The 115343-nt window shown below is 58.2% G+C and carries 93 protein-coding genes and 1 pseudogene (2 of these 94 only partly in view); 51 read left to right on the forward strand and 43 right to left on the reverse strand.

All coding sequences use genetic code 11. The annotated features are described in order from the left end of the window. The 8 genes from AC6IY8_RS03005 to murG form a co-directional block, all read left to right on the forward strand. A protein-coding gene (locus AC6IY8_RS03005) for a cell division protein FtsL (RefSeq protein ID WP_497777213.1) crosses the window boundary here: on the forward strand, positions 1–122 show its 3' end. The gene continues 376 nt to the left of window position 1, outside the view; 122 of the gene's 498 nt are visible here — the last part of the coding sequence; the start codon falls outside the window, past its left edge; its stop codon occupies positions 120–122. A gap of 255 nt (positions 123–377) precedes the next feature. After that, positions 378–2474 (forward strand): penicillin-binding protein, encoded by a 2097-nt coding sequence (locus AC6IY8_RS03010; RefSeq protein WP_497777214.1) that lies wholly within the window; start codon positions 378–380, stop codon positions 2472–2474. A gap of 27 nt (positions 2475–2501) precedes the next feature. Beyond that, positions 2502–4001 (forward strand): UDP-N-acetylmuramoyl-L-alanyl-D-glutamate--2,6-diaminopimelate ligase, encoded by a 1500-nt coding sequence (locus AC6IY8_RS03015; protein ID WP_497777215.1) that lies wholly within the window; start codon positions 2502–2504, stop codon positions 3999–4001. Continuing rightward, the gene (locus tag AC6IY8_RS03020) at positions 3998–5371 is read left to right on the forward strand and encodes a UDP-N-acetylmuramoyl-tripeptide--D-alanyl-D-alanine ligase (protein WP_497777216.1); all 1374 of its coding nucleotides are present in this window, start codon (positions 3998–4000) and stop codon (positions 5369–5371) included. The genes AC6IY8_RS03015 and AC6IY8_RS03020 overlap by 4 nt, the downstream gene beginning before the upstream one ends. A gap of 37 nt (positions 5372–5408) precedes the next feature. Then, positions 5409–6548 carry a phospho-N-acetylmuramoyl-pentapeptide-transferase gene (gene mraY, locus AC6IY8_RS03025; protein WP_497777217.1) on the forward strand — a complete coding sequence of 380 codons (1140 nt, stop codon included), beginning with the start codon at positions 5409–5411 and terminating at the stop codon, positions 6546–6548. Positions 6549–6588: 40 nt separating this feature from the next. Further along, positions 6589–7968 (forward strand): UDP-N-acetylmuramoyl-L-alanine--D-glutamate ligase, encoded by a 1380-nt coding sequence (gene murD, locus AC6IY8_RS03030; RefSeq protein WP_497778600.1) that lies wholly within the window; start codon positions 6589–6591, stop codon positions 7966–7968. Next, positions 7969–9060, forward strand: a complete 1092-nt coding sequence (gene ftsW / locus AC6IY8_RS03035; RefSeq protein ID WP_497777218.1) for a putative lipid II flippase FtsW — start codon at positions 7969–7971, stop codon at positions 9058–9060. It begins immediately after the preceding gene. A 4-nt stretch (positions 9061–9064) separates the two neighbouring features. Then, on the forward strand, positions 9065–10126 hold the full coding sequence (murG, locus tag AC6IY8_RS03040; protein WP_497777219.1) for an undecaprenyldiphospho-muramoylpentapeptide beta-N-acetylglucosaminyltransferase: 1062 nt from the start codon (positions 9065–9067) through the stop codon (positions 10124–10126). Here murG and AC6IY8_RS03045 read toward each other — a convergent pair. The 4 genes from AC6IY8_RS03045 to AC6IY8_RS03060 all read right to left on the reverse strand — a co-directional run bounded on the left by AC6IY8_RS03045 (position 10123) and on the right by AC6IY8_RS03060 (position 16171). Then, on the reverse strand, positions 10123–10941 hold the full coding sequence (locus AC6IY8_RS03045; RefSeq protein ID WP_497777220.1) for an ABC transporter ATP-binding protein: 819 nt from the start codon (positions 10939–10941) through the stop codon (positions 10123–10125). The two genes, murG and AC6IY8_RS03045, sit on opposite strands and share 4 nt — an antisense overlap. Before the next feature lie 2 nt (positions 10942–10943). Beyond that, positions 10944–11723, reverse strand: coding sequence for an MlaE family ABC transporter permease (locus AC6IY8_RS03050; protein ID WP_497777221.1), 780 nt, complete (start codon positions 11721–11723; stop codon positions 10944–10946). 100 nt (positions 11724–11823) lie between these two features. After that, a complete protein-coding gene (locus tag AC6IY8_RS03055) occupies positions 11824–13260 on the reverse strand; it encodes a sigma-54-dependent transcriptional regulator (RefSeq protein WP_497777222.1) in 1437 nt (478 codons plus the stop codon). After that, complete coding sequence (locus AC6IY8_RS03060) at positions 13253–16171, reverse strand: ATP-binding protein (RefSeq protein ID WP_497777223.1); 2919 nt, start codon at positions 16169–16171, stop codon at positions 13253–13255. The genes AC6IY8_RS03055 and AC6IY8_RS03060 overlap by 8 nt, the downstream gene beginning before the upstream one ends. A gap of 256 nt (positions 16172–16427) precedes the next feature. On the opposite strand from AC6IY8_RS03060, the gene AC6IY8_RS03065 reads away from it, so the two are divergent. Both AC6IY8_RS03065 and AC6IY8_RS03070 read left to right on the forward strand, forming a co-directional pair. Continuing rightward, a complete protein-coding gene (locus tag AC6IY8_RS03065; protein WP_497777224.1) occupies positions 16428–17270 on the forward strand; it encodes an alpha/beta fold hydrolase in 843 nt (280 codons plus the stop codon). Positions 17271–17330: 60 nt separating this feature from the next. After that, a complete protein-coding gene (locus AC6IY8_RS03070; protein ID WP_497777225.1) occupies positions 17331–18725 on the forward strand; it encodes a DUF58 domain-containing protein in 1395 nt (464 codons plus the stop codon). A 1577-nt stretch (positions 18726–20302) separates the two neighbouring features. On the opposite strand, the gene AC6IY8_RS03075 is transcribed toward AC6IY8_RS03070, so the two are convergent. The 8 genes from AC6IY8_RS03075 to AC6IY8_RS03110 form a co-directional block, all read right to left on the reverse strand. After that, positions 20303–21931 (reverse strand): mechanosensitive ion channel family protein, encoded by a 1629-nt coding sequence (locus AC6IY8_RS03075; protein WP_497777226.1) that lies wholly within the window; start codon positions 21929–21931, stop codon positions 20303–20305. 99 nt (positions 21932–22030) lie between these two features. Further along, positions 22031–22513, reverse strand: coding sequence for a hypothetical protein (locus tag AC6IY8_RS03080; RefSeq protein ID WP_497777227.1), 483 nt, complete (start codon positions 22511–22513; stop codon positions 22031–22033). A 216-nt stretch (positions 22514–22729) separates the two neighbouring features. Next, positions 22730–24229 (reverse strand): aminomethyl-transferring glycine dehydrogenase subunit GcvPB, encoded by a 1500-nt coding sequence (gene gcvPB / locus AC6IY8_RS03085; protein ID WP_497777228.1) that lies wholly within the window; start codon positions 24227–24229, stop codon positions 22730–22732. Continuing rightward, positions 24226–25554 carry an aminomethyl-transferring glycine dehydrogenase subunit GcvPA gene (gcvPA, locus tag AC6IY8_RS03090; RefSeq protein ID WP_497777229.1) on the reverse strand — a complete coding sequence of 443 codons (1329 nt, stop codon included), beginning with the start codon at positions 25552–25554 and terminating at the stop codon, positions 24226–24228. The genes gcvPB and gcvPA overlap by 4 nt, the downstream gene beginning before the upstream one ends. A gap of 29 nt (positions 25555–25583) precedes the next feature. Continuing rightward, positions 25584–25967 carry a glycine cleavage system protein GcvH gene (gene gcvH / locus AC6IY8_RS03095; protein WP_497777230.1) on the reverse strand — a complete coding sequence of 128 codons (384 nt, stop codon included), beginning with the start codon at positions 25965–25967 and terminating at the stop codon, positions 25584–25586. Between the two features lie 87 nt (positions 25968–26054). Beyond that, positions 26055–27248 (reverse strand): glycine cleavage system aminomethyltransferase GcvT, encoded by a 1194-nt coding sequence (gene gcvT, locus AC6IY8_RS03100; protein ID WP_497777231.1) that lies wholly within the window; start codon positions 27246–27248, stop codon positions 26055–26057. A gap of 367 nt (positions 27249–27615) precedes the next feature. Then, complete coding sequence (locus AC6IY8_RS03105; RefSeq protein ID WP_497777232.1) at positions 27616–29319, reverse strand: TonB-dependent receptor; 1704 nt, start codon at positions 29317–29319, stop codon at positions 27616–27618. A 122-nt stretch (positions 29320–29441) separates the two neighbouring features. Beyond that, on the reverse strand, positions 29442–31163 hold the full coding sequence (locus AC6IY8_RS03110) for a GWxTD domain-containing protein (protein ID WP_497777233.1): 1722 nt from the start codon (positions 31161–31163) through the stop codon (positions 29442–29444). Positions 31164–31543: 380 nt separating this feature from the next. On the opposite strand from AC6IY8_RS03110, the gene AC6IY8_RS03115 reads away from it, so the two are divergent. The 3 genes from AC6IY8_RS03115 to AC6IY8_RS03125 all read left to right on the forward strand — a co-directional run bounded on the left by AC6IY8_RS03115 (position 31544) and on the right by AC6IY8_RS03125 (position 35198). Next, positions 31544–32932 carry an efflux RND transporter periplasmic adaptor subunit gene (locus tag AC6IY8_RS03115; RefSeq protein ID WP_497777234.1) on the forward strand — a complete coding sequence of 463 codons (1389 nt, stop codon included), beginning with the start codon at positions 31544–31546 and terminating at the stop codon, positions 32930–32932. A gap of 25 nt (positions 32933–32957) precedes the next feature. Beyond that, entirely contained in the window at positions 32958–33707 is a 750-nt protein-coding gene (locus AC6IY8_RS03120; RefSeq protein ID WP_497777235.1) for an ABC transporter ATP-binding protein, read from the forward strand. Between the two features lie 144 nt (positions 33708–33851). Then, positions 33852–35198: a replication-associated recombination protein A gene (locus AC6IY8_RS03125; protein WP_497777236.1), complete on the forward strand. Its 1347-nt coding sequence runs from the start codon at positions 33852–33854 to the stop codon at positions 35196–35198. Between the two features lie 40 nt (positions 35199–35238). Here the strand turns inward: AC6IY8_RS03125 and AC6IY8_RS03130 are convergent, their stop codons facing one another. Then, on the reverse strand, positions 35239–35655 hold the full coding sequence (locus AC6IY8_RS03130; protein ID WP_497777237.1) for a fibronectin type III domain-containing protein: 417 nt from the start codon (positions 35653–35655) through the stop codon (positions 35239–35241). A 150-nt stretch (positions 35656–35805) separates the two neighbouring features. Beyond that, a complete protein-coding gene (locus AC6IY8_RS03135) occupies positions 35806–36630 on the reverse strand; it encodes a TrmH family RNA methyltransferase (protein WP_497777238.1) in 825 nt (274 codons plus the stop codon). Positions 36631–36807: 177 nt separating this feature from the next. Between AC6IY8_RS03135 and AC6IY8_RS03140 the strand changes: the two genes are divergently transcribed. The 3 genes from AC6IY8_RS03140 to AC6IY8_RS03150 are packed head-to-tail and all read left to right on the forward strand — an operon-like array spanning position 36808 to position 38266. Further along, entirely contained in the window at positions 36808–37452 is a 645-nt protein-coding gene (locus AC6IY8_RS03140) for an L-threonylcarbamoyladenylate synthase (protein ID WP_497777239.1), read from the forward strand. Then, positions 37449–38060, forward strand: a complete 612-nt coding sequence (locus AC6IY8_RS03145; protein WP_497777240.1) for a YdcF family protein — start codon at positions 37449–37451, stop codon at positions 38058–38060. Before AC6IY8_RS03140 ends, AC6IY8_RS03145 begins: the two co-directional genes overlap by 4 nt. A 50-nt stretch (positions 38061–38110) precedes the next feature. Then, positions 38111–38266: a hypothetical protein gene (locus AC6IY8_RS03150; RefSeq protein ID WP_497777241.1), complete on the forward strand. Its 156-nt coding sequence runs from the start codon at positions 38111–38113 to the stop codon at positions 38264–38266. A gap of 54 nt (positions 38267–38320) precedes the next feature. On the opposite strand, the gene AC6IY8_RS03155 is transcribed toward AC6IY8_RS03150, so the two are convergent. After that, positions 38321–39070, reverse strand: coding sequence for a DUF92 domain-containing protein (locus AC6IY8_RS03155; RefSeq protein WP_497777242.1), 750 nt, complete (start codon positions 39068–39070; stop codon positions 38321–38323). 146 nt (positions 39071–39216) lie between these two features. Between AC6IY8_RS03155 and ku the strand changes: the two genes are divergently transcribed. Together ku and AC6IY8_RS03165 are read left to right on the forward strand one after the other, a co-directional pair. Continuing rightward, positions 39217–40107 (forward strand): non-homologous end joining protein Ku, encoded by an 891-nt coding sequence (gene ku, locus AC6IY8_RS03160; RefSeq protein ID WP_497777243.1) that lies wholly within the window; start codon positions 39217–39219, stop codon positions 40105–40107. A 134-nt stretch (positions 40108–40241) separates the two neighbouring features. Beyond that, positions 40242–41762, forward strand: coding sequence for a YncE family protein (locus AC6IY8_RS03165; protein ID WP_497777244.1), 1521 nt, complete (start codon positions 40242–40244; stop codon positions 41760–41762). A gap of 69 nt (positions 41763–41831) precedes the next feature. On the opposite strand, the gene AC6IY8_RS03170 is transcribed toward AC6IY8_RS03165, so the two are convergent. The 7 genes from AC6IY8_RS03170 to AC6IY8_RS03200 are packed head-to-tail and all read right to left on the reverse strand — an operon-like array spanning position 41832 to position 49416. Next, a complete protein-coding gene (locus AC6IY8_RS03170) occupies positions 41832–42320 on the reverse strand; it encodes a chemotaxis protein CheX (protein WP_497777245.1) in 489 nt (162 codons plus the stop codon). A 3-nt stretch (positions 42321–42323) separates the two neighbouring features. Next, a complete protein-coding gene (locus tag AC6IY8_RS03175) occupies positions 42324–42764 on the reverse strand; it encodes a response regulator (protein ID WP_497777246.1) in 441 nt (146 codons plus the stop codon). 7 nt (positions 42765–42771) lie between these two features. Next, entirely contained in the window at positions 42772–43887 is a 1116-nt protein-coding gene (locus AC6IY8_RS03180; RefSeq protein ID WP_497777247.1) for a protein-glutamate methylesterase/protein-glutamine glutaminase, read from the reverse strand. Then, the gene (locus tag AC6IY8_RS03185; RefSeq protein ID WP_497777248.1) at positions 43884–46034 is read right to left on the reverse strand and encodes a chemotaxis protein CheA; all 2151 of its coding nucleotides are present in this window, start codon (positions 46032–46034) and stop codon (positions 43884–43886) included. The genes AC6IY8_RS03180 and AC6IY8_RS03185 overlap by 4 nt, the downstream gene beginning before the upstream one ends. 2 nt (positions 46035–46036) lie before the next feature. Further along, positions 46037–46936 (reverse strand): CheR family methyltransferase, encoded by a 900-nt coding sequence (locus AC6IY8_RS03190; protein WP_497777249.1) that lies wholly within the window; start codon positions 46934–46936, stop codon positions 46037–46039. Positions 46937–46947: 11 nt separating this feature from the next. Further along, positions 46948–47427, reverse strand: a complete 480-nt coding sequence (locus tag AC6IY8_RS03195; RefSeq protein ID WP_497777250.1) for a chemotaxis protein CheW — start codon at positions 47425–47427, stop codon at positions 46948–46950. A 15-nt stretch (positions 47428–47442) separates the two neighbouring features. Further along, positions 47443–49416, reverse strand: a complete 1974-nt coding sequence (locus AC6IY8_RS03200) for a methyl-accepting chemotaxis protein (RefSeq protein WP_497777251.1) — start codon at positions 49414–49416, stop codon at positions 47443–47445. A 638-nt stretch (positions 49417–50054) separates the two neighbouring features. Between AC6IY8_RS03200 and AC6IY8_RS03205 the strand changes: the two genes are divergently transcribed. The 11 genes from AC6IY8_RS03205 to AC6IY8_RS03255 all read left to right on the forward strand — a co-directional run bounded on the left by AC6IY8_RS03205 (position 50055) and on the right by AC6IY8_RS03255 (position 61427). Further along, positions 50055–50480, forward strand: a complete 426-nt coding sequence (locus tag AC6IY8_RS03205) for a response regulator (RefSeq protein WP_497777252.1) — start codon at positions 50055–50057, stop codon at positions 50478–50480. A gap of 460 nt (positions 50481–50940) precedes the next feature. Beyond that, complete coding sequence (locus AC6IY8_RS03210; RefSeq protein ID WP_497777253.1) at positions 50941–51306, forward strand: response regulator; 366 nt, start codon at positions 50941–50943, stop codon at positions 51304–51306. A 2-nt stretch (positions 51307–51308) separates the two neighbouring features. Then, positions 51309–51842 carry a chemotaxis protein CheW gene (locus AC6IY8_RS03215; protein ID WP_497777254.1) on the forward strand — a complete coding sequence of 178 codons (534 nt, stop codon included), beginning with the start codon at positions 51309–51311 and terminating at the stop codon, positions 51840–51842. 111 nt (positions 51843–51953) lie between these two features. Continuing rightward, positions 51954–53390 (forward strand): methyl-accepting chemotaxis protein, encoded by a 1437-nt coding sequence (locus tag AC6IY8_RS03220; RefSeq protein ID WP_497777255.1) that lies wholly within the window; start codon positions 51954–51956, stop codon positions 53388–53390. Between the two features lie 44 nt (positions 53391–53434). Continuing rightward, positions 53435–54301, forward strand: coding sequence for a CheR family methyltransferase (locus AC6IY8_RS03225; RefSeq protein ID WP_497777256.1), 867 nt, complete (start codon positions 53435–53437; stop codon positions 54299–54301). Beyond that, a complete protein-coding gene (locus AC6IY8_RS03230) occupies positions 54298–57750 on the forward strand; it encodes a response regulator (protein ID WP_497777257.1) in 3453 nt (1150 codons plus the stop codon). Before AC6IY8_RS03225 ends, AC6IY8_RS03230 begins: the two co-directional genes overlap by 4 nt. Before the next feature lie 32 nt (positions 57751–57782). Continuing rightward, positions 57783–58904, forward strand: coding sequence for a protein-glutamate methylesterase/protein-glutamine glutaminase (locus AC6IY8_RS03235; RefSeq protein WP_497777258.1), 1122 nt, complete (start codon positions 57783–57785; stop codon positions 58902–58904). Positions 58905–58941: 37 nt separating this feature from the next. Next, positions 58942–59394, forward strand: coding sequence for a hypothetical protein (locus AC6IY8_RS03240; RefSeq protein WP_497777259.1), 453 nt, complete (start codon positions 58942–58944; stop codon positions 59392–59394). Further along, positions 59387–59830, forward strand: a complete 444-nt coding sequence (locus AC6IY8_RS03245) for a chemotaxis protein CheW (RefSeq protein WP_497777260.1) — start codon at positions 59387–59389, stop codon at positions 59828–59830. Before AC6IY8_RS03240 ends, AC6IY8_RS03245 begins: the two co-directional genes overlap by 8 nt. Then, positions 59827–60600 (forward strand): DUF4388 domain-containing protein, encoded by a 774-nt coding sequence (locus AC6IY8_RS03250; protein ID WP_497777261.1) that lies wholly within the window; start codon positions 59827–59829, stop codon positions 60598–60600. Before AC6IY8_RS03245 ends, AC6IY8_RS03250 begins: the two co-directional genes overlap by 4 nt. Then, positions 60597–61427, forward strand: a complete 831-nt coding sequence (locus tag AC6IY8_RS03255; protein ID WP_497777262.1) for a response regulator — start codon at positions 60597–60599, stop codon at positions 61425–61427. The genes AC6IY8_RS03250 and AC6IY8_RS03255 overlap by 4 nt, the downstream gene beginning before the upstream one ends. A gap of 464 nt (positions 61428–61891) precedes the next feature. On the opposite strand, the gene uvrB is transcribed toward AC6IY8_RS03255, so the two are convergent. Continuing rightward, a complete protein-coding gene (gene uvrB, locus AC6IY8_RS03260; RefSeq protein WP_497777263.1) occupies positions 61892–63880 on the reverse strand; it encodes an excinuclease ABC subunit UvrB in 1989 nt (662 codons plus the stop codon). A gap of 89 nt (positions 63881–63969) precedes the next feature. Here uvrB and AC6IY8_RS03265 point away from each other — a divergent pair, with 89 nt between their 5' ends. After that, complete coding sequence (locus AC6IY8_RS03265) at positions 63970–65037, forward strand: TlpA family protein disulfide reductase (protein WP_497777264.1); 1068 nt, start codon at positions 63970–63972, stop codon at positions 65035–65037. Between the two features lie 191 nt (positions 65038–65228). On the opposite strand, the pseudogene AC6IY8_RS03270 reads toward AC6IY8_RS03265, so the two are convergent. The 4 genes and pseudogenes from AC6IY8_RS03270 to AC6IY8_RS03285 form a co-directional block, all read right to left on the reverse strand. Beyond that, positions 65229–66394, reverse strand: a pseudogene (locus tag AC6IY8_RS03270) (IS3 family transposase); the annotation flags it as partial. Between the two features lie 132 nt (positions 66395–66526). Further along, positions 66527–67981 (reverse strand): NADPH-dependent glutamate synthase, encoded by a 1455-nt coding sequence (gene gltA / locus AC6IY8_RS03275; protein WP_497777265.1) that lies wholly within the window; start codon positions 67979–67981, stop codon positions 66527–66529. Then, positions 67974–68858: a sulfide/dihydroorotate dehydrogenase-like FAD/NAD-binding protein gene (locus AC6IY8_RS03280; protein WP_497777266.1), complete on the reverse strand. Its 885-nt coding sequence runs from the start codon at positions 68856–68858 to the stop codon at positions 67974–67976. The genes gltA and AC6IY8_RS03280 overlap by 8 nt, the downstream gene beginning before the upstream one ends. Before the next feature lie 132 nt (positions 68859–68990). Continuing rightward, entirely contained in the window at positions 68991–69710 is a 720-nt protein-coding gene (locus tag AC6IY8_RS03285) for an HAD family hydrolase (RefSeq protein WP_497777267.1), read from the reverse strand. 129 nt (positions 69711–69839) lie between these two features. Between AC6IY8_RS03285 and AC6IY8_RS03290 the strand changes: the two genes are divergently transcribed. Beyond that, positions 69840–72011, forward strand: a complete 2172-nt coding sequence (locus AC6IY8_RS03290) for an alpha-ketoacid dehydrogenase subunit alpha/beta (RefSeq protein WP_497777268.1) — start codon at positions 69840–69842, stop codon at positions 72009–72011. A gap of 58 nt (positions 72012–72069) precedes the next feature. On the opposite strand, the gene AC6IY8_RS03295 is transcribed toward AC6IY8_RS03290, so the two are convergent. Next, on the reverse strand, positions 72070–72297 hold the full coding sequence (locus tag AC6IY8_RS03295) for a hypothetical protein (protein WP_497777269.1): 228 nt from the start codon (positions 72295–72297) through the stop codon (positions 72070–72072). On the opposite strand from AC6IY8_RS03295, the gene AC6IY8_RS03300 reads away from it, so the two are divergent. Then, on the forward strand, positions 72296–72982 hold the full coding sequence (locus AC6IY8_RS03300; protein WP_497777270.1) for a class I SAM-dependent methyltransferase: 687 nt from the start codon (positions 72296–72298) through the stop codon (positions 72980–72982). The genes AC6IY8_RS03295 and AC6IY8_RS03300 overlap by 2 nt on opposite strands. 241 nt (positions 72983–73223) lie before the next feature. Continuing rightward, entirely contained in the window at positions 73224–74936 is a 1713-nt protein-coding gene (locus AC6IY8_RS03305; RefSeq protein ID WP_497777271.1) for an AMP-binding protein, read from the forward strand. A 230-nt stretch (positions 74937–75166) separates the two neighbouring features. Here AC6IY8_RS03305 and AC6IY8_RS03310 read toward each other — a convergent pair whose 3' ends face one another. The 3 genes from AC6IY8_RS03310 to AC6IY8_RS03320 form a co-directional block, all read right to left on the reverse strand. Beyond that, the gene (locus AC6IY8_RS03310) at positions 75167–75922 is read right to left on the reverse strand and encodes a DUF4097 family beta strand repeat-containing protein (protein WP_497777272.1); all 756 of its coding nucleotides are present in this window, start codon (positions 75920–75922) and stop codon (positions 75167–75169) included. 45 nt (positions 75923–75967) lie between these two features. Continuing rightward, the gene (locus tag AC6IY8_RS03315) at positions 75968–76789 is read right to left on the reverse strand and encodes a glycosyltransferase family 2 protein (protein ID WP_497777273.1); all 822 of its coding nucleotides are present in this window, start codon (positions 76787–76789) and stop codon (positions 75968–75970) included. Between the two features lie 375 nt (positions 76790–77164). After that, positions 77165–78721, reverse strand: coding sequence for a sigma 54-interacting transcriptional regulator (locus tag AC6IY8_RS03320; RefSeq protein WP_497777274.1), 1557 nt, complete (start codon positions 78719–78721; stop codon positions 77165–77167). A 274-nt stretch (positions 78722–78995) separates the two neighbouring features. Between AC6IY8_RS03320 and AC6IY8_RS03325 the strand changes: the two genes are divergently transcribed. Further along, a complete protein-coding gene (locus tag AC6IY8_RS03325) occupies positions 78996–79259 on the forward strand; it encodes a 4Fe-4S dicluster domain-containing protein (RefSeq protein WP_497777275.1) in 264 nt (87 codons plus the stop codon). 145 nt (positions 79260–79404) lie between these two features. Next, positions 79405–79776, forward strand: a complete 372-nt coding sequence (locus tag AC6IY8_RS03330) for a 4Fe-4S dicluster domain-containing protein (RefSeq protein ID WP_497777276.1) — start codon at positions 79405–79407, stop codon at positions 79774–79776. 200 nt (positions 79777–79976) lie between these two features. Here the strand turns inward: AC6IY8_RS03330 and AC6IY8_RS03335 are convergent, their stop codons facing one another. Next, complete coding sequence (locus tag AC6IY8_RS03335) at positions 79977–80693, reverse strand: HAD family hydrolase (RefSeq protein ID WP_497777277.1); 717 nt, start codon at positions 80691–80693, stop codon at positions 79977–79979. A gap of 272 nt (positions 80694–80965) precedes the next feature. On the opposite strand from AC6IY8_RS03335, the gene AC6IY8_RS03340 reads away from it, so the two are divergent. Beyond that, positions 80966–82705 carry a DUF8614 domain-containing protein gene (locus AC6IY8_RS03340; protein ID WP_497777278.1) on the forward strand — a complete coding sequence of 580 codons (1740 nt, stop codon included), beginning with the start codon at positions 80966–80968 and terminating at the stop codon, positions 82703–82705. Positions 82706–82853: 148 nt separating this feature from the next. On the opposite strand, the gene AC6IY8_RS03345 is transcribed toward AC6IY8_RS03340, so the two are convergent. The 4 genes from AC6IY8_RS03345 to AC6IY8_RS03360 form a co-directional block, all read right to left on the reverse strand. Beyond that, entirely contained in the window at positions 82854–83411 is a 558-nt protein-coding gene (locus AC6IY8_RS03345) for a hypothetical protein (protein WP_497777279.1), read from the reverse strand. Between the two features lie 70 nt (positions 83412–83481). Further along, a complete protein-coding gene (locus tag AC6IY8_RS03350) occupies positions 83482–84351 on the reverse strand; it encodes a menaquinone biosynthesis family protein (protein WP_497777280.1) in 870 nt (289 codons plus the stop codon). Between the two features lie 120 nt (positions 84352–84471). Continuing rightward, positions 84472–84636, reverse strand: coding sequence for a hypothetical protein (locus tag AC6IY8_RS03355; protein ID WP_497777281.1), 165 nt, complete (start codon positions 84634–84636; stop codon positions 84472–84474). Between the two features lie 49 nt (positions 84637–84685). After that, positions 84686–86002, reverse strand: coding sequence for an aminopeptidase P N-terminal domain-containing protein (locus tag AC6IY8_RS03360; protein WP_497777282.1), 1317 nt, complete (start codon positions 86000–86002; stop codon positions 84686–84688). Positions 86003–86157: 155 nt separating this feature from the next. On the opposite strand from AC6IY8_RS03360, the gene AC6IY8_RS03365 reads away from it, so the two are divergent. Further along, a complete protein-coding gene (locus AC6IY8_RS03365) occupies positions 86158–86682 on the forward strand; it encodes a GNAT family N-acetyltransferase (protein ID WP_497777283.1) in 525 nt (174 codons plus the stop codon). Between the two features lie 211 nt (positions 86683–86893). Then, the gene (locus tag AC6IY8_RS03370) at positions 86894–87112 is read left to right on the forward strand and encodes a hypothetical protein (RefSeq protein ID WP_497777284.1); all 219 of its coding nucleotides are present in this window, start codon (positions 86894–86896) and stop codon (positions 87110–87112) included. A gap of 89 nt (positions 87113–87201) precedes the next feature. Here AC6IY8_RS03370 and AC6IY8_RS03375 read toward each other — a convergent pair whose 3' ends face one another. Beyond that, the gene (locus AC6IY8_RS03375) at positions 87202–88794 is read right to left on the reverse strand and encodes a cellulose synthase family protein (RefSeq protein ID WP_497778601.1); all 1593 of its coding nucleotides are present in this window, start codon (positions 88792–88794) and stop codon (positions 87202–87204) included. Positions 88795–88876: 82 nt separating this feature from the next. Between AC6IY8_RS03375 and AC6IY8_RS03380 the strand changes: the two genes are divergently transcribed. After that, a complete protein-coding gene (locus AC6IY8_RS03380; RefSeq protein WP_497777285.1) occupies positions 88877–90487 on the forward strand; it encodes a hypothetical protein in 1611 nt (536 codons plus the stop codon). A gap of 407 nt (positions 90488–90894) precedes the next feature. Here the strand turns inward: AC6IY8_RS03380 and AC6IY8_RS03385 are convergent, their stop codons facing one another. Continuing rightward, positions 90895–91698 (reverse strand): hypothetical protein, encoded by an 804-nt coding sequence (locus AC6IY8_RS03385; RefSeq protein WP_497777286.1) that lies wholly within the window; start codon positions 91696–91698, stop codon positions 90895–90897. Positions 91699–92052: 354 nt separating this feature from the next. Here AC6IY8_RS03385 and nifJ point away from each other — a divergent pair, with 354 nt between their 5' ends. The 5 genes from nifJ (at position 92053) to dinB (ending at position 101184) form a co-directional block, all read left to right on the forward strand. Further along, positions 92053–95643 (forward strand): pyruvate:ferredoxin (flavodoxin) oxidoreductase, encoded by a 3591-nt coding sequence (gene nifJ / locus AC6IY8_RS03390; protein ID WP_497777287.1) that lies wholly within the window; start codon positions 92053–92055, stop codon positions 95641–95643. Further along, positions 95643–96641 carry a dihydroorotate dehydrogenase-like protein gene (locus AC6IY8_RS03395; protein WP_497777288.1) on the forward strand — a complete coding sequence of 333 codons (999 nt, stop codon included), beginning with the start codon at positions 95643–95645 and terminating at the stop codon, positions 96639–96641. Before nifJ ends, AC6IY8_RS03395 begins: the two co-directional genes overlap by 1 nt. Positions 96642–96859: 218 nt before the next feature. After that, positions 96860–97387: an REP-associated tyrosine transposase gene (locus AC6IY8_RS03400; RefSeq protein WP_497778602.1), complete on the forward strand. Its 528-nt coding sequence runs from the start codon at positions 96860–96862 to the stop codon at positions 97385–97387. Between the two features lie 39 nt (positions 97388–97426). Then, positions 97427–99529 (forward strand): S46 family peptidase, encoded by a 2103-nt coding sequence (locus AC6IY8_RS03405; RefSeq protein WP_497777289.1) that lies wholly within the window; start codon positions 97427–97429, stop codon positions 99527–99529. Positions 99530–99930: 401 nt separating this feature from the next. Next, entirely contained in the window at positions 99931–101184 is a 1254-nt protein-coding gene (gene dinB, locus AC6IY8_RS03410) for a DNA polymerase IV (RefSeq protein ID WP_497777290.1), read from the forward strand. 2 nt (positions 101185–101186) lie between these two features. On the opposite strand, the gene AC6IY8_RS03415 is transcribed toward dinB, so the two are convergent. Then, positions 101187–102470, reverse strand: coding sequence for an EAL and HDOD domain-containing protein (locus AC6IY8_RS03415; RefSeq protein ID WP_497777291.1), 1284 nt, complete (start codon positions 102468–102470; stop codon positions 101187–101189). Positions 102471–102591: 121 nt separating this feature from the next. On the opposite strand from AC6IY8_RS03415, the gene AC6IY8_RS03420 reads away from it, so the two are divergent. Beyond that, entirely contained in the window at positions 102592–103386 is a 795-nt protein-coding gene (locus AC6IY8_RS03420) for an alpha/beta fold hydrolase (RefSeq protein WP_497777292.1), read from the forward strand. Positions 103387–103421: 35 nt separating this feature from the next. Here AC6IY8_RS03420 and AC6IY8_RS03425 read toward each other — a convergent pair whose 3' ends face one another. Next, positions 103422–104480 carry a carboxypeptidase regulatory-like domain-containing protein gene (locus AC6IY8_RS03425; protein ID WP_497777293.1) on the reverse strand — a complete coding sequence of 353 codons (1059 nt, stop codon included), beginning with the start codon at positions 104478–104480 and terminating at the stop codon, positions 103422–103424. A 202-nt stretch (positions 104481–104682) separates the two neighbouring features. On the opposite strand from AC6IY8_RS03425, the gene aroA reads away from it, so the two are divergent. From aroA to AC6IY8_RS03455, 6 genes are all read left to right on the forward strand, one after another. Next, on the forward strand, positions 104683–105957 hold the full coding sequence (gene aroA / locus AC6IY8_RS03430; RefSeq protein ID WP_497777294.1) for a 3-phosphoshikimate 1-carboxyvinyltransferase: 1275 nt from the start codon (positions 104683–104685) through the stop codon (positions 105955–105957). 193 nt (positions 105958–106150) lie between these two features. Next, a complete protein-coding gene (locus AC6IY8_RS03435; protein ID WP_497777295.1) occupies positions 106151–106744 on the forward strand; it encodes a hypothetical protein in 594 nt (197 codons plus the stop codon). Between the two features lie 332 nt (positions 106745–107076). After that, on the forward strand, positions 107077–108393 hold the full coding sequence (gene eno / locus AC6IY8_RS03440; protein ID WP_497777296.1) for a phosphopyruvate hydratase: 1317 nt from the start codon (positions 107077–107079) through the stop codon (positions 108391–108393). A 92-nt stretch (positions 108394–108485) separates the two neighbouring features. Further along, entirely contained in the window at positions 108486–109079 is a 594-nt protein-coding gene (locus AC6IY8_RS03445; protein WP_497777297.1) for a DUF2059 domain-containing protein, read from the forward strand. A 56-nt stretch (positions 109080–109135) separates the two neighbouring features. After that, entirely contained in the window at positions 109136–110743 is a 1608-nt protein-coding gene (gene gpmI, locus AC6IY8_RS03450; RefSeq protein WP_497777298.1) for a 2,3-bisphosphoglycerate-independent phosphoglycerate mutase, read from the forward strand. Between the two features lie 278 nt (positions 110744–111021). Then, positions 111022–113121, forward strand: a complete 2100-nt coding sequence (locus AC6IY8_RS03455) for a M13 family metallopeptidase (protein WP_497777299.1) — start codon at positions 111022–111024, stop codon at positions 113119–113121. A gap of 61 nt (positions 113122–113182) precedes the next feature. Here AC6IY8_RS03455 and AC6IY8_RS03460 read toward each other — a convergent pair whose 3' ends face one another. The 3 genes from AC6IY8_RS03460 to AC6IY8_RS03470 all read right to left on the reverse strand — a co-directional run. After that, positions 113183–114232 carry an inorganic phosphate transporter gene (locus AC6IY8_RS03460; protein WP_497777300.1) on the reverse strand — a complete coding sequence of 350 codons (1050 nt, stop codon included), beginning with the start codon at positions 114230–114232 and terminating at the stop codon, positions 113183–113185. Positions 114233–114281: 49 nt separating this feature from the next. Beyond that, on the reverse strand, positions 114282–114893 hold the full coding sequence (locus tag AC6IY8_RS03465) for a DUF47 domain-containing protein (RefSeq protein WP_497777301.1): 612 nt from the start codon (positions 114891–114893) through the stop codon (positions 114282–114284). A gap of 224 nt (positions 114894–115117) precedes the next feature. Beyond that, on the reverse strand, positions 115118–115343 hold the 3' portion of the coding sequence (locus AC6IY8_RS03470; RefSeq protein ID WP_497777302.1) for a hypothetical protein. Its footprint extends 2 nt past the window's final position; 226 of the gene's 228 nt are visible here — the last part of the coding sequence; the start codon is cut by the window's right edge — 1 of its three bases falls inside, at position 115343; its stop codon occupies positions 115118–115120.

A 115343-nucleotide genomic window follows, 5' to 3' on the forward strand; every position in this document is an offset into this window, starting at 1 on the left:
GTTTGGCTTTGCCTGCCGTCGGACAGGTGCAGCGTCTTGATGATGCTTCCGCCATGGTGGACACAGGTGCTCCGGTAATGGCCAAGGCTACCAACGTCTCGGTGATTTCAGTTCCAAACTAGGGTAAGAACTCGAAGGTGGGTTCAGGGCAAATGACGGCCCGGGTGCGCCTTTTGCACATCAAGCACCTGTACGGGCCGTCAGCACTGTATTAACTTTGAAGTATGCAGTTTCCCGGCCTTCTGAAAGCGTTTCGGCGCGTTTCGTGCGCTCCCGCATTCGTATGGAACAGCACCCCCTGTTGTTCCGGAGTGGCCGGTAATTCCTATTCGCGTGCAGGAGATTTTCCAGGCTCCCTCGCGGTGCGGGTGTAAGCAATGGCCGGCGGCAAGGCACCAATCGACGCACAGTCTCGCCTCCTGCGTTTCGGGGTGTTTCTTCTTGTCTGGGCGATCATCATTATTGTGCGGTTGGCTTATCTTCAGGTGCTGCACTATGGCGAATGGGTGCAGCGCGCACAGCGTCAGCAGCAGCGCACAGTAGAGGTTTCGCCGCAGCGCGGAATCATCTATGACCGCAACGGGCAGGAACTTGCCATGACCGTTCAGGTCGATTCTGTCTTCGCCGTGCCCAGCGAGATCCCCGATCAGAAGACAACTGCCGGAATCCTTTCCAAGCTCACTGGGGAAGACGCCGATAGCATCTACGAGCGCATGGCCTCGCAGCGAAACTTTGCGTGGGTAGCGCGTAAGGTGGATGGCGACGTCGCTGCGCGCATTCGGTCCATGAACCTGCGCGGAATCTATTTCCAGAAGGAACTCAAGCGTTTCTATCCGAAGCGGTCGCTCGCAGCTCAAGTGCTCGGCTACGTCGGTATGGAAGACGCGGGGCTCGCCGGAATCGAGCATCTCTATCAGAGCCAGTTAAATGGTGTGAAGGGGCGCGTGGTGATCACCATGGACGCCCGCCGCAAGTGGTTCGGACACATGGAGCATCCTCCCGAGCCGGGCGCGAACGTCGTTCTTACCATCGATGAGAAGATCCAGTACATCGCCGAGAAAGAGTTAGAACAGGCGATGCAGGAAACGCAATCCCTAAGCGGCACGGTCGTGGTGCAGAATCCCAAGACCGGAGAGATTCTCGCGCTCGCCAACGCGCCGTCGTTCAATCCCAACCTTTCTAAAGAAATCACGCCGGAGAAGCTGAAGAATCACGCTGTGAGCGATGTGTACGAGCCCGGATCGGTTTTTAAGACCGTGACGTTTTCGTCTGCGTTTGAAGAAAAGCTCGCGCGACCGGAAGAGATCGTTAACTGCGACCCTGGTTATGTCGTGATCGGCGGAATCAAAATTCGCGATTCGCACCGTATTGGCACGGTGAATCTGGAGAGGGCGTACGCGGAATCCAGCGATACGGCGTCGGTGAAATTGGCGCTTCGCATGGGTCCCGAACGCTTCTACAAACACATACATGAGTATGGCTTCGGCCAGGTGAGCAATGTTGAACTGCCGGGAGAAACTCGCGGACTCGTACGCAAGCCTGAACGCTGGGCTGCGTCGTCGATTGGCTCCATGGCGATTGGGCAGGAAATTGGCGTTACACCGTTGCAGATCGTTTCGATGATGTCGTCTATTGCGAACGATGGTATCTATTCACCGCCGCGAATCGTCGCCGGAGTCACGCCGCCCAATCAGGGCTACCAGCGAATCGAGTTTCACCCGCAGAGTCAGCGTCGCGTGATCTCCTCGTACACGTCCGCTCTCATGCGCCGCCTCACTGAAGAGGTTGTGCTGGATGGAACTGCGCGCCGGGCAATCCTTGACGGATACACCTCGGCAGGTAAGACTGGCACCGCGCAAAAGATCGATCCACGCACCCGCGCGTATTCAAAGACGGATTACGTTGCCAGTTTTGTCGGATTCGCTCCGGTGAACAATCCGGCAATTACGATTGCGGTCATTCTTGACTCTCCTCGTGGGCTGCACCAGGGTGGTCAGGTTTCGGCTCCGGTATTCAAGCGTGTTGCGGAGCAGGTGCTGGCCTACTATGGCGTGCCGCATGATGTCGAGCCCAAGAACAACGCCGCGCGGCGTACACTCGTTGCAAAAGCTGCCGAAGGCGACAGTGAAGACACGCAGCAGCATGCTCCAGGTGAGATGATGGATTTGGCGGCCTTGGCCACTGCCTCGACTCCAGTTGCGGCAACTCCTGCGGCACAAGGTACTCCAGGCCCGTTGCATGCGCCAGAGAACTCGCACCTTGACCCGCGCGGCAGCACAGTGGTGATCGATGTCTCTGGAGGGTCCACCGTACCGTCTCTGCTCGGGCTCTCGATGCGGGCAGCGATTGAGGCGGCACACAAAGCTGGATTTGAGCTGCGCATTGTGGGTAGCGGAACCGCTCGTGAACAGCAGCCTCCGCCGGGTTCGTATTTGCCGCCAGGGTCGAAGATTGCGGTTCGCTTCTCGCGTTGACCAAGGGCCTACTTGAAAGAAAGCGCTATGAATTTTCTCGAAATTCTCGATGGAGCCGAGGTGCTCTCGCAATTCGGCGAAGACTGCCGGATTAAAGGTCTCGACTATGACTCGCGGCGCGTCCAGCCCTCGTGGCTGTTCGTCGCCATGCGTGGAGAGAGCACGGACGGCAATCGCTACATCGACGCGGCGATCAAGGCCGGAGCCGTTGCCGTTGTGACCGACTCTCCGACCGAAGCCGTGCGCGCGGGTGTTGCTTGGGCCGTCGTACAGCATGGCAGGCGCGCTCTTGCCCGCCTGAGTGCAAACTTTTACAAGCATCCGGCTGAACATTTGCGGATCACCGGCGTGACCGGCACCAACGGAAAGACGACGACCACCTTCATCGTGGAAGCGATTCTTCGCGCCGCAGGACGGAAGAGTGCGCTGGTTGGAACCGTCGAGTATCACCTGCCGGGAGAGGTGTTGCCCGCTCCCCACACCACGCCCGAGTCGCTCGAACTCAACCAGATGTTTGCCCGCTCGCTGGCTCATGGTGCAACAGAAGCGGTGATGGAAGTCTCCTCGCACGCATTGCAACAGGGCCGTGTTTTTGGTGTGCCCTTCGACGTGGCGATCTTCAGCAATCTCACGCAGGATCATCTCGATTACCACGGCACCATGGAAGAGTACTTCGCAGCCAAGCGCATTCTGTTCGAGGGATGCGGCACCGAGCCTCCGCGCTGCGCAGTGGTGAATATCGACGATGAGACGGGATGCAAACTCGCCGAGTTCTCGCGCCGCCGCTCACAGGTGTTCACCTACGGAATCGAGCAGGGAGACTTCCATGCCGAGCATCTGGAGATTACGCCTCAGGGAAATCGTTTTACGTTGATTACGCCCGATGGTCCAATCGAGTTGCGCTCGCCTCTGATTGGGTGCGTGAATGTCTATAACGTGATTGCCGCCTGCGCTGCGGCCTATGCACGCGGCTGCACTGGCGAGCAGATCGCCGCAGGCATCTCGGCAATCGCCCGCGTTCCAGGACGGTTTGAGGCGGTCGACGAGGGCCAGCCATTCGCTGTGGTCGTCGATTACGCTCACACGGACGATGCGCTGAAGAATCTCACCAAACTTGCGCGGGAGTTCGCCTCGCGTTCAAATGCTCGTGTCATAACCGTCTTCGGATGCGGTGGCGACCGCGACCGAACGAAACGCCCCAAGATGGGGCGCGCAGCGGGCGAGGGCAGTGATTTCGTGATCGTCACTGCCGACAATCCACGCAGCGAAGACCCTGTCGCGATCATCGAGGAGTCGCTGCCCGGCTTGCGTGAGACCAACGCGCGTTTTGTGACCGAGCCCGACCGCCGTCGAGCAATTGCGTTGGCACTGTCCGAGGCACGCAAGGGAGACATCGTGTTGATTGCTGGCAAGGGACATGAGCGCACGCAAACGACACGCGAAGGCGTGTTTCCGTTTGACGACTATCAGGTTGCGAGCGAGGAACTGAATCGCATCGGGTACAAGCGAGGAGGCGCACACGTATGAGACTCGCATTGGGCAGGATCGCCGAATTTGTGCAAGGCCGCGGAGTCTTCAACCGCGAGGCAATGGCTGAGGGCTACTCCATCGATACGCGCACGATTCGCCCCGGCGATCTGTTTTTCGCCATCAAGGGTGAGCGCATGGACGGCCACGATTTTGTGAAGGCCGCCCGAGAATCGGGTGCTATTGCCGCCGTCGTTGCACGCGATCAGCTTTCCCGCTTCGCCGATGATGCAGCCCTGATCGTGGTGGATGACACCACAGCCGCCCTGCAGCAGTTGGGCGCAGCCGTGCGCCGGATCTGGGGCAAAAAGCTGATCGGAGTGACTGGTTCCGCGGGCAAGACGACCACCAAGGAATGCATCGCTCACGTTTTGAGTTCCAATTTCCAGGTGCTGAAGTCGCTGGGAAATCTGAACAATCACTTTGGATTGCCCATGCAGTTGCTGCGACTCGAACCGCAGCATGAGATTGCTGTAATCGAGATGGGAATGTCGCACGCTGGCGAAATCACGCGTCTCGCGCAGATTGCCGCTCCCGATGAAGGCGTGGTGACGAACGTTGGTCTCGCGCACTTGGAGAGCTTCGGGACCCAGGCTGGTATTGCCCGCGCGAAATATGAGTTGATCGCCTCGCTTCCGGCGGGTGGTCATGCTTTTCTCAATGCCGACGATCCCTATGCCTGCCAGTTTGGCCGTGATTTCCATGGTAAGGTAACGCTTTTTGGAATCGAGCATCCGGCAGACTACCGCGCCCAAAACGTTGAGTTGCTCGGCATTCTCGGTTCGAGGTTCGACATCGTGGGAGCGGGTTTCCGCGAGAAGGCTCATGTTCCGCTCATCGGGCGTCACAATGTGCTGAATGCGCTGGTCGCCGTGGCCATTGCCGCCGAGCACGGCGTTAGGCCCTCGGATGCCGTGGCGAAACTCGAGTCGCTTAGTGCGGGCGATAAGCGAGGTGAAGTGCGCGAGGTCGCTGGCGCCATCCTCATCAACGACTGCTATAACTCCAATCCTCAGGCACTCGACAGCATGGTTACAGCCCTGGCGCAGACTCCGGCAAAGCGACGGATTGCAATAGCCGGCGAAATGCTGGAACTTGGGCCAATCGCTGCCGAACTGCACCGCGAATGCGGTCGCAAAATGGCTGCTCAGAAACTGGATTACGTTGTTGGAGTGCGCGGCAATGGTGAGTCCATCGCCGAGGGCGCTGCTTCCGGAGGTATAGCTTCCGAGTTTGTCGAAACTCCCGAGCAGGCAGGCGAGTGGCTCGCGAAGAACCTGCGTGAGGGAGATGCTGTATTGCTGAAGGGTTCGCGTGGAGTGGGCCTGGAGCGTGCGCTCGTCGTGTTCGAAGCGCAACGAAAAGTTTAGTTTAACTGCGGGCTATCCGCGCAAGATTGAGGACCCTTTGCTCTACTGGCTTCTGTACGAATACATTTTTCGCCACTTCAACGTCGGACCGTTCCGGATCTTTCGCTACCTGACTTTCCGCACGGCCTTCGCCAGCCTTACCGCGCTCTTTATGGCGCTGATCATCGGCCCATCGGTGATTCGCCGTCTGCGCGAGTTTCAAATCGGACAATACATTCGCGAGGAAGGCCCGCGTTCGCACCAGAAGAAGGCAGGCACACCCACCATGGGCGGCCTGCTGATTGTCGTCTCCATATTGTTGCCAACCCTGCTCTGGTCAGACCTGTCCAACAAATTTGTCTGGCTCGCGGTGATGTCCACGCTTTCCTTCGGAGCCATTGGATTCACGGATGACTACCTGAAGGTCGTACGCAAGCAGAACCTGGGTCTTAATGGCCGCAGCAAGCTTATGCTGCAAACGCTGGTTGCGTTTGCTATCGCGATCGTCCTCATCTTGCTGCAGGCTGAAGGCCAATACTCCACCCACCTAATGGTTCCATTTCTCAAGCGCTTTCGTCCGGACCTGGTGATGAGCAGTCTGGTTCACAACCCGCATCTTTGGCCCATCGCGTTCCTGCCATTCATCATCTTCGTCATTTTCGTGCTGGTGGGCTCGACCAATGCCGTGAACCTAACCGACGGTCTGGATGGCCTCGCCATCGGATGTACGTTGATTGCTGCCGGTGCGCTCACCGTGCTGACCTACGTCAGCGGACACGCGGTATTTTCCGACTACCTGGAATTGCAGAAGATGCCTCTGGTGGGCGAATTGACGGTTTTCTGCGGTGCCATGGTGGGTTCGTCCATCGGTTTTCTCTGGTACAACACCCATCCTGCCGAGGTCTTCATGGGCGATGTAGGCTCGCTTGCGCTCGGCGGAGCCATCGGAACCGTCGCGGTCATCATCAAGCAGGAACTGTTGCTGCCCTTCTTCGGAGGAATATTCGTTCTCGAAGCGCTTTCCGTCATTCTGCAGGTGGGCTCGTTCAAGCTGCGCAAGAAGCGCATTTTCCTGATGGCGCCTTTGCATCATCACTTTGAGCAACTTGGCTGGTCCGAATCGAAGGTGATTGTGCGATTCTGGATAGGCTCATTGATCTTTGCTTTGTTTGCTCTCACAACGCTCAAATTGCGTTAAGTTAAAAAGGCAAACTGCTCGAAGGATAGGGATGGAACCCATGGACGTAAAAGGCAAGCGAGTTCTGGTAGTTGGACTGGGAAAGTCGGGCGTGGCTTCGGCACTCTTCCTCGCATCGCGTGGCGCCAGGGTCACGGTGAGCGACGCCAAGAGCGAGGAGCAGCTCCGCACCGAGATTCCCGCACTGCTCGATCGCGGCATTACGGTCGAAACCGGCAAGCATGGCGAGCGCACATTCCGCGACCAGGACCTGATCGTCGTCAGCCCCGGGGTACCGAACACAGTGGCTCCCCTGCAGCACGCCATCAAGTTGGGCATCCCTGTTATTGGCGAAATCGAGTTGACAGCGCGATTCCTGGAAGGTCACGTCGTTGCCATCACGGGCTCCAACGGCAAGACCACCACGACAACGCTGACTGGCGAAATCATCGCTTCCGGCGGGCGCAAGACCCTTGTCGGGGGAAACATCGGAACGCCGGCAGTCACCTTCGTCGAGCAGTCATCGCCCGATACCTGGGTCGTGCTTGAGATTTCGAGCTTCCAGCTTGAGTCCATCGAGACGTTCCATCCGCATATCTCGTCCATTCTGAACATCACTCCCGACCACCTCGACCGCCACGGCTCCATGGAGAACTACATAGCGGCCAAGAAGCGCATATTCGAGAACCAGACCGCCGATGATTTTGCTGTGCTGAATGCCGACGATGAGGTCTGCCGCGGGTTGGGTGCTGGATTGAAACCCGAGGTGCTGTGGTTCAGCCGCAAGCATCCTGTCGAGCGCGGAACATTCGTCGCAGGCGACATGATCTTCTACCGCAACGGCAAGGATGTAGAGATCATGCCCGTTTCCGAGATTGCTCTGAAGGGCGCGCACAATGTTGAGAATGTGCTCGCCGCCGTAGCCATCGGCATGGCCGCCGGAGTCGAACCCTCATCCATCCGCCGCGCTGTAAAGGATTTCCGCGCCGTCGAGCATCGCCTCGAATACGTCGCCACCCTGCGCGGAGTGCAGTATTACAACGACTCCAAGGCGACCAATGTCGACGCGACGATCAAGGCACTTGAAGCCTTTCCGGCCAACATTCACCTCATCCTTGGTGGTAAGGATAAGGGCAGTGACTATTCCGTGCTCGCACCGTTGCTCGCCGAACGCGTTAAGCGGGTGTATACCATCGGCGCAGCCTCCGAGAAGATTGAGTCGCAGATTGGGACCGTCGTGCCCGTTACGCATGCGCTGACGCTCGACTCCGCAGTGCGCAAGGCTGCCGACCTGGCCACCGAAGGCGACGTAGTATTGCTTGCTCCTGCCTGTGCCAGTTTCGATCAGTTCCCCAACTACGAGGAGCGCGGACGTGCCTTCAAAGAACTGGTGCAGTCGCTTGCGACTCTGCATTCGGAATCCCCCACCGGAGGACGATAGGTGGCCAAGCGGGTCAGTGTCGATCGATGGCTGTTTTGCACCACGCTCTTGATGACCTTCGCCGGACTGGTGATGGTTTTCAGCGCCTCCGCCATCGTCGCCAAGGAACGTTTTGGCTCTGAGACCGCCTTCCTGCTCAAGCAGGGAATCTATGCCGCCGTCGGGCTCGCGGCGATGTTCGTCTTTATGCGGATGGACTATCGCAAGCTCAACCGTCCTGCTCTGGTGTTCACCTGCCTCGGAGTCACATCGCTGTTCTTAGGTGCGGTCTTTCTCCTCGACCGTTCGCACAACACGCATCGATGGATCAAGCTGGGCATTCTGTCGTTCCAACCTTCGGAACTCGCCAAGCCCGCCATTATTCTCTTCATGGCTCACTTCCTCGAGAGCCGGTTGCGATCCATCACCGATCTGCGCCATACGTTATTGCCGGCCGTCGCGCCCACACTGATTTTTTGCGTGCTGATCGTGGCACAGCCCGATCTGGGCACTGCAATGACGTGCGCATTCATCACGCTTGCGATCTTGTACATCTGCGGCATGGAGGCGAAGTACTACCTTTACACGGTGCTTCTGGCGATTCCGCCAATGTACTTCCTCTTATTCCGCACTGCATGGCGTGCGCGACGCATGGTCGCCTTCATCAATCCTTTTGCTGATCCCCAAGGCTCCGGCTTCCACATCATTCAGTCGCTCATTGCCGTTGGCACCGGAAGCCTCACCGGCCTTGGCCTCATGGAAGGTCGCCAGAAGCTTTTCTATCTTCCCGAGCCACAGACCGACTTCATCTTCGCCGTGGTTGCCGAGGAGCTCGGATTGATCGGCTCGGTTTGTTTCGTTGCGGCGTTTGCGTTCTTTTGTTTCCGGGGCCTGCGAGCTGCCTGGAACACTCGCGACAACTTCGCACGCATTCTTGCCGTAGGCATCACGGCGATGATCGGCATTCAGGCATTTTTCAATATCAGCGTCGTGCTCGGACTGCTGCCGACCAAAGGCATCCCGTTGCCATTCATCTCCTATGGCGGCTCGTCACTCATCGTGATGCTTGCCTGCGTGGGCGTGCTGCTGAACATTACGCAGCAGACGGACTAACAGAATGAAGATCATCCTCGCCGGCGGCGGTACAGGCGGCCATGTCATTCCTGCGCTTGCCATCGCCGAAGAACTCCGCAAACAGGGTCACGAAGCAGCATTTGTAGGCACCGAGCGCGGCATTGAGATGCGCCTTGTTCCCAAGGCCAATTTTCCGCTGTATACGGTCAAGGTGGGCGCGCTCAATCGCGTCAGCCTCGCCACCCGGTTGCGCACCATGACCAATTTGCCCCTGTCGATCCTGTCTGCCATGCGCATTCTGCGCGAGTTCAAGGCGCAGGTCGTCATCGGCGTTGGCGGATACGCGGCAGGTCCGGCCACCATGGCTGCCGTACTCATGCGCATTCCGGTCGTACTGTTCGAGCCCAACGTGGTCCCTGGGTTCGCCAATCGCATAGTTGCGCGTTTTGCGTCCAATGCCGCCGTACACTTCGAGCAAACTGGCAAATGGTTCCCCATCTTCGAAGTGACCGGTGTTCCTGTGCGCCCTGCATTTTTCTCTTTGCCGCCGCGCAGAAGCGAGTATCCGGCTCTGCTCGTCTTTGGAGGCAGCCAGGGAGCGCGCGCATTGAACCGCATCCTGCGCGAGTCTGCCGCATCGCTGCTGCAGCGCATACCCAGGCTTCGTATAGTTCACCAGACAGGCGAGCGCGAGTTTGCGGAGGTAAGCGGCTTCTACGCCGAGCGGAAGCTCGATGTGCAGGTCAGCGCCTTTATCGACGACATGCCGCAGGCCTTCGCGGATGCGGATCTCGTTGTATGCCGCTCCGGCGCCTCTACAGTCGCGGAGATTGCCGCGGCAGGGAAGTGCGCCTTATTCGTGCCGTTCCCTGGAGCCGCTGACGACCACCAGCTACGCAATGCCGAGTTGCTCGCGCAGGAGAACGCTGCACTTCTTATCCCTGAACACGAGCTGAGTTCCGAGCGGTTTGTGCAGGAGGTCACAGCACTTCTCGCCAGTCCGGAAAGGCTGAATGCCATGTCGGCTCAGGCTCGTGAGCTGGCGCACCCGGATGCCGCTGCGCACATTGCCCATATGGCCCTTATGGCTGCGAAGCGTAGCTAAGGAGTCAGGTACTCGCGGATATATTCGTTTTCCGAATTCGCGATTTCAGCCGCGCTTCCTTCGAAGATCTTCTTACCATCCTTCAACACAAGAAAGCTGGTTCGCGGGTCCCAGTCTGTTCCCGGTGGTACCGGAACCATCTTGTTCTGCTTTTGGTCAAAGGTATGTGTCGCCATCGTGAATGCATCCTGCAAACGGTGAGTCACCAGCAGCGAACTTGTTTTATAGAAGTCGCGTTGTTTCACCAGCAATTCGACAATCGTGGTCGAGGTCACCGGATCGAGGCCAGCCGTTGGCGAGTCGTAAAGCAGAACTTCCGGGTGCCAAATGATGGCTCTTGCGATCGCCACTCGCCGTCTCATACCGCCGGAAAGTTCGGCTGGAAACTGGTTCATCGTCTTCTCCAGCTCCACAAATCGCAGCGCCTCGCGCACGCGAGCTTCGATTTCTTCTTCCGGAACCTTCTCTTCATAGAGTCGAAACGCCACATTTGCCTCGACCGATTGCGAATCGAACAGCGCCGACTCCTGGAAGACCATTCCGATGCGGCGGCGAAGTTCGAACAACTCCCTCTCGCGCATGGCCGTAACTTCCTGCCCCAGAACGAAGATGCGCCCACTGTCAGGGCGTACCAAGCCAAGAGTGAGCTTGAGAATCGTAGTCTTGCCAGAACCGGCAACACCGAGCAGAACTTTGGTGGCCCCCTGCTCTAGATCAAACGAAAGGCCGTCCAAAACGACCAGTTCGTCAAACCTCAGGCACACGTCTTCGAAGATGACTGCCTTCTCCGAACCGTTCGGACCGGCGGTGCTCATCTTTATAGTGGCCCCAGCACCACCATCAGCAGGCGGGTGATAATTAGATCGACGGCGAGAATCAGCACGCTGGCGGCGACCACCGCCTGCGTCGTCGCGCGGCCCACTCCTTGCGTGCCGCCCTTTGCGCTCAGTCCGTAGTAGCACCCAACCGTGGCGATGATGAAGCCAAACATCACTGGCTTAATCAGCCCCATGAACACGTCCGCAAACCGGAGCGTCTGCCATGCTGAGGTCCAGTATTCGTTCAAGTCAAGCCGCAGCAGCAGAAGCGCAATCATTGAGCCGCCAACAAGACCCACCAGGTCCGAGAGGATCGTGAGGAAGAACAGCATGAAGACCGTGGCAGACAAACGCGGCGTCACCAACTTGCGGCTGGGATCGGTCCCTAGTGCGCGCATGGCATCAACTTGCTCGGTCACCATCATCGAGCCGAGTTCGCTGGCCATTCCGCTGGCGTTCCGGCCCGCGACCATCAGGCTCGTAAGCACCGGGCCCAACTCGCGCACCATCGACATCGAAACAAGCTGTCCGGTAAAGGCCAGCGCACCGAATCGTGCCAGCGAGTTCGCACTCTGAAGTGCGAGCACCGCGCCGGTGAAGAATCCGGTCAGGACGACGATAGGCAGCGATCCCACGCCGATGATGTCCATCTGCTGCAGAATGTCGCCGAGATAGAGCGGCTGGCTGAACAGATTGGCAAGGGCTCGCCACGAAAGGACGGAATACTCCTGCACCGCCAGAACATTGCCCTTCGCGTATTCAGATAGAGAAAATGCCATTCGGTACGGGGAGCCGCATATTAGGTCAGTTGCATCGGCTTGCGGCTCATCAATGGACTATATCAAAACCCGGCGCAAACACCTATTTGCGTACCGGGTACTAGTCGCGCTGTCCGCGTCGCTTGATCTCAATATTCAGGCGCTTGATCTTCTGATTGAGCGTCGACAGAGGCACGTGGAAGCGCTCGGCAGCCTCCGTCTGGTTCCATCCGCACCGCTCCAGCATGGCGGTGATTACGCGGCGCTCGCAATCCTCTACGATCTCAAACAGCGACGCATCCGGCTTATCTGTGATCAATGGTAGTGCATCCCCACGGCTCACGATGTCCTCGGGGAACAGGTCGGCTGTAATCACCGGATGAGCCGACAGCACCACGGCGCGCTCAATCGCGTTTTCCAATTCGCGGACATTGCCCGGCCAGTCGTAATCCATCATCGCGCGCAAAGCATCAGGCCCCAGCTCTCGCTTGGGCTTTTCATTTTCAGCACAGAACTTCTGAAGGAAGTGTTGCGCCAGGATAGGAATGTCCTCTTTGCGCTTGCGCAGCGGAGGAAGATCGATGGTGATCACGTTCAAGCGGTAATACAGATCCTCGCGGAAGCGGCCATCTTTTACCGCCTGCCGCAACTCGCTGTTCGTGGCGGCGATCACGCGCACGTCCACTTGAATCTCCTGCACGCCGCCAAGGTGCATGAATCGCTTGTCCTGCAGCACACGCAGCAGCTTGGCCTGCGTCTCCATCGACATGTTGCCAATCTCATCGAGGAAGATCGTGCCGCGATCCGCGACTTCAAATAGCCCCTTTTTGCTGCTCACCGCACTGGTGAATGCGCCCTTTACGTGCCCAAACAGTGTGGACTCCAGCAGGTCGCTCGGCATCGAACCCGTATTCACCGGCACAAATGGACGATCCTTGCGCGGCGAGTTGGCGTGGATGGCCTTGGCAATCAGTTCCTTGCCCGTGCCGCTCTCGCCCTGCAGCAGAATGGTTGAACGAGAGGGTGCAACCTGCGCTACCAAGTCAAAGGTGCGCAGCATGACTTCGCTCTTGCCGACGATACTTTCGAAGTTGTAGCGCTGTTTGAGCTGGCGCTTGAGCTGGATATTTTCTTCCTGTACGCGCTTGCGTCCAATCGCTGCGCGCACATCCGCCTGAAGCTTTTCGTTTGTCCAGGGCTTGGCGATGAAGTTCGCCGCGCCGCCCTGAATCGCCGCCACTGCATTCTCCGGTGTTCCGTAAGCAGTGATCATGATCACCGCCGTATCCGAATCGCGCTCGAGAATGTCCTTCAGAATTTCGAGTCCGTTTCGCCCGGGCAGTTGAAAATCCAGCAGAACAAGGTCAAACGACTGCGTGTCGAGGACACTAAGTCCTTCTTCGCCATCTGCAGCGTTGACGACTTCGTAGCCTTCGTCTTCGAGCAAGATCTGGAGCGACTCGCGGATCGCTGCTTCGTCATCGATGATGAGCACCTTGCCCGGGTTCGACTGCTCCAGCGGCGCCGAAATGCGCTTCGCTCCTGCTACATCAGACATGGATTGCCTTTCTCGACATTGGGAACTCCATCACGAATCTTGTCCCTTCTCCCTGCTTGCTATCGACGCGAATCTTCCCGGCATGTTCCTGGATGATGCCGTACGTTACCGCCAATCCTAGACCAGTTCCGCCGCTTCCTCCCTGCTTGGGGCGTCCCTTAGTGGTGAAGAAGGGATCGTAAATGCGATGAATATGCTCGGGCGCGATGCCTGTGCCCGTGTCGATCACGTGCACACAGACGCCGTGTTCGTGAGTCGTTCTCACGGTCAGCGTGCCACCCTGTGGCATCGCATCTTTGGCGTTAAGGAAGAGATTCAGGAACACCTGTTGTAACTTGCCCTGGTTGCCATGTATCTGCGGCAGCGTCGACTCCAACTCGCCAACAACGCGGATGCGTGCGGTCTTGAATTGATGTTCCAGCAGCGCCAGTGTGTCGTGGATAATTCGATTCACATCCACGCTGCCGAACTCGGTGCCGCTCGTTCGCGAGAAGTTCAGCAGATTGTTCACGATCTCCGAGGCCCTGAACGTCTGCTTCGTGATCTTGTCGAGCAGTGCCGACCGCTTTTCATCGCCCTGCAACTGCTTCGCCAGCAATTGAGCGTAGGAACTGATCACTGCCAATGGAGTGTTCACCTCGTGCGCCACTCCAGCCGCCAGCAGACCGATCGATGACATTTTGTCTGCCTGTGCCAGTTGCGTTTCCAGGTCGATGCGCTCTGTGATGTCATCGACGATGATCAGGCGTCCTACGACGGTGTAATCCTTGCTGATGAGGGGCGCGATGGCGACGTTCACAATACGCGTGTCCCCCGCCGTGGTGCCCAGTCGGAACTTGTACAGATTGTGAATGCCGGGATTATCGCGGACCCGCAGAAACTCTTCGCAGAAAGCTGCGGGCAAAACATCGCCAATCGGCTTGCCGATGGCATCGATGCGGGGCAGTGCATACATCACTTCCATCTGCGAATTCCAAGATTCAATCTTGTCCTGCAGATCGACCGCAAACACGCCCACGTTGATCGACTCGACGATGTTCTCGTTGAACTCCTTCAGGCGCTCATACTCCTGCGCCTTCTCCTGCAATGATGCGTATAGCCGCGCATTTTGCAGCGCGATAGCGATGTAGCCTGCAAGCGTCTCCAGCAGCTCGACATCTTCGCTTGAGAGGAAGTCGCCCTCGCTCGTCTTCCCCAAACCAAGCATGGCGATGGTTCGATTCATCACCGTGCAGGGAATGTAGTAGTTCAGGTCGAGTGTGCGAATCGTTTCCTGCGCCAGCAGATCTTCGCGCACCGCCTGGTGTGTGTTGTCGAAGAACAGATGCCCCTCGGCGAACTCCGGACGCTCGCTGCTCAGGAAGCTCAGGTCGAGCCAACTCGTCTGCGCGATGCCGCTAGATTTGGCGAGCACAAAGCCAGGACCGTCCTCGTTCGAGAGGAAGATCGCCATGCGATCCACCAGAAGCGTGTTCTGGATGCGTTCCAGAATCGCTTCAAGCATCTTGCCCAGATCGCGCTCCGAGTTCAGTTCGCGGCCAAACTCAATCAGCGTTCTGCGATAGTCATAGCGCTTTCGGTAGAAGAATCGGTCGATGCGCTCCTGAATCCAGTTTTTGATCGGGTCGAACAGTACGGCCGTAAACACCATTGCCGCGACTAATCCACCCGGGCCAGCACTGGGAAAATTCTTATGGAACAACTCGGCGATGGCGCCAATGGCTGCGATGTAAACGGCGGCGATCGTTCCGGCGGCGATTGTGTAAGCCATGCCGCGCTTGAAGATCAGGTCCACGTCCATCAACCGATAGCGCACAATGGCGTAGCCGAACGTCAGCGGCAGAAACACGAGAGCCAGCACGCTGACCTTCATCATCGCCGACGGTGCTTGTCCGTAAATGAACGGAACGACGTAGAACACCGTGAACGGAACGACGGCAAGGAACGTTCCGCGCGTCACCCACTTCATCTGCTGCCGAAGAATTGGGGTAGGGGCTCGCAGGTACGTGTGCCACAGTACAAACGTCGCCGTCAGGAACAGCGCAGCCACATAGCCCATCTGCAGGCGATCCAGATTCCACAGCAGCAACCCGCTTGGCTGCGCGGCGGTCACCAGCAGCACCCAGATGCTCAGCAGCAGCAGTCCCGGCGCATACACCAGCGACAGGATCCAGGTGCGCTTCTGCACGAAGGCCTTGCGTTCCGGGAAACTCAGTGCGAAGTGCAGGAACATCGCGGGCTGAAGCATTCCTGCAACCACGTTGGACCAGTACACGGTCCAGTCAAACTGGTTGAGCTTGCCCGTAAACTTGAACGAGTAGAAGACAAACGAAACCAGGCAGAAGAGGTAAAAGTGCCCGGCCTTGGGCGCTGTCCAGCGGCGCAGCAGCACATACATGCCAATGCCGAGATATACCAGCGCAATCAGCCGCAGACCTTGGTTCAAGCTCTTATCTACCGGTTGCAGAATCAGCGGCACGTCCAGATTCACATTGTCGCGGTTCAGCGTGTATGAGAGTCGTGTCCAGATTCCGGACCGATACATCTGGCGTGCGACATCAGCGGTGTTGTCGGCGGGAATGCCTCCCACCGCAACCAGCACATCACCGGACTTGATTCCGCCCCGGTCACCCGGCCCCATTGGGTCCACTCGCTGAGCGACCAGTTGCCCGTGGTTCTCCACCCACCAGACGCCGTCTGTCGGCGTTGAAAACTCACGTTCTTTCTGGAAATTAATCCACGCGAAGACCACCGCCCACAGCGTGAGTAAGCTGAACGCGACGGCGGCAAAGCGGATCTGAGTTTCCTTCGTCATGGGCGGTTTCGCTGCCAGCCGCCCACCGCTTAACTCCGACGCGGAGGTGGGCCACTGATTTCTTTGCAACTCAGTTGCCACCTTCCCATTCGTCATAGGTCACTCAAATAGCAGCAATAAAAGGATATTCATGAATTATACAGTCAGGTTCCCCCTCCCAACTTCCGAAACAGGAACATGGCTATGGATTATGGAAGATTGCTGATCGAAACTCTAGGATGCACGCACTCGCATCTAAGTTCGTAGCCGCCTCGGGCTGTACTTGCTGCCTTCCAGCACACCGTGGCAGAGCCATGACTGAAGGAGGGTCATTGCAAAACTCTGAATTGGAACGCTTTCTCCAGCAGCAGGAGTGCTGGTTTCCCTGCGGAGAGCATCGGATGCGCTATCTCCATGTACCCTGCAACACTTCGCACGCCCAGCGGTTGTTTTCGTCCACGGATTATTAGGCTACAGCTTCAGTTGGCGGCACAACCTGGAGCACTTCGCCCGCTATAGCGACGTGTATGCCGTCGATCTTCTCGGGATCGGCCACTCAGACCGTCCTCCCGCGGGAACGGTCGACCTCAGCCTTGCCGGGCAGGCCTCGCGCCTGATGAAGTTCATGCGCTCCCTCGGGCATTCGCAAATCGACTTAATTGGCACCTCGCACGGCGGAGCCGTATCCATGTTTGCCGCCAGCCAGGATCGTGCCTTCGCCAAGCCCCTGATCGGCCGCCTCGTGCTGGTCGCTCCTGCCCATCCCTTCATGCCCAATGCCAAGCTTCGGCTGGCGCTGCTGGCCACGCCCATCGGACGTATGTTCATGCACTGCATCGGTCCCGGGAACGCATTGCTTCGCTCACGCTCACTGGGCGACATGTATTGGAACCAATTGCTCATCACGCCCGAAACCCGCGCCGGATACGACGTCAACCTTACCGATCCGAGTTCCTACGACTATGCACTGGAAATTGTGCGCACCTGGCGTCCGGACATGGAGCAGCTCCGCACCTTGCTGCCGACCATATCGGAGATCCCCGCAATGCTGCTCTGGGGCCGTGAAGATTCTGCCGTCTCCGCCGAATCGGGTCTCATCTTGAAGCAGGCGTTCCGTGATGCCATCTACCAGGTGATTCCCAATGCCGGACACCTGCCCTATGAAGAAGCTCCCACGGAGTTCAATGATCGAGTGCTACGCTATCTAGAATCGTAATCAGGCCACCTTTACGGAGGATGAACAGCTTTCGTCCTTCTCGAGTGTCATAATGACCTCATGAACCTCCGACAGCAGCTCGGTGACGCGCTTCGCGGTGTGGACCGTGGCGCCTGGGTGCGGCTGTTCATCGCCGTGTTTGGCCTTGCTCTGGCGTTTGCTGCCGCGCTGCTCTCAACTGCCTCGCGTGAGGCAGGAGACCTCCTTGCCACCGCAGTTTTCGCCTCATCGGCGCTTCTGCTCTCGGCCGTCGTAGCCGTCTCAACAGTGCCGTACCTCGCGCGGCAGGTAGTTTCCCGCCGAGTACGTGACGCTCTCAACTACGACATCACCCGCGAAGGGCTCGTTTATCTTGTTTTCACGCTCTTCATTGGCATCGCCGCACTCAATACTGGTAACAACCTGCTATTCATCGTAGTCGCGGCCATGCTCGGAGCAGTGCTGGTAAGTGGCGTCGTCTCGGCCGTCATGATCAACGGCCTTGATATCGATCTCCATCTTCCCCATCACGTTTTTGCCGGTCAGAGCTATGCTGGTGCCGTGCTGCTGCACAACCGCCGCTGGTTTCCGACCTTTTCCATCAACGTAGTTCCTCCCGTGCAAAAGAAAGAGCGCCCCCCTCGGCAGTGGAAGCGGACAAACTTCGTTTTTCCTCCTGCGCGCACGGGGCGCAAGCCGATCATCCGCTGGCCTGATTTCGCATACGTCAAGATGTCCCCTCCGCGCCAGTTTCCCCCGGTATTTGAGGACACGGTTTATTTCCCATACCTGCCCGGAGGCCACCGCCAGAGCGCAGAGTTGAACCTCTGCTTCCCGCAGCGAGGCCGCTATGCACAGCGCGGCATCGGAATCTCGACCCGCTTCCCCTTCTCCTTCCTCACCAAGACGCGTACCGTCGCGCTGAATGAGGATGTGCTTGTGTATCCCTCCGTCGAGCCCACCGACGAAATGCTCGAAGTGCTCCCCATGATCACTGGAGAACTCGAAACCAATCTGCGCGGCCGCGGTGCCGACCTCTACCGCATTCGCGATTATGAACCGGAGGACAGCGCACGGCACGTGGACTGGAAAGCCACCGCAAAATCCGGCGAGTTGAAAGTCCGCGAGTACAACCGGGAAGATGAGCGCCGGGTGCGCATCGTGTTCGACAATCCTGCGCCCGGAGTGCTTGACCGCGAACATTACGAGCGCTGCGTCAATCTAGCCGCCTCCATCTCATGGCACTTCTTTCAGGATCACACCGAGGTCAGCTTCTCCGCGCCATCATTGGTCGAAGAGCACGACATCTACGATTTCCTCGAATATCTCGCGCTGGCCGAGCCGGCCACGCACAAGGACTTCCTCTCCGGGTTGGGCGATTCCGGACAGTACAACATCGTCATCACTGCCTGCCCGCGCGGTCAGATTCCCACCGAGGTATGGGAATCCTCTTACGTGTACTTCGCGCAGGAGTAGTCTCCCAACCCGCTCCCGTAAACCTTTCTCGCCTCCATCCTTGAAAACAGAAAGCTGCAGCGAGTAGCTTTGATTCAGCACTGGCTCAAGGAGAACCGCACACAGAATGTCGCCTACCGCGAAACGCAATGCCCTTTGGATCTTTCTCTTCCTCGTGCTTGCGTCCACGCTAGCCGTTCCGTTTCTCGCGGTAAATGAGCCTCCACTGCTCGACTACCCCAATCACCTCGCGCGCACGTTCATCCTCGACCACCTGCACGATCCCGCGTATCGCTTCGCCAACTACTACGAAGCCGATTGGAAGCCTTACCCATACATCCTCTGGGACTTCCTCTCGCTTGCCTTCCAGCAGGTCCTACCTCCTGAGATCGCTGGAAAGCTCTTGCTCATCCTCGCCACCGTTCTCGTTCCGGTTTCAGTGGCGTGGTTCCTATGGCAGGCTCGCGGAAACGTCAAGCTCTCGCTTCTCGCGTGCGCTCTGTCCTACTACACGCTTTTCCTCTGGGGATTCACCGCCTACCACCTGTCCGTAGGCTTCTGCTTCCTGATGGTCGGCACCTGGCTCTGGTATCGGCGAAAACCTTCTCCGACGCGCGCTCTTGTCTTTGTGGCCGTCAGTTTCGCGACGTACTTCGCGCACTTGCTCGGCTTCGCTTCCGCCGCATTCATTCTCGTGCTCTATGAGTTGACGTCATTGCAGTGGCGCGAGTGGATAAGACTTGCCGTGTTCCTTGCGCCTCCATCGTTGCTCTTCTTGTGGGCGCGACCCGGTCTTGGCCAGCAGCAGAAGCGACTGGAGTTTCGCTCCCTCAGCGATAAATTCGAAGCCCTGCGCAACATCCCCACTCAAGGCTACGATCTGACACTGGACAAGATCTTCCTCGATGGCCTCCTGTTGTGCCTGCTCGTGGCCGTCATTCGCAATCGCGAACTCAAAGTGCGCTGGCGATGGCTGTTTGTGTTCGTGGGATTCTTCGTAGTCTATCTCTTGCTCCCCTACGGTTGGGGAGCAAGCTCCGACCTCGACGTCCGCTTGGTGCCGCCTCTCTGCTTGCTGACGCTGGCACTGTTCGATGTGGGTCGCCGCGCCAACTGGATCGCTGTACTTGCCATTGCGCTCACGTGTCTTCGAGTATTCAACGTCACCGCTGGCTTCCGGGATGAGGTCGAGAAGAGCCTTCCCATGAATCACGCCATCCAGCAGATCGCGCCCGGTGCGAAGATCTTTCCGCTTGTAGATACCTGCAAAGAAGAGGACCCGCTCGACTACTACTACGTCCACTATTGGGCTTACGCGGTCATCCGCCGCGGAGCGATCTCGCCCTATCTATTCGACATTCCCGGCCAAACGCCCATGCGAATCACCTACGAACCCTACATGACCGATGGCTACTGGGGGCACTGCAACGACGTCGAACCCGAGTGGGATGCTGTCGCCGCCGATTACGACTACATCTGGAGTTATGGAGACAACCGTTATGGCCGGGGAATCACCGCAGTGGCCGACAAGGTTTTCGAGGAGAGCCCGCTCATCCTGTATCGCGTGAAGAAACCTCAACCCCCACGCGACTGGCCAGCTATTTGCCGGTTCTCGCCGTGTCCGCCATCTCCGCCTCGCGTGCCAGGTACACAGTTTGAGATGGGAAGGCAAGCGAGGTTCCGCAGCTCTCGACAATATCCATCACGCGGAACAACAGGTCTTCGCGTACAGCGGTGAATTCGTTGTACTCGTGTGTCATCACGTAAGCTTGCATTTCGAGCTCGAGCGCGCTGTCCGCCAGCCTTGCCAGCCGAATCCACGCTGTATCCGATTCCACCCGTGGATGCTTGCGCAGCATCTCCGAAACCTCGGCCAGCACGCGTTCGAGCTGTGCACGAGTGGTTTCATAGCGCAGGCCAATTTTGCAGAATACGCGCATCTTGTCCCGTGCGCTCAGGTTTTCAACGTTCGCCGTAGCCAGCGACCCGTTTGGCACTGCTATCAATCCGCGTTCATAAGTCCGAATCCGCGTCGAGCGAAGGCCGATGTCCTCCACTGTTCCAATCGTGTCTCCAACTCGGCACAAGTCGCCAACGCGCATCACTCGATCGGTCAGGATGCTGATGCCCCCGAACAGGTTCTCGATCGTCTTCTGTGCGGCCAGTGCGACTGCGATACCGCCGATGCCGAGTCCGGCGAGCACGGCCGAAAGGTTGAAGCCTGCGAGATAAAGGATGCTGAGAACCGCTGCAATAGCGATGCTCATCTTGAGCATGCGATGCAGCAGAAGAGAAAGTGAAAGAGTGCCGCGCTCTTCCGGTTCCACCAGCCGGCGTCGCGTGCGGCGTGTCCACACCGTCACGAAATCCCACAGCAACCATGCCACTGCAAACAGCAGCGCAGTCGCCTGCACCTTCATGTAGTATTCGCGGAACAGCAGAGGAACGGTGATCATCCGCATGCCGATGGCATGCGCCGCGGCCGTGGCAAATAGCAGCACAGGGCCGCGAATGTTGGTCCAGACCTCCGACTTCGCTGCTCCATGGTTGATGCGTGCCAGCATCCATGCTGGTGAGCGAACTACCGCCACGACGGCCATTCCAGCCAGCAGCGAAACCGGGATCAGCAGAACGAAAGCCGTCCAGACCCATAGCGGAATTGAAAGGAAGCGGGGACGCACAAGCAGGTGTGGCAAATGGCGCTCAACCTGGTGCGAGCGCACGTCGTTCGCAAGGTCTTCCGTTCTGCTCAGCGTGCTCCAGGCGATCAGCCACACGTGTCCGCTGTTGCCATCCGGCACGCGCACCACGAGCAGCGGCAGTTCTTTGCCGTTGACGGTAAACTCTCCCACGCGCTCGTGATTCGGCTCAAGCTGCGGGTCATAGATCAGTTCAGGATTATCGGTGATCGCGCCCAGTCGACTCACAAAAGCTTGGTCGAGCAGGGTCTTCAGATCCTGCACCACGCGAGCGGAGTCAAGTTCGCTTTCCTGTCGTGGGAGTTGCAGATATTCGGCTGCGCGCTCGTTGTCGCCCTTTTGCGCAGCCTGCATGAATCCGGTAAGCGTGCCGCGAGGCGTCGTACGGCCCAACGGATCGACGCTCTTTGCCGCCTGCCCTGAAGGGACTCCGGCAGAGAGCGCCTTCAGAACCGATTGCGCTGCCAGCGGAGCGCACAAGAGGCCCAGTAGTAAGAACAGGTGGAGGCTCGCTCGTACGACTCGCATACTCTCAGGGTACCTCTTTCGCATCCCTGAAGCTAGCCGCAGCTTCTTTGCCGCCCGCTACAACTTACTTCGAGTGCGTCGGTTCGTGCTCGGGTTCCCTTACCGGTGCCTGCTCCGGGTGCGCAGGGGAATCCTCGGGGAATCCGAGAGGGTAGTGTCGTTCAATTCGCTTTGGGTCGCCAATATCAGCCAATCCGTATCTCCTGTGGTTGTGATCTTGAATGTGCCTTTCACTTGTGTCACTCCCGAAAGCTTGCCCCACCACTCGGGGGCGCACCACGCATCGAGAATGCGCGCCTTCTCTGCGCGATATCCGTCACTATGTACGATCACATCGCCGTACAGCGCAACGCGGCCAAACAGCAGCGGTGAACCTCCGCCAATGCGTTCCACGCTCGCGGGCTTGTATGCATAGAATCCACGTCTATTCGCCAAGGACAATTCCTCGGTGGAGTTTTCGCCCGCCCACTTCCAGCGGTAGGGAACTCCTATGCTGCACGGGTGCGGATTCGGCGATTTCTCATCGAGCAGCCACCATCTCCAGCCTGTCACATATCCAACGTAGACTTCAGGACAACTCATCAACCAGGTTTGTTTCCTTCGAGATGATCTATCTACTCTGATGAATCTTCCTCGAATTTGGATGGTGTTAAGTATGGGGGATTGCCCTACGTACTCTGGTTGCCGCACCTGAAACGCAAACAGTAAAACCCTATCAGCGCCAGAGTGAAGATTTGCGGAAAGCAAAAGCCCTGCCCGACAGTCTTGTCGGGCAGGGCCTTTCAGTGCGATTTCAGCTTACTTCTGCCCGTTCGGCTGCCAACGCAGGATCGGCTTTCGTGCGGCCGCCGTTTCATCCAACCTTGACAGGCGAGTCGTATGCGGAGCGTCTTTAATCGTCTCCGGAGAGTCGATCGCTTCCTGTGCAATGGACTTCATCGCGTCGATAAAGAGATCAAGTTCCTCCAGCGGTTCGCTCTCGGTCGGCTCAATCATCAGCGCCCCGTGGACCACCATCGGGAAGCTCACCGTGTACGGGTGGAACCCGTAATCGATCAGGCGCTTCGCAATGTCGCCCGTCTTGACGCCAGCTTTCGTCTGCAGCTTATCGCTGAAAACGACCTCGTGCATGGTCGGCGTCGAGTATTGCAGGTCATACGTTCCCTCGAGCTTCTTGCGCACATAGTTCGCGTTCAGCACCGCATCCTCGGTCGTCTGTCGCAAACCATCCGGGCCATTGGCCATGATGTACGCCAGCGCCCGGACGTGCATTCCAAAATTGCCGAAGAAAGCCCGCACCCGTCCAATCGACTGCGGACGGTCATAATCGAGCTTCAGCAATCCGTTGGCTCCCTCCACCACTACGGGCTTCGGCAGGAACGGCTCAAGATGCTTCTTGCAAGCCACAGGACCGGACCCGGGACCGCCTCCGCCATGCGGAGTTGAGAACGTCTTGTGCAGGTTCAGGTGCATTACATCCACGCCAAAATCGCCTGGCCTTGCCTTTGCCACCAGCGCGTTCATATTGGCGCCGTCCATGTAGAGCAGTCCGCCCTTGCGATGCAGTATCTCCGCGATCTGTGCAATCTGCTGCTCGAAGATCCCCAGCGTGTTGGGATTCGTGAGCATCAGTCCGGCGACATCTTCGTTCATCTGCGCTTCAAGCGCAGCCAGGTCCACCATGCCCTGCTCGTTGCTGCGCAGGTTTTCCACCTGGTATCCGACCATCGCCGCCGTTGCGGGGTTCGTGCCATGCGCCGAGTCCGGAATCAGCACCTTCTTGCGCGCATTTCCCTTTGACTCGAGATACGCACGCATCAGCAGAATGCCCGTCAGTTCGCCATGAGCACCAGCCGCGGGCTGCAGCGTGATCGCGTCCATGCCCGTGATTTCGATCAGTTGATCGGCCAGCGATTTCATTACGCGCAGCGCGCCCTGCGATATCTGCTCTGGCTGGTACGGATGCGCTCCAGCGATACCATCCAGCCGCGCCACCACTTCGTTCACGCGAGGGTTGTACTTCATCGTGCACGACCCTAGCGGATACATCCCGTGATCCACCGCGTAATTCCACGTTGAAAGGCGCGTGAAGTGTCGGATGATCTCTATCTCGCTCACCTCTGGCAGCGCCGCAGACTCACTGCGCAGCGCGTCTCCGAGCTCCGAGGCAGCATCCACCTCCGGCACATCAAGCTGGCGCATGCGATACGCCTTCTTGCCAGGCGAGGAGTGCTCAAAGATCAATCCTTCATTCTGCGAAATGTGCGTGCTTGCCTTGCGAATATCTTTGTCGCTCATCCCTTCACCTCGCTGGCAGCAGCATCAATGGCAGCGCGCGATGTCAGTTCCGTTGCACACCACACGGCAGCATTGCCTAGTTCGGGGTAGAACTTCCGCAATGGGAATCCGCCGATGATCTTCCTCTTGTCCGCCAGCCTATGCGAAATTACGTAGGAATCCTCAGCCGTCTGCAGCACAAATTCGTTAAACCTCGGCGCACCCTCGAACAGCACCTTGCCTTTCCGTCCGAGCGTCTGCCGCGCATAAGCTGCCTTGGCCAGGTTCTGCGTAGCGAGGTCCTTCAGGCCTTCGCGGCCATACACATCCATGTAGATGTTCGCCATCAGTGCAATCAGCGCCTGGTTCGTGCAGATGTTCGATGTCGCTTTCTCGCGTCGAATATGCTGTTCGCGAGTCGAGAGCGTCAGAACAAATCCACGCTTGCCATTGCGATCCGTTGTTTGTCCTGCAAGCCTTCCCGGAATCTGCCGCACATACTTTTCATGTGTCGCTATGACTCCGGCGTAAGGACCGCCGTAGCTGAGGGGCACTCCGAACGACTGTGCCTCCATTGAAACGATATCGGCTTCCTTCGGCGGTTTCACGATTCCAAGAGACAGCGCCTCTGCGATGGAAACGACTAGCAGCGCACCTTTCGCGTGAACCACATCCGCAATCGCCGCAACGTCTTCGATCGTGCCGAAGAAGTTCGGCGACTGAATCAGCACGCACGCCGTATCAGGGGTAATCGCCGCATCCAGAGCCTTGAGATCGATGCGCCCGTTCTCGACGAATCCGACTTCGGACATCGGCAGTCCCTGATACTTCGCATACGTGGCAATCACTTCCCGGTATTCCGGATGAACGCTACGCGCCAGGATCGCCGACGTACGTCCCGTGATGCGCATCGCCATCATTACGGCTTCCGCGGCGCCCGTCGAGCCGTCGTACATCGAGGCGTTTGCCACCTCCATGCCGGTCAACTCGCAGACCATCGTCTGGAATTCGAAGATTGCCTGCAGCGTGCCCTGCGCGATTTCCGGCTGGTACGGCGTATACGCCGTAAACCACTCGCCACGCGAAATCAGTGAATCGATAATTAGCGGGCGATAGTGGTTATACGCGCCGGCACCGAGCAGGATGTCGTATCCCGAGCCGTTTTCAGCTGCTCGCGAACGGAACCAGTCCACGATTTCGCTTTCCGCCATCTGGCGCGGAATCGCTAAATCGCGCTTAAGTCGAAACTCTTCCGGGATGGGCTTAAACAGCTCATCTACACAGCAAACGCCGATTTCGCGAAGCATTTGCTCACGTTCGGCTGGAGACTTGGGGAGATAGCGCATGATGAATTCTTTTCCTGACTACAGCTCGCCTACTTCTCTTCGGCGATGAACTTCTCGTAATCGGCAACCGAGAGCAGGGAAGCGGTTTCCGAAGGATTCGTCAACGTCATTTTCACCATCCACGCCGTATGCGGAGAGCTGTTGACCTTTTCCGGCGAGGTAGCGAGTTCGCCATTGATTTCCGTCACGGTGCCTGAAACCGGAGCGTAAAGATCGCTCACCGCCTTCACCGACTCCACTGTGCCGAAGGTTTTCCCGGCCACGAGTTCCGCGCCGACCTTAGGCAGTTCGACAAACACAATGTCGCCTAGCGAGTTCTGTGCATAGTCGGTGATTCCGATTGTTCCAGTGGTGCCGTCAACGGAAAGCCACTCGTGCTCTTTTGTGTATTTAAATTCCGGCGGATAAGCCATGATCGTCTCCAGAAATTGATTACACGCCGGAAATTCCGGCGAGGATGTGTCTCACATCGAAAACATGGGTAAAGCTGAAATTGTACTCTACTGCTTTTGCGCAGCCTCGCTCGCCGTGGTGCTGGTTGTCCGGCGCGGCCGCTTATAGAACGGCGTTGGAACTACTTTGCACTTCACCACCTGGTTGCGCACCTCGACTCCGAGTTCCGTGCCCTCAGCCGAGTGCTCCAGCGGTACATACGCCAGCGCGATATTCTTCTTCAGGAAAGGTGCTGGCGATCCGCTCGTCACATTCCCGATTCCGCGCCCCTGCGGATCCACTACACGGTAGCCATCGCGCGGAATGCCACGTTCAACAGCCTCCAAGCCGACAAGAATGCGTTGCAGGCCGCGCTTCTTCTGAGCCTCCAGCGCTGCCTTCCCAATGAACTCTTCCTTGTCCATCTTCAGGAAGCGGTCCAGCCGGGCCTCCCATGGGGTGATCGTGTCCGAAATCTCGTGGCCGTAGAGCGAGAGAGCTCCCTCAAGCCGCAAAGTGTTGCGAGCCCCCAGCCCGCACGGCAGCACGCCGAACTCTTCGCCCGCCGCAAGCAGTTCGTTCCACACGCGCGTGCTTGTAGCTTCATCGGAAGGAATGTAGATTTCAAATCCGTCTTCCGCCGTATAGCCCGTGCGCGCAATCAGCACGTCAGGCAATCCGCATACGGTGCCGTGCGTGAACCAGTAGAACTTCACCTTCGTTAAGTCTGCGTCCGTCAGCTTCTGCAGAGTGCGCCAGCCGTTCGGTCCCTGTATCGCGATCTGCGTGTACTGGTCGCTCAGGTTCTCAACTTTGCAGTCGAAGTTCTTGGCAGCATCGCTGACCCATGCCACGTCCTTTTCGCGAGTGCCTGCGTTGATCACCAGCAGGAAGTCCGAGTCTGCTAACCGGTGAACGATCACATCGTCCACAAACGTTCCTGTCGGATACAGCAGAGCCGAGTATTGTGCTTGGCCTACGGCAAGCTGCGAGGCATCGTTGAACGTCATGTGCTGCACTGCTTTCAGTGCCTCGGGGCCATGCACTCGGATGTCGCCCATATGGCTCACGTCAAACAGTCCGACAGAGGTGCGCACAATCATGTGCTCGGCGATCAGACCACCCGACTTCCGCGAGGCGTTTGCCGGATATTCTACCGGCATGTCCCATCCATTAAAGTCCACCATGCGGGCACCAAGCTGGCGGTGTGCAGCGTTGAGAGCGGTTTTGCGGATAACAGCAGATTCGGTAGATAAAGACAAGGACAGAACCTCTGGACGGGAGTCAGTTGGCGACACTCAACCTACTGGAACCTTAAAACTTAACATGCGGTAAGCAGTGCAGGCAATTTGCTGCAATCACCCCGAGAGAGACAGTTGCGCAACAGGAAAATGAGAGTTACAGTGCGCCCATGGCCCAAAGATTTACATGCAACGTTTGCGAACAGGTAGAAGAGAAGTGTCACTGTGACAAGTATTGCTTTCTCTGCATGGGAGAGCATGATATTCGGCTGGTAGAAGATGGCTGCTATTACTGCATCGAGTGCCGCGAGGCATGTGAGTACCTGCCCGAAAGCAAGTCTATCGCGAAAGAATCATAGATATAGTGCGCCCTGGCTAATACTCAAAACTAGAAATTGAAGCTCAGCCCGGCCCGAATGCTGCGCACTCCCTGCACCAGGTACACCACGCTCCCGTCCGGACTAAGTACCGGACGATATCCCTGCGCCAGCAGATTGCGCACGTCGATCAGCGCTTCCAATCCATTCGGCAGCATGTGCATGGTAGGGATTGGCTGGCGAATGAAGAAGCTAAGGTAAGGATCAGTCTCCCCAGCCGAGGCGTTGAACATATCAACCGGGGTCAACGCGCTGCCACTCAGCCATCGATAGCTGGCGATCAGCTTTGTCTTGCATACGGGAGCCGTGCCGGAGATTTTTGCCGCCGCCGAGTGCCTCTTAGTGGTCACCAGCGAAGTGGACGTCTCGCTGACCAACTTCATATCCGCAGGAGCCGTCAGCACTCCGCCGTAGCCATAGTCCACCGTGGCATCGACGTCCTTCACCAGCGGGTGCGAATACACCGCGCGCACCCCTTGCGTATGCAAGTTCCCGCCGTTGTAGGAGAAGTTTCCCGAGTACGGGTCACCGATTAGGAAGTCGGTATCGCCCGTCAGCGCTGCTCCTGTGCCCGTGAGCGCCGCGTTGTGCACCGTGTCTGAATACATCGCGAGCTGGACTTTATGCTTGCCCATCCGCTGCGAAATCGAGACTTCATGGTGCTGAGCTCGCTCCACGCGCTGTCCCATCTGTGTCATCGTCAGGCGCGGATTGCTTTCGCTCAGATCTGCCGGTGCCGTATCGAACCCCTTGGCGCGGCGCAGAGTCGGCGTACTTGTCGCATAGCGATACTGGACGACAGTGTTCTTTCCCGGATGTGCGCTCACGTTCGCAAACGGGCGATAGCTCACAGCCCGCTCGCGGAACTGCACCATTTGCGTTTCGCCGCCGTACTCGATCTCCAGCTTCTCGCCAAAGGTCATCGAGTTTGCCACTGAAAGAGCCAGTGCCTGGATAGCGGGCTGATCAGGATTCAGCGACGCAAAATGTTTGGCCGAGATCGCAATCTCAGGGAACGAGCCATCGGGCATCTGGCGCGAATACGAAGCGCGGATCACCGCATTCGGATTCGGCGTGTTAGTTCCCACTCCGCCATTCAGTGACCACTTCGCCAAGGTCGAGTGTCTTCCAAATACCGACTGCTCGATGTGGAAGTTGGCGTCCATGTTGGGGCCGCCGCTGAAAGCATCGCCATCGCTGCCTGCAATGAACGACACCCGTGCTTTGAGCTGCCCTTCCGAATCCTCGTCATGCTGCACCACGACCAGCGGCTTTTCTTCTGCGAGCCGCAGAATCGGTCGGTTTGCCATGGAGCGCAGCGCCCATCGCCAGTCATCGTCGCCGTCCGCCGAGGGCTTATGGCGCGGAACCAGCTGAATAGCTTCGAACAGCGTATTGAGGGTCACATTCAGCAGCAGGCTTGCTCCCGATTGCAGACTGACGCGTTCGCGGATGGTTGGAAGGAAGCTTGGTGCGGTGACCTTTACGGTATAGACGCCCGGCAGCAGGCCCGGCAGCGTGAATACGCCCTTCGTGTCAGTGCGTGCTGTTTGAGGATGGGAGGTGGTGTTTGAGAGGACTTCGACAATGGCGCCCATCTGTGGCACACCGGCGCTGTCGTGCACCACGCCGCGAATCATTCCCGGATTGACGGCGGCAGACGCTCCAAGGCACCAGACGATTGCAAGCGCCAAGACTCCGAGCTTACGCGTCATTCAGCCTCCCTTGGGTCTGGCCAGCGGATAGATCTTACTCACGCCAGGCCATGACAACTGCCACGTCAATAGCGATTGGCGGCGCCATTGTGGCCCGCCAATCGTCCAGCAGAAATTCTATCCTATTCGACCTGGAAGCGGGCCGAAGGATTGATCGTTTGTTTAGTAACTTCGTCGTTTACCGTAACTTTGAGATTGTACATTCCCGGTTCCAGGTTGGCCAGCGGCATGGATTTCTCAATCGTGATCTGCTCTCCAGTATTGCCGTAAGCAGCGGAACCTTCATCGGCGTGCAGCACAGACTTGTTCGTCTGAATGTTCACAATGTCGTAGCTGATCGTGGCCTTGGTCTTTTTCGTTTGCTGATCCTGCTGCAAGTTATAGACCTGCATCCAGATGTTCAGTTTCTGGTTGCGCTTGAAGCTTGCCGGTTTTCCATCTGCTGCATCCAGTCGCGGGCGCACCTTCGTATCGCCGATGATGAAGTTTCCCGATCCAATGCTCTTGGCCGGAACGCGTTCCATCACGTCTGCCAAAATCAGCGACGAGGTGGCGAGCTTCTCGTCGTCATATTCCGGAACCCGAATCGAGCGGACCAGCGTTCCCACGCGGTCGCCGTTCACGTCCTTCACCGCCAGATCGATCTTGTACATGCCCGGCTTCAGCGGAACCGCCTTCCAGTAGATCTGCGACGTCAGCAGCGCCTTCTCCAGCAGTTCATTCGGTTCATCCACGCCGACCGTATCTTCAAAGGTGCTTGCTACGCGTCCGGACAGGGTCGAGATGCGTCCAAAGATGTTTGCTGCCGCGCGCTGAATTCCTTCCTTCTGCACGAAGGTCAGATCCTTGGTTTTGATCTGGATCGTGATCGGAACCAGTACCGTGTCCGCCGTGATCTTCACGTAGTCAGATCGCATATCGAACGGCATCAGGTTATAGCGGATCTTCGTATTGACCTTCTCTTCCAGATCCTTGAACTTGATCGGCGGCGGCGTGTTCAGTTTTGCGTAACGCTCGAGTGCGTCGAACTGCTTGGGGCCATTGCCTTGCAAGCCATCCGGGTTCGAGCCGCCCGGAATACCCATCATGCGCGAAGCGCGATCGCTGCGACCCATCTGCTCTGCCAGCGTCGGACCGCCGCCCGGCGTGTGCAGCAGGGCGTCTTTTTCGTTCGGGTCGATCGAGATGTGGTAATCACCGCACATACAGGTGTCCACGAACTCGATGATCACTTCGTTGCCGATTCCTTCTAGATAACGATAGCGCCAGCGCTCAAACGGAAATGTCGATGTGCTGCCGCCGCCTTCAGACTGTTCACGCTGATAGGTGCCGCCCGAAGGATGCGACTCGATTTCGTCCGGCGCGCCCCATACGATATACATGCGGCCGCGATCCGTCTTCCAGCCAGGAATTCCGGCAGGGAAGTGCTCGTTGGCATACTGAATACGGCGATAGTGCTCTTCGCGAAACTCATTTTCCTGCGTATCAGGCGTGGGGTCGCGACGTAGCCAGAACTGTTCAATGAACTCGTCACGTTCTTCGTCCGTGCCCAGCATCTTGAACGCCTGCTCTTCTTCGGACGTAATGATGTAGCGCACGTCCTGGTCGAGCCATGTCTGATAAGTCTTTCCAACCTCGCGCTTGAAGCTGCGCAGGCGCTCTTTCCGTTCCTCGGGAGTGAGCTCTTTCTTCTCGGGTGCTTCCTTCTTTTTCTGGGACTTAAGGTCCTTCAAGGACGTACCTTCGTCCTTGCCGCTGACCGAGTCCTGTGCAAAGACGGATGTGGCCAGCATAGCGGCTGCCGCCATGACCAATGAAAACTGACGAACGGAAGAGAACCGCATGAGAAAGTGTCGCTCCTGGAATCGTTTAGGGCTGCACAGATTGTAAGTATTCACGGGATGCAAGGCAAGAAAGGATCATCGCAGGTGTTCGAAACGCGATTGGATAAGAACATCATGGCAAGAAAAGATATGTACACGCATCAGGGTTGAAGGATTTCAACGGGTTACAATCATACCCTCTGGCTCTAGCAGAAAAGCTATTTACCGTTCGGCGTTTGTGCGATGCTGAACTAAAATTGCTCACGCAGTGATTTTGTTTCGGAACTTTCGAGCGATTCTGCTCGTATGAAGAATGCAGGCGTGAGCAAAGCGACCAAATTGAGTCGATCCTGCCTTGGCGCTGTTTTTATACCCGGGTTCAAACCGGACAACGAGGACTGATGAAAACCTGGAAGAAAGTATCGCTCGCTATCTTAGGTGTCATTGTGGTCGCTGGAATCGTCTTCTTCAGCATCCAGCAGAGCCGCAAAGGTGTGGTTCAGGTTCAGACCGGCAAGGTAACGCGCCAGGACTTAACATCGCAGGTCACCGCCTCGGGCGAGATTCGGCCGAAGACGTTCGTCAACGTCGGTGCCAACGCCTTCGGTAAGATCGTCCGTCTTTATGTAAAAGAGGGCGATCGCGTCAAAAAGGGCCAGATGCTCGCGCAATTGGAGAACGTCCAGTCTGAAGCTGATGTGAACGCCACGCGCGCATCTCTCACCGCTGCGGAAGCCGATTACAACGCCGGTGTCGAACAGCTCAACACCAACATGGCCGATCTCGACCGCGCCAAGGCCGATCTCGAACAGAAGGCTTATGACTGGAAGCGTGCCGAAGGCTTGTTTAAAGACCAGCTCATCGCCAAGAAAGATTACGACGCTGCGAAGAACGCCCATGAAGCCGCGCTTGCTGGTTTGAGCCAAGCCAAGGCTCGCATCGCGCAGTCCAAGGCCGCAGCCGAAGCCTACAAGCGCCGCATCGCTGTCCAGAAAGCAACGCTCGTCCACAACACCGACGTGCTGAGCAAGACCGAATATCGCGCACCCTTCGATGGCGTAGTTACCAACCTTCCTGTGCGCGAAGGCGAAACCGTGGTTGTCGGTATCCAGAACTCGCCCGGATCAACGCTCATGACCCTGGCTGACACCTCGGTCATCACCGCCGAGGTCAAGGTGGATGAGACCGACATCGTCAATGTCAAACTCGGACAGCCCGCCGAGGTCAGCATCGACGCCATCCCGAAGAAGAAGTTCAAGGGCACCGTCACAGAAATCGGCAATAACGCACTTCTGCGCTCTACTGGTGTCGCGACTTCGCAGTCCACAGGCAGCACGCAGGAGGCGAAAGACTTCAAGGTGGTCGTGACGCTCAATGAGGTTCCGGAAAATCTCCGCCCCGGCCTATCCTCAACCGCGAAGATCACCACCGCCAACAAGGCCGCCGTGCTCTCGATTCCCATTCAGGCCCTCACCATCCGGCAGAAAGGTGACCTGATTCCGAAGAAGAAGGGCAAGGACAAGAACGCCGTACAGGCAGCCGAGAAGCCCGAAGACATCAAGGCCAACAAGGAAGAGCTTCAGGGTGTCTTCGTCATTCGCAACGGCAAGGCCCAGTTCGTGCAAGTACAAACGGGCATCACAGGCACCACCGACATCGAAGTCCTCGACGGCCTCAAGGAAGGCGACGAGATCGTGACCGGCAGCTATAAGGTGCTGCGCACGCTTAAGCCTGATAGCACCGTTAAAATCGACAACAGCGCGCCCAAGAAGGACGATTCGAAGTCGTAACAGCCGCAACAGCTAGGGAGACACGATGGCAACGCAAACCGCAGGAGTCAGCCAGGAACTGAAAGCCCCACCGGCGAACTGCGTTATCTGTACGCAGGATTTGTGGAAGACCTACGACATGGGGAGCGAGCAGCAGGTTAACGCGCTCAGCGGCGTCGATATCTCCATTTCGCGCAATGAATATGTTGCGATCATGGGTCCGTCCGGCTCCGGCAAATCGACGCTGATGAATCTGATTGGCTGCCTTGATACGCCGACCAAGGGCATCTACTGGCTCAACGGACACCTCGTCAGCGAACTCGACGACGACGAACTGGCGCGCATCCGCAACAAGGAAATCGGCTTCGTGTTCCAGACGTTCAATCTGCTGGCGCGTGCCTCTGCGCTGCACAATGTCGAGCTGCCTCTCATCTACGCTGGCGTTCCCTCCGAAGAGCGACTCGAACGCGCCCGTCAGGTGCTGATCAGTGTTGGCATGGGCGCTCGCATGAATCACAAGCCAAACGAACTCTCCGGTGGTCAGCGCCAGCGCGTCGCCATCGCCCGCGCTCTGGTCAACAAGCCTTCCATCATTCTCGCCGACGAGCCCACCGGTAATTTGGACTCGAAGACCGGTAACGAGATCATGGCGTTGTTCGATGACCTGCAGGCCCAGGGAAACACCATCGTCCTTGTCACGCACGAACACGACATCGCCGAGTTCGCTCACCGCGTCATCCACATCCGCGATGGCAAAGTCGCCGGAGACGAGAAGACGGCACGGGCGAAGAGCTAAAGGTTTCCAAGTTCGAAGATTTCAAAGTTTGAAAGTAAAACCCTCGGCTCCGGTCGGGGGTTTTGTTTCGGCCCACGCACGAAGTTCGACAACTATCGCTGAAACGTTGATACTGACCTTTGAAACCTTGAAACCTCCCATCCCATGAGCCTCTTCGCCAATCCGATCAATGAAGCGTCCGACCCCACCCGTCCTCTGGCCGATCGCATGCGACCGCGCGATCTCGATGAGTTCGTCGGGCAGGAGCACATTCTCGGCTCGGGCAAGCCTCTGCGCGTGCAAATCGATCGCGATGACATCGGCTCGATCCTTTTCTGGGGACCTCCGGGCGTAGGCAAGACGACATTAGCCAAGATCATCGCGCGCCGCACTCGTGCCGAGTTCGTCGAGTTTTCGGCCGTCATGTCGGGTATCAAGGAAATCAAGCAGGTCATGATGGAAGCCGAGCGCGCCCGCCAGTACGGCACGCGCACCATCGTCTTCATCGACGAGATCCACCGTTTCAACCGCGCACAGCAGGACGCCTTTCTGCCTCACGTCGAGCGCGGAAACATCCGGCTTATTGGCGCTACGACCGAGAATCCGTCATTCGAAGTAAATTCCGCGCTCCTCTCCCGCTCGCGTGTGTACACACTCAATCCGCTCACCGAGGATCAGATCATCACGCTTATGGAGCGCGCGTTACAAGACGAAGAGCGCGGCCTCGGCCACCTGAAATTAACTGCCGAACCCGCCGCCCTCGCCCGCATCGCTGCCTATTCCAGCGGCGACGCTCGCTCCGCCTATAACGTACTTGAGATTGCCTCGACCCTCGCCGTCGAAGCCACCGGTGGCGCAAGCGGCGGAAATATTACGCCCCCGCAGATAGAGGATGCTTTGCAGCGCCGAGTCCTGCGCTACGACAAAGCGGGCGAGGAGCATTACAACCTCATTTCCGCCCTGCACAAATCCGTGCGCAACAGCGATCCCGACGCCACCCTCTACTGGCTCGTGCGCATGCTTGAGAGCGGCGAAGATCCTCTTTATCTTGCGCGCCGCATCGTGCGCATGGCTGTCGAAGACATATCGCTCGCAGACCCACATGCGCTTGAAATCTGCATAGCCGCCCGAGACGCAATCGATTTCCTTGGCATGCCCGAAGGCGGACTCGCCCTCGCGCACGCCGCTGTTTATCTCGCCATCGCTCCCAAATCCAATGCTCTTTACCTTGCCTACGGAGCAGTGAAGCGCGATGTTGAAGAAACCGCCTCCGACCCAGTTCCACTTCATCTTCGCAATGCTCCCACCCGCCTGATGAAGGATCTCGGCTACGGAGCCGGTTACAAGTACGCCCACGATTTCGAAGACAAAGTAGCCGATATGCAGTGCCTGCCCGACAACCTCAAAGGCCGTCAGTGGTACTACCCCACAGAAGAAGGTGTAGAGAAGCGCATTCGCGAGCGTCTCGCTGCGCTGCAATCGAAGAAGAGTAAGATGAGCGAGCAGGAATAGTGGCCGCGATCTCTGTTCTCGCAGCCACCCTCCTCATTCTCTAATGTCGTGTAGTGAACTGTTCAACCCTGCTGCGGGCTTCGGTTCCCGTGCCCTGACCCTGTCCCGAATCCACCACGTAGAAGTAGGTCGTTCCGGGCCGCAAGTGATCAATCTTCACTCGATGCGTTTCTCCGGGTCTGCCTGTATCGCGCTCATAGGGCGATTCCGCCATGCGGTCCAGGCGGTTCGGATCCGTTCCGTAGCGCACCACTGAGCTTCCTCCAGTGTTGGTGGACCATGCTACCGTGGCCCAAGTGCTTCCTACGGATTCCACCACGGGACCGTGTGTAATTCTCTCGTCCTGTGCTCTGCCTCTGTGCTCATCCGGGTAGTTGTTGTCCCTCCGGTCATATTGAGCGAATGCCAGTCCGCAGAGCAAAGCTGGCATCACCAACAGTGTGCTTAGCTTTTTCATATTCATCCCCTGTGAATGATCTTCGACGGGCGCTCGTAGATAGACACCTGAGCGATCAACCGTGTTGCCTGCTTGTACCTGCTCAGAATAGGCCTTAGGCGAACGCGCGACTTGCGTGAGCCGGTCACATCCTGAAGAGCGTAATGGAATCTACTTCGTCCGCTGCCTCTGCGCTTCATACAGCAGAATGCTTGCTGCGATTCCCGCATTCAGGCTTTCCACCTTTGGCGAGTGTGGAATCAGGATAGCTTCGTCGGCGGCATCCAGCAGTGCGCGAGGAACGCCCTGTCCTTCGCTGCCAATAAAGATCGCGGTAGCCGCCGTGAGATCCACCTGCTGCACCGCTCGCCCTTTGTGCGAGGACGTCACCGCCAGCCTCACGCCATGTTCCTGCAATGCTTCCAGCGCCTGCGCCGTTGTGATCTTCACACACGGCAGCCGAAACACTGATCCTGCCGAAGCCCGCGCCACCTTCGGATTCGCAGCCGAAACCGTGCCTTCTGTCGTAAGCACGCCACTCGCTCCAAATGCCTCCGCGCTGCGGAGGATCGTCCCAAGATTTCCCGGGTCCTGCAACCCGGCACAGCCCAGGATCAGCGGGTTCTTCGCCCGGAACAGATCGCCTACTTCCGCGGTCAGAGGATAGACCAGCGCTGCCACTCCCTGCGGCGTCTCGCTTGCCACCGCGCTATGAAAGACATCATCCGGCAACAGAACTGTTTCCACCGCGTGGCCAACCTGCGGCAGCAAACGGTTCGCGCGGTCACGCGCTGCTTCGGAGAAAAACACTGCCCGCAGCCGCAACCCACTTCGAATGGCTTCTTCCACCAACTTCACGCCTTCAATCGCTACCGCTCCATCCTCCGTGGGGCTCACCTGTGAGAAGGCTTTGCGCAGCTCTTTCACCAGCGAATTCTGGCGGCTCGCAATGGGCCGCAGGCGTTCGTTCCGCGGGTCAAAAGATGCTTGCGTCATGTTCTTCTCCTGAGCTGCAGCCCTTACCATGTAGAATGCTGGAGTAGCGGTGGCATCTTCATCATAACCTCCCGCGCGCAGCCTTCCGGGCGTAGAGGTTGTGAGTTACTCTTGTACGTTGATTTCAACTTGTGTTAAGGTTCGCTGGTTTTGAGCCTGAAAGATGAGGTAGATCGGGTGCGCCCGGAAATTATTCGCGTTCACGCAGCAGAGCCTGAGCCGTCACTCGTCAACTACGTGGCGGACAGAATTCGCCAGGGCAGTGTCGTCGGCATGCCGACTGATACGTTCTATGGCTTGGCCGTCGATCCTTACAACCTGCACGCCGTCGAACGTGTGTATGAAATCAAGGAGCGTGGTCGCCACAAACCACTTTCGCTGCTGATTGAGAGCGTGGAACAGGCCGACGAACTGTCCGCCGATTTGCCTGACGACTTTTACCTGCTTGCTGAAAAGTTCTGGCCGGGTCCGCTGACCATCATTGTCCGTGCGGCCTCACGCCTGCCGTTGAAAGTAACTGCAAATTCCGGCAACATTGCCGTCCGCCTGCCGGACTCTCCCGTAGCTCTGGCTGTCGTTCGCGCCTTGAAGTATCCCGTTACCGCCACCGCGGCCAATCTGGCTGGTGAAGCCGAGTGCACGACTGCTTCGGCCGTGGCTGACCAGATGGGCGACCGCGTGCAGTTGCTGGTCGATGGCGGAACCACGCCGCGTTCGATTCCAACCACCATCGTCGATCTCACCGCGAACGGACACTGGTCGCTGCTGCGTGAGGGCGCCATCGCACAGTCCGCAATTGAGGATCTTCTGGGCGATCAATGAACGTTGGTCCGCTCCGGGGATGGTTCAGGCCGGCCAGAGTCGTCCTGGTCTTGCTTGCCGTCTATGCCTGCTATTTCGCCTGGACATGCGTACGTATCGTCGAGCAGTCCAGGCGCGATGAAGCACGTCCCGCCGACGCAATAGTTGTTTTTGGTGCGGCGGAATACTTCGGCAAGCCTTCTCCTGTTTATCGCGCACGGCTCGATCACGCCTTCGATCTCTACGAGCGCAAGCTAGCACCCATCGTCATCACAACCGGAGGCAGTGGCGGAGAGCAGCGTTTTACTGAGGGCTCGGTCGGCCGCGACTATCTTATCGAGCGTGGCATCGGCGACCGCCATCTCATCGCCGAAACCCAGAGCGATAACAGCGCCGAGAGCGCCGAGCGCATTGCCAATATCATGCGCGCCAACAACATGCTTTCCTGCATTGCCGTCAGCGATCCGTACCACCTTTTCCGCATCAAGCGATTGCTCGAGGCACAAGGGCGCACGGTGTACGTCTCTCCGAGAAAAATGGATCCCTCTGCTGGCAAGTGGCCTCGCACTCTCAACATCATGCGCGAATCCGCAAGCTACACATTGTGGCGATTGCACTTCCGCTGGTAGCAGTCCGCCTGCTTTGATACGATCAATGTATTCACATCGGAGGAAGTGGAATGGCTAACGAACCGGGGAGCGAAGCTCCGCAGACGGGAATCTACTGGTGCAGCGTGTGCAAGACACCGGCACAGTTCAAGGCGGGTGAGACCCTGCCCAAGTGCAAGAATCTTTGTGGCCGCGGCAAGTGGGAATTCGTCAAGGCTGAGAAGTAACCCAGCAAAAGAACAGACAAGCCGGAGCCCTTGCTCCGGCCTTTCTTTTTGGCTTTAGAACCAGCGATGCACGAACAGCACGCCTATTGTCAGTGCCGCCGAGAAGGCCGTGCTCGTAAAGTTCACCCCGTTGTTGCCAAGCCTTCCCGGACGTTCCAGCGTGGCTCCCAGCAGACTGTCGAGCACGGTCCCGAAGAACGCCGAGCTGAATGCGGTGAGGAAATATGCGGGCATCAGCAGACTCGCCCACTGACATGCCATACACACCACTAATGCCGCCACAATCGCCGAGATCGTCCCGATGATGGTGATGCCGCCGTTTTCGCCGGGAGAAACCGGCCGGAACGTCGTAATCAGCAGTGGGTTTCTTCCAAAAGCTTGTCCTAACTCGCTGCTAACCGTGTCGCCTGCCGCTTCCGCCAGCGCCGCCGACACGCCTGCCAGCAGAATGTAGCGCGCGTGGACCGTGAAGAGCAGGGGAGCGGCGCACATCCCTGCCACTCCCACATTCGCCAGGATCTGCGATGCGACGCGTCCCTTGCGGCCTTCCGTCGTGCCATAGCGTTCTTTTTTCTGGCGTCCAATGCGGGTGGTCGAGACCGTAAGGAAGAAGACGATGACGATCGGAATAAGTGCGGCGGGTCCCGCAGCCAGGCACAAGATCGTGCTGACTCCGACTCCTGTCAGCGCCGCGCCAGCCGTTACCGCCCGTATTCCCCATGCCAAAAACCCAAAAGCAATACAAAGTCCGAGGGCGGCGACCAGTTGGGGGATGGCGGCCTGCCAGCTCTGAAGAAGATTCATGCCCGATTCAATCGTACTCTGAAGTCCTGCGACAGACAGGCCTCGACCGTGCTGGCCTCCGGGCCTCCCTGAGAGCGCATCCTATCAGATTCGATTCAAGAACGGGCACTCAGGGCAGAGAAGTTCTTGACGGAGGCAAGAGAAAAATGGCGTCTTCAGTCTGGTCAGGCTATTTGACCTTCGGTTTGATCTCGCTACCGGTGCGGCTCTATAGCGGAGCTCGCGGAAGCCGTATCTCCTTTCACATGCTGCACAAGCCGGACCTTACGCGCATCAAGCAGCAGCTCTGGTGTCCGCATGACGAGCAAGTCGTCGAGCGCAGCGAAATAGTAAAAGGCTATGAGTACCGCAAGGGCGAGTACGTCATCATCGAGCCCGAAGAACTGAAGAAGATCGAGCCCAAGACCGCCAAGGCCATGGAAATCGTCCAGTTCGTCAAGGCCGAGGAAGTCGATCCCATCTATTTCGAATCCAGCTATTACGTGGCCGCAGAGGAGGCTGGCAAGCGCCCCTACGCGTTGCTCGCCCGTGCCATGCGCGAGAGCGGATACATGGCTCTGGCACAGCTCACCATGCACAACCGTGAATACACCGTCTTCCTTCGCCCCTTCAAGGAAGGTCTCGCCCTCCACACCATGTACTACGCCGACGAAGTTCGCTCCATGGAAAACTTTGGCACCGACTCCGTTGAGGTCAAGGAAGCCGAACTCAAGGTGGCGCACCAGCTCATTGACGCCCTGGCCGACAAATTTGCCCCCGAGCGTTTCCATGACACCTACGAGGAGAACCTGCGCAAGCTCATCGACGCGCGTCTCGAAGGTAAGGACGTCTCCGGCGTCGAGCGCCCCGCCAAGATGGCTCCCGTGGTGGACCTGATGGATGCTCTGCGCCAGAGCCTTGCAAAGATGGAGGGCAAGAAGCCCTCCGAAGTCACTCTGGAGTCGCAAAAAGCTTCACAGGTGGAGGAGATCGCTGCTGCTGGCGTGCCAAAGAAGGCCCCCGGCAAAGCCAAGCCAAAGCGTGGACGCGCCGCTTGATGTTTCGGTCTTGTTGAACTGAATATCCGGCCTTGCGTGTGCGAGAACTCTCTCGCCCGAAGCCGTGTGCTTCCTTTACAATGGACGCACCCGAACAGAGCAGATGAATCCATCATCGGCAGGGCGGAGTGCGAATGAAAGTTCTACGGAACGCCGCGTGTGCGGCCGTCCTTTTGGCAATTACCATTATTGAGATTGGCTGTGGCGAAACCTATCGCCCTGTCGCGGTTCCCAACCCTGTCTCGACCGCTAATCCTTCCGGCGCGGAAACGGAAGTTGTTCTGCACACGGCTGCTGGCGTCAACAGCGTCCTTACTGCCATTAATGTTAGCGGCGACACCAACGCGGGCAACAAGCAGATGGGCAACGTCGCGAGCTCGATTGCCTTCGACGCGAACCGCACCACCGTGTACTCGGCCAATACTGCAACCGACTCTGTTACACAGGTTCTGCTCAACAACTCGACTGCGGGCTTTTCAGCCAATACCACGACCGTAACGCTCGAGCCCGGCTCCAAGCCGATCGGCATGAGCTTCCAGTATTTCGGCAGCACCTACACGCAGGATTGGGTTATCAATTCCGGGCATAATCTTACCTGCCCCAATTCCGGCTCCATCAGTTCCATCGCGCAGTCCACCAACCTCGTCAAAGCCACCGTATGCGTCGGTCCCTCTCCGCTGTACGCCTGGATTTACCGGGATCAGAGCAAGGTCTTCGTTCTCGACAGCAGCACCACTGACGTTCAGGTTGTGAGCGCATCCAAGTACAAGGTCACCAACCACATCACTGTCGGTGCCACACCCATCAAGGCTTCCCAGAGCGCCGATGGGCTTTACGTGTACGTGCTCAACCGCACCGATCGCACCATCTCCATCATCGATGGCCAGACCGAAACTGTCAGCCAGACTGTCCCGACCGCTGCTTGCGGCGACCTCTGCCTCTCCGATCCCATCGACATCGCGCAGGACGTGCAGTACAACGACACCACCCACAATCTCCAGTACAACCACATCTGGATACTGCACGCCAATGGCACAGTGAGTGTGTTCGACGCCACCACCCCCGGACAACTGACTTGGATCACCTCGCTTGCCACCGGTGCCAACCCGACCAACATTGCGCTCATGCGCGATGGAAGCCAGGCCTATGTTGGCCTCGGCGGTACGGACAAGATCGTTGCCATCGACACCACGAAACTCGCAACCGGAGCCGTCACATCGAACGCGACCTCTACCATCACGGTCGGCGTCCACCGCTCCATTACTCGGAGCCTTACGGATAGTAAGGGCGTCGCACACAACGTTCTCGTCGAAACTACTACGCCCGTTGTGAGCCAGGTTGCCGTGTCTCGCCAGGGTGACTCGGCTTATCTCTCCAAGGCTTACGCCATCACCACGACCAGCACGACTTACTATTACTACGATGCGGACGTGAATCCCACGACCCCCGCAACCTATCCCAACCTTTACAATGGCACCGCCGTAATCGCAGCGGCTGCCAACGGCACTACGCCGATCAACGGCTACATCACCACAATCTTGGCGCCCACGGTTGAACCCTATTGCGACCCAGGCAATCCTGCTGCGACTGGTGCTTACGATGGACAAATCAAATGTCCACGCATGGTTCCGGTAGTTGTGCTCGGGCGCAGCTAGCATCCAGTTGCAATTGAAAAGGCGAACCCAAACCGGGTTCGCCTTTCTCTTTAGAAGAGCAGAAATGTCTTAGCTGCTTTGGTCCGCGTGGCGACGACGGTTGTAGCGGATCGCAACATTCATGAAGACGCTCCCCGCAGGCGAGGCAAAGTCCATGACCAGCGCCTCCAGGTCCTCCGAGCCGCGGAATCCCTTCTCGTCGTCGTACTCCAGTGGCGGATGCACCTTGAAGCGGAAGCCCTGATCGTTCAGCGAAGTCACCGCGTTACCGATCACCAGGTTCGCCAGCTCAGCGACCGTTTCGCGGATCAGTTGCGGGTCCGACTCCATCTCCATGCCTGAGATCGTGCACGCGACTTTCATTGCCGTGCTGTCTTCGACGTCGAAGATGACACGGCCTTCAATGTCGCCGGTGATCTCGACCAGCGCGGCATTCGCGCGCCGGTGGTAGGCTTCTTCGTTCATCGAAATGTCCGAGACCGCTATCGAGCAGGCAAGCGTCTGCGACAGCACTGCGTCGGCGGCATTGATGAAGGGTTGGATCAACTCCATTCGCATCGACTAATCTCCTGCACCCGCCGTTGAGGCCGTTACCACGGCATCGCCCAGCACATACTTGATCACCTCGTACAGCAGCTCAGGCTTCACCGGCTTCTGTACAAAGTGGCGCGCGCCCTTTTGCAAGGCTGCGACGATGTTCTCCTGGTAGCCGACGCTCGAGACCATGATGATGCGTGCATCCGGATGCTGGCGCACGATGCGCTCGGCAGCCTCGATGCCTTCCATCTGTGGCATCGTGATGTCCATCAGCACGATATCCGCGAGGGTGCGGTCGTATTCCGTAATTGCCGTGCATCCATCGCCGGCTTCGCCAGCCAACTGGCCTCCATAGGATTCGATGATGCGCGCAAGGTTCTTACGCGCAAAGACCGAGTCATCCACTACCAGGTAGCGGATCGGTTGGCGATCGGTGGCACGCAGCAGAGCGGGGTATTGCTCCATAGTTCCCTCAGATCTGTCCGGCTGTGCGGACTGGATACTGTTCCTTCGTCGGCATGGCGCGGTGGTGGCCGCAATGCACGATCAGAGTGTTTGCCATTGCTTCAAGTGAAACAATGCGAATTGCATAGCCGCGCTCGATGGCCGCCCGAGGCATTCCGAATACGATCGACGAAGCCTCGTCCTGCGCAATCGTCAGCGCGCCGCTTTTCTTCATTCGTCCAAGGCCTTCGGCCCCGTCTTCGCCCATTCCGGTCATTAGAACGCCCACGGCGTCTGCTCCAAACTCCGTAGCCACGGAGTCGAACAGGATATCGACAGACGGCCTGTGACCGTTGACCTTTTCGTCATCCGACAGCACCGCCACGTCTCCCAGCGGCATCCGTCGGATGCGCATATGCCGGTCTCCCGGGCAGATTAGCACACGTCCGGCTGTTAATAGGTCGCCGGATTGCGCCTCTTTCACTTCCAGCAGGCACGATTCGTTCAGTCGCCTTGCGAAGGTGTCGGTAAAGCCTGCCGGCATGTGTTGCACCACGGCTATTGCCGCCGGAAAGTCCGCCGGAAGATGGCTGAGCAGGTACTCAAGCGAGTTCGGGCCTCCGGTCGAGATGCCAATCGCAACCAGCTTCGATGCCGGAATCACCGCTGTGCCGCGCTTCGGCTTATGCTGCGAAACTATCCCGGCTGGCAGCATCGGCGTAGCTCGCAAGGGGCTGTTTACCGCGGCCTTAAGCTTGGCGATCAACTCCGAAGCAATCTCGTTCATGCCCTCGGCCAGCACGTTTTCCGGCTTGGCCACGAAATCAAAGGCACCCATGTGCAGGGCCTTGAATGTTGCGCTCGCGCCTTCTCGCGTATGCGCGCTCACCACGACTACGGGAACCTGCTGCTGGCGCATGATCTGCCGCAGCGTTTCGATTCCATCCATCCGTGGCATTTCCAGATCGAGCGTCACGGCGTCCGGCTTCAGTTCCTCGATCTTTCTCAAGGCAAAAGCGCCGTCCATAGCCGTGCCGATCACGTGAATCGAGCTGTCACGTTCGATCAGTTGCGGAATCAGTTTGCGCATGAGGGCTGAGTCGTCCACCACTAGCACGCGAATCATCTTTTTTGCGGCTGTCATCGCCGCACCCCCAGTTCCTCTTGCTCAGTCTTATTCCGGCTGTAGGACCGGCCCAGTTTCTCCACCACATCCGAGATGCTCAGTATCAGCACCACGCGCCCATCGCCCAGGATGCTTGCGCCGCTGACCAGCGACGAGCTCACCATGGTTTCGTCCAACGCCTTAATTACCAATTCCTGCTCGCCCATCAAGCGATCCACGACAAAGCCGACCTTGCGATCGCCCAGGCTGACCACGATTACAAACAGCTTCGGCCTGCGCTCGCCTCCCGAATGCATCCGGTTCAGGCGAATCAGCGGCACGATTTCTTCGTGAATCTGCAGAACCTCTTGTCCATCCACGAAATGAACCTCTCTGTCCTTCGCCCGCAGAATGTTCAGTACATTCCCCAGCGGCACCGCATATAGCCGCTCCGAAACCCGGAAGAGCAGTGCCTTGATGATCGCCAGCGTCAGTGGCACTTTCAGCAGGAAGGTCGTTCCTTCTCCGGGCACGCTGCGCACGCTGATCGTGCCTTTCAGCCGATCCATCACGGCCTTCACCACGTCCATGCCAATGCCGCGCCCGCTCACTTCGGTGATCTCGCTCGCCGTGCTCAGCCCAGCGTGGAAAATCAAGTCCAGCGCTTCGCTGTCCGTCATCCTCGCGGCCTGCTCTTGCGTCAGGATCCCGCGCGAAATCGCCTTCTCCACGACTTTTGGCAGATTGATGCCCGCACCGTCGTCGCTGATTTCTAGCACCACCTGATTGCCCTGGTGGAACGCATTCAGCCGGATTGTGCCTTCCGTCGGCTTTCCTGCCGCTGCGCGCTCCAGCGGCGGCTCGATTCCGTGATCCACCGCATTCCGCAGCAGATGCATCATAGGCTCGGCCAGCGCATCCAGAATGCTTTTGTCGAGATCCGTGTTTTCGCCCTGAATGACGATGTTTACCTCGCGCCCGGTCTGCTTCGCCGTATCGCGCACCACGCGCGGCAGGCGGCGGAACATCTGTTCCACCGGCACCATTCGGATCTTCATCACCGCGCGTTGCAACTTGTTCAGAATCTGCGACTGGAACGTCAGGATGTCAGCCGTTCTGGTGCGCAGCGGAGTATTCCCAAGCGTGCGATTCATCTCGCCGAGCAGGTCCTGCATCATGCTCTTTGCAATGATCAGTTCGCCCACCAGGTCCAGAACCACATCTACGCGCTCGGCCTCGACGCGAATCACGTTTTCCGTTGCTGCCGGAACTCGCTCCTCGCGCGCCTTCGGACGCTCGATCGCCTGACGCTCCGCCTGCACTGCCCGCGCCTTGTCCTTCTCGCGCTGCGTCAGCGGCTGCGCTTGCTGCACCACCGGCTGTTGCTGCTGCTGGGCAGGCGCAGGCTCCGCCACAGGTGTCTCCGGAGTCGCAACCGGAGCAGCACTTACAGCCGCCGCAGGTTCCTCCGCCGTTTGCACCGTTACAAAAACCTTCGAGACCACCGTCGGAATCTTGCTCTTGCGCTGCACCCAGTCCACTTCATGATGGCTGGCCAACGCAATCTCGATTACATCCGGAATGTCGGTCGTGTTCTCATCCGGACGCATCACCAGGATCGTGCCGACTTCCTGCAGCACGTTGCGCACAAGCTGCACAGCCGCCGCGCGCATTGGGCACGCCGGATCGATCGCCAGCGCGATGTTGTATACCTTCTGCCCGCGCACTGCGTTCTTCGAAATCAGCAGCTGCTCGTATTCCGTCCAGTTGAACTGCGGTGCAAACTCCACCTGCGGCTGAGGATTCTTCAGCTCCTCGATCAGGTCATAGACCGGCTGTGTTGACGGTGGCTGCAGATCGTTGCGATATGCCGACAGCAGATTGTCAAACGCGTCTGCCGACACCAGCACAAGCTGGGCCAGTGCCTCGCCGTCCCGTGCCGCAACCTCTGCGGTCAGAACGTCCTCTACCGAATGGGCCAGTTCGCTCAGCTCCTTGTACCCACAAGCAGCGGAGTCTCCCTTCAGCGTGTGAACGCTGCGCCGGAGGTTGCGAACGATTTCGGCGTCGCGCGGTGACTTCTCCAGCAGCAGCGCCTCTTCGATGAGGGCCTGGAGAATCTCCTGCGAACTATCGAAAAAGAGATTGCGTAGTTCGTTTGCGCGATCGTCAGAAAAAATGCCCACGGTTATGCCTCGATCTTGCTGTATGCAGTGCCGTTATTCTGGTGAATCATGTGGAACTGATCGGTCAGTCCAAACAGGCTTTCAGCGTGCCCTACAAACAGATAGCCATCAGTATTCAGGCATCGCCAGAACTTCTGAATCAGCCGCTTTTGCTCCGCCTCGTCGAAATAGATCATCACGTTGCGGCAGAAGATAAAGTCATTGCGCTGCGGCAGGAACTCCGTCTTCAGGTTATGGAAGTCGAAGTGAACCAGTTCCTTCACCGAAGGCTTGATGGCATACCGCTGCGGCCCCACCTTGTCGAAATAACGGAGACGGTATGTGTAATCCACCGAGTCCATGTGGTGCTCCAGGTAAATGCCCTCCTGCCCGGCGCGCAGCACCGAGTAGTTGATGTCCGAGGCCAGGATCTCCACCTTCCACGGCGGCGGAATCAGCGGCTTCGGCGTCGGCATCTCGAAGGGCAGGGGATTGCGCAGGTAGTAATAAGCCAGCGCATCGGCCACCATCATGGCCAGCGTGTAAGGCTCCTGCCCGGTCGAGCATCCCGCGCTCCATATGCGCAAATTCCAGTCACGCCGTGCCTGCTTCCGATGCAGCATTTCTTCCAGGACCGTCTTTTGAAACAGGTCCAACTGCGGCCGGTTCCGGAAGAAGCTGGTCTCATTCACCGTGAGGTTTTCGAGCAGTGCCGAAAGCTCCACGCGACCCTGTGGGCTCGTCAGCAGGCGGTAATAGTCATAGAACGAGTTGACGCTACAAATGCGAAGACGCCGCTGCAACCGGTCCTGCAAAAAGTGCGCTCGACGGTCGTCGAAATACATACCGCATTCCTGATAGATCAGGGTCTGCAGCAGCTTGAGTTCGGCTTCGCTGAAAGCAACTGGTACTGGAGACGACATCGTTTGTCCTACTATGACTGCGGAATCGGATCAGCGGCTTCCGCAATATCAGAGAGCCGTCGCAGTTCGCCTTTCTGCATAATTTTTGCAAGGTCGATCAGGATTACCAGCTTGCCATCCAGTTTTCCGACGCCCGTCACGTAGTTCACTTCGCCCTGTTCGAAGATGTTCGGAGCCGGTTCAATGAGCTCAGGATTGATCTTCAGCACTTCGTTCGCGGCGTCCACCACCAGACCTACGAGATGGCCATCCAGTTCTGCCACCAGGATGCGGTTGCGTCGGTGTGGTGTGACTTTTTCCGCGAAACGCTTTCTCAAATCCACCACCGGAATGATCTTCCCGCGCAGATTGATCACGCCCTCGATAAAGATCGGAGAATCGGGAACCACGGTGATGTCCATCATCGGCACGATCTCGTGCACAATGCTGATCGGCACACCGAAGTTCTCTCTTCCAACACGGAATCCAACGATCTGTTGAGTCTTCACCATTCGATTCTCCAGTGCTTAGTTGCTCGTTCCCGCAATGGCGTACTTGACTCCGCTCAGCTTGCGCTGCTCCCCCTGCGCATGCTCTTCGAGCACAAAGCGATCCATCGACTCCAGCAGCGAGCGCGCCATCTTCGACATCTGTTCTGCTGAAGCGGCCAGCTCGGTCGAACTCGAGGTGGATTGCTGCACCATCTCGCGCATGCGTTCCATGGCGCGGACCACCGCCTGTGCGCCACCTGCCTGCTCTTCCACCGAGGAGGTGATCTCGTGCGTGATTTCGTTCAGGCGGGTCGTTGCCTTGGCAATCTGCGAAGACCCGTGTGACTGCTCATTCGTTGCCGCGCCAATCTCCTGCGCGAACTTGAAGACCTCCGTCACCACGTTCGAAATCTTGCGCAGCGCAACGCTCAAATCGTTGCCCAGGTCCAGACCTTCGTTCACGATTGCCGTGCTCTTCTCCATGTTCTCCACGGCTCTGCGTGCTTCGTTCTGAATGCTACTGATCAACTCGCTGATTTCCTTTGTCGAGGTCGCAGACTTTTCAGCCAGCTTGCGAACTTCGTCGGCCACCACGGCAAATCCGAGTCCATGTTCACCGGCGCGTGCCGCTTCAATCGCGGCATTCAGAGCGAGCAGGTTCGTCTGTTCGGAAATGTCGTCGATCACTTCGATAATCTTGCCAATGTTGTCCACCCGGTCGCCGAGCGTCGTAATGATCGAGGCCGAAGAGCCAATCGAACCGTTGATGCGGTTAAGTCCTTCGGTCGTCTTCTGCATCGTGCCAATGCCGCTCTGTACCTCATCGCGCGAGCGGCTGGAAATATCGAGCAGCACCTTGGCCGTGTCCGCCACGCGCTGAATGCTGGCGACCATTTCGTCGATCGAAGCCGAAGTCTCGCTGACGCTAGAAGCCTGCATCTGCGTGTTCTTCACCATGTTCTGCACGTTGATGCTCATCTCGTGCATCGTGCTGGTGACTTCGTCAATGGCCGAGGACGACTGCACATTGATCTTTGCGGAATCTTCCGAAGCGTCCGCCACCTGGTTCGATCCGGCTGCCACTTGCGCTGCTGCGTCGCGCACCGAGCGCACCAGTCTGCGCAATCCATTGGTCATCTGCGAGAAGGCCAGCGCCAGTGTGTCGCGATCTGAACGCGGTGTGACTTCCACGGAGAGATCGCCGCCCGCAATTGCCTGCGAGACAGCAGCCATCTCCTTGAAGTACACCACCATGTTGCGGAACGTCTGGGCCAGCGTCCCCAACTCGTCCTCGCTGCGTATATCAATTTGCTGATCCAGGTCGCCCTTATCGCCCACCTCGCGAGCCACCATAATCAGGTGCTCAAGCGGATCGGTAATCGACCGGGCTGTACGGAGCGCAATGAAGATGCCTAATGCCAGTCCGAGCACCGCGCCCAGGAGGCTGACTGTGATGATCAGGCGCGAGGCGCTCTCTCCCGTTGCCCGCAGGGCGTCGAGCTCGCGTGCATTTGCGGACTGAACGTCCTTGAACACGTCGTTCAGATGTTTGAGCTGTTCATTCGGCTCGGACTTTGTGTAATCCTCGAGCAGATCGTTGGCGGTCTTCTTGCCCGCATCGACGTCCTGGTGTTCCTTCACAAATCGATCGGCAAAATTCGTGGACCAGTCGCGCTCGATTGCTTCGATCCGGCTCAATCCCGCGCGTTGATTTTCATTCGTTACCTTGGACTGCGCATCGCGCAACTGGTCAAAGGTTTTGCGAGTGCCTTCGTGCAGGCGGTCCAGTTCGGTTCCGGCGCCGGTCAGGAGGTAGCTGCTCAGAACGATTCGGTTCTCCATCATCTGCTGGCGAACGTTCTCCGTTGCGATCATCAGATTGGTGAAGTCGCGAAGCTTGGCTTGTGCCTCATGCGACCGAAACATCGTAAAAATGCTGATCAGGAAGCCAATGCCCAACGCTCCGAGGAAAATTGCGAAATGCAGGAGCAGCTTATTACGAATCTTCATGCCCAATCGCCTCCAAAAACCGGGGAATACCTCGTCCTGCACTGTCGTGTAAGCCGGGTTCTCCCTTAACTTGGCCGGGTTTCGTGTCCATTTGTATTCAGTGCAGCTTTAAACCATGACTTCTCATCGAGAAGTCCGCAAGTAACTATCCGAACTCTCCACCAGCAAACCTCAACTCGAAGCGGACGGAGGTGAGATAGCGGCTTCATCGCGTTGCATTCAATGAAGCTTGGCATCGGAGACGCGGTTCCTGCGGATGGTCCTGCTCTCATTGATAGCAATCTTTCAGTCATTACGAAAGGGGTAAAAGGGACTAGAACGAAAGTTTCTGGTGTTTGTTCCCTATTGTGCCGTTCGAACATGCCCTAGTGTTCCGCCGGAAAGTACCCTAGCGGCAGAATTCTGCTTTGCTCAATTTGGGTGAACGTCTCGTAAGTCACGAAGAAGCTTGACGTAATTCCAGAGTAGGCCTACTCTGATCACTAATCTCCCCCAGAGTAGACGTACCCCACGGGTACGATTCGCAGTTTGACTGAGAACTTTCGGTTCCATCGAGCCAGCTTGATTACTCGGGGTTACCATCGCCTTTGAGGTTTCCCGATTCTGACCACGACCGAAAGTAACTATGGCGAAATCATATGAACGAATCGTTGCCAGTATTGGTCGTCGAAGATGAAGAAATATTGCTCGCCTTTCTGAAGACCGCTTTAGAGCGCGGGGGCCTGAGTATTGTTCCGGCATCATCCGGGGCCGAAGCCCTGGGTCTGCTCGCCCATCGCAAGTTTGCCGGAGTGGTATCGGACCTGAAGATGCCAGGCGGCATAGGGGGAGCCGAAATCTATGATTGGGTTCGGCAGAATCGTCCCGAGCTAGCGCCCTGCTTCTTATTTATCACCGGAAACGTCTCCGATCCCTACGCTGTTGAAGTGCAGAAGCGTACCGGAGCCCTTTTCATCCAGAAACCTTTTAGGATCGCGTTGCTCATCGACATGATCAAGAGGATCATCGAGCGCAATCAACAGAGTTCCGGTGAGAGTTCCGACAGCCCTGGGCTGCCGACATAAGTTTGTCTTTTGGGCTTTGAGCAGTTCGCTCACCCATGCGGCGTGGTGCAGTACAGAGGAAGACCTGAGACGTGTGAAAAGTTCCCGAGCGGGAGTGTTCGCGGAGCGTCAACCGGGTGATACTCTTGTGTAAACAGCCAGACGGAGTTCACGTTACGTTCAACGGGCGATGTCTCCTATCAGTTACTTCCGCGCAGGCGAAATGACTGCTAAGTTGCCCCGTGGACCTCTCCGTACAGGTGTCGCTCGGCGATCCCTGTAGCGGAGAAACAAACGAAACTTGGCTGGTATCCATCGCTCGGCGGCATGTTGGTCGCGTCCGTTCGCGCCTCCATGTGAGGGCAGGGAACCACTTTGGCTCGTCTGCTGTGCTGGTCGAGTTACCGTTGGCTCATCGCGGAGCGGAGCTGCCAACGCGCGTTCGTCGTCGTGCCGCAGCAAGGATTTTTTGAGGTGCATCGTGCTGAAAAAGGTTCTGATCGTTGACGATTCACAGGCGGAAAGCCGGTTGATGCAATCCTTCCTGCAAAGTGCGGGATACACTGCTGTTTCCCTAAGCGATCCCTCGCGCATCGAGCAAATGGTAGCCGCCGAGAATCCCAACCTGATCCTTCTCGACGTAGTCATGCCTGGCCGCAATGGCTTTCAGGCCTGCCGTGAATTAAAGAGCAGCCAGGAGTTCGGCAGAATCCCCATCGTGCTGGTCAGCTCCAAGAACGGCGAAAGCGACAAGTTCTGGGGAATGCAGCAGGGCGCCGACGGCTATGTCATCAAGCCGTTTACCGGCGAGCAACTGGTTGGCGAAGTTCAAAGGGTAATCGGATAGCAATGGCGGAGTCGCCCATCAATCCGGAGACGCAGGAGCCTCTTCTCGCAGACCCCGAGTTTGCCGGGGAAGAGATTGTCGCTCCCGAGCCCGCGCTGCCTGAAGAGCAGTTCTGCATCTTCCGTGCCGGGCGCGAGCGCTTCTGCCTGCACGTGCTTGAGGTGGATGAAGTGGTCGAGTGGCCGCGCCTTACGCGCCTGCCTCTCTCGCCGCCATTTCTTATGGGCGTCTTCAACCTTCGCGGAACCATCGTTCCTGTCATTGATATAGCTTTCACCGAGGTTCGGCGTGCGGACATGCCGCCCAAGCAGGTCGTAGTTGCTTGCCTTCGCGGTGTCGCCGGTGAGCCTGACGTGCGCGTAGGCATCGCCGCCGATGAAGTGATCGGCACCTACAGCACCAGCGAGCCATTGCTTAAGGATGAGGCTCCGCGTGACGTTCCGCACTGTGCTGGCATGCTTCGCCACGGTGATCGCCTTGCATTGGCTTTGGATTTAAAGCGCGTGCTGGATTCATTTCCAGTAAGTGCCATTTAGTTACGTGCTGGACCTCGACGGTTCCAGCCAGAGTTTTTGTAGGCGCAATCTGCGCTTGAGAGTAAAGGCGGCGCGTGGTGTACGAGGCGCTCGCGTTGTCCTGGAGGTCTTATGAAAGGTCGTCTAAATTCGGCAATCATCGTCCTGGTGGCTGTCAACCTGGTGGCTACCGTTGCGGTGTTTTGGCTGGCCTTTGCAGCCGGCGCTAAGTCCGGTGGCAAGTCGCTGCTCCAGGTGAGCGCGATGCCGTCGGATGCTTTGATTCCGCTGCTTGCTGCGCTCGGCTTCCTGGTGGTCGGCTCCTTGTTCGTGCTCTTCCGGCTTTCGAACACGGTCTCCGAGCCTGTCAAGAATCTGGTCGAGTTCTCCGAACAGCTCAGCGCGGGCGACTTTAAGGCGCGCCTTGCCGAGGTCTCCCAGGACGATTTCGGCTACATCGCCGCGCATCTCAACCTCGCTGCCGAGAAGGCTGCCCGGTCCATGCAGGACGATGAGTCGCAGAAGAACCTCCAGCGTTCCATCACCGACTTCCTCACCATCGTCAGCCAGATTGCGCGCGGCGACCTGACCCTGCGTGGCTCCGTCACTAACGATGCGCTCGGTAACGTGGTTGATTCGGTCAACTACATGCTCGACAACTTTACCCAGGTGCTGCGCCGCGTTCGTGATGCCGCCAGTGACGTCTCCACCACGGCCAACCAGATTCTCACCGCCTCTGAGACTATGGCCACCGGTGCCACGCAGCAGGACCACGAGATCACCAACACCTCGTCCGCTGTCGAGGAGCTCACGGTTTCAATGAAGCAGGTGAGCAACAACGCCGAAGCCAGTGCCGAAGCGGCCCGCCGCGCTCTCGACGCCGCCGAGCAGGGAAACCGCTCCGTGCGCGACACCCTCGAAGGCATGCAGCGCATTCGTTCCAGCGTGCAGGCCACGGCCAAGAAGATTAAATCCCTCGGCGACCGCTCGCTCGAAATCAGCGAGATCATCAACGTCATTAACGACATCACCGAGCAGACGAACCTTCTCGCTCTCAACGCTGCCATCGAAGCCGCCCGTGCCGGTGAAGCAGGCCGCGGTTTTGCCGTCGTCGCCGACGAGGTCCGCAAACTCGCCGAACACTCCCGCACCGCCACCAAGGACATCGCTGCGCTCATCAAGGCCATTCAGGCCGAGACCAACGAAGCCGTCGTCGTCATGGAAGAAGGTACTCGCGAGGTGGAAGTCGGAGCCCGCCTGGCCGATCAGGCAGGCAAGGCTCTCGAAGCCATCTCCGCCGTCGTCCGTCAGTCTGCCGAACTTGTGCAGGAAATCTCGCTCGCCAGTAAACAGCAGGTGCGCGGTACTGAAGGCGTAGCGAACGCCATGCAGATCATCTCCAACATCACTCGTCAGACCTCTCAAGGCGCACGCCAGACCGCGCGCAGCACCGAGCAGATGGTGAAGATGAGCGAGCAGCTCAACGAAGCTCTCTCGCAGTTCCGTGTTCAGGCAGCTGCGGCGCAGCAGGCTCGCAAGGAATTGCAGGCGGGCGCTGCACGCCAGTAGTTTTGAGCGATTCACAGCAGAGATGTGACTAGCAATCAGGCGCGATGAACGAAGCTGATATCAATCCGTTGCTGACCGACCACGAGGTCCGCGAGCTCCAACTGCTCATCGAGCAGCGCTCCGGCGTTGTCTTCGATGAGTCGCGTTCGCGCTTTCTCACCTCGCGTGTTGTCGAACACATGCAGCGCAAGCGCCTCACCTACGGACTCGAACTCCTGCGCCTCGTGCGCAACTCCAACGTCGAGTACGACAATCTGCTCGAGCGCTTGCTCACCCAGGAAACCCGCTTCTGGCGTTATCCCGGCCTGTTCACCGCCTTTACCGAATACGTCCTCCCCGACCTGCAAGCCCGCAAGTTCTGGGACAAGGAACACTCTCTCCGCATCTGGAGCGCTGGTTGCGCCAGCGGTGAAGAGCCATACTCCATCGCCCTGGCCATCTGCGAAGCCGCCGGAGAATGCACCGGACTCGACGCCAGCATCATGGCCACCGATATCAGTCGCGAAGCACTCGAGCGCGCCGACCGCGGCGTCTATTCCGGGCGCGTGCTCGAAAATCTTTCGGTTGCTCAAATCTCAAAATACTTCACGCCTCAAGGCGATTATTTCAAGGTCAAGCCGCAGCTTCGCGACATGATCAAGTTCGCGCCCATGAACCTCGCGCAGCAGGTCTATCTCGGACGCTTCGAGTGCATCTTCTGCATGAACGTCCTGATCTACTTCAGCGACGAGCTTCGCTCCCATCTCATCCAGCGTTTCTTCGATTACCTCGAGCCCGGCGGCTATCTCTTCCTCGGACACGCCGAGTCGGTCGCCAACGTTCCCGTTAAGTTCAAGCAGATCATCATGCACGGTGCGCGCCTGCTGCAGAAGCCGCTCACGCAAACTGCTGCTGGCGGAGGCGAACGATGACCGGCCCCAGCCAGGAGATGATCGAGCTCTTCCTCCAGGAAGCCAGCGAGCACCTGCAGTTCCTCCGCGAGTACTCCGGCATCCTGCAGGACCCCTATCCGCTCTATGAAGACATCGAGCGACTCTACATCTCTGCACACGGCGTCGCTGGCACCGGCGGAACCTACGGCTACGCGCTGTTCAACGAAGTAGCCAGCAAGCTCGCGCACATCTTCCAGTACGCCATGAACGCGACCATCAGCCAGGAGGCCACCGCCCCGCTCGTCGAGTTCATCTACGAGGCCATTGCCGTACTGGAAAGCGACCTCATCATGATCAGCGCCAATGGCGTCGAAGCCACCGACGACATTGCCTCGTTCAAGCAGCGCTACCCGTTCGCCTTCCAGGGACAACCCGCACCCGCTCAACCCGCAGCCCCCGCTCAACCCGCAGCCCCCGCCCAGCCCGCGGCCCCCGCTCAGCCCGCACCTGTTGCTGAACAGCCGCCTGCTCCCGCACCCCAGCCTGCGGCGCCGGCACCAGCTCCCGCTGCTCCCGTGTCCTACGCACCGCCCGTACCACCGCGTCCGCAAGTCGCTACCCCAAGCGCGCCTGTAAGACCTGCTCAGCCTGTCGCACCTCCAGCGCCGCCGGCGCAATCCGCGCCTACAGCTCAACCCGTGGTATCTGCGCCCGCCGCGCCCCCACAAACTCCGGTTGCCCCACCCGCCGCGGTAGTGCAACCTTCCGCCGCACCCGCACCCGCACCCGCACCCGCGCCTGTGTCTGCGCGTCCGGCAGGCGCCCCGATTTCCATAGACGCCATCCCCGAACTCGCTCCCGACGAGCCGATTCCGGACGAGGTCCTCGAATTTTTCATCCCCGAGGTCGAAGAGCACCTCCAGACCATCACCGACTGCCTGCTCGCCCTAGAAGCCAATCCCAACGAAGAGGACATTCACCGCCTCTTCCGATCCATGCACACCATCAAGGGATCGGCCGCGCAGGTCGGATGCCAGCGCATTTCCACCATCGCGCATCGCGCCGAAGACCTCATCGGCAAGCTCCGCGACGGCGAACTCAAGCCCAGCGCGACCATCATCGATCTTTGCCTTGAGACCATCGATGTCCTCAAGAAGCAGATCTACCGCCAGTGGGATGACGAATCCAGCTTTCAACTCGCAGCCCGCACGCTCATCGCGCGCCTCGAACTTGCTGCCAACGCCTCCGCCGAGCCCATTGCCGAGCCGGTCGCCGCCGAGCCCGCACCACTCGCCGCCGCACCCGCCGCGTCGCCCGTCGAGCCATTAACCCCCGAGCCTGCCGTTGTCGAAGAGATCAAGCCTGAGGATTTCAAGTTCGACGCCAAGCCTGCTGAATCTCCCGAGACCGCCCCCGCACAACGTGCTCCGGTCGGCATGGCGCAATCGAAATCCGTTCGCATCGGTCTCGAGCGCCTCGACCGCATGATGAATGCCGTCGGCGAGCTCGTCATCAACCGAACCCGCATGCTCGGCCGTCTCGCCGAACTCGAAAAGCTCGCCGAAGTCCTCAACTTCTCCAAGGGCCGCATGGGCGACAAGGTCAACGAGTTTCAGGAGAAGTACGAGTTCAGCCGCATCAACTCTTCGCCGCTGCTTCCCTCAGCGCAGTGGCCCGGCTCCATCGCTGACCACGCATCTGCCGGATACAGCGGTGGCGGACAGGCCTTTGGCTCGCCTTTTGCGTCCAGCCCCGGCTTCGGCAGCCACGATTTCGGCTACGCCTCCGGTTTCGGCGCATCGGACGCCTCCTACTCCGAGTTCACCGAACTCGAGATGGACCGCTACGACGACTTCGGCATCCTCTCGCGCTCGCTCACAGAAATTTCCGCCGACATCACCGAAGTCCTCACACAGCTCGACGGCTTCGTGCGCCGCGTCGATAGCGACATCGACGAGTTCACCAAGCTAGCGCACCGTCTGCAGGACGAAATCACTCAGGCGCGCATGGTGCCTATCGGCAACCTCTTCACGCGCATTGCCCGCACCGTGCGTGACGCTGCCAAGGCCAGCAACAAGCAGGTCGAGCTCACTCTCGCCGGAGCCGAAACCGAACTCGACAACAACATCATCCAGCAGATTGCCGATCCGCTCCTGCACCTCGTCCGCAACGCCGTCGCCCACGGCATCGAGCGCGTCGATGAGCGTTACGAAGCGGGCAAGCCCGACCAGGGCAACATCGCCGTCCGCGCCTACCACAAGGGAAACCACATCTACATCGAGGTCGAAGACGATGGCCGCGGCGTCGATTTCGAGCGCGTAAAAGGCACCGCCATCGACGCCGGAGTCGTACCCGCCGAAGATGCCGAGCGTCTCGATCGTCAGGAGCTGGTCGATCTTCTCTTCCGCCCCGGATTCTCCACCGCGCCCCGCCGCACAGAGCTTGCTGGCCGTGGCGTCGGTCTTGATGTCGTCCGCTCCAACGTCAACAACCTTAATGGCGAAATCGAGGTCGAAACGGAGAAGGGAATTGGCACCCGCTTCACGCTCAAGGTGCCGCTCACGCTCATCATCTCCCAGGCGCTCTTCGTCCAGTGTGGAGAGCAGACCTTTGCCTTCCCCTTGGCCTTTGTCGAGGAGATCCGCCGCATTCGTCCCGCCGAGATCGAAGAGGTCGGTGGCAAGCTCATCACCAAGGTTCGCGACGTCCTCACCGAGGTCGTCCGTCTCGACGAAGCTCTCCAACTCCCGGCCCTGCACCCCATCAACGGCTATCTCCGCCTCGTTCTCGTCAACGTCGGAGGCCGTCAGGTCGGCGTCATCGTCGAGGAAGTTCTGCGCAAGGATGAAATCGTCATCAAGAATCTCGGCGAGTACCTGCGCAACGTCAAGATGTTCCCCGGCGCCACCATCGCGCCCGATGGCAGCCTGATCCTGCTCGTCGACATCAACCGCCTCATCATGGGCGAATCCATCGAGCGCCGCCCGCTCACCACGGCCATCAACGCCGCCCGGCTATTCCTCCCCGGAGCCACCGCCGTTGCTCGTGGCGAGATTCCCGCCGCTGCTGTCGATGTGGTCGAGAAGGAAAAGCTCGTCGTCCTCGCCGACGATTCCATCAGCGTGCGCAAGTTTGTGGGACGCATGCTCGAGAAAGCCGGATACCGCGTCAAGCTCGCCTCCGATGGCCTTGAGGCGCTCGAAATCGCGACCTCCAACGAATGCGACCTGGTCATCACCGACCTTGAAATGCCGCGCACCAATGGTTACGAGCTCATGTTGCACCTGCGCCAGACGCCAAGCACCAGCAAGGTTCCCGTCATGGTCGTCACCTCCCGCGCCGGAGCCAAGCATCGCGACCGCGCGCTCAAAGAGGGGGCCGCAGCTTTCATGGTCAAGCCCGTGCAGGAGGAGTCCTTCATTGCGCAGGTTATCGAGTTGATTGGAACCTCGGGGCAGGCCACTCCTGCTCCGGTTGTACAGCAGTAAATCGGTAGACGAACGACAGATAGAGATAGACGATGATGAATGGTGAAAAGATCCGGGTTCTGGTTGCCGACGATTCGGCCTTCATGCGGCGAGTTCTGCTCGGCATTCTCGACTCCGATGGTGCCTTCGAGGTCGTAGGCGAAGCGCGCGACGGGCGGGAAGCGGTCGAGAAATCCGCCCAGCTCAAGCCCCAGGTCATCACCATGGACATCAACATGCCTCACATGGATGGCCTCGAAGCGACCGAGGTCATCATGTCCACCGATCCCCGTCCCATCGTCATCGTCAGCTCCGAATCCCGCGAAGGCGCGCACGCCACCCTCCGCGCCCTCGAACTCGGAGCCATCGATTTCCTCGCCAAGCCCAGCGCCGCCATCGACCTCGACATGTCCGAAGTCCGTGGCGATCTTGTGCGTAAGTTGCGCATTGCCTCCAAGGTTCGCGTCGTCCGCAATCTCGCGCGCCCAGCGGCGCCGAAGCCATCGCCGATTCTCGATCCGTTGCCGGCCCTCGATCCCGCGCCCGTACCCGTACCGGCGCCTGCTGCTGCGTCCTCCGGTTCGCGGTTGCCTATTGCGGTGCTTGCGGCCTCCACCGGAGGCCCCGCAACGCTCATGAAGCTCATGCCCGAGTTCCAGGCAAACTTCCCGGGAGTCCTACTCATCGTTCAGCACATGCCCGGAGCCTTCACCTCGCAGTTTGCCGAGCAGCTCGCCTCCGTCGCTCAGATTCCCGTAAAGCAGGCGCAGACCGGCGACACCCTCAGCGCAGGCCACGCCTACGTCTGCCCCGGAGACTGCCATTTGCGTGTCGCTCCTCCAGGACGCATCGTTCTCGATGATGGCCCGCGCATTGCCGGCTACCGTCCCAGCATCGACGTTACCTTGGAATCCGTAGCCGCCCTTGGAGCCAGTTCCGTTGTCGCCATCCTCACCGGAATGGGTAATGACGGTGCGCGCGGAGCCATGGCCATACAGGAAAATGGCGGCACCGTCCTCGCGCAGGACGAAGCCACATCGGTCATCTTTGGAATGCCTGCCGAGGCCATCAAGACCGGGGCTGTTTCTCAGGTCCTGCCCCTTGAGCAGATCGCCTCAGCGATTTCCCGGCGCGTGTCCGTCTATCGCACTGCCAACGGAGCGTCTGGGCTATGAGCGTGTCGTACAAGGTTGTTGTTAAGCGGCGGAAGAAGTGAGCGAGCGTCGTCCATTGTTTATCTCGCGGTCGGTCAAGCCCGCCGCGACCACGGCTGGTCCGATCATTCTGTTCACAGCCGGAGGCCACCGCTTCGCCGTCGAGGCCAGCGAAGTTGAGGAGATTCGCGATCGTGACGATCGTGCCGCGATTCGCAAACTAAAGGAACCCGGCTCCATCGATTTTTCCCGCCTCGTCGGGCTTGGAGCGGGCACACTGGAGAGGTACGTCGTACTCAAGCCCGGGGACTGTTCTCTGGGTGTGACCGAAATCGAGCGCATGACCGCCCTGCCCAAAGTGGTCCCGCTTCCCGGCATATTCCGCGGAGCGGAACGCCAGTGGTATCGCGGCCTGCTCCTGCTTGAGAACGACGTTGTACCGCTCGTCAGGACTGAGTATTGGCGCAAAGTCGCCGCCGGATTGCGTGGTCTGGGAGTCGCGCATGAATAACACGACGCGGTTTGTCTCGTTCCCTCTTGGCGAGGAGCGCTTTGCGCTCGAGTCCAGCCAGGTCAAGGAACTCATCATGCCCGCCAGCGTGTATTCATTCCCGCACACCATGAGTTCGCTCTCGGGAGTTCTGGTTCGGCGCGGCACCGTCATTCCGGTCTGCGATCTCGGCGAAGCCTTCGGGCATCGCGGCAAGTGCAGTTTTTACGTCGTTGCCCAGTGCAACTACGCCGGGCACCCGGAAACCGTTGCCATTCCCGTCACCGGCGCCTGTGAACTCGTGCAGGGAGAGCGAGGGGAAGCGGAGGACGAAGTGACCTTCGTTGCTGGACTCCTGTACACCGGTAGTACAACTGTCCCGCTGCTCGACCTCGATCAGGTTGTGGCACACTGCATTCAACCCGCCAATGCGTTGGCGAGGGAGAGTAATCGATGAGTACCCCGCGAGCCGTCAATCAGCGCATCCTCGTGATTGACAGCAACGTATTTTTCGCCCGGCGCCTCTCGGACGCGCTGAAGGCACAAGGCTTTGAGGTCACGCACAGCACCCAGGCCTCCTATGCCTTGACCATGCTCGAGTGGGATGCGCCCACCGCGATCCTCTGCGCCACCAATCTTCGCGAGTTGAGTGTGTTCGACCTCCCGCGGATACTGCACAACGACGCCGCCACGGCCAATATTCCCATCCTTGCCATGGGCGATGGAGGCGACCAGGCTCTCATGGAGGCCTTCCGCGCCGGATGCGACGACTACATCGACCGCCGCCGTGGTCCTGAAAACATTGCCTCACAGGTTCGCACCTTCCTCCTGAGCCGCAGTGAGGGGTTCCACCCCACGCAGATGCTTGAGCAGGAGCAGACCGTTCTCGAGGGCAGCCTGTCGCACCTCGACCTTCCCGGCGTCATCCAGATGCTCGCTCACTCGCGTCAGTCCGGCGGGCTTTACATCAATGCCGAGGGTCTCGACGCGACCATCTTCCTCAAGCGTGGCGAGCTTCGCCATGCCGAGGTCGGCGAAATCATCGGTGACGAGGCGGTAATCCGAATCATCAAAAGCTGTAACGGACAGGAACGCGGAGTTTACAAGTTTGTGCCCGGCTCACTCGCTACCACGCGGACGGTGTTCCGCTCCGTAACCGAGCTGATGCTGGATGCGCTGCGCGAAATCGACGAAGAGCGCGCAGCCAACGACGGAGGATATAAATGAGCGCGAAGCCAGTCGTGTATTTCATCGACGACAGCGCGACCATGCGCGAGGTGATCAAGATCGCCTTCCGCCGCGAGGATCTCGAGGTCATTACCTGCCATGACGCCAGCAGCGCCATGGATCTCATGGATCACAGCGCGCCTGATGTTGTCATCACTGACGTCATCATGCCCGGTCGCGATGGATACGAGGTCTGCCAGTACATCAAGCAGCACCCGCGTTTCGCGCAGACGCCCGTTATTCTCATGTCGGGCGTGGTCAACAAGGGAGTCGCCGAACGCGCCTTTGCCGTTCGCGCCAACGAACTCATCCGCAAGCCGTTCCAGCCGCAGGATCTCATCGCCCGCGTGCGTCATCTGCTTTCCGTGCCCGAGCCCGAGCCAGCCGCCTCCCGCTCCCAGCAGCAGGACGCCAGCGCCGTCCTGAGCAGCATTTTCAGCGGCCCTCTGCCGCCGCGCAACGGACACGCACAACCTCCGCGCATCACCGGACCGGTTCCTGTGCCACCGCGCAGCAACCCGCGCTCCGCGCCGCCGTCCATTGCGGCCACGGTTGCTGCCACATTGCAGCCGCCCATTGTTGCGCCGCCCATCTCCATTCCCGGAGCGCAGATCACCGGCTCCACGCAGCTTCCTGTTCCGCCTCCGCAGCCTGGTCGCGTTCCTGCCCCGCCGATTCCCGGCAACTCATCGGAAGTGGGCAAGATGCGTCTGGAAATCCTGCGCCTCCATAGCCAGATCAAGAAACTGGAGGCTGAGTTGATTGCCGAACGCGAATACACCAAGGCTCTCGAGCAGCACGTCACCTCTTTGCAGGAAGCCGAGTAACTCCGTCCCTCAGGTGCCCACATCCGCCTTCTTTTGGCGAATGTGGGCCAACGCTTCGTTCGAATCCAATCAATCACCCGGCCTAAGGTTCTTTTTGTTCCTGAACGATCTTGCCTCTTCCCACCCTTCGAACGATAATTCCGCGGCCCCGAATGTTCGCTCGAGCACATTCGCGGCGGAGGCTTTATGGAACGTTCCCGCAGTCAATCAGCAAAGCCCAAACCCTTAGCCTGTAAAATCGGCGAAGACCTCATCCAATATCAGTACAAAAACCGCTCAGTCATTCTCTACAAGGATCCTGGCTGCACACCGGTTCCCATCGACAAGAATCGCAAGCTCAATAGCTAGGCATTTCATCTTCTGCGCAATAAAAATGGGCACATGGCCCATGTAAAAGAAAGAGAGCGAGGAGTGGCACATGGCCCCTCAACGCTCTTTCTTTTTGCGCCCAATTTTCCAGCTTTCTACGAGAACAGAAATTCCTTTGTCCGCAGTTCCTTCACCGCATCTCTCAACTTCGCTGCGCGTTCAAACTCGAATTTCTTCGCCGCTTCGCGCATCTCTTCCTCCATCTTTGCGATGAAAGCATCCAGTTGCTCCTGCGATTTGAATTCCGGCACCCCGTCGTTGTCCGCCGGAATCTCGGCATAATCCGCGCCAATCACCTGTGCCAGCGACATATCTGCCGAGCGCCCCACTGTCTGCGGAATGATTCCATGCTCCTCGTTGTATGCCTCCTGGATTGCCCTGCGTCGATCCGTCTCGCCGATTGCGTGCTTCATCGAATCTGTCATTCTGTCCGCATACAGAATCGCGCGCCCTTCAACGTTTCTTGCGCATCGCCCAATCGTCTGAATCAGTGATCCCATTGAGCGCAGGAAGCCTTCCTTATCCGCATCCAGCACCGCCACCAGCGAAACTTCCGGCAAGTCCAATCCTTCGCGCAATAGATTGATACCAATCAATACATCAAACTCGCCCTTCCTCAGATCGCGCAAAATGTTGATGCGCTCCAGCGTCTCTATCTCCGAGTGCATATACCTGCACCGCACTCCGACCTCGCTGTAATATTCGGCCAGATCCTCCGCCATGCGCTTCGTCAACGTAGTCACCAGCACGCGCTCGTTCTTCTCCACCCTCGCGCGAATCTCGTGCAGCAGGTCGTCAATTTGCCCCTTCACCGGACGCACCTCAACCTGTGGATCCACCAGCCCCGTCGGGCGAATGATCTGCTCCACCACCACGCCGCTCGACTTTGTCAGTTCATACGGCCCCGGCGTGGCGCTCACGTAGATAACTTGGTTCACTCTCCCCTCAAACTCCTCGAACGTCAGCGGCCTGTTATCCAGCGCGCTCGGCAGCCGGAAGCCATAGTCGATCAGGTTCTGCTTGCGCGAGCGGTCGCCATGCCACATTCCTCTTACCTGCGGCACCGTCTGGTGCGACTCGTCCATGAACAGCAGATAATCCCTCGGCACATAATCCAGCAGCGTCGGCGGAGGCTCGCCCGGCAGCCTTCCCGTGAAGTGGCGCGAGTAATTCTCGATGCCGTGGCAGTAGCCCATTTCCTTGATCATTTCCAGGTCAAATCGCGTGCGCTGGTGAATTCGCTGCGCCTCCACGATTCTCCCTTGGTTCTCAAGTTCTTTCTCCCACCACAACATCTCCTGCACAATCGTGTCGATCGCCGATGATTTCGTTTCCGGCTTCATCACGTAGTGCGACTTCGGATAGATCGGCAGCCGCTGATATTTCTGCTTCACCGTGCCAAACAGTGGATCGATCTGCGCCAGCGTGACCACCTCATCGCCCCACAGCTCAATCCTGTACGCGCTGTCGTCGTAAGTAGGGAAGACCTCGATTACATCGCCCCGGCACCGGAAAGTTCCGCGCTTGAAGTCGCCTTCCGTCCTCTCGTAGAGGATCTCCACCAGCTTGCTCGTGATTTCCTTGCGCTTGATCTTCTGTCCCTTCTCCAGGAACAGCAACATGCCGTAATACGCTTCCGGCGAACCCAGGCCATAGATGCAGCTCACCGACGCCACGATGATGCAGTCGCGCCGTTCAAATAGCGAACGCGTCGCGCTCAGCCGCAGCTTGTCCAGCTCGTCATTGATCGTCGCTTCCTTCTCGATATAGATATCGCCCGCCGGAATGTACGCCTCCGGCTGGTAGTAGTCGTAGTAGGAAACGAAGTACTCCACCGCGTTCTGCGGAAAGAAGCTCTTGAACTCGTGATATAGCTGCGCTGCCAGCGTCTTGTTATGCGCCATCACCAGCGCCGGACGCTGACACGCCTCAATCACCTTTGCCATCGTGAAGGTCTTGCCCGAGCCCGTCACTCCGAGCAGCACCTGGTGCTTCTCGCCTTCGCCCAGCCCACGCGTAAGCTGCTCAATCGCGCTGGCTTGGTCGCCCTGCGGTTTGTAATTACTCTGAACTTTTAATTCCATGATCTTTGGCGGGAGTCCCCACTCCCATCGAGCTCCAGCCGGCTCCCAGTGAGCTACGGCGGACTCTGGGTATCTCTCGATTATACCGTGTGCATCCCTACGGGCGAGTTTTCGGCCTTCCCCAGCGCCCCTTCACGCATTACCATCAACAGAGACAAACTTCATCGGACATCATCATGCGGATCGCCTTCCTCCTCACGTTCCTTGCCTTGCCCACCCTGCTCCTCGCCCAGCAGACCTCATATGAGTCGAACGCGCACTACCTCGCCGCCCAGTCCGCCTACGTCCAGGGCGACTACCCCCTCGCCGCCGCTGAATTCGAGAAGGCCAACTCCGACCTCAGCGCACACTGCTCCCCCTGCCTCGCCATGGCGGCGCGCGCCCGCGGACGCTTCGGTGACCAACAGTCCTCCGCCCTCGCCGAATCCTCACAAGCCCTGCAACTTGCCAACACCCCTGGCGAGCGCACCCTCGCTCACATCCAACGCGGCTCCATTTTCCTCGAAACCCGCAAAAGCCCCGCCGACCTAGCTTCCGCCGAATCCGAAGCCCGCGCCGCTCTGGCCGTGAACGCCCAGAGCCTCGAAGCACGCATCCTCCTCGGCCTCTCCCTCCTTCGTCAGGGCAAGTTCGACGACGGTCTGCGCGAACTAAACGCCCTTGCCGCCTCTCCCGACCTCGACAACGACTCTCGCGAGATGATCAGCCACTGGATCGCCAACCCCAAAGCCCAGCGCCTCGAATTCGCCCCCGACTTCCACGTCACCACCATCGATGGCCAGCAACTCTCGCTCTCCGATCTGAAAGGCAAAGTCGTCCTCATCGACTTCTGGGCCACCTGGTGTCCGCCCTGCCGCGCCGGAATCCCCGAGCTCAAGCGCCTCCGCGACGAGTACAAAGACCGCCTCGTCATCCTCAGCATCAGCGTCGATGAGAGCGCCCCGAAATGGCGCGACTTCGTCACCGCCAATGAAATGACCTGGCCTCAAACCCGCGACGGCGACGAAACCCTCCGCGTCCTCTTCGCCGCCAACGTCTGCCCCACCTACCTGCTCCTCGACCGCACCGGAGTGGTCCGCTTCCGCATCAATGGCATGGACCCCGAAGCCACCATTACTTCGCAACTCGCCCCTGGCCTCCACATGCTCCTGCCCTAATCGAGCGGAGAATCTTTGCATTTGCTCTTGTTCTTGCGTTGCACTGGTCCTTGCGTTGCTTTTGTTCTTGTTCTTGTATTTGTATTTGTATTTAAGGTGTCATCCTGAGCGCTGACCTTGCCCTCAGAATGCGTAGTCGTCGTGGCTGTGGGAAAGTTGGAAAGCGTTTTTTGCTTTCCTGCTTTTCCATAGCCTGCTTTGGTTCGTGTTTGTTCGAACTGAATCGGGCTGAGGTAGTTCAGAGCTGAGTGCAACCGGGTTTGGTTATACCACCGTAGCCAGTTCAGGATTTCATCTTTCGCTTGGCGATGGGTGGCGAAGCGTTTGCCGTGCAGCCGCTCTACTTTGAGCGAGGCAAACAGGGTTTCGCTCACGGCGTTGTCCCAGCAGTTGCCCTTGCGACTCATGGACGCTTGGATTCCATGCTCTTTCAGTCGCTGACTGAACTCATCGCTGGCATACTGGCAGCCCCGATCGCTATGAAAGATCAGCCCGCTGTGTTTGCCCGGACAGCGCTCGAACCAAGCCATTTCGAGAGCGTCGATCACCAGTTCGCTCCGCATATGATCGCGCAGAGACCAACCCACAACACGGCGGCTGAACAGGTCGATCACCACCGCCAGGTACAGCCATCCTTCGTCGGTTGGAATGTAGGTGATGTCTCCAACCCAGACTTTGTTCGGAGCGGCGGCCGCGAAGTTACGATCCAGAAGGTTCGGCGCAATCGGCAGGTTGTGCCGGCTGTTCGTAGTCATCACTCGGAAGCGCCGTTTGCCGCGGGCTCGAATGCCGTGCTGCTGCATCAGTCGTTGGATCCGCTGTTTGCCGACGCGCACGCCCTGCTCGCGCAGTTGCCGCCAGATGCGCGGCCACCCGTAGGCTCCGCGATGCTCGGCATACACCGCGCGGATGTGCACCAGCAGTGCTTCGTCGCTCAGGTGGCGGAGAGCGTTGCGTCGACGGGCAAAGTGTTCATGGTAGCCGGCCACGCTCACCCGCAGTACCCGGCACTGCACACGGATCGGCCAGACACGCCGGTGGCGTTGGATGAAGGCGTATTTCATTTCTGGCCTTTCGCGAAGTACGCCGTCGCTTTTTCCAGGATGTCGCGCTCCATCTTGACCCGCGCCAGTTCGGCCCGCAGACGGCTAATCTCCATCTGCTCGGCGCTGACCGCCTTGCCATGGTCGGCGCCCTTGAGTTTGCCCTCCCGGTGCGCTTTTACCCAGTTGGACAGTGTTTGCTCAATCAGACCCAGACTTCGCGCCGCCGAAGCGATACTCTGGCCAGACTCAACCAGTCGCACCGCCTCCTGCTTGTACTCCAGCGTGTACCGCGCCCGTCTCCCCTTCCCCATCTCCGCTCTCCCTACTGCGATTGGATGATCGCTCAGCATGGGGTACGTTTGGCAGGGGCAAGATCACGCAGCGAAGGACCCAAAAAGAAAGGCCCCACTCCATATCAGAGTGGGGCCGCCAATCCACGCTTCTTACACGGGTACTTCCGTCTCCCAAACACCCGTCGTCAAATACTCATGAATGGACGCCGCGGCCTTCCTTCCCGCGCCCATCGCCAAGATGACCGTTGCCCCACCGGTCACAATATCGCCCCCGGCAAACACCCCGCGCTTTGAAGTCCGCGTCGTCTCCGGATCCGCCGTAATGTAGTTCCGCGAGTTCGTCTTCAAATCCGGCGTAGTGCTCTGAATCAGCGGATTCGCCGTTGTCCCCAGCCCAATAATTGCCAGGTCTGCCGGCAACACAAACTCCGAACCCGCAACCTCCACCGGGCTCCGTCTTCCGCTCGCATCCGGTTCGCCTAGTTCCATGCGAACGCAGCGTGCTCCTGTCAGCCAGCCCTTTTCCGTGCCCACAAATTCCAGCGGATTCGTCAGCATGCAGAATTCGACGCCTTCTTCCCGCGCATGCTTCACTTCTTCCTTGCGCGCTGGCATCTCCTCCTCCGAACGCCGATACACCAGCGTCGCCGTCTTCGCTCCCAGCCGCTTTGCCGTACGCACCGCATCCATCGCCGTGTTTCCGCCGCCTACGACGATGACGTTCTTTTCGCGGCAGTCATACACTGGCTCGTCGTACTGGTCCGGCAGATACGCACGCATCAGGTTCACGCGCGTCAGAAACTCGTTTGCCGAATACACGCCATTCAGATGCTCGCCCGGAATGCCCATAAACTTCGGCAGACCCGCACCCGTCGCCACAAACACAGCGTCATACTTCTCGTCGTTCATCAGCTCATCGATCGTCACGCTCTTACCGACCACGACGTTCGTTTCAAACTCCACGCCCATCTTGCGCAGGTTATCGACCTCGCCGCGCACAATTGTCTTCGGCAATCTGAACTCCGGAATGCCATACACCAGCACGCCGCCCAGCTCATGCAGGGCTTCGAACACGCGCACTCGATGTCCCTTCTGGATCAGGTCTCCTGCAGCCGAAAGTCCCGCCGGGCCGCTGCCCACAATCGCCACGCTCTTGCCCGTCGCGTTAGCTTTTGCAGGCAATCCGAGCTGACCGCTCTTGCGCTCGTAGTCGGCTACAAAGCGTTCCAGGTTCCCGATTGCGATCGGCTCGCCCTTCTTGCCCAGAATGCAGCCACCCTCGCATTGCTTTTCCTGCGGACACACCCTGCCCGTAATCGCCGGCAGCGCGTTGTCTTCGCGAATCTTCGCCGCCGCTTTCAGGTACTCACCCGCATAGATCAGATCGACAACTTCGCGTATCTTCACGCCCACTGGACACTGCATCACGCATCCCGGCTTCGCGCACGCAATGCAGCGTGTCGATTCCGTCTTTGCGTCCTCCACGGCCAGTCCGCAGTTCACTTCTTCAAAGCAGCGGCTGCGCACCGCGGGATCCATCTCCGGCATATGCGTACGTGCAATCTTCATTCGCTCGCGATTCGGCAGAGTATTCGTCTCAGGCATGGGCGGCCTCCTTCTTGGCAAACTGAGCCCTCACCTGGGCCAACTCCTGTTCTTTTTCCGCTTCAAATCGCTTCAGCGATTCGCATTCCTTCTCGCGATACATCGTGTTGCGCTGCATCAGCACTTCAAAATTCACGATGGATGCGTCAAACTCCGGCCCATCCACACATGCAAACTTGCTCTGGTTGCCCAGCAGCACGCGGCATCCGCCGCACATTCCCGTGCCGTCCACCATGATCGAGTTCAAGCTCACAATCGTCTTGATTCCCAGCGGCACTGTCACCTGCGCCACGGCCCGCATCATCGGAACCGGCCCCACGGCCAGCACATGATCGATCTTCGTTCCCGCTGCCAGCAGGTCGTTCAGTTTCTTCGTCACCAGGCCCTTTTCGCCATACGTGCCATCGTCCGTCATGATGTACGTCTCATGGCTTGCCTCGCGCACTTCGTCCTCGAACACCACCATCTCCACGTTCCGCGCGCCTTCGATGAAGATCACATGGTTACCAGCCTTCTTCAGCGCCAGCGCCGTCGGCAGAGCCATCGCCGTGCCCACGCTTCCCGCAACAATCGCCACCGTGCCGAAGTTTTCAATCTCCGACGGCTGCCCGAGCGGCCCCACGATGTCCAGAATGTAGTCGCCCGCCTCCAGGCAGCTCATTAGCGAAGTGGTCTTGCCGATGGCCTGCACCGCCAGCGTGATCGTTCCGGCTTCCGGGTCGGACGCCTTTAGCGTCAGCGGAATGCGTTCTCCCTGCTCATGCAGGCGCAGAATGACGAACTGCCCCGGCTTTTGCTTGCGGGCAATCCGCGGTGCCTCAATCACGAACTGCTTGATTTTGAAGCCCACATTGCGGGCGTCCACGATCTTGTACATGTATGAGTGCTCCAGAAACTGCAGAATTCAAAAAAGTGGACGAAGGTCCGCACTCGCGAGGCGCGTCTTACAGCAACTCTCACGGCGCGAACGCAAATCCTGCTTTTTACCTTTACATAAGATTAGCTGGTTTTAGCCTGAAATGATACCTGTGCTGCTACCGGAATATGCACCTAGACCGAGCACTTCCAGCAGTTCCTCCGTCCGGTCAATCATCACGTCCGGCGGATGAATCCGCAGCGACTCCGGCGACAGCCCGTAGCTCACGCCCACCGAATACATCCCTGCATTGTTGGCCGTCAGCACGTCATTCTGCGAATCCCCAATCATCACTGCCTGCTCCGGCCCCGCGCCATGCTCTTTCAGTAGCACTTTGGCCCCATACGGATCGGGCTTCTTCGTCGCAAAGCTGTTGCCGCCATAAATCTGCGACATGTATTCGGAAAGCTTCAGCCCATCGCAGATTCCGCGCGACGGATTCACCGGCTTGTTCGTGAGTATCGCCATCTTGATCCCGCGCTCATGGATCGTCTTCAGCGTGTCGATCACACCCGGATACACTGTCGTGTGATCCAGCTTGTGCTCGCGGTAGTAGGCCATGAAATATTCCAGAGAGCTTGCTACCAGCGGCTCGTCATCCGGATCGCCCAGCGCTCTTCTCACCAGCATCGGCGCGCCATCGCCAATGTAGCTGGCCACCACCGGAATCGGCAGTTCAGGGCGCTTCAGGTGCCGCAGCATTGCGTTGATCGAGTGCGCCAGGTCCAGTTCGCTGTCCACCAGCGTACCGTCCAAATCCCAGATAAGCAGCTTCACATCCGCCGCAGGAATCGGTCGTGTCGTCTGAATCATCTTGGCTTCAGTATATTCGCACCCAGCTACCTGGGCAGACGTGACCGGACATTCGTTTTACAATAAGAATTTGGGTCGAACCTCTTGCATCCAATTGGAGCGGCCGGGAATTCAGAAGAGGGAAGTGGAATGCCGTTGAAAGTAGCGCAGACTGAGCCATCCGTCACAGCAGAAAAGACTTACGAGGGACTAACACCCCAGCAACTCATCGAGATGTATCGGCTCATGTATCTCTCCCGCCGCCTCGATGACCGCGAAATCATGCTCAAGCGCCAGCAGAAGATCTTCTTCCAGATCTCCTGCGCCGGACACGAAGCTCTCCTCGTCGCTGCCGCCGCTCATCTTCGTCCTTCATACGATTGGTTCTTCCCCTACTATCGTGACCGAGCCCTGTGCCTTTCGCTCGGCGTAACTCCCACCGCCATGTTGTTGCAGGCCGTCGGAGCTGCCGACGATCCCGCTTCCGGCGGACGCCAGATGCCTTCTCACTGGGGCAGCCGCGAGCACAACATCTTCACCACTTCGTCGCCCACAGGAACTCAGTTTCTGCAGGCCGTAGGCTGCGCCGACGCCAGCCGCTACCTCCATCGCCATCCTGACGCCGCCGCCGACTCCACAGGCGACTACCGCCAGTTCAGCCACGTCGAGCATCATTCCGACGAAGTCACCTACGTCTCCACCGGCGAGGGAACCACTTCTCAGGGAGAGTTCTGGGAATCGCTCAATACGGCTTCCAATCGCAAGCTGCCCGTCCTCTACCTCGTCGAAGACAACGGCTACGCCATCTCCGTCCCGGTCAAGTACCAGACCGCCGGAGGCAACATCAGCCATCTCGTCGCCAACTTCCCCAACTTCCATTTCGAAGAGGTGGATGGCACCGACCTGCTCGCCAGCTACGCTGCCGTGCGCCGCGCCGTCGAACACATCCGCGCCGGCAACGGCCCCGCGCTTGTCCACGGGCACGTCATCCGTCCGTACTCCCATTCGCTTTCCGACGATGAAAAGCTCTACCGTCCCGAGATCGAGCGCAAGAAGGATGCCGAGCGCGATCCTATCGCCCGCTTGCAAAAGTTCCTCATCTCCGAGGGCATTCTCGATACCGCGAGCGCGCAAAAACTCCAGCGCGAAGTCGATGCCGAAGTTCAGGAAGCCGCCGATGCCGCTCTCGACGCGCCCTTCCCGGAGAAATCGAGCTACGCCCTTCACGTTTACTCCAGCGACCTCAATCCGACCGAGCCTCGCTTCGAATCCACTCCCGCCTCCGAAGGCGGCGACCGCACCATGGCCGACCTCATCAACACCTGCCTCCGCGATGAAATGCGTCGCGACCAGCGCATCCTGATCTTTGGTGAGGACGTAGCCGACTGCTCCAACGAGGAATACCTCGAAGACAAGAAGCTCAAGGGCAAGGGCGGAGTCTTCAAGCTCACCGCCGGACTCCAGCGCGAGTTCGGTTCCGACCGCGTCTTCAACTCGCCCCTCGCCGAAGCCAACATCGTCGGACGCGCCGTCGGCATGGCCACCCGCGGTCTCAAACCCGTCGTCGAAATTCAGTTCTTTGACTACATCTGGCCAGCCATGCACCAGCTTCGCAACGAGCTTCCCCTCGTCCGCTGGCGTTCCAACGGAGCCTGGTCCTGCCCCGCCGTCGTCCGCGTCGCCATCGGCGGATACCTCACCGGAGGCGCCGTCTATCATTCGCAGTGCGGCGAGAGCATCTTCACCCACACGCCCGGAATGCACGTCGTGTTTCCGTCCAACGCGCTCGATGCCGCAGGTCTCCTGCGCACCGCCATCCGTTGCGACGACCCCGTGCTCTTCCTCGAACACAAGCGACTCTACCGCGAGCCCTTCGGACGCGCCCCTTATCCCGGCCCGGACTTCACCATTCCGTTTGGCAAGGCGCGCATCTGGAAAGAGGGAACCGACGTCACCATCGTCACCTACGGAGCCACAGTCCCGCGCTCTCTCCAGGCCGCGCAGCGCCTCGAACGCGAGCACGGAATCAGCGTCGAGGTCCTGGACCTCCGCACCCTGAACCCTTACGACTTCGAGGCCATCGCCAAGTCAGTTGCCAAGACCAACCGCGTCCTCGTTGTCCATGAAGACATGCAGAGCTGGGGTTACGGCGCTGAAATTGCCGCCCGCATCGGAACCGAGCTGTTCGATAAACTCGACGCCCCTGTCCGCCGCGTTGCCGCCAAGGACACCTTCGTCGCCTACCAGCCCCAGATCGAAGACGTCATCCTCCCTCAGGCCGATGACATTTTCGAAGCCGTCAAGGATCTCCGCGCTTACTAGCGATCGTCACACCCGGGTGCCCCACTCAACGCTCTTTTCGTTGAGTGGGGATTTTGCTTTAGCCCTTGCTCTTGCATTTGCTCTTGTTCTTGCAGTTGTTTTGTTCTTGCAGTTGTTTTTGCTCTTGCATTTGTTCTTGTTCTTGCAGTTGTTTTTGTTCTTGCAGTTGTTTTTGAAGTGTCATCCTGAGCGAAGCGAAGGACCTCGGGGTTGCGGTTGCTTTTGTATCTGATTTTGACTTCCCCTTGCTCTTACCGTTGAGTCCATTTCGAACGAGGTGCTCCATGACCACATCCGACCAGCAGCTTCGCGAAGAGTTTAACCAGTGGGCCGCCGATGGCCGCGGCGAAGAGATGGAAGCGCACCACATCTCCATCGCCACCCCAACCATCGACCGCATGAAACTCGCCCCCGGAGACACCGTCCTTGATCTCGGCTGCGGCGCCGGATGGGCCACGCGCCTCATGGCTCCCAAAGTCGCTCCCAGCCTCGTTTACGGCGTCGATGTCAGCGACCAGATGATCGAGCGCGCCATCGCCGCCTCCAAGTCCGTCGAGAATGTCCGCTTTCTCACCGGTTCCTCCGAAGAACTCCCGCTCGACCACGGCAGCGTCACCAAGGTCCTCTCCATCGAGAGCTTCTATTACTACGCCGACCAGCACAAAGCCTTGCGCGAACTCTACCGGGTCATGACCCCCGACGCGCAGATGTTCATCCTCATCAACCTCTACCGCGACAACCCGTACTCCCTTCGCTGGGTCGATGAACTCAACGTCCCCGTGCAGGTCCGCAGCGAAGCCGAATACCTCGTCCAGATCACCGAAGCCGGATTCGAGAATGCCCGTGCCGAGCGCATCCCCGACCTCACTCCCACCCCTGCCGAATACAGTGGCAAGTGGTTCGCAAGCGCCGACGAACTCCGCGACTTCAAGCGCATCGGTGCCCTTCTCCTCACCGCCACCCGCCCCTAACCACAGTTGCCCTAAATTTCCGGTGCCCCACCTTTGCATTTCTTTGGCAGAGGTGGGCTCTTGCCTGTGCCTCTTAAGTTGTCATCCCGAGCGCAGCGAGGGACCCCTACCCCACCTCTCCGCTCCCGGATAACTGCATTTCTCCCCTCAACTGGAAAATTCCTCCTTCTTCTGCCATAATCCCTCCCCGCCAGTGGGGATGGCCCATGCACCACCACGTCTTCCCCGCACGAGGTGCGCAATGACCACTCCCGCCATCGGTGGTACGGCTCACGAACAGTTCAAGGCAGCCCGCGATCTTCTGCTTCGTTATCGCGAAGATTACAACTCCGCCTACTCACAATTTCAGTGGCCCGCCTTCCAGCAATTCAACTGGGCACTCGATTGGTTCGACGTCATCGCTCGCGGAGAGCGTCGCAATCAAACCGCCCTCTGGGTCATGCACGACTCCGGTAGTGAAGCTCGCCTGACCTTCGCCGAACTCTCCACCCGGTCTTCGCAGATTGCAAACTACCTCCGCACCCTCGGAGTCCGTCGGGGCGACCGCCTCCTGCTCATGCTCGGCAACGTTCCACAGCTCTGGGAATCCCTTCTCGCCTGCATGAAACTCGGAGCCGTCGTCATCCCCACCACCACGCTCCTCACAGCAGATGACATCTCCGACCGCATTCTTCGCGGCAACGTGCGACACCTCATCGCTTCTGCCGACATGTCCTCCAAGTTCAGCCATGTCACCGGACTCACCTGCATCTCCGTCGGAGGCCCCTTGCCCAGCGGTTGGAAGGACTTCGAAGCCGGATACTCGCAGCCTACCGAATTCACTCCCGACTACCCCACACAGGCGTCGGATCCGTTGCAGCTCTACTTCACTTCCGGAACCACCAGCAAGCCCAAGGTCGTCCTGCACACCCACGCCAGCTATCCCGCCGGACACCTCTCCACCATGTATTGGATCGGTATCCGCCCCGGCGACGTCCATTGCAACCTGTCTTCGCCCGGATGGGCCAAGCACGCGTGGAGCTGTGTCTTCTCTCCCTGGAATGCCGAAGCCACGGTCTTTGCCTTCAACCAGCCGCGCTTCCACGCTGCCTCTCTGCTCAATGCGTTGGCAAAGGCAGAAGTCACCACCTTCTGCGCGCCGCCTACCGTCTGGCGCATGCTTTCGCAGGAAAACCTCGCCTCCTACAAAGTGAAATTCCGCGAGCTCGTCAGCGCCGGAGAGCCGCTCAACCCCGAGGTCATCGAGCGCGTGCGCGACGCTTGGGGCATCACCATCCGCGACGGCTACGGACAAACCGAAACCACCGCGCAGCTCGGCAACTCGCCCGCGCAGCCGCTCAAGCTCGGCTCCGTCGGACGCCCCATGCCCGGCTACCGCCTGCAATTAATGGATTTGAACGATCAGGAATCAACCGAGGGCGAGCTTTGCATCCGCCTCAATCCTCCGCCTCTCGCCCTCATGCCCGGCTATCAGGACGATGCCGGACACATTCAGCCACTCACCGGAAACCTCTACCACACCGGAGACGTCATGTCGCGCGACGACGATGGCTACTACACCTTCGTAGGCCGTGCCGACGATGTCTTCAAAGCCTCCGATTACCGCATTAGCCCCTTCGAACTCGAAAGCGCCTTGGTCGAGCACCCCGATGTTGTCGAGTGCGCCGTCGTCCCGTCGCCCGACCCCATCCGCACCGCGATCCCCAAGGCATTCATTATCCTGCGCAGCGGTGCCGAGCCTTCGCGCGACATGGCGCTCTCCATCTTCCAGCACATCCGGAAGGTGCTCGCCCCTTACAAGCGCGTGCGCCGCATCGAGTTCTCCGATTTGCCGAAAACCATCTCCGGCAAAATCCGACGCGTGCAGCTACGTCGCGCCGAAGCCGAAGTCGTACAGTCCGGCACTCGTCCCTCCGTCGAATACCGCGAAGAGGACTTCCCCGAACTGCGCTGATTTCGGTGTGCCTTTGCTCTTGTCTTTGCCTTTGTCTTTACGGTGTCATCCTGAGCGAAGCGAAGGATCCCATCGCGCTCTCATTCTCCACTGTGGCCTGAGGCGGGTGGCCCACTCAACGCTCTTTTCGTTGAGTGGGGTTCTTGACTTTGCCTTTGCTCTAAGCTTTTGTTTTTAGGTGTCATCCTGAGCCGAAGGCTAAGGACCTCGGGGTTGTTCTTGTTTTCACCCTACCCCTTCCTCAGATGAATACTCCCATTCACCGTCTCCACATCAATCGTCCCACCGCCTGATCCCAGCGTAGTGTTCACACTCGCGCCTGGCCCATACTGTGGCTTATTCACCGTCATCGGCAGATCCGACTGAATACTTCCCGTCACCGTATTCATCTTCACCCGGGCATTCGTCGTCGCCGGAACGTTCAGTGTCACCGTGCCATTTACCACCTTGACCTTCACATTGTGGCTGCCCGTGCCATTCAGCGAAGCTTTCACGTCGCCATTCACCGACCCCAGATCCAGATCGCCTGCCGTATTCCACACGTCCACTTTTCCGTTCACTGTTTTGGCTCGCACCAATTCCTTGGTGCCATCCACTCGAACGTTGCCATTGACTGTCTCAACTGCCTGCAGCTTCACTCCCCGCGGCACATGGATCGTGTATTCCACGCTCGCGCCGTTATTGCTCGCTGGAGGATATTTTGTCGAGACGTCCACCGAGTGGCCGCTGCCTGCGACCTCGATGCGTGCGTCGCGCAACTTCTCAGCGGAGATCGCGGTCTTCACCGCATCGATCTGTACTTCGTTCTTGTCCCATGCAGAAACGTTCACGCTGCCATTCACGTTCTTGATCGTGAAGTTCCCGTTCGCATCCATTGCCACGGTTTTATGGAAGTCTTCATGTACCTCGGCCTGCGCTGGCACGGCCGCCATTGCCATTGCAGCCACACACGCCACCAGCAGCGACCTCATCCTCAGATTCAGCATAGTTGTCCTCTCCGCCTCATCGTGTCCGTGCGGTTCGCAACAAGACTAGAAGAACCTGTAGCGGAACAGGTGATAGGTTGCCGCCAACCCATCCACCCAGCTGATCTTCTTGCCCTCTGCATATGTACGCCCGTGATACACGATTGGCACTTCATAGATACGCGCGCTGGTCTTCGCAAGTTTCACCGTCAGCTCAGTTTCCAGGCTAAATCGGTTACTTTCCAGCGCCAGCGAGTCAAGAATGTCCCGCCGGATCACCTTGTAGCAGGCCGTCACGTCCGTCAGCGCAAGGCTGGTCAGCATGTTGCACAGGATGGAGAATGCGCGGTTCAGCAGGTAGCGATAGTACCGCGGAACCCTGTGCGCTCCGGGGTGGAACCGGTTTCCGAACACAGCATCCGCATGTCCATTCAGGATCGGGCGCAGCAGGGCAGGGTAGTCGGCCGGATCGTATTCCAAATCCGCGTCCTGCATCAGCACCAGCTCACCTTTGGCCTGCTCCAGCGCTGTCCTGATTCCCGCTCCCTTGCCGCGATTGCAGTCATGAAACAGCAATTGCACCGTGTCGCCGGAATCCTGGCAAAACTCCTCCCAGTCCACGTTTTCCAGCAACTCTCGCGTGCCGTCAGTCGAGCAGTCGTCCACGACGATGATCTCTTTTGCAAGCGGCGAAGTATCCTGCATCAGGACTTTTTCCAGCAGTCCCAGCACCGTCTTCCGCTCGTTGTACACCGGAACGATAATCGTCAGCGTGCGATAGTACGGGTGCCGTTCGATGATCGTCGCGTCGAATGCCGGAAAGCGCTCCGGCGCATTCAGAATGTCCGCAAGCTCCGCCCCGCTCAGGTGCGCGGGTATCGAAACCATCTCCAGATTCTGTTCTCTTGTGGAATGCCGTGCCTGTAGCGACAGGTTTCTCGATCTCAATCAGCTACCCCCTCAAGTGGAGTAGCGTGGCCCATATTCGATTTCTCAGTATTCCGCGCGCGCGCACCGAGGCTTTCAATGCAGCATAGATAGGGATATAGCTTCGTACTCAAGCTGGGGATATGTCCTGAGTTGGTGTATGTCCTACATCACTTTTGATGCAGAAACGCAACTCGGTTCCGCCTGCCCTGGCATGACAACAAGCCGGAATAACTAGCTCATCTTCTCTGGTTAGCCCTGCGATTTTGTTTCGCTTTTTGAATCAGCAACGAAGTTATCCTGCTGTCGCTAATTCGTTTCGGCAGACACTTCGCCCTAGAGTTCCTCGCGTGTGATTCCCAATCTGCGCAGTCGTGCATTCAGTGTCGTGCGCTTCAGTCCCAGTCGTGATGCCGCCCCGTTCACTCCGCCGATCACTCCATTGCAATCGCGCATCACCTTCAGGATGTATTCGCGCTCCTTCGCTTCCAGCGTGTCGGGATTCGTTTTCTGCGGCTTGCGCAACTCCGTCAGAGGCACCTGTAGCGTCGATCCCCGCGACACAATCACAGAGCGCTCTACGAAATTCTCCAACTCGCGAATGTTCCCCGGCCAGTCGCATTGACTCAGATACTCCATCACGTCCTGCGGAATCGCGTCGATCCGTTTCCGCATCCGCGCCGCATATTTCTTGACGAAATAGTTCACCAGCAGCGGAATATCAGTCCTTCGTCCCGACAGTGGCGGCAGCGTTATTGGAAACACATTTAGCCTGTAGTACAAATCCTGCCTGAACTGCCGTTCCTCCATCAGTTGCAGCAGATCTCGATTCGTCGCCGCAATCACTCTCACATCCACCTTGATCGTGCGCGAGCTTCCTAGCCTTTCAAACTGCTGCTCCTGCAGCGCTCGCAATAATTTCGGCTGCAGCTCCAGCGGAATATCCCCAATCTCATCCAGCAGCAGAGTCCCTTTGTGCGCCAGCTCAAATCGTCCAATCTGCTGCGAAATCGCTCCCGTAAAAGCTCCGCGCTCATGCCCGAACAGTTCGCTCTCCAGCAATCCCGTCGGCACCGCCGCGCAGTTGATCTTCACAAATGTGTGTTCGCGTCGCTCACTCTTCTCGTGGATCGCCCTTGCGACCATCTCCTTGCCCGTGCCCGTCTCGCCAATAATCAGCACGCCCGCATCCGTCGGAGCAACCGTCTCGATCTGCTCCAGCACCTGCCGCCATTCGGGACTTTGTCCCACCATGTCCGCCGGATGATGTTCCGCTCGAATCTCGTCTTGCAGGTAGCTCTTCTCCTTCGCCAGTTGTTCCTTTAACTCGCGAATCTCGCGGAACGCCACTGCGTTCTCTACCGCAATCGCCACCTGGCTCGCGACTGTCGTCAGCGCCTCCATGCTTTCCTGGTCAAACATTGCCGCCGAACGATTGCCCACGCACAGCACTCCCAGGCACCTGTCTCTGCGCAGCAGCGGAACCCAGCACGCCGACTTGATGCCTTCTTCCAGCAGCCAGCCCGTCACATCGTTTGGAAATTGTTCTTCGTGGAGATTGTCCACAACCAGCGGCTTGCGCTCCGTAAATGCCAGCCCTGTCGGCGACCCCGTCACCTTGAAGACCGTTTGCTCGTGCAGCACGCCCTTGCCCTGCGGAAAATCCAGCGCATGGATTCGGAATTCATCCTTGGCCTTGTCATATAAAACCAGGCTCGAGTAGTCGTGCCGCACCACACGCCCAATCGCCGCCGAGATCTCGTGAAACAGGGAAGAGAGCTCGAGGTTCGACACCAGCGCATTGTTCACTTCCAGCAGCAGTTGCAAATGCTCGCGATCCCTCGCCAACACTTCCGCATTCTGGCGCGCCAACTTCTCCCCGCTAGTTTCCATTTCGCTTGCCGACCTACTCTCGTGACCACATAACGTCACGTCGTGACATTCTATTGTCACTCTTCGCCACCGCTCTTGCACATCCCCAAATTGGGAGCCTCGTGACCGCTTCCTTTTCTGGAACTTACAACCATCCCACCGCACCCCAGCAGTTGGTCACTTGCGTGCATTTCCCAAAGTGCATTTATCCAAAAGGCCGTCGCACGAGGAGCTTAGAGTGGAGCCTTCAGCGCTCGCATTGCGCTTCGCCAAACCACGGCCAGGGGAGTTTGTTATGCCCTTCCAAATCACGTCGCAATGCTCTGGTAAGGACACCATCTGCAGCGATGTCTGCCCCTACAACTGCATCGAGCCCGATACGTCCATGCCTGCCAATGGCCGCCAGCATTTCGTCGTCGATGCGCAGTTCTGTGTTGACTGCGGTGCTTGCGCCATCGCCTGCCCCGAAAAGGCCATCGTCTATGCCGGAGCCTACAACCCCATGAGCCTCGTCGCTCTTGGACAGGCCGTCTGGCTGCGTCCACTATCCCGGCGCTGAGCCTCGCGCTCGCGCCAACGTTTCCGGCGTGCTGATGTTTCGCACGCCAATGTTTTGCCGGGCCAATGTTTTGCGCACTAACGTTTCGCCGGAGCACGGCTCAACCGCGCTCCCAATCACCTCAGCCGTATCAAGGGAGGAAGTTATGCCGTACAAAATTTCGCCGAAATGCTCTGGAAAAGACACCCTCTGCCAGGATGCATGCGCCTACGACTGCATCCACACCGTCTCCGAATTCGGACACACCCATCTCGCCATCGATGAAGACCAGTGCACCGACTGCGGAGCCTGCGCCCTTGCCTGCCGCGAATCCGCCATTGCCTTCGATTCCGCCTTCATGTCCTTCAAGCCGCAGCCCATGGCCGCCGCGACGATCCACGGCGCCGTCACCGGCTCTGCCGGCGGCTGGGACGGCAACGACGACCCGAAGAACAGCCTCGAACCCCCCGAAGGCTTCGTCGTCATCGATCGCAAACTCCAGTCCTGGGCTCGCCTCATGTCCCAGTCCAGCAACTGAACTTGAACCATCGTCCACCCGCCTTCAATGACCCTTCGGGTGCCCCACTCAACGCTCTTTTCGTTGAGTGGGTCTTTGATCTTGTTTTTGCTCCGACCTTTAATCTTGCCGCAGCTCTCGCTTTTTGATTCCGTTCTTGCTCTTTTCTTTGTTTCTCGGATGTCGTCCTGAGCGAAGCGAAGGACCCTCCGCCCTACCCCCTAGAACACGTCCCCCAACATCCTGAAATTCTCCAGCGTCATCAGCGTCTGCGGTGCCGGAGCCATGCATAGCTCTGCATGTTCCAACACCCACGTCTCCGCGTGCGGAATAAACACCGCGTTCAGTCCCGCCGCGATCGCCGGATTCACATCCGACTTCGGGCTGTTGCCCACCATCCACGTCTTCAGAGGCTCCAGTCGATACTTATCGACTATTTCCCTATAGCACGCCGCATTCTTCTCCGGAACCACCTCGACGCCTTCGAACAACGCCTTCAGTCCCGAGCGCTCCACCTTGCCCGACTGCTCGACAAGATTCCCCTTTGTCACCAGCAGCAGCCGATGCCTCTGTCTCAAATCCTCCAGCGTCGGAGTCACATGCTTTAGCAGCTCAATCGGCTGCTCCGCAATCGTCTGCGCGAATCCATGAATCGTCTCTTCCAGCGCCGGAGTCAGCGGCTCCACCGAGAGTCTTTCAAACGTCGCGACCAGCGCCGCCGCAAAACTCTTGATCCCATACCCCAACTTGAGCACATTCTCGTGCTCCACCTCGTTCAACTTCTGCCTCACCTGCTGCGGAGTAAATTCGCTGTGATTCAGAAACGAAATGAAACTCGCAATCGCGCGCTCAAAGTAAATATTGTTTTCCCAAAGTGTGTCATCCGCGTCGATCATTAACGTTTGACGCGTAGCCTTCAGTTCACCATTGATAGCCATAGACTCAGTTTATCCCTAGCCCTTATGCGGCCCCCAATTCCAGCTTCACCCAAATCCCCCCGCCTTTCGACCTCCAAACCACTGCGGGTGCGGGTGCCCCATTCAACGCTCTTTTCGTTGAGTGGGGCTTTGCTTCTGCTCTTACTGTGTGACAGTTGCTCTTGCTTCTGCCCTTGTTCTTTGAGGTGTCATCCTGAGCGAAGCGAAGGACCTCGGGGTTGCTCTTGCCTTTGCTTTCTTCTCAACCCTCACCTCAGGACTACAATTTCCCCATGCGCTCTTCGCTTCTCATCTTCCTCCTCGCCGCTTCCGCGTTCGCCCAATCACACCGCATCTCCCCGCCGAAAAAGTTCCCCATCGGAGGATCCGCTCCCAGCAGTGCTCAGCTCAAGGTCCCTTCCGACCTCGCCTCCCGCATCTCCCGCTGGAAGTCCGTGGACATGCCGTTCCGTCCCTCGCGCTCGCTCACCCCGCGCGACCTCAAGATGATCTCCAAGCTTGTCGATGCCTCACGCCAACTCGATGCCATCTACTGGCGTCAAAGCGATCCCTACGCGCTCACTCTCCAGGCGCAGCTCCGCGGAGCCCACACCTCCCGCGATCAGCAAATCCTGCGCTACCTCTACATCAACGGAGGCCAGTACGATCTGCTCGACGGACTCCGCAGCTTCATCACCGCCGAGCCTGCTCCCGCCGGACGCGGCTTCTACCCGCTCAACACCACTCGCGAATCCATCGAAAGCTACGTTGCCGCCCACCCCGACTCCCACGCCGAAATCTATTCACCCTACACGCTCGTCCGCCAGATGGGTTCCGATCTCGTCGGTCTGCCGTACCGTTCCGCTTTTCGCGCCCAGTTGCAGGAAGCAGCGAAGAACCTTCGCGAAGCTGCCGCCCTCAGCGACGATGCCGACTTCGCCGCCTACCTCAATGCCACTGCCGAAGCCGTTCTCACCGACAACTACACTCACAGCGACCAGCTCTGGCTCCAGCTCAAGTCGCCTAAGATCGATCTCATCTTCGCACCGTATCTTGTCTATCTCGACCAGCTTCTCGGCGTAAAGAATTCCTACGGCGCCGCCATCCTCATCCGCAATGACGAGGAAAGCCGCAAGCTCGACCTCTTCCGCGAAGCCATCCCGCAAATCCAGCAATCGCTCCCTCTCGCCGCCGAAGACAAGCCCGCCCGCGACGCCGCCAGCTCGCCCATGGAGGTCGTTGACTCTCCCTTCCGCACCGGAGACTTCCTCCACGGCTATCAGGCCGTCGCCGCCAGCCTCCCGCCCGTCGGACAGATCGATGCCACTTCACCGAGCATCGGCACCAAAAAGATTTTCTTCAAGAACTTCATGGACGCCCGAGTCAACCACATTATCCTGCCCATCGCCCGCAAGCTGATCGATCCTTCGCAGTCCGCCGCACCCACGGCCGACGGCTATCTCACCGTCGTCATCCTCCACGAAATCAGCCACGGCCTCGGCCCAGCCTACGCCCACGTCGACGGTCATCAGGTCCCCATCCGCCAAGCCATCGGCCCCACCTACTCCGCGCTGGAGGAGGCAAAAGCCGATGTCACCGGAATGTTCGGCCTACAGTGGCTCATCGAACACAACGTGCTCCCTCGCGAGCGCCAGCCTGAGTTCGCCGCCTCCTACCTTGCCGGCATCCTCCGCACCGTTCGCTTCGGGACCTCCGAAGCTCACGGCCGTGCGCAACTCATGGAGTTCAACTACCTGCTGGAAAAGGGAGCCATCGTCCCCCACGCCGGAACCCTCAGCCGCGGCACCGCCAAGATTGTTTACAGCATCGATCTAATCAAATTCCCCGACGCCATCGCCGCGCTCACCCGCGAGTTGCTCGAAACCGAAGCCACCGGAGACCGCGCCCGCGCCGAAAAGTGGTTCGCCCGCTACTCCACCATGCCGCCGTCGCTCGCCTCATCTCTCGAATCCACCCAATCCATCCCCGTTGACATCTTCCCAAAATTTTCCTGGGACGTGCCTATGCGCTAACCGCACGCTTCCAGGCGAACCACAATTTAAGGACGTCAGCAGAAACTTGAGTTTTCATCCTGAGCGCAGCGAAGGACCTCGGGGTTGCTTTTCCAGTTGCAGCGCCGTTGCTATTGCAGGGCCGCTGCCTTAGCCTCTTCCACCCTCTCTACTTCCCGTACTGCTTCGGAATCGGATTATCCGGCCGTTCAGCGTCCCATATCAGCGACACGACCCACCACCGCTGGCCGTCCCACATCAACTGAATGCTGTTGATCCCTCGGGCAAACGGCTGGCCGTCCTTCTCGTGCCGTGATTCATACGTCGAGAACACCTGCGCGATGTTCCCAAACCGATCCACATGATTCGCGACTCCGCGCTCGTAGAAAGCCTCTTTCTCGAAGACTGCGCCCGCTCTCTCCTGATAATTCTGCGGACTCATAACGCGGGTCACCGGCTCTCCCTTCTGGTTCTTACCGCTAAATACCAGGTGTGCCTCAGGAATGAACAGCGCATGGAACCGCGCCCAGTCGCGCGTTCCCGCCGGTCCGCTAATCACGCTGTACAGAGCTGCCACCGTGCTTTCCAGCGTCTTCGTGTCCTCTGGATGGCTCACCGCAGTCGGCGTCTTCTTCGTTGCACTGTCATCCTGCTGGGCCACTGCGCCGATCACCGCACAGCACAGCATCACCATGGCAATTCCTATTCGAATCCAGTTGTTCCGCATCGTCGCCTCCAATGAAAAAAGCTCCGCGATGTATCACGGAGCTTCACACCTAAGATGCACTTGTTGAGCTTTACGCCTTTACCGTCTCGCTCACCCATTCAATCTTCACCGGATGAGGAATGATGCCTTTTTCATGACCCATCGTCAGCAGTTTCTCCACTGCTTCGCGGCCGTCGTCACCATAGTCCAGCGTGCGCTCGTTCACATACATGCCCACGAACTTGTCAGCATCATTCGTGTCCAGGTCGCGTGCAAACTGCATGGCATAGGCCAGCGCCTGTTCGCGATTGTCCAGCGCGTGCTGGATGCTGTCGCGCAGAGCCTTGCACACCTTCGCAATCAGCTCCGGTCCCAGCCCTTTCTTGATCGCGTTCGCGCCCAGCGGCAGTGGCAGACCCGTTTGCTCGCGCCACCACCTGCCCAGGTCAAGAATCTTGTGCAGGCCGCTCTTGTCATACGTCAACTGGCCTTCGTGAATGATCAACCCTGCGTCAAACTTGCCTTCCAGCACCGCCGGAATGATCTTGTCGAACGGCACCACTTCCGTCTCAACATTCGGCGCAAACAGCTTCAGCGCCAGCACCGCTGTCGTCAGCGTGCCCGGAATGGCGATCTTCACCTTCTTCACTTCGTCCAGCGTGAATTGCTTGGTCGCCACGATCATCGGACCGTAGCCATCGCCCACACTGCCGCCGCTCGGCATCAACGCATACTTGTCCTGCAAGTACGGATACGCATGGAACGAGATCGCCGTCACTTCGTAGTAGGCTTCCGAAATCGCCTTGTGATTCAGCGTCTCGATATCGCACAGCACGTGAGTGAACTTCAATCCCGGCACGCGAATCTTGTTCGTTGCCAGGCCGTAGAACATAAACGCGTCGTCCGAATCCGGACTGTGCGCAATCTTAATCTCCGTCAAATCAGTACCAACGCTGCTCATAAACCTTTTTTCCGGAGGCCTGTAGCCTCCCCCTTAGAAGTGCTTACTGCCATTCAAATCAAAAACGCTGGGTACAAAGTGCTCAACCCTGATTGCAACCGCCGCGATCCATCTGGCGCCTCATCGAGTGCCATTCTTTCGCGCCACATCTGCATCGGCGGCATGCTGTCCTTCGCTGCGCCGCGCCTTCAAGTGCCACCACACTCGAACCGCCACAGCCACCGCCACTCCAATCAGAGCTGCAGCCGACAGCATCAGAATCGCGAAAAGAACCTTGATGATCACAAGGCTCTAGTTTACCAGAGTAGAGCCTGCCCGCCTCACTTTTCCGGCGCTACTTGCGCATCGCCGCTTCTACTTCGTCTGCCGTATGTGGCAGGTCAGCCGTCAAATTCACCAGCTTACCCTGCTCATCCAGCATTACGATGTCTTCAATGCGCACGCCAATTTTTTCTTCGGGAATGTAAATTCCCGGCTCCACCGTGAACACGTCGCCCTTATCCACCGGACCGCTTCCCACATCATGCACTTCCAGCCCCACGCGGTGCCCCAGCCCGTGAATGAAGTATTTACCCAGCGGCTGCCCGTGCAAGTCTTTCCCGTGCGTGTTGATGTAGTCGAGCGCAACCTGGTATAGCGAGTCCGGACCCTTGTTGCCCAACGAACTCTTGCCCGCCACCACTGCCTTCATCGCTGCCTGCTGCGCGCCCAGCACAATGTCGTAAATCTCGCGCTGCCTCGGCGTAAAATGCCCATTCGCCGGAACCGTCCTCGTGATGTCGCTGGCATACATCGCATACTCGCCCGCCACGTCCATCACCACCACATCGCCATCGTGAATCTGGTTCGTGTTCGCCGAGTAGTGCAGCACCGTGGAGTAGAACCCTGCGCCCACAATCGGCGAATACGCCGGACGCTCGCATCCCGCATCTCCGTACTTGTACTGCATCAGCGCCGCGATCTGATATTCATACAGCCCCGGCTTCATCGCCTTGAATGCCGCGCGATGCGCCGCCTTCGATGCGTCCGTCGCGTGCCGTATGCGCTCAATCTCTCCCGCATCCTTGTGCTTGCGCAACTCGGCAATCACATCATCGACCCCAACAAAGCGCACAAATGAGGGCAGGGAATTGCTGCGCTTCAGCCACTCCATCGGCGTCGTCGAAGGAGTCGCCTCCGGAGCCTCGCTCGTTGCCGTGTAAACAATCCCGCGTGGTTGCGGCATGATCTGCTTCAGAATGTCGTGCATCTGATCCAGCGTCGCCACGCGATCAAATCCCGTAATCTCCCGCGCCTTCGGATCCTCGGCTCCCAGCTTGGGCCCCGTCCATTTCTCCTGCGTCAGATTGTGCGCCGGCAAGAACAGTACCTCCGAGTACGGCCGCGCCGGCGCATCTCCTTGCGCCTCCGCTGCCGGAGCGATCACCACCGCCGCCCCCGGCTCCGCCCACCCGGTTAGATAGAAGAAGTTGTTGTCCTGCCGAAACCCGTAAACCGCATTCGGTCCTTCCGACTCGGTCGCCGCAAACAGAATGGCCACGCCCCCATTCAGCTTTTCTGACAGGGCCACGCGCCGCGCGCGATAATCCGCCCCCGCCTGCCTGTCGAGTGCAAACCCCGACGCACCAAGAGCCACAATGCAGAGAATCAAAACACAAACCGAGGAGAGTAGTAGCCGCTTACAAGCTTTCATGGAAGCCGAGTATAACTGATGCCGTTGTTCTCTTGTGTTTCAGGTGTCATCCTGAGCGAAGCGAAGGACCCCTACCCACTCCTCAAATCCCACTGCGTTACCATTACCCACCAATGTACATAGAAACCCAACTCGACTGCGGCCCCTGCCTCCTCCGCCCTCTTCTCCCCGAAGACCTCCCTACTTTCTCCATCCACGCCAATAATCCCAACGTTGCCGCCTACCTTCGAGACCGCTTCCCCCACCCTTACACCCTCGCCGACGCGCAACGCTTCCTCGACTTCGCTGATCGCACCACCGAAGAATGCATCGCTGCGATCATCGCCAGCGGCGAAGCCGCCGGAGCCATCGGCCTTCAGTTCCGCACCGACATCGAGCGCTGCTCCGCCGAGCTCGGCTACTGGCTCGGCGAACCCTTCTGGGGAGGCGGTATTGCCACCGCCGCCATCCAATGCTTCACCGCATGGGCCATGCCCCGCTTCGATCTCACGCGCATCTATGCCGAAGTCTTCGACGCCAATCCTGCCTCCGCCCGCGTCCTCGAAAAAGCTGGCTTCCACTACGTCGGACTCCTTCGTAAGGCGGCCATCAAGCGCGGCACCCACCACGACTATCGCCTCTACGACCTCACCCGCTGAGTGAACGCCCCTCGCTACCGAGCTTCGCCCAAAATTAGCGGTGGAGGGTGGCCCAGAGTTGGCGTTTTTCCAACTCTGGGTCTATATCCCTAAACTCCTACTCCCAGTCATCACCCCGAACACATCTACGTGACAGCGATCACACCAGAGTTGATTGCCGTACTTCTCGGTGCCACCATGGCAGCCCTGATGAATCAGTGGGGTGAAGGCCATGAAAGAAGAAACACCGGAAGTGCAGAACGACCAGGTCTCTTGTGCTCGATGTGATACTCCAGTTTGCGGGCTCTCCGGCATCCCTCAGATCGCGGGAGAGTGCTCCACCATGGAAGGCATCCAGACCGAAAGTGAGATTGGAATCCAAGCGAATCTCGCAGACACCAAGCCTCTCAATCTCGAATGTGACTTCGTGGAGCCAGAACAGAAGAAATAGGATCGCAGCGTGAATCCGCTGCTTATATGCAAAAGCGCGCTCAACTTGAGTGTTGAGCGCGCTTTTCAGTTCCTTCAAGACCAGTGAAACTACACTCCCACCGGGAACGGCTTCACATGCTCTTCCTCGTTCACGCCCGAACTCCGCGAGAACATCTCAAACCGTCCTTGCAGCAGTGACATCAGCCCCGTGTACCAGTACCCATACACAAACAGGATGAGGAAGGGAACCGTCACATAGTTCTCGTTCGTCAGCGCATACCACACCATGCCCGCGAAGCACGTCCCAATCCCCAACTCGATCCACGGAATCACACCCAGCCGCTTGCGATACTTCTTTGCAGCTTTTACCGCGACTGTCTTCTCGCCCTTGGTCTTCACGCTGTATTTCGGAGTTCTCGCAAACGCCGTCTGCTTTCCCAGCAGAGCTTCAATCACGCCCTTCGAGTTCGTAATCGTCAGCCCAATCCCCAGTGCCATCAGGAAAGGCAAATAGAAGAATGTCCGCCACCATCTTCCGGGGAACAGCTCTTTTTGCGATACCAGGTAGAAGCTCGAGATCGAGAACGTCGATGCCAGGAACAGCGGCACGTCGATGTACATCATCTGGAACCAGCCCTGGTAGAAGCGGATCACCATCGCCGGCATCAGCAGCACCGACAGCACGATCATCAGCGGATAGCTCAGGTTCGCCGTCAGGTGATACCACGCCTCAATCTTTTCTCTTCGGCGCACATCCGACTTCATCACCTTCGGCAGGTCTTTAATTGAGCACTGGATCAGCCCCTTCGCCCAGCGCACCTGCTGAGTCTTGAAGGCCGTCATCTCAATCGGCAGCTCTGCCGGACACTCCACATCCTGCAGATACAGGAACTGCCAGCCTTTCAGTTGGCACCTGTAGCTCAGGTCCGTGTCTTCCGTCAGAGTGTCATGCTGCCATCCGCCGGCTTCTTCAATCGCCCTGATCCGCCACATTCCCGCCGTGCCGTTGAAGTTAAAAAACACTCCGGCGCGCGAGCGACCGCCATGCTCCAGCACAAAATGCCCATCCAGCAGAATTGCTTCCACTTCCGTCAGGAACGAGTAGTGCCGGTTGATGTGCGTCCAGCGCGTCTGCACCATGCCAATGTTCGGCTCGGCAAAGTGGTGGATCACCTTCATCAGCCAGTCGCTCGGAGGCGTAAAGTCCGCGTCAAAAATCGCCACAAACTCGCCTTTGGCCGTCTTCAGCCCGTTTTCCAGCGCTCCAGCTTTGAAACCCGTGCGGTCCGTCCTGTGAATGTGGACAATGTCATTCCCCATCGCCCTGTACCGCGCGACCACGTTTGCTGCCACTTCCACCGTCTCGTCCGTCGAGTCGTCGAGTAGCTGAATGTCCAGCAACTCCCGTGGATATTCGAGTTTGCAAATCGAATCCACCAGCCTGTCCACAACGAATTGTTCGTTGAAAATCGGCAGTTGAATCGTGACTCTAGGAAGCTGGGTAAAGTACGACTTCGGAGTAGTGGTCTTGTTCTTGCGATGCTTGTAGTACATCCAGACCAGTTGATAGCGATGGAACCCGTACGCGGCCAGGATGACGAGCACAATGAAGTAGGGAATCAGCAGCGCCAGATCAAATCCGTTCGCGTGATAAAGTCCTTTGAACGCAGGATTGGTCTGTTTCTGTAAGAACTGCACCACCGGGCTCGGGCGAGGTGCTAGCGCAAGTAAAGCCACACACTGAGTGATCAAGGGCGGATCCCTGAGAGCTGGATTAAGCCGGATGCAAAAGTTTCCCGGAAAATTCGATTGTACCCGAAGCGGCCTCCACCTCCCCACCGCAACCCTCTACATTTTCACCCTATTTACACTCTTGATGATGGCTCATGCCGCCTTCGCACAGGCCTCAGCAGCTCCATCTGCAGCGACTTCCATCGCCACCGCGCCTGCCGCCGAGTCTTCCATTTTCTATCCCGAGGTCGCCTACCGAAGCCGCACCACCTATTGCAATCCCTACTTCGGATTCCGCTTCCGCCTTCCCGCCGAACTCAAATCCGAGCCCATCATGCTCCCCGTGCAGTCCGCCGGAAAGCACATGCTGCTCGCCACGCGTCTCATTCGCCTCGACCGCACCGCCGAACTGTTCATCTCGGCCTTTGAAGATCGCTCCTCCGATCACGTCGAAGATGATGCCGCGCACCAAGCCGCCACCACGCGCCTGCACGAAGCGCATGAGCAAGGTCTCACCACCTCCGGCCCCAACCGAATTTCCGTTCAGAATCACGAACTCCATCGCATCCGCATCAGCGGCGACTCCCAAGGCCTTGGCGAGGAGAGCAGCTATTTCTTCTTCCTCCGCGGATACGTCATCCACATCGCTCTGTTCGCCCACGAACTCGATCTCGCCGACTCTTTCGACTCCATCCTCAAACAGATCGAATTCTTCGAGCCCCACGTCTCCGCCTGCAACGCATCCGCCCCCAACACGTCCGCGTCGAACGCATCTGCCCCCTCGCCAGCCGAGCCCTCCGCCGTCGCATCTCCCAACTCAACCACGCCCGCGAATGCCACCGAAGCCGCCTCCCACCTTGCCTCTACCGCTCCCACCAGCACTAAACCCGCTTCAGTCGAGAAAGCCGCACCAAAGTCCTCGAAAGCCACCGTGTCCTCCAGGAACTCTTCCCCTTCAGACGCCGACTCCGACTCTCCTTCTCGCATCTACTACGGCCCTGCCTTGCCCACCGACATGGTCGACACCATCATCAAGCGCTCGCCCGGCTCCAACATCCCGAGCGGCCAGTTTGCCCGCGGAAACTTCTTCAGCCCCGAGCTCGGCGTCCGCGTCGTCCTCCCCGCCGGATGGCAGCCTCTTCCCAACGAAGAGGCCTACCACGTCACCGAACTCATGCGCGATCCCACGTCCGACCGTGCCATCACCGACCGCCGCCGCGCCCTCTTCCGTGCCTGCTCGCGCGTCATTTTCACTGCCCACGAACCCGGCACCGAACTCATCCCGCTCGTTCATCCCATGATGGCCATTGCCGCCATGCCTCGCGGCTGCGTGCCCGACATGGAAATGCCCACCTCCGCCGAAGACCGCACCGCCTCCGAGGATTTCGCCACCATCCTCCTGCGCTCACTCGGCGTCATACAACTGAATCGAGGCAGCATCCAGCGCACCGCCTCCGGACGCCTCATCTTCCACCTCGACGGCGCGCTCCCTTACCAGATTCCCAACGAAAAACTTTCGCGCCGCCTGAGTCTCCGCGTCTCTGCCACCTCGAGCGGCCCCTGGCTCATCTTCATCTACTCCGTCACGCCCAGCCCCGCCGCCCAGCGCGACCTCGAATTCCACATCGCCGTCACCACTCCCGACACCCTCGCCGCAAAATAGCAATTGCCAGTAGATGATCAGGAGCTTGCCGGGTGCCTGTAGCGGTGCTGTAGGTGTTGTAGCGGTGCTGTAGGTGTTGTAGCGGTGCTGTAGGTGTTGTAGCGGTGCTGTAGGTGTTGTAGCGGTGCTGTAGGTGTTGTAGCGGTGCTGTAGGTGTTATGGCGGTGCTGTAGGTGTTGTAGTGGTGCCCCACCTCTGCCCGTCGTTGGCAGAGGTGGGTGTTTTGCATTTGCTCTTGCTCTTGGTTTTGGTTTTGCAGTTGCACTTGCCTTTAAGGTGTCATCCTGAGCGAAGCGAAGGACCTCGGGGTTGCAGTTGCACTTGTAGTTGTTGTTGCTCTTGCTTTTGCCTTTGCTCTAAGTCTTGGTGGCCCAGAGTTGGCGATTTCCAACTCTGGGTTCCCGATGCTACTTCGCCGCGTCCTGACTTTCCTGCTTCTCCGCGACCCACGTATCCGTTGTTCCTCGACGATTATCTTGGCTCACGATCGTCATCGACTTCGCATCCGGATTCAGCGTGACCTTCGACGTTCCCGTCACCTCTCCATTGCGCTTGTACGTCTCGATGAACGTGTGATCGTCCACCTTTTTCAGCGAAACCGAATTCGTCCCCGGATCGCCGTGGAACGGATAATCCTTGCCATCGAATTTCGCACTGTAGCTCTCGCCGGTCTTGGCTTTATAGTTCACGCCATCGCCGGTCAGTTGATAGCTGAACGTCAGTCCATTGTCCGAAACCGAATCGAAGCGCTCTGTCCTCCACGAACCTGAAACCATATTGGCGCCCTGCTCCGGTTCTCCTACTCGCGTGTAGTATCCCGTAGCCGTCACCGCCTGGTCGCTTCCCATCGGATGCCCTTCATACTTCTGCACCATCTGTTTGCCGTCATCCGACACCGTCAGCGTGTCGCGGAACACGATTTTGCCGCCCCGCATTCCTACGCGCTCTACTGTGTTGTTGCTCAGAATCTTGACCTGCTCGCTGTCCACATAAGGCGAGCCCTCGACCTTCTGCGGAGAGCCATCGGCCTTGATGTTCACCTTCGGGTCGCAGGTCTGGCAGCTATACATACCGTTTTTGAACTCATACACCTGCGGCTTTTGGTCAACTTTCGTTTTGTTCAGGTCAATACGCCATGTGCCGTCGATCCCGCTCTGGGCGACTGCAAGCATGGGCAACATCAGCAGCATGAACCCTAGAACTTTTCTCATTTTGTCCTCTCCTACTCTCGTGTAAGTAGTTGTTCGTTGGCTGGCGCAGTGCTGGCACAGCCGCTATCTGGCATTTGGGACGAGGCGACACATTCTGCTTTCGTCGCAAACTGATGCCGCTCCTCAGGCCACTGTTGCGTACTTGCGGCGGAATTCCAGAGTTGTTCGTTTCGTATTTGGCCCTGCCCACATCAACCTTGGAAAATTCTCACCTCTGGTTGTGAGTTTCGTCACAGCCTACCAACCTGTCTGACGAGTTAAATCCACGGTGGGGATATTTGCATTCAAAACTGAAGTCGCTGCCAGGGAGCACTTTTTGGGTGCGTCTCCGCTCATCTACTGGAGGGCCGATTTATGAATCGGATCAAAGTGACCTTAGACGGCAATGAAGCCGCCGCCTATGTCGCGCACAAAACCAACGAAGTCATCGCCATCTATCCAATCACCCCCTCATCGCCAATGGGCGAGTTCAGCGATCAGTGGTCCTCGGACGGTAAGCCAAACATCTGGGGCTCGGTTCCGCAAATCATGGAAATGCAGAGCGAAGGCGGTGCCATCGGGGCGCTGCATGGTGCGCTGCAAGGTGGAAGCCTAGCGACGACGTTCACATCCTCGCAGGGTCTGTTGCTCATGATTCCCAACATGTACAAGATCGCCGGTGAACTTACCTCCTGCGTTCTTCATGTTGCTGCCCGTTCCATCGCTGCCCAGGGACTCTCGATCTTCGGCGACCATCAGGATGTAATGGCTGTACGCCAGACCGGTTGGGCTCTGCTCGCCTCCAATAACGTGCAAGAGGTCATGGACACTGCGCTCATCGCACAAGCAGCTACGCTTGCTACGCGCGTGCCCTTCGTCCACTTCTTCGACGGATTCCGCACCTCGCACGAAGTTACCAAGATTGAACAGCTCACGCTCGACGACATGCGCGCCATGATTCCCGAGGATGCTGTCCGTCAGCACCGCGCCCGCTCTTTGTCGCCTGATCGTCCAGTTCTCCGCGGCACTGCCCAGAATCCTGATGTTTACTTCCAGGCGCGCGAGACCGTGAACCCCTTCTACGAGGCAGTTCCGGCCATCCTGCAGCAGACCATGGATCGCTTCGCCCAGATCGTCGGACGCCAGTACAAGCTTTACGAATACGTTGGAGCCCCCGATGCCGATCGCGTCATCATCCTGATGGGTTCCGGCTGCGACATCGTCGAGGAGACGGTGAACAAGCTGCTCCAGAGCGGCGAAAAAGTCGGCGTCCTCAAGGTTCGCCTGTTCCGTCCGTTCTCCGCCGAGCACTTCCTCTCCGCGCTTCCCATCACTGCGCGCACCATCGCCGTTCTCGACCGCACCAAGGAGCCCGGCTCCATCGGCGAGCCGCTCTATCAGGAAGTCCTCACTGCGCTGGCCGAATCCGTTGCCTCCGGCAAGCTCGGCAACATGCCGCGCATCGTCGGTGGCCGCTACGGTCTATCGTCCAAGGAGTTCACACCTGCGATGGTCAAGGCCGTGTACGACAACCTCGCACAGGCCACTCCGCGCAATCACTTCACCGTTGGCATCAACGACGACGTTTCGCACACCTCGCTGCCTTACGATCCCAGCTTCTCCACCGAAGATCCCAAGACGGTTCGCGCCCTCTTCTACGGACTCGGTGCTGACGGCACCGTAGGCGCCAACAAGAACTCCATCAAGATCATCGGCGAAGACACCGACAATTACGCGCAGGGCTACTTCGTGTACGACTCCAAGAAGTCGGGTTCCATCACGACTTCGCACCTGCGTTTCGGACCCAAGCCGATCCACTCCAGCTATCTCATCTCGCGTGCGAACTTCGTGGCCTGCCACCAGTTCACGTTCCTTGAGCGCGTCAATGTTCTCAAGCATGCGGATGAGGGTGCCGTCTTCCTGCTCAACAGCCAGTACGGCAAGGATGAAGTTTGGAATCACCTGCCCCGTCCCGTGCAGAAGCAGATCATCGACAAGAAGCTGAAGTTCTACGTCATCGATGGATACAGCGTGGCCAAGGAAACCGGAATGGGCCAGCGCATCAACACCATCATGCAGACCTGCTTCTTCGCCATCAGCGGTGTTCTTGAGCGCGACGAAGCTATCGCCGCCATCAAGAAGGCCATCAAGAAGACCTACGGCAAGCGTGGCGAAGCCGTCGTGCAGAAGAACTATGCTGCCGTCGACTCCACTCTTGAGCACCTGCATCGCGTCGAGGTTCCTGCCGCCACCTCCAGCACGCTTGAGCTTCGTCCCCCGGTTCCCGCGCAGGCTCCTGGCTTCGTGCAGGATGTCCTTGCTCCGATGATCTTTGGCGCCGGCGACGATCTTCCGGTCAGCAAGCTTCCCATCGATGGCACTTATCCCACCGGCACCGCGCAGTGGGAAAAGCGCAACATCGCACTCGAAGTTCCTGCCTGGGACGAGTCGCTTTGCATCCAGTGCGGCAAGTGCGTTCTGGTCTGCCCGCACGCTGTCATCCGCGCCAAGCTCTATCCCACCGATCTGCTTGCCTCTGCGCCTGAGAGCTTCAAGTCCGCTGCTCCCAAGTGGAAGGGCTTTGAGAGCTACAAGTACACTCTCCAGGTCGCTCCCGAGGATTGCACCGGTTGCGCTCTGTGCGTCGAAGCCTGCCCGGCTAAGTCCAAGAGCGAAGCCAAGCACAAGGCCATCAACATGGTGCCCCAGCCCGAGATTCGCGAGCGCGAAGCCCGCAACTGGGACTTCTTCCTGAGCCTGCCCGAGATCCAGCGTGACAAGCTCTCCACCACGCAGGTCAAGGATGTTCAGCTCCTCCAGCCGTTGTTCGAGTTCTCCGGCGCCTGCTCCGGATGCGGCGAAACCCCGTACATCAAGCTGCTCTCACAGCTCTACGGCGACCGCACTGTCATCGCCAACGCCACCGGATGCTCGTCCATCTATGGCGGCAACCTGCCCACCACGCCCTACACCTTCAATAAGGACGGACGTGGTATCGCATGGTCCAACTCTCTGTTTGAGGACAACGCCGAATTCGGTCTCGGCCTGCGCCTCTCTCTCGACAAGAACCGCGACTACGCTCGCGAGCTGCTGGTTCGCCTCGCTTCCAAGCTGCCTGAAGAACTGGTGAAAACCATCCTCGGCGCCAACCAGCGTGGAGAAGCCAACATTGCCGCGCAGCGCGTTCGCGTTGCCGAACTCAAGAAGCTCATTGCTGGCATCGATGCTCCAGAAGCCCGCGCCCTGCTCGATGTTGCCGACAACCTCGTTGACAAAGCTGTCTGGATCGTCGGTGGCGATGGTTGGGCCTATGACATCGGTTACGGCGGCCTCGATCACATCATGGCCTCCGGACGCAACGTCAACGTGCTGGTCCTCGACACCGAGGTGTACTCCAACACTGGCGGACAGATGTCCAAGTCCACTCCGCGCGGTGCCGTAGCCAAGTTCGCTGCTGGCGGCAAGAATCGTCCGAAGAAGGACCTTGCTCTCATCGCCATGAGCTACCCGGCTTACGTTGCTCGTGTCGCCATGGGTTCCAGCGATATGCAGACGCTCAAGGCATTCAATGAGGCTGAGGCCTTCGACGGTCCATCTATCATCCTTGCCTATAGCCACTGCATCGCGCACGGCTACGATCTGGTCCACGGACTCGATCAGCAGAAGGCTGCGGTTGCCTGCGGACACTGGCCGCTGTTCCGCTACAACCCCGAAGCTCCTGCCGGTCAGCCAAACTTTGTGCTCGACAGCAAGGCTCCGAGCATTCCGCTCGAGCAGTACATATACAACGAGACGCGTTACACCATGCTGCGCCAGTCCAATCCCGAGGCGGCGAAAGAGCTGCTCGTGCTTGGTCAGCAGGACGTCAACGATCGTTGGAAGCGTTACGAAGCACTAGCTGAGAAGGCCAGCGCAGCCGTTGCCGAGAAAGCCGCTGCTGCCGCTGCCGCGAAGGGAGCACAGTAATGATTGATCTGACGACTCAGTATCTCGGATTCAAACTGCGCAATCCGCTCGTTGCCTCCGCCTCGCCTCTGTCGAAGGAGATCGCAAATCTCCGCCAGATGGAGGATGCCGGAGCCGCGGCCGTGGTTCTGCACTCGCTCTTCGAGGAGCAGATCAACATCGAGTCCAACGAACTCGATCGCTTCCTGTGGGAAGGGTCGGAGGTCGGTGCAGAAAGCACTTCGATGTATCCCGATCTGCACAATTACAACCTTTCGCCTGATGGCTACCTCGAGCACATCCGCCAGGCCAAGCAGTCGCTGGAGATTCCCGTTATCGCATCGCTCAACGGTGTCTCCCGTGGCGGCTGGGTCAGCTACGCTCGCGAAATGCAGCAGGCCGGTGCCGATGCCATTGAGCTCAACGTTTACTTCGTCCCTGCTGATCCTTTGGCCAGCTCCGACGAAATCGAAAAGCTCTACCTCGACCTCGTCACCCAGATCCGCAGCACCGTAACGATTCCTGTTGCGGTGAAGGTCGGCTCGCAGTTCAGCTCTTTCGGCAACATGGCACAGCGCCTTGAAGCCGCCGGAGCCAACGCCATCGTGATCTTCAACCGTTTTTACCAGCCGGATTTCGACCTGGAAGCGCTTGAAGTCAAGCCAGCGTTGACGCTATCCACTAGCAGCGAACTGTTGCTGCGCCTGCACTGGGCTGCCATGCTCTACGGCCACATCAATGCCGACATCGCCATCACCGGAGGCGTCCACACCGCCGAAGACGTGGTGAAGTCCATGATGGCCGGAGCGAAAATCACCATGCTCGCCTCGGCTCTTCTTGAGAACGGCGTTGGCTACTTCCGCTCTCTGCGCAATCAACTGGAAGCCTGGCTCGACAAGCACGAATACACGAGCATCCAGCAGATGCAGGGCAGCATGAGCCACCGCAACGTTCCCAACCCGAAAGCCTTCCAGCGCGCCAACTACATGAAGGTGCTCTCGAGCTACGCTGGCAAATAGCCAAATCGCAACAACTGTTCCACTCGGAGCGGCCCCTGGCCGCTCCTTTCTTTTGCTCCAGCAGTTAAGTAGGGCAAAACAGAATCGGGATAGAAGAAAGAACAGAGGAAATCAGAATTGGTGCCCCACCTCTGCCATCTTTTGGCAGAGGTGGGTGTTTTGATGTCGTCTTGACGGGCTCCCTTGGAGAACCACTTCACCCCTGCTACCATTCACCCGTGACGTACCGGCTCAATCGCTATCAACAATCCGGTCAAACTCACTTCCTAACCTTCAGCTGTCACAAGCGAGAACCCCTACTGAATCATCCAGAACTAAAACAAATTTTTCTAAAGAGTTTGGAGCGAATGCGCGTTATATACGACCTGCGCGTATTCGGATACGTCCTGATGCCCGAACATGTGCACTTGCTCATCTCCGAACCGCAGGAAAGGGAGTTGTGGCGAGCCATAGCTGCGCTCAAAGTTTCTGTTGCTATGCAGGCTCGATCTCTTCACATCTCTCCCCTCTGGCAGTCCCGCTACTACGATCGCAACATCCGCGACCACGATGAGTTCACCGAAAAGCTCCGCTACATCCACCGCAATCCTGTGAAGCGTGGACTCTGCGAATCCGCGATTGACTACCCTTGGAGCAGCTTCCTTCACTACGCCATCGCTTCGAATTCTCCGGTCGAAATCGAATCCCAATGGACCGCCGACCGCCGTGCCGGACACGAACCAGAGGTTCTCATCCCTCTCTCCTGATATGATGTTCCGTTTGCTGATTCACCTCAGGAGTTACTTATGAAACGTCGCATCCTTGCCGTTGGGGCATTGCTATGTACTTTCGCTGCTTTCTCCGCTGCCGATGAAGGCATGTGGCTCTTCAATCAGGCGCCCAAAGACCGGATCAAGAAGGATCACAACTTTGCTGTCACCCAGCCCTGGCTCGATCACCTTCGCCTCGGCTCCGTGCGCTTCAACAACGGTGGTTCCGGGTCCTTCGTCTCTGAAGATGGATTGACCTTCACCAACCATCACGTCGGACGCGTCTGCCTCCAGCAGCTTTCCACCGAAAAGAAGGACTACATCAAGGACGGCTTCTACGCCAAGACTCAGGCCGAGGAAGGGAAGTGTCCTGACCTTGAGCTCAACGTCCTCGTTGATATTCAGGACATCACCGCCGACGTTCACGACGCTGCCAAGCCCGGCATGACCGATGCCGAGGGCGCGCAGGCCCAGCGCGAGAAGATGTCCGCCATCGAGAAGGAGTGCTCCGACAAAACGGGCCTCCGCTGCGATGTTGTCACCCTCTACGCCGGAGGCATGTACAACCTCTACAAGTACAAGAAGTACACCGACGTGCGCGTCGTCTTCGCCCCTGAAGCCCAAATGGCCTTTTACGGCGGTGATCACGACAACTTCGAGTACCCGCGTTATGATCTCGACATCACCTATTTCCGCGTGTACGAAAACGACAAGCCCGTCCACCTGACCAACTTCCTCAAGTGGTCGCCCACCGGCACCAAGGCTGGCGATCTGGTCTTCGTCTCCGGCCACCCTGGCGGCACTGAGCGCCTGCTCACCATGGCCGAGCTCAACTTCCTCAAGGACGTTCAGACCGCTTTCATCATCGACACGCTCACCCGCCGCGACAAGGTCCTGCACGACTTCGCTTCCAAGTCTGCTGAGAACGCCCGCATCTCTGGCGATGACATCTTCGGAGTCGAGAACTCGCTCAAGGCTTACAAAGGCCGCCGCAGCGGACTCAACGATTCCGAGCTGATGGGCAAGAAGGCCGCCGACGAAAAGAAGCTGCGCGCTGCAATTGATGCCGATCCAAAGCTCAAGGCCCAGTACGCCTCCGCATTTGACGAAGTCGCCAAGGCCGTCCAGGTCCGCCGCGAAATCTTCATCCCCTTTACCTTCGTCGAGCGCGGCATGGGCTTCAACGCCGAGATGGCTCGCTTCGCCCGCGTGCTCGTTCGCGTCACTGCCGAAAAGCAGAAGCCGAATGCGCAGCGTCTGCGCGAGTTCGGCGAAGCTCGTCTGCCCTCGCTTGAGCAGCAGCTGTTCTCCACCGCTCCCGTCTATCGCACGCTTGATGTCGCCACGTTGACTGAGTCCCTCGCTCTTATGCAGGAAAAGCTCGGTGCCGACGATCCGACCGTGAAGCGCGCTCTAAACGGCAAGACTCCTGCAGAGGCCGCGCAGGCCTACATCGATAGCAGCAAGCTCGATGATCCTGCGGTCCGCAAGCAGCTCTACCAGGGCGGAGCCGAAGCCGTCGCCGCCAGCACCGATCCCTTGATCGTGCTCATGCGCGACATCGACCCCCGCGCCCGCGAGATGCGCAAAGAGTGGGATGACAAGGTCGAAGCCGTCACCCGCGTCAACTCAACCAAGATCGCCAAGGCGCGCTTCGCCGTCCTCGGCACCAACACCTACCCCGACGCCACGTTTACTCTTCGCCTCAGCTACGGCACCATCAAGGGCTATCAGGAAAACGGCAAACAGATCGCACCCTACACCACCATGGGCGGAGCCTACGAACACGCCGCCGCCAATGGCAACAAGGGCGACTTCGAACTGCCGAAGACCTGGGACGCCGCAAAGAGCAAGCTCGCGCTGAACACTCCGTTCAACTTCGTCCATACCTCTGACATCATCGGTGGCAACTCCGGTTCCCCGACGGTGGACAAGAAGGGCGAAGTCGTCGGCATCATTTTCGACGGCAATATTCAGTCGCTGCCGTGGGACTTCGCCTATGACGACCGCCAAGGCCGTGCCGTATCCGTCGATTCCCGCGCCATCCTCGAATCGCTCCGCAAGATCTATCACGCGGAAGCGCTTGCCGACGAACTCGTGAGCGGCCACCAGACAAAAACTGCCGCAACCAAAAAGTAGTTCTCCGAAGTTCACACTAACTCGACCGCCTGCGGAACCCCGCAGGCGGTCATTTTTCTGCCGCCATTCACCCCGAAGATAACCAACTTCCGTCTGCTCGTAACTCCATCGCCAATCGGCATTCACTTCCCAGTCAACCGCACCACCCCGCGCCACGTAACCTTATGGGCAATGGCCATTTACGATCCAGTAGACGGGTCTGCTCCCGCGGCATAAATTCCATGCCACTCCCCATTCACCTTCCTGACAACACCCGTGTCCATTTCATTGCCGCCAGAGGCAATCCTCACCTCCCGAACTCACGCCATTGCTCCCCTCTTTACTCCCCGCCCGAAATCTGTTGCCAAACTTGTCATCATCCCCTCTCCGCTCTCGGCTACAATCGGGATGCAGCCGTTGCCATGCCTCGCACCTATTTCCATGTCGATATGGACGCCTTCTTCGTCTCCGTCGAGGAACTCTACGACCCGTCGTTGAAGGGCAAACCCGTCGTCGTCGGCGGACGAGCCGACCAGCGAGGTGTCGTTGCAGCCGCTTCCTATGCGGCTCGGCGCTATGGTGTTCACTCCGCCATGCCTCTTCGCGAAGCCGCCCGGCTCTGCCCTCATGCTGTCTTTCTCGAAGGCCATCCCGAGCGCTACCGCGAATCCTCGGCTGCCGTGCGCCGCGTTCTCCTGCAGTTCACCCCCGCTGTCGAGATGGCCTCCATCGACGAAGCCTATCTCGACATGACGGGCACCGAGCGATTGCACGGACCATCGATGAAGGCCGCGAATTCACTGCATGAAACGATGAAGCGCGAAACTCATCTCAACTGCTCCATCGGTATCGCCAGCGCACGCGTTGTCGCCAAGGTCGCCAGCGATCAAGCCAAACCCAACGGCATCCTCCGCATCCTGCCTGGCCTCGAAGCCGCATTTTTAGCGCCTCTCGACGTGCGCCGCCTACCCGGCGTCGGCAAAGTCACCGAAGAACATCTGCGCGAATACGGCGTCCGGACCATCGGCGATCTCGCCGCTCTTACCGAATCTAAACTCGCTCGAAAAATCGGTGACGGCCTTGCAACCCTGATAAATAAAGCTCAAGGACAAGATGCCGGAGGTTGGTACGACGCAGAAGTTGGTGCCGACGAAGATCCCAAATCCATAAGTCACGAGCACACTTTCAATCGCGACGAAAATAATCAGAGTGCGTTGGAGTCGATGTTGGCGCGGCTTTCCGAGATGGTATGCCGTCGCCTTCGCGAGCACCAACTGCACGCACGCAAGGTGCAGATCAAGCTTCGCTATTCCGATTTCTCCACCTACACTCGCGGACGCACCCTTGAACGTCCCACGCAACTCGACGCCGAAGTGCTCGACATCGCACGCGAGTTGTTCCGCGCCAATTGGCAAAAAGGCCGCGCCATACGTCTCATCGGCGTGCAGACAAGCTCGCTCGAACAGGGCAGCGGACAAATGGATTTACTCTCGAGCGTGCAGGAAACCCGCTTGAAAAGCGCGATGAATGCAGTTGATGCCTTGCGCGATCGTTTCGGAGAATCTGCGGTATCGCTCGCCAGCGGCATGAGCGCAAGATTCCGCGAACGCACTCACGAGAATCCCGCGGCTCTCCCCGGCAAAGAACCACGCACGAAACGCGAGTCGTCGGAATAGTTCTATTGCTGTTTTTGTTGTTCTTGCAGCGTCTGGTCACTCCATCGGCATGCTTCGCGATGCGCATCCCAGATCGCTTGTTCCGTCATAGTGCTCGCAGCCGCAATCTCGGCGACCTCGCTCCATACGCCGCGCTCGCAACACACCGCAAGATGAAGCAGTCGCCCCACTCCGCGCCGGTTGCCACGTAGCGCTTCCTTGCACTCCGTCGCCAGCGGAAGCTGCGCAATTACTGCATCCATCGGACTGTCGAGGATCGCATCCATCAAAGACATCAAGCCTACGATAAAAGCGCTGTTGCTGTCTTCTTCTGTGAGTGTTGCAAGAGTTTCGCATGTGCGGGCACGCGTAAGCGCGCTCAGAATCAACTCGCTCGGTCTGTCGCAGGAAACAGCGATTGCAACCACGATCGCCACCCACTTGCGCATCTCGCTTTGCCCCAACAAAGAGAGCGCATGTCTTATCGAGCGAATCGGAAACAACCCAAAAGCTGCGGAGTTCAAATACCGTAGCAATCGATAGCAAAGTGACGGCTCCTGCAAAATCGCTCGCTCTAGTTCACTCACGTCGTACGTCTCGCGGGCAGCGATGCTGAGCACGTGGATGTAGGTGAACTTGGATACGGGAACATCCACCATCGAGATGTTCTGCGGCTTGCAGAAAAAGTATCCCTGAAAATAGTGAAAGCCCAGTTTCAAAGCGAACTGAAAATGATCGATGGTCTCGATCTTCTCGGCAAGCAGTTTGATTCCACGTCGGCGCATGTCCGCAGCAATCGCGGCCTGGGATGCTGAGTCAGTCGCAAGAAAATCGACTTTCACCATATCGGCAAAGGGCAAAAGTCTTATGGTGTTACCCGTCGGCACATAATCATCCAGCACGATCCCATATCCCGCGCGTCGCAGACGATCGCAGGCAGAAAGAGTCTGCTCGTCGGCGATTACGTCTTCTAACACTTCGATCACCACGCGTTCGGGAGGAAGCACTGTGATTACATCGCGCAAAAGAATATTGCGGGTACAGTTGATGAACGCCGGACGTCCACCGGTGAGGGCGGCAGCACCGAACAGCAGCGAGAAATCGATCGTATTACAAGTGGCTACATCGCCATCGCTACAGTTGAAAATATTCTCTGGGCCAGAGCGGAAGAGCAACTCGTAGCCGTGCGTGTTCTGCTCGCGATCGAGGATCGGCTGCCGAGCGATGTAACGCACGTAAGAGTTTGTATCGATTGTGATCGGACTCGGCGAAGCGCGGTGCGTTACGGATTGAATCGAAGTGCTCACGGACAAGGTTTAACACGCATTACAGCACTACTCCACGAACTTGCGCTGGCAGGGGCTCGCATGGAATCCGGAATGGTTCAGGTTCCACTATGAAACATTTCGCTGAGGGTAGAATGTTCGCATGATTCTCAAAAGCGATGGCGTGGATCTGTTCTACGAAATTAAGGGAGATGGGCCGGATGTCGTATTGCTGCACCCATATCCGTCCGATCACAGCTTCTGGTTGCCGGTGTCTGAGCATCTGCAATCACGCTTTCGGCTAATCCTTCCTGACCTGCGTGGACTGGGGCGCTCGGGTTTCGGCGAAGGTCCAACGACTATGACCATGCTGTCTCAGGATCTCCAGCGGCTTTGCGACGAGTTGAGGATTGGACGCGCAGTCTTTGCGGGATGTTCCGTCGGAGGCTACGCGCTATTCGAGTTCTGGCGGCGCTGTCGTGAGCGGGTGAAAGCATTGATACTTGTCGATACAAAGGCCGGCCTTGACAGCGATGAAGCCCGTGCCGGACGGCTAAAGAATGCGGAAGACCTCATGCAACGAGGGCCTGCGTGGGGCATCGAGCAGATGCTGCCCAAGCTCCTATCACCGCTCACTTTGAGTTCGCGCCTCGACATTGTGGAGGCCGCGAAGAAGACGATGGCGCACGCGAGCGCTGCAGGCATGGCGGCGATGCAAAGAGGCATGGCTGCACGCGCCGACAGTGTTGAGACACTGGCTCAGATCGATGTTCCGACGCTGGTGGTCGGTGGGGAAGACGATGCTGCATCTCCAGTGCCTGAGTTAGAGCGAGTCGCGCGCGGAATCCGCGGCTCCGAGCTAAAGGTGATTCGCAAGGCGGGGCACTTCGCATCGTTTGAGCAACCGGCGGAAGTCGGCAGCGTTATGCGGGAGTTTCTTGAGAAACACGGGCGTTGAGCGCGCAATTACGAGCCGAACATAACTCCGAAGTCCTATTTGCTCGCGCTTACTGACTCGCCATGCATCGCGTCCAGCAGTTTGCGTGCCGCAGTTGAGGCGCGACCATTAGGATCATGCGCCAGGTAGGTTTCTATCTCCTGCGCGGCTCGCGCGTTCTGAGTCATGCCAGCCAGCGCGTATCCGCGGATCAGGTGCAGTTCCGGCATTTCTTTTTCCGGTCCGCCCTGCAATTCCGAGGCGCGATCCGTATGGCGCAGCGCGTCTGCGTAGAGGCCCTTGCCGATGTTTGCCCTCGCAAGTTCAAAGTATGTCTGCCACATGTTTGGCGCCAATCGCTCTGCCTCGCCGAGGACGAGAGAAGATTCTTCGAATCTTCCCAGCGTATTCAATGAGGAGCCCAACGCTACGTAGGTAAGAGGATATTTGCTATCACATTGCATTGCCTGCTGGAAGTCGGCAACAGCGGCCTCGTCCTTTCCCTCGCCAGACTCAATCACACCGCGCAAGGTGAGAGCTTCGGCAAACTTGGGAAAGATCTTCAACGCAGCATTGGCCTTTTCTCGAGCGCGATCTGTCTTGCCACGGGCCATTGCCTGCGCCGCTTTCTCGTATTCCGCGCGAGCCTTGGATGGCACCCGGTACTGCGAGATGGACACGGTCGAGGTTCCGTCGGTCTTTAGTTCACCTTGGGTCTTATTGGAAAGTCGAAGTTCGACGCTTGAGGTATGCGACATCGCATCCATGCGTACGCGCTCGCGAGCCTCAGATGTGCCGGAGGTCGCGCAAATCTCATAGTCGCCAGCTGGAATGTTGTAGAGTACAAATGAGCCGGATTCATCACTGCTTGTGCTCATAAGGCGGCCGCCCCTCAGCAGGTCACGAATTTCGATCGTGGCGCGGGGCACAGCATGACCATCCATCGTGTGAACCGTTCCTGAGATGCTGCCCTGAGTGCTGTCTCCGAAAGGGTCAGCCTGACCAGGAATTGGCAAACCACGCTGGGATTCATTGGAGTGCTGAGCAAGCATGCAAGCTGGCAAGCACAGGGTTGCGAAGACTAGAAACGCTGCGACAAGGCGGAAAGACTTCATTCGTTCTTCCTTCCACTGGCTATCGCGTTATGGCATTGCGTTGGGAGACTGCAGCCCGCGGCGAATTCGCGCAGTGAATGTTGGACAGATCGGAGAACTGTGAAGTTGGCCTGTGTCAAGGCCGGAGCAGGATTTATATTTTTTTGGAGCGGGCAACCTAGGTGGGACTCATCAACAACGCTGGAAGGAATTAAAGCAGAGCATGGACGTAAAAGTTGGGGCAGCAAAGCAGATCCGGGGTAGCCTGAGAACCGCCGGCGACAAATCGGTATCGCACCGTTATGCCATGTTGGCGGGCATTGCCGAGGGCACGTCACAGTTCGAAAACTTCTCGAGCTCTGCTGATTGTGCGAGCACGTTGGGTTGCATGCAAGCCTTGGGTGCGCGTGTCCGGCGCGAGGGTAACCGGGTCGAAATTGATGGTGTAGCCGGCAAGCTCTCTGCTCCCCAGCGCGCACTTGATTGCGGAAACAGCGGCTCCACGATGCGCATGCTCAGCGGCATTGTTGCGGCGCAACCCTTTGCGAGTGTGATGATTGGTGATGCGTCGCTGAGCAAGCGTCCCATGCGCCGGGTAATTGAGCCACTGCAGCAAATGGGAGCAAAAATCGAGTCTCATGATGGTTGTGCTCCGCTCACAATTCATGGTTCCAGGCTAAAGGCCATCACCTATGAGCCTCCGGTGGCCAGTGCGCAGGTTAAGAGTTGCGTGCTGCTGGCTGGTCTATTTGCCGACGGTGAAACCACGGTGATCGAGAAGGTGCGCACTCGGGATCACACGGAACTTGCTCTGAAAGCTTTCGGTGGCGAAGTCCGCCGCGAAGGCGATGGCGTGGGCGTGCGCGGCGGGCAGAGATTGAAAGCCGTGAAGGCTTACGTTCCAGGAGACCTGTCCTCGGTGACTTTCTTCCTCTGTGCGGCAGCTTTGTTCCCCGGTTCGAGCCTGGTGGTGGATTCGGTGCTGCTGAACCCGACGCGATCAGTTGTGCTCGACGTGCTCGCAGGTATGGGCGTGAAGGTTAATTTCCTGAAAGTTGAAGAGCAGTACGGCGAGCTGATCGGCACTATGCAGGCCGAAGGTGGCATTTTTAAAGGTGGCACCATCAGCGGTACGCAAAGCGCAGCCTTAATCGATGAACTTCCGGCGATCGCTGCTGTGGCTCCATATAGCACTGACGGCGTTGAGATACGCGATGCTGCAGAGTTGCGTGTTAAGGAAAGCGATCGCATTGCTGCCGTCGTGAAAAATCTACGGGCCATGGGCGCCGAAGTGGAAGAATTTCCCGATGGGATGCGTATTCCCGGAGGACAGAAGCTGCATGGTGCGCGCATCGAGAGCTTCGACGACCACCGTATCGCAATGGCCTTTGCAGTCACGGCTTTGCGCGCGGACGGGGAGACAACCATCGGCGGGGCCGAAGCTGTTGCCGTGTCATTTCCAGAATTTTTCGAAGCTCTGAACAAGGTAGTGGAGTAAGTGAGAGCTTCACATTGAGCGCGACTGATGTGTCCTGAGGATGACTGAACGCAAAACAAGATAAGACGGAAACAGCCCACCCCCGGTAGGCTTCCACCATCATAAGAACTCAGCATTCCGCCTATATCAGCTGGTCCGGAGGAAGTATTCCCGGCATGGGCGGATGGACAGACTGATGGGGAGAGAGAGCTAAATGAAACGCAAACTACTGGGGATGGCCTTGGCGCTGTGTGCGTTCGTGCCCGCGTCATTCGCTCAACGTTACGATCACGACCACGACAACTCGATCTATAATCACGCGGAAGTAGGCGCGTTCCTCAACTACACGCGCTTGCACAACGCGGCTAACACGAACTTCTACGGCCTCGGCGGAAGAATTGGATTCAACGTGCATCCCAATGTGCAGCTTGAAGCCGAGGGCGCCTATGATTTCGAGCGCAACCTGGACACGTCGTTTACCAGTACCGGAGTCACGGTCGCGCGCAGTCGGCTTCGCATGGCACATTTCATGTTCGGTCCCAAGCTCCAGGTCGGAACCTCTGGCCCGATTCGTGCGTTTGTGACGGCAAAGGGTGGCTTGATCAACTTCTCGACGAGCACGAATCTCAGCAACCAAATTACGGGCATTCCGAGCGGTGACACCAATGGAGTGTTCTATCCGGGCGGCGGCCTTGAGCTTTTCGCGGGCTGGTTCGGTGTGCGCTTTGAAATAGGCGACGAGATCTACTTCGACCGTGGTGCAAACAACAATTTGCGCGTGACCGCGGGGCCTGTAATCCGCTTCTAGGACCGGGTCAAACCGCTTCGAGCTGAAGAGATAGTCTGGCATCTCCGGATGTCAGACTATTTTCTTTTCGAAGCGTCCGCAATGTAGGCACTTCTTCTTGATCCACCGCAACAGTGATGAATCAAGCCAACCAGCTCAATCGCGAGTTCTGGAAGCGAACGAATCTGAGTTCGCGCCGCCACGAAACTTGGAACGGGACGGAAGCAGTGGCGTTCGGTGGAATATAATTCTCTTGGTTTGGCGAACGGCCTAAATTTCGCCTATTCATCTATGTCGCCGGTTTATCCAAGTCGGCGGCAACCCGTAATTATCTCCCATATAGAAGAGGAACTATGACCGAGATCGATCTGGTACATGCGCGCGAAGTCCTTGATTCACGTGGTAATCCTACGGTGGAAGCTGAGGTCATTCTGACCAGTGGTGCGAAGGGCAGGGCCATCGTCCCCAGCGGCGCTTCAACGGGCGAGCACGAAGCTGTGGAACTGCGCGATGGAGACAAGTCACGCTACCTTGGTAAAGGCGTGCAGAAAGCAGTCGATAACGTAAACACCGTCATCGGCCCGCACGTTGAGGGGCTCGACGCAACTCGCCAAAGCGATCTCGATGCCGAGATGATCGAACTCGATGGCACGGAAAACAAGGAAAAGCTTGGCGCAAACGCGATCCTTGCCGTTAGCATGGCCGCCGCACGCGCAGCAGCAGACCACTATGATCTGCCGCTCTATCGCTATCTTGGCGGCGTCAACGCAACCATCCTCCCGGTTCCGATGATGAACATCATCAACGGCGGCGCACACGCGGATTCGAACGTTGATTTCCAGGAATTCATGGCGATGCCGGTTGGCGCGCCTTCTTTCTCCGAAGCGCTGCGCTGGGGAGCCGAAACCTTCCACGCTTTGAAGAGCGTGCTGAAGAAGAGAGGCTACAACACAGCGGTTGGCGATGAAGGTGGCTTCGCTCCGTCGTTGAAAGCGAATGAAGAAGCCATCGAAGTGATTCTTGAAGCGATCACGCAGGCCGGCTACAAGCCGGGAAACGATATTGCGATCGCTCTTGATCCGGCGTCGAGCGAGTTCTTCGATAACGGCAAGTACGTATTTAAGAAGAGCGACAAGTCGGTGAAGACCTCGGAGCAGATGGTGAAGTTCTGGGCCGACTGGACCCGCCAGTATCCTATCGTCTCGATTGAAGACGGTTTGGCCGAAGATGACTGGGACGGCTGGAAGATGCTGACCGACGAAGTAGGCAGCAAGATTCAGCTCGTGGGCGACGACCTGTTTGTTACGAACACCGCACGCCTGGCGCGGGGCATCGACAGCGGCGTCGCGAACTCCATCCTGATCAAGGTGAACCAGATCGGCACCATCACCGAAACGCTCGAAGCCATCGAGATGGCGCGCCGCAACGGTTATACCGCAGTGATGTCGCATCGTTCGGGCGAGTCGGAAGATACCTTCATCGCTGATCTGGCGGTGGCGACCGGCACCGGACAAATCAAGACTGGTTCGGCGAGCCGTACGGATCGCATCGCGAAATACAACCAGTTGCTGCGAATCGAAGAGGAACTGGGATCGGGTGCAAACTTCCTCGGACTTGGTGCAATCAACTACTCTGGCGATCTGCTGGAGAGCGCAGGCGATCAGGAGTAATCCTTTCCGGACCCGCCGAGCAGAAGTGCGGCGAGTCCGGAGTAATTCTGTTCCAGTCACAATGTGAGCATTTGGACCTCGGGAGAAGCTTGATGGCTCGTCGTTTCGCATTTCTAGCCTTGTTGTTCACGTTGGTATGCGGCGCGGCGCAGGCACAAACCGTGGCGTTGGACAGCACTCCGCCTTCACGTGCGCAGGTGCTGAAACTGATGTCGGCAATGGGCATTCAGCAGGGCATCGAAGCTTCGCTGAAGAGCGCGCAAGAAAAGCTGAAGCTCTCGGCGCGTAATTCATTCCTGAAGAAGAATCCCGACGCAACTGCGGCAACTCTGAAGAAGCTGGACGCTGTCTTTGATTCGACGCCCCTGTTTAGTTTCGACTCGATTACGGAACCGCTCATTCCGGTCTATCAGAAGCATCTCAGCGCCGAGGATGTGCAGGCTGGCATTGACTTCTACACGTCGGAGGCGGGCAAGCGCTTGCTTGCAAAGCTCCCGGTAATCAGCCGCGAATCAAGTGAGACGGGCGGGCAGTTGGTACAGCAAAAGCTCAGATTCTATACCGAAGAACTTGAGCGCAAGCTGGAGTCCTTCCAGGCAGAGGTGGACAAAGACAAGCCTGCGTTGTCACAAGGTTCCAAAGCCACAGACGAAAAGTCATCGACGAAGGACAAAGCGTCCAAATAACCGAGGCGCTCAAGCAGCACTTATCGTGCGCTGTGGATGGGAGTGTTTGATAGATCATGGCTCGACCTAAACCGCTGGTGTTAATCATTCTGGACGGCTGGGGCTATGCACCGCCGTCGAAAACCAACGCAATCTCGCTTGCTCGCAAACCCACTTACGACAAGTTGCTCCGCGAATTTCCAAACACGCTGGTTCACACCAGTGGCCGCTACGTCGGCCTGCCAACAGGACAGATGGGCAACAGTGAAGTCGGGCACCTCAACATTGGGGCGGGGCGTGTGGTGTACATGGACATTACACGCATCGACCTGATGATCGAGAATGGCGAGTTGTTCAAGCATCCGCTACTGCTGGATGCCATGAAACAAGCGCAAATCAACGGAAGGCGGCTGCACTTCATCGGGCTGCTGAGCGACGGTGGTGTTCACTCGCACCAGAATCATCTTTACGCTCTGTTGCAGATGGCGAAGCAGAACGGCGTCGAGCGAGCATTCGTTCACGCGTTTCTCGATGGGCGCGATACTCCTCCTGATTCGGCTGCCGGATACCTCGAAAAATTGCAGCAGAAAATGCGCGAATTCGGAGTGGGCAAGGTGGCCAGTGTAAGCGGCCGGTACTACGCGATGGATCGCGACAAGAAGTGGGAGCGCGAGCACAAGGCATATGACGCGATGGTGCGCGGAAAAGCCGAAGGCGGAGCGACAGCAGATCCGGTTCAGGCCGTGAAAGAATCTTACAACCGGGGCGTGTACGACGAGTTTGTTGTTCCGTTTGTCTGCGTGGATGAGCGACATGAGCCGGTCGGAACGATTCGCGATGACGACGTCGTGATCAACTTCAATTTCCGCGCCGACCGCGCACGTCAAATCACGCAGGTGCTAACGCGCGAGAGCGGCATCACGGCCCAGGCTGGACGCGACCTTCCAGATGCAGACCGCCTGGAAGCAGAGATTCCTGCACACGAGCTGCCCAAAAACGTGCGCTACGTTTGCATGACAGAGTACGATGTTCGATTCAAATTGCCTACGGTGATCATGCCGGAGCGGCTGAATAACATCCTCGCGAACGTCATGGCGACGCAGAATATGCGTAATCTGCGGGTGGCCGAGACGGAGAAGTATGCGCACGTTACGTTCTTCTTCAACGGCGGTGTCGAAAAGCCATTCGCCGGTGAAGATCGCGTTCTGGTGCAGTCTCCGAAGGTGGCGACGTATGATCTGAAGCCCGAGATGAGTGCCGCTGAGATCACGCAGCAGGTGGTCAAGCACATCGAGGACAACACTTTCGATGTGATGGTAGTGAACTTTGCCAACGCGGACATGGTGGGGCACTCGGGCAAGATCGAGCCGACAGTGAAAGCCGTCGAGACGGTTGATGCAGGACTGGGCGAAATCTACGCGGCAATCAAGCGCAAAGGCGGAGTCATGCTGGTCACTGCCGACCACGGCAATGCGGAAGAGATGGTGGATCCGGCTACGGGCGGCCCGCTGACATCGCACACGACAAACCCTGTTCCATTCCTCTATGTTGCCGAGGAGGCGAACCAGTTCACGCTGCGTCCCGATGGTGCGTTGCAGGACATTTCTCCGACAGTGCTTGGGATCCTTGGCGTGTCTCTGCCCCCTGAAATGACGGGCCGCGACATTCGCGTGAAAAAGCAGTAGAAGGGCAGAAGAATAGCGACTGGCCACGGTTTACGCCGTGGCCATCGTGTTTCGAGGTCCACCTTGAAGCAGATCTGCTACTCGAGAGAGAAACTCCGGTGCGGAATTCTGCATCTTCCATTCTGCGCCTTTGTTCTGGGTTTCAGCTCTGAGCTTGACTTTCGTTATCCACGGAACTCGTTCATTTGGAAAAACGTACATGCTGAAAAGCGGTGTGGCCGACGGAAGTAGAATCGGAGCGCTGCAGTAAACAATCTTGGAAACGATCTGGAGTGCTCATGCAGAAGATTTTGAGCCGAATCGGATACCTGATGCTGTTAGGAAGTGGCATCTGCTTCGCGCAAACACCAGCAGCCAACCAGCCTGCGAACAATCAAACTGCTCCGAAGCTGGAACGCTTCGATGCCTCGATGGTGGACAAGTCCAAGGACCCTTGCGTGGACTTCTATCAGTACAGTTGCTCGAAGTGGCAGGCATCGCATCCGATCCCCAGCGATCTGCCGGCGGTCTCGACGGGAACTCCTCTCTACCTTTGGAACCAGACGATCTTGCGCGAGACACTGGAGAAGGCTGCGGCGAATTCTTCGTCTAAGGGAACCGAGAAACTCGTCGGCGATTACTACAAGAGCTGTATGGATCTCGATCTGCGCGCCGCAAAAGGGAAGCTCTGGCTGGCTGACGCCTTGAAGCCGGTTGATGCGATGAAGAGCAAGCAGGAGCTGCCGAAATTGCTCGCGCACCTGCATGGCGGCTTGCTTCCGGCGTGGGAAGCTGACGATAACCAAACGAGCACAGCCCTGATCGGATTCGGGCAGACACAGGACCTCGAAGATTCTTCGAAGATGGTTGCTGGCTTTGACCAAGCCGGACTCTCTCTGCCGTCGCGGGATTATTACCTGAACGATGACGAGAACTCGAAGAAGATTCGCGAAGCTTATAAGAAGCATCTCGTGCGAATGTTCCAACTGGCGGGCGATGATTCGGACAAGGCTGCAAAGGAAGCAGCCGCGGTATACGAAATTGAGTTGGCTCTGGCCAAGGCTCAAATGCCTGCGGTGGACCGCCGCGATCCGGTGAAGATTTATCACAAGCAGTCGCTAGCACAGGTGCGGGCAGCACTGCCGTCATTCAACATCGATGAGTACATCCAGGCGATGAACCCGCCTACTCCGCCATTCTACATTGTGACCACGCTCGAGTTCCTTCCCGCGCTGGATGCACAGATCAAGGCCCGGTCGCTGGACGAGCTGAAGTCGTACCTGCGCTGGTGGACAATTCGCGCCTCGGCCAACAAGACGACTCCGGAGATGGAGCAGGCGAACTTTGATTTCTTTGGAACGACGCTGCAGGGCACTCCCAAGATGCTTCCGCAGTGGCGCCGCTGCGTCGCCTCGGTCGATGCACGACTCGGCGAGGCATTGGGGCAGGAGTACGTGAAGGTGGCGTTCCCGCCCGAGAGCAAAGCGAAAGCTGTGGAACTGATGACCGGCATTCGCAACGCTCTGAAGCAGGATGTAGGCGAGCTGGACTGGATGGCGCCGCCGACCAAGAAACAGGCTATCGAGAAGCTGGATGCGATGATTCAGAAGATCGGGTATCCGGACACCTGGCGCGATTACTCCTCTGTGAAAGTCGTTCCCGATAATTACCTGGCAAATGTTTACTCGGCGAATGCATTCGAGGTACGTCGCCAGTTGAACAAGATCAATAAGCCGGTGGACAAGATGGAATGGACGATGACGCCACCGACGATCAATGCCTACAACGATCCGCAGAACAATACGATTAACTTCCCCGCAGGAATTCTGCAGCTGCCGTTCTTTAACGCGAACCAGTCGGATGCCGCCAATTATGGCGCCATCGGAATGGTGATCGGGCACGAGATTACGCACGGCTTCGACGACCAGGGTCGCAAGTTCGACGCCAAGGGCAATCTGCATGATTGGTGGACTCCAGCCGACGCGAAGGCCTATGACGAGCGTGGAGATTGCCTCGCGACCGAGTACACCCATGACGTTCCGGAACTCGGCGTGAAGACAAATGGCAAGCTGACGCAGGGGGAGGACACGGCCGACAATGGCGGCATTCACCTGGCGATGATCGCTCTTGAAAACCTCTACAAGTCCCGTGGCAAGTCGCTGGATACCCCGGAAGAAGACGGGCTCACGGCGCGGCAGCGCTTCTATGAAAGCTATGCGTTTAGCTGGTGTGAAACCGCGCGTCCGGATATTGAGCGTATGCAGATTACGACCAACCCGCATTCGCTCGCAAAGTACCGTGTGAACACGCCGCTGAGCAATCAGGCGGAGTTTGCCAAGGCTTTCGGATGCCGCAAAGGACAACCGATGGTGCGGGAGAATGCCTGCCGCGTCTGGTGATCCTAGGCTGTAAGCAATGAAGGGGAGCCATGATGGCTCCCCTTTGTTTTGTAGATTGGTTCTAAGCGGCTGGATTAACCAGGTAGATCAGGTAGAAGAATAGAGCGGCAACCGTTGCCGAAGCAGGGATGGTGAGAACCCATGCCCAAACGATACGGGTGGCGACTCCCCATCGCACGGCAGAGACGCGCTGTGTGGTTCCAACGCCAACAATGGCTCCGGTAATGGTGTGCGTGGTCGAGACGGGGATGCCGAGGATGGCGGTAGAGAACAGGGTCAGTGCGCCTGCTGTTTCCGCACAAAAGCCACCAACCGGCTTGAGCTTCGTGATCTTGCTTCCCATTGTGTGCACGATCTTCCACCCGCCGAAATACGTGCCCGCCGCAATCGCACCATTGGCCATGATGATGATGGGCCAGTGCAAGCGTCCCCAGTCATGGGTTACGTCGTATTGCGACATATAGTGCGCGGAATAGAGAGCTCCGGCGATGATGCCCATGGTTTTCTGCGCATCGTTTCCGCCGTGACCGAGGGAGTACGAAGCTGCGGAAAGCAACTGGAGCTTGCGGAAAAGTGTATCCACCTGCCGCGGTGATTTTCTGCGGAAAATCCAAGAGACCGCGACCATCAGGAAAAAGCCCAAGACGAGGCCAACTACCGGAGATACGAAGATGAAGGTGATTGTCCGGATCCAGCCCTTGGTGATCAGGATCTGTGGCGCGGCGTGCCAACCCGAAAGTAACGCGGTGCGACAAATTGCCGCTCCGGCGTAAGCACCGATAAGGGCGTGAGAAGACGAGGTGGGAAGTCCCCACCACCACGTCAGAAGATCCCAAACAATGGCGCCGAGCAGGCCGGTGAGGACAACGTACTGCGTGACGGCGCTGATGTGGATCATGCCGCCATAGATTGTTTTTGCGACGGCAATGCCGAAGATAAAGGCTGCAATGAAGTTAAACGTCGCAGCCCAGATTACGGCTAATTTTGGGGAGAGAACGCGCGTGGAAACGACCGTCGCGATGCTGTTCGCCGCATCGTGAAAGCCATTTATGAAGTCAAAAGCCAGAGCCACCAGACAGGTGAAAACTAGCAGTAGCAATCCAGTGTTCAAGACGTACCTCTAGCGGAGGCGCTGCCCCATCCGCGATGTGGGCCGTTACTCAGGCGCTCTTGAGTACTACGGTTTCCAGCACGTTTGCTGCGTCCTCGGCCTTGTCAGTGGCCATCTCCAAAACTTCGAGCAGTTCCTTGTGCTTGATGAGCTGAATAGGATCGGTTTCGGTCTCAAAGAGGCGACCAATTGTGGCACGGCTGACACCATCCGCTTCGTTCTCGAGGCGATTCACCTCGACGCAATATTCGATCAGAGCGTCGCCTTTTTCAATGAGAGCGACGGCCTTGGCGAGCTCCTCCGCCTGGCGCAGGATGATTGTGGCTAATTCGACGGCGGCTGCGGGAGGGTTATGAATCTTGTAAGTAGTGAGGCGATCGGCGGCGGCGTTGATGAAGTCGAGCACATCATCGAGAGAGCTTGCCAGAAGGTGAATGTCTTCACGATCGAAGGGGGTGATGAAGGACGAGTTCAGCTTTACGAACACGGCATGAGCGATGTCGTCGCCCTTATGCTCCGTACCCTTGATCTTCTGAACTCCGGCAGATACGTCCTGGTAATTCTGCAATAGATCTCGAAGCTGGCGAGCGCCGGTGGTTAGATTGTTTGCCATGTCGGCAAAGAGGTCGAAGAACTTCGTTTCGCGCGGGATCAAGCGCATAGCTGAGGAGAAATCTCCTGGTGGGCAGGCAAATGAAGGGAGCCTCCCCAGAGTTTGTCTCACTAAATTTTATCGCAATGTAACAATTGAATATCGCACCCGAGGTCTATGCCCGTCAATCGAGGGAACAGCCAAACGGCGTGAATGAGGGCTGGAAGGCGGCAGAGGAAATGCAAAAGGCCGCTATAGCAGCGGCCTTATTTCCGTCTTAATTGGTTCCACTCTTACAGGGTTGACTCAATTTCGAATCCCCAGGCTTCGAGAAGCGGCTCGGGAATGTACTTTGAGTTCTTATTTCTGCGCGCCCACTCACGAAGTCGGGTGGAACGGAGGTATTGGTCCGGAGTCAGCTTGAATTCACGGACAACCTGTTCGAACTCGGTGATGGTGGGGGTTACGGGGCCAATTGGTTCAGGCTTGCCCCAGTTGGGATTACCTCTTCTCTTTGCC

The organism is Koromonas soli (assembly GCF_059726265.1).

What these genes read in the sequence shown, in the direction of transcription:
- AC6IY8_RS03010 (WP_497777214.1), top strand. Translation starts at nt 378, where the DNA reads ATGGCCGGCGGCAAGGCACCAATCGACGCACAGTCTCGCCTCCTGCGT.
- AC6IY8_RS03015 (WP_497777215.1), top strand. Translation starts at nt 2,502, where the DNA reads ATGAATTTTCTCGAAATTCTCGATGGAGCCGAGGTGCTCTCGCAATTC.
- AC6IY8_RS03020 (WP_497777216.1), top strand. Translation starts at nt 3,998, where the DNA reads ATGAGACTCGCATTGGGCAGGATCGCCGAATTTGTGCAAGGCCGCGGA.
- murD (WP_497778600.1), top strand. Translation starts at nt 6,589, where the DNA reads ATGGACGTAAAAGGCAAGCGAGTTCTGGTAGTTGGACTGGGAAAGTCG.
- murG (WP_497777219.1), top strand. Translation starts at nt 9,065, where the DNA reads ATGAAGATCATCCTCGCCGGCGGCGGTACAGGCGGCCATGTCATTCCT.
- AC6IY8_RS03045 (WP_497777220.1), bottom strand. Translation starts at nt 10,941, where the DNA reads ATGAGCACCGCCGGTCCGAACGGTTCGGAGAAGGCAGTCATCTTCGAA.
- AC6IY8_RS03050 (WP_497777221.1), bottom strand. Translation starts at nt 11,723, where the DNA reads ATGGCATTTTCTCTATCTGAATACGCGAAGGGCAATGTTCTGGCGGTG.
- AC6IY8_RS03055 (WP_497777222.1), bottom strand. Translation starts at nt 13,260, where the DNA reads ATGTCTGATGTAGCAGGAGCGAAGCGCATTTCGGCGCCGCTGGAGCAG.
- AC6IY8_RS03060 (WP_497777223.1), bottom strand. Translation starts at nt 16,171, where the DNA reads ATGACGAATGGGAAGGTGGCAACTGAGTTGCAAAGAAATCAGTGGCCC.
- AC6IY8_RS03070 (WP_497777225.1), top strand. Translation starts at nt 17,331, where the DNA reads ATGAACCTCCGACAGCAGCTCGGTGACGCGCTTCGCGGTGTGGACCGT.
- AC6IY8_RS03075 (WP_497777226.1), bottom strand. Translation starts at nt 21,931, where the DNA reads ATGCGAGTCGTACGAGCGAGCCTCCACCTGTTCTTACTACTGGGCCTC.
- AC6IY8_RS03080 (WP_497777227.1), bottom strand. Translation starts at nt 22,513, where the DNA reads ATGAGTTGTCCTGAAGTCTACGTTGGATATGTGACAGGCTGGAGATGG.
- gcvPB (WP_497777228.1), bottom strand. Translation starts at nt 24,229, where the DNA reads ATGAGCGACAAAGATATTCGCAAGGCAAGCACGCACATTTCGCAGAAT.
- gcvPA (WP_497777229.1), bottom strand. Translation starts at nt 25,554, where the DNA reads ATGCGCTATCTCCCCAAGTCTCCAGCCGAACGTGAGCAAATGCTTCGC.
- gcvH (WP_497777230.1), bottom strand. Translation starts at nt 25,967, where the DNA reads ATGGCTTATCCGCCGGAATTTAAATACACAAAAGAGCACGAGTGGCTT.
- AC6IY8_RS03105 (WP_497777232.1), bottom strand. Translation starts at nt 29,319, where the DNA reads ATGACGCGTAAGCTCGGAGTCTTGGCGCTTGCAATCGTCTGGTGCCTT.
- AC6IY8_RS03110 (WP_497777233.1), bottom strand. Translation starts at nt 31,163, where the DNA reads ATGCGGTTCTCTTCCGTTCGTCAGTTTTCATTGGTCATGGCGGCAGCC.
- AC6IY8_RS03115 (WP_497777234.1), top strand. Translation starts at nt 31,544, where the DNA reads ATGAAAACCTGGAAGAAAGTATCGCTCGCTATCTTAGGTGTCATTGTG.
- AC6IY8_RS03120 (WP_497777235.1), top strand. Translation starts at nt 32,958, where the DNA reads ATGGCAACGCAAACCGCAGGAGTCAGCCAGGAACTGAAAGCCCCACCG.
- AC6IY8_RS03125 (WP_497777236.1), top strand. Translation starts at nt 33,852, where the DNA reads ATGAGCCTCTTCGCCAATCCGATCAATGAAGCGTCCGACCCCACCCGT.
- AC6IY8_RS03130 (WP_497777237.1), bottom strand. Translation starts at nt 35,655, where the DNA reads ATGAAAAAGCTAAGCACACTGTTGGTGATGCCAGCTTTGCTCTGCGGA.
- AC6IY8_RS03135 (WP_497777238.1), bottom strand. Translation starts at nt 36,630, where the DNA reads ATGACGCAAGCATCTTTTGACCCGCGGAACGAACGCCTGCGGCCCATT.
- AC6IY8_RS03145 (WP_497777240.1), top strand. Translation starts at nt 37,449, where the DNA reads ATGAACGTTGGTCCGCTCCGGGGATGGTTCAGGCCGGCCAGAGTCGTC.
- AC6IY8_RS03150 (WP_497777241.1), top strand. Translation starts at nt 38,111, where the DNA reads ATGGCTAACGAACCGGGGAGCGAAGCTCCGCAGACGGGAATCTACTGG.
- AC6IY8_RS03155 (WP_497777242.1), bottom strand. Translation starts at nt 39,070, where the DNA reads ATGAATCTTCTTCAGAGCTGGCAGGCCGCCATCCCCCAACTGGTCGCC.
- ku (WP_497777243.1), top strand. Translation starts at nt 39,217, where the DNA reads ATGGCGTCTTCAGTCTGGTCAGGCTATTTGACCTTCGGTTTGATCTCG.
- AC6IY8_RS03165 (WP_497777244.1), top strand. Translation starts at nt 40,242, where the DNA reads ATGAAAGTTCTACGGAACGCCGCGTGTGCGGCCGTCCTTTTGGCAATT.
- AC6IY8_RS03170 (WP_497777245.1), bottom strand. Translation starts at nt 42,320, where the DNA reads ATGCGAATGGAGTTGATCCAACCCTTCATCAATGCCGCCGACGCAGTG.
- AC6IY8_RS03175 (WP_497777246.1), bottom strand. Translation starts at nt 42,764, where the DNA reads ATGGAGCAATACCCCGCTCTGCTGCGTGCCACCGATCGCCAACCGATC.
- AC6IY8_RS03180 (WP_497777247.1), bottom strand. Translation starts at nt 43,887, where the DNA reads ATGACAGCCGCAAAAAAGATGATTCGCGTGCTAGTGGTGGACGACTCA.
- AC6IY8_RS03190 (WP_497777249.1), bottom strand. Translation starts at nt 46,936, where the DNA reads ATGTCGTCTCCAGTACCAGTTGCTTTCAGCGAAGCCGAACTCAAGCTG.
- AC6IY8_RS03195 (WP_497777250.1), bottom strand. Translation starts at nt 47,427, where the DNA reads ATGGTGAAGACTCAACAGATCGTTGGATTCCGTGTTGGAAGAGAGAAC.
- AC6IY8_RS03200 (WP_497777251.1), bottom strand. Translation starts at nt 49,416, where the DNA reads ATGAAGATTCGTAATAAGCTGCTCCTGCATTTCGCAATTTTCCTCGGA.
- AC6IY8_RS03205 (WP_497777252.1), top strand. Translation starts at nt 50,055, where the DNA reads ATGAACGAATCGTTGCCAGTATTGGTCGTCGAAGATGAAGAAATATTG.
- AC6IY8_RS03215 (WP_497777254.1), top strand. Translation starts at nt 51,309, where the DNA reads ATGGCGGAGTCGCCCATCAATCCGGAGACGCAGGAGCCTCTTCTCGCA.
- AC6IY8_RS03220 (WP_497777255.1), top strand. Translation starts at nt 51,954, where the DNA reads ATGAAAGGTCGTCTAAATTCGGCAATCATCGTCCTGGTGGCTGTCAAC.
- AC6IY8_RS03225 (WP_497777256.1), top strand. Translation starts at nt 53,435, where the DNA reads ATGAACGAAGCTGATATCAATCCGTTGCTGACCGACCACGAGGTCCGC.
- AC6IY8_RS03230 (WP_497777257.1), top strand. Translation starts at nt 54,298, where the DNA reads ATGACCGGCCCCAGCCAGGAGATGATCGAGCTCTTCCTCCAGGAAGCC.
- AC6IY8_RS03235 (WP_497777258.1), top strand. Translation starts at nt 57,783, where the DNA reads ATGATGAATGGTGAAAAGATCCGGGTTCTGGTTGCCGACGATTCGGCC.
- AC6IY8_RS03245 (WP_497777260.1), top strand. Translation starts at nt 59,387, where the DNA reads ATGAATAACACGACGCGGTTTGTCTCGTTCCCTCTTGGCGAGGAGCGC.
- AC6IY8_RS03250 (WP_497777261.1), top strand. Translation starts at nt 59,827, where the DNA reads ATGAGTACCCCGCGAGCCGTCAATCAGCGCATCCTCGTGATTGACAGC.
- AC6IY8_RS03255 (WP_497777262.1), top strand. Translation starts at nt 60,597, where the DNA reads ATGAGCGCGAAGCCAGTCGTGTATTTCATCGACGACAGCGCGACCATG.
- uvrB (WP_497777263.1), bottom strand. Translation starts at nt 63,880, where the DNA reads ATGGAATTAAAAGTTCAGAGTAATTACAAACCGCAGGGCGACCAAGCC.
- gltA (WP_497777265.1), bottom strand. Translation starts at nt 67,981, where the DNA reads ATGCCTGAGACGAATACTCTGCCGAATCGCGAGCGAATGAAGATTGCA.
- AC6IY8_RS03280 (WP_497777266.1), bottom strand. Translation starts at nt 68,858, where the DNA reads ATGTACAAGATCGTGGACGCCCGCAATGTGGGCTTCAAAATCAAGCAG.
- AC6IY8_RS03285 (WP_497777267.1), bottom strand. Translation starts at nt 69,710, where the DNA reads ATGATTCAGACGACACGACCGATTCCTGCGGCGGATGTGAAGCTGCTT.
- AC6IY8_RS03290 (WP_497777268.1), top strand. Translation starts at nt 69,840, where the DNA reads ATGCCGTTGAAAGTAGCGCAGACTGAGCCATCCGTCACAGCAGAAAAG.
- AC6IY8_RS03300 (WP_497777270.1), top strand. Translation starts at nt 72,296, where the DNA reads ATGACCACATCCGACCAGCAGCTTCGCGAAGAGTTTAACCAGTGGGCC.
- AC6IY8_RS03295 (WP_497777269.1), bottom strand. Translation starts at nt 72,297, where the DNA reads ATGGAGCACCTCGTTCGAAATGGACTCAACGGTAAGAGCAAGGGGAAG.
- AC6IY8_RS03305 (WP_497777271.1), top strand. Translation starts at nt 73,224, where the DNA reads ATGACCACTCCCGCCATCGGTGGTACGGCTCACGAACAGTTCAAGGCA.
- AC6IY8_RS03310 (WP_497777272.1), bottom strand. Translation starts at nt 75,922, where the DNA reads ATGCTGAATCTGAGGATGAGGTCGCTGCTGGTGGCGTGTGTGGCTGCA.
- AC6IY8_RS03315 (WP_497777273.1), bottom strand. Translation starts at nt 76,789, where the DNA reads ATGGTTTCGATACCCGCGCACCTGAGCGGGGCGGAGCTTGCGGACATT.
- AC6IY8_RS03320 (WP_497777274.1), bottom strand. Translation starts at nt 78,721, where the DNA reads ATGGAAACTAGCGGGGAGAAGTTGGCGCGCCAGAATGCGGAAGTGTTG.
- AC6IY8_RS03325 (WP_497777275.1), top strand. Translation starts at nt 78,996, where the DNA reads ATGCCCTTCCAAATCACGTCGCAATGCTCTGGTAAGGACACCATCTGC.
- AC6IY8_RS03330 (WP_497777276.1), top strand. Translation starts at nt 79,405, where the DNA reads ATGCCGTACAAAATTTCGCCGAAATGCTCTGGAAAAGACACCCTCTGC.
- AC6IY8_RS03335 (WP_497777277.1), bottom strand. Translation starts at nt 80,693, where the DNA reads ATGGCTATCAATGGTGAACTGAAGGCTACGCGTCAAACGTTAATGATC.
- AC6IY8_RS03340 (WP_497777278.1), top strand. Translation starts at nt 80,966, where the DNA reads ATGCGCTCTTCGCTTCTCATCTTCCTCCTCGCCGCTTCCGCGTTCGCC.
- AC6IY8_RS03345 (WP_497777279.1), bottom strand. Translation starts at nt 83,411, where the DNA reads ATGCGGAACAACTGGATTCGAATAGGAATTGCCATGGTGATGCTGTGC.
- AC6IY8_RS03350 (WP_497777280.1), bottom strand. Translation starts at nt 84,351, where the DNA reads ATGAGCAGCGTTGGTACTGATTTGACGGAGATTAAGATTGCGCACAGT.
- AC6IY8_RS03365 (WP_497777283.1), top strand. Translation starts at nt 86,158, where the DNA reads ATGTACATAGAAACCCAACTCGACTGCGGCCCCTGCCTCCTCCGCCCT.
- AC6IY8_RS03370 (WP_497777284.1), top strand. Translation starts at nt 86,894, where the DNA reads ATGAAAGAAGAAACACCGGAAGTGCAGAACGACCAGGTCTCTTGTGCT.
- AC6IY8_RS03380 (WP_497777285.1), top strand. Translation starts at nt 88,877, where the DNA reads ATGCAAAAGTTTCCCGGAAAATTCGATTGTACCCGAAGCGGCCTCCAC.
- AC6IY8_RS03385 (WP_497777286.1), bottom strand. Translation starts at nt 91,698, where the DNA reads ATGAGAAAAGTTCTAGGGTTCATGCTGCTGATGTTGCCCATGCTTGCA.
- nifJ (WP_497777287.1), top strand. Translation starts at nt 92,053, where the DNA reads ATGAATCGGATCAAAGTGACCTTAGACGGCAATGAAGCCGCCGCCTAT.
- AC6IY8_RS03395 (WP_497777288.1), top strand. Translation starts at nt 95,643, where the DNA reads ATGATTGATCTGACGACTCAGTATCTCGGATTCAAACTGCGCAATCCG.
- AC6IY8_RS03405 (WP_497777289.1), top strand. Translation starts at nt 97,427, where the DNA reads ATGAAACGTCGCATCCTTGCCGTTGGGGCATTGCTATGTACTTTCGCT.
- dinB (WP_497777290.1), top strand. Translation starts at nt 99,931, where the DNA reads ATGCCTCGCACCTATTTCCATGTCGATATGGACGCCTTCTTCGTCTCC.
- AC6IY8_RS03420 (WP_497777292.1), top strand. Translation starts at nt 102,592, where the DNA reads ATGATTCTCAAAAGCGATGGCGTGGATCTGTTCTACGAAATTAAGGGA.
- AC6IY8_RS03425 (WP_497777293.1), bottom strand. Translation starts at nt 104,480, where the DNA reads ATGAAGTCTTTCCGCCTTGTCGCAGCGTTTCTAGTCTTCGCAACCCTG.
- aroA (WP_497777294.1), top strand. Translation starts at nt 104,683, where the DNA reads ATGGACGTAAAAGTTGGGGCAGCAAAGCAGATCCGGGGTAGCCTGAGA.
- AC6IY8_RS03435 (WP_497777295.1), top strand. Translation starts at nt 106,151, where the DNA reads ATGAAACGCAAACTACTGGGGATGGCCTTGGCGCTGTGTGCGTTCGTG.
- eno (WP_497777296.1), top strand. Translation starts at nt 107,077, where the DNA reads ATGACCGAGATCGATCTGGTACATGCGCGCGAAGTCCTTGATTCACGT.
- AC6IY8_RS03445 (WP_497777297.1), top strand. Translation starts at nt 108,486, where the DNA reads ATGGCTCGTCGTTTCGCATTTCTAGCCTTGTTGTTCACGTTGGTATGC.
- gpmI (WP_497777298.1), top strand. Translation starts at nt 109,136, where the DNA reads ATGGCTCGACCTAAACCGCTGGTGTTAATCATTCTGGACGGCTGGGGC.
- AC6IY8_RS03455 (WP_497777299.1), top strand. Translation starts at nt 111,022, where the DNA reads ATGCAGAAGATTTTGAGCCGAATCGGATACCTGATGCTGTTAGGAAGT.
- AC6IY8_RS03465 (WP_497777301.1), bottom strand. Translation starts at nt 114,893, where the DNA reads ATGCGCTTGATCCCGCGCGAAACGAAGTTCTTCGACCTCTTTGCCGAC.